This is a genomic window from Ruminococcus sp. 5_1_39BFAA, assembly GCF_964240875.1.
In the GTDB taxonomy this organism is placed as follows: Bacteria; Bacillota; Clostridia; order Lachnospirales; family Lachnospiraceae; genus Blautia_A.
In genome coordinates, this window is the sequence record NZ_CAXSVO010000002.1 from 1 (window position 1) to 115,343 (window position 115,343).

At 43.5% G+C, this 115,343-nt stretch carries 97 protein-coding genes and 1 pseudogene (1 of these 98 running past the window's edge); 82 read left to right on the top strand and 16 right to left on the bottom strand.

Features of this window, described 5'->3' with window-relative positions:
• From ACESZH_RS02625 to ACESZH_RS02670, 10 genes are all read left to right on the top strand, one after another.
• On the top strand, window positions 1-1,279 hold a 1,279-nt coding region (locus tag ACESZH_RS02625; protein ID WP_373212787.1), incomplete at its 5' end, for an ATP-binding protein.
• A 43-nt stretch (window positions 1,280-1,322) separates the two neighbouring features.
• Window positions 1,323-2,663, top strand: coding sequence for an HNH endonuclease (locus ACESZH_RS02630; protein WP_373212785.1), 1,341 nt, complete (start codon window positions 1,323-1,325; stop codon window positions 2,661-2,663).
• 35 nt (window positions 2,664-2,698) lie between these two features.
• The gene (locus tag ACESZH_RS02635; RefSeq protein WP_373212783.1) at window positions 2,699-3,913 is read left to right on the top strand and encodes a hypothetical protein; all 1,215 of its coding nucleotides are present in this window, start codon (window positions 2,699-2,701) and stop codon (window positions 3,911-3,913) included.
• Between the two features lie 69 nt (window positions 3,914-3,982).
• Entirely contained in the window at window positions 3,983-4,795 is an 813-nt protein-coding gene (locus ACESZH_RS02640) for a hypothetical protein (protein WP_373212780.1), read from the top strand.
• A 39-nt stretch (window positions 4,796-4,834) separates the two neighbouring features.
• On the top strand, window positions 4,835-5,959 hold the full coding sequence (locus tag ACESZH_RS02645; protein ID WP_373212777.1) for a YARHG domain-containing protein: 1,125 nt from the start codon (window positions 4,835-4,837) through the stop codon (window positions 5,957-5,959).
• Between the two features lie 111 nt (window positions 5,960-6,070).
• A complete protein-coding gene (locus ACESZH_RS02650) occupies window positions 6,071-6,784 on the top strand; it encodes a LytR/AlgR family response regulator transcription factor (RefSeq protein ID WP_373212775.1) in 714 nt (237 codons plus the stop codon).
• 15 nt (window positions 6,785-6,799) lie between these two features.
• Complete coding sequence (locus ACESZH_RS02655; RefSeq protein ID WP_373212772.1) at window positions 6,800-7,702, top strand: hypothetical protein; 903 nt, start codon at window positions 6,800-6,802, stop codon at window positions 7,700-7,702.
• On the top strand, window positions 7,692-8,561 hold the full coding sequence (locus ACESZH_RS02660) for a sensor histidine kinase (RefSeq protein ID WP_373212769.1): 870 nt from the start codon (window positions 7,692-7,694) through the stop codon (window positions 8,559-8,561). The genes ACESZH_RS02655 and ACESZH_RS02660 overlap by 11 nt, the downstream gene beginning before the upstream one ends.
• 144 nt (window positions 8,562-8,705) lie before the next feature.
• A complete protein-coding gene (locus ACESZH_RS02665; protein ID WP_373219847.1) occupies window positions 8,706-9,458 on the top strand; it encodes a hypothetical protein in 753 nt (250 codons plus the stop codon).
• Complete coding sequence (locus ACESZH_RS02670; RefSeq protein ID WP_373212764.1) at window positions 9,448-10,311, top strand: ATP-binding protein; 864 nt, start codon at window positions 9,448-9,450, stop codon at window positions 10,309-10,311. The genes ACESZH_RS02665 and ACESZH_RS02670 overlap by 11 nt, the downstream gene beginning before the upstream one ends.
• Before the next feature lie 64 nt (window positions 10,312-10,375).
• Here the strand turns inward: ACESZH_RS02670 and ACESZH_RS02675 are convergent, their stop codons facing one another.
• The gene (locus tag ACESZH_RS02675) at window positions 10,376-11,374 is read right to left on the bottom strand and encodes a helix-turn-helix domain-containing protein (RefSeq protein WP_373212762.1); all 999 of its coding nucleotides are present in this window, start codon (window positions 11,372-11,374) and stop codon (window positions 10,376-10,378) included.
• A 164-nt stretch (window positions 11,375-11,538) separates the two neighbouring features.
• On the opposite strand from ACESZH_RS02675, the gene ACESZH_RS02680 reads away from it, so the two are divergent.
• The 18 genes from ACESZH_RS02680 (at window position 11,539) to ACESZH_RS02765 (ending at window position 36,616) form a co-directional block, all read left to right on the top strand.
• Entirely contained in the window at window positions 11,539-14,730 is a 3,192-nt protein-coding gene (locus ACESZH_RS02680) for a glycosyl hydrolase (protein ID WP_373212759.1), read from the top strand.
• 142 nt (window positions 14,731-14,872) lie between these two features.
• Entirely contained in the window at window positions 14,873-16,204 is a 1,332-nt protein-coding gene (locus ACESZH_RS02685; protein WP_373212757.1) for an esterase-like activity of phytase family protein, read from the top strand.
• 312 nt (window positions 16,205-16,516) lie between these two features.
• A complete protein-coding gene (locus tag ACESZH_RS02690) occupies window positions 16,517-17,917 on the top strand; it encodes a DUF3696 domain-containing protein (RefSeq protein ID WP_373212754.1) in 1,401 nt (466 codons plus the stop codon).
• Complete coding sequence (locus ACESZH_RS02695; RefSeq protein ID WP_373212751.1) at window positions 17,910-18,440, top strand: hypothetical protein; 531 nt, start codon at window positions 17,910-17,912, stop codon at window positions 18,438-18,440. Before ACESZH_RS02690 ends, ACESZH_RS02695 begins: the two co-directional genes overlap by 8 nt.
• Before the next feature lie 513 nt (window positions 18,441-18,953).
• Window positions 18,954-19,979, top strand: coding sequence for a LacI family DNA-binding transcriptional regulator (locus ACESZH_RS02700; RefSeq protein ID WP_373212748.1), 1,026 nt, complete (start codon window positions 18,954-18,956; stop codon window positions 19,977-19,979).
• The gene (locus tag ACESZH_RS02705; protein ID WP_373212745.1) at window positions 19,976-21,769 is read left to right on the top strand and encodes an alpha amylase N-terminal ig-like domain-containing protein; all 1,794 of its coding nucleotides are present in this window, start codon (window positions 19,976-19,978) and stop codon (window positions 21,767-21,769) included. Before ACESZH_RS02700 ends, ACESZH_RS02705 begins: the two co-directional genes overlap by 4 nt.
• The gene (locus tag ACESZH_RS02710; RefSeq protein ID WP_373219849.1) at window positions 21,766-23,082 is read left to right on the top strand and encodes an extracellular solute-binding protein; all 1,317 of its coding nucleotides are present in this window, start codon (window positions 21,766-21,768) and stop codon (window positions 23,080-23,082) included. The genes ACESZH_RS02705 and ACESZH_RS02710 overlap by 4 nt, the downstream gene beginning before the upstream one ends.
• Window positions 23,083-23,203: 121 nt before the next feature.
• The gene (locus ACESZH_RS02715) at window positions 23,204-24,091 is read left to right on the top strand and encodes a carbohydrate ABC transporter permease (RefSeq protein ID WP_373212740.1); all 888 of its coding nucleotides are present in this window, start codon (window positions 23,204-23,206) and stop codon (window positions 24,089-24,091) included.
• Window positions 24,088-24,933, top strand: coding sequence for a carbohydrate ABC transporter permease (locus tag ACESZH_RS02720; protein ID WP_373212737.1), 846 nt, complete (start codon window positions 24,088-24,090; stop codon window positions 24,931-24,933). Before ACESZH_RS02715 ends, ACESZH_RS02720 begins: the two co-directional genes overlap by 4 nt.
• 268 nt (window positions 24,934-25,201) lie before the next feature.
• Window positions 25,202-25,861 (top strand): SGNH/GDSL hydrolase family protein, encoded by a 660-nt coding sequence (locus tag ACESZH_RS02725; RefSeq protein WP_373212735.1) that lies wholly within the window; start codon window positions 25,202-25,204, stop codon window positions 25,859-25,861.
• 56 nt (window positions 25,862-25,917) lie between these two features.
• Window positions 25,918-27,075, top strand: a complete 1,158-nt coding sequence (locus tag ACESZH_RS02730) for a MalY/PatB family protein (protein ID WP_373212734.1) — start codon at window positions 25,918-25,920, stop codon at window positions 27,073-27,075.
• A gap of 55 nt (window positions 27,076-27,130) precedes the next feature.
• Window positions 27,131-28,018 carry an AraC family transcriptional regulator gene (locus tag ACESZH_RS02735; RefSeq protein ID WP_373212732.1) on the top strand — a complete coding sequence of 296 codons (888 nt, stop codon included), beginning with the start codon at window positions 27,131-27,133 and terminating at the stop codon, window positions 28,016-28,018.
• Between the two features lie 212 nt (window positions 28,019-28,230).
• Window positions 28,231-29,469 carry an ABC transporter substrate-binding protein gene (locus ACESZH_RS02740; RefSeq protein ID WP_373212729.1) on the top strand — a complete coding sequence of 413 codons (1,239 nt, stop codon included), beginning with the start codon at window positions 28,231-28,233 and terminating at the stop codon, window positions 29,467-29,469.
• Between the two features lie 78 nt (window positions 29,470-29,547).
• Window positions 29,548-30,447, top strand: a complete 900-nt coding sequence (locus ACESZH_RS02745) for a carbohydrate ABC transporter permease (RefSeq protein ID WP_373212726.1) — start codon at window positions 29,548-29,550, stop codon at window positions 30,445-30,447.
• Between the two features lie 11 nt (window positions 30,448-30,458).
• On the top strand, window positions 30,459-31,295 hold the full coding sequence (locus ACESZH_RS02750) for a carbohydrate ABC transporter permease (protein ID WP_373212724.1): 837 nt from the start codon (window positions 30,459-30,461) through the stop codon (window positions 31,293-31,295).
• A gap of 28 nt (window positions 31,296-31,323) precedes the next feature.
• Window positions 31,324-32,337, top strand: coding sequence for a uroporphyrinogen decarboxylase family protein (locus tag ACESZH_RS02755; RefSeq protein ID WP_373212721.1), 1,014 nt, complete (start codon window positions 31,324-31,326; stop codon window positions 32,335-32,337).
• Window positions 32,338-32,348: 11 nt separating this feature from the next.
• Entirely contained in the window at window positions 32,349-33,479 is a 1,131-nt protein-coding gene (locus ACESZH_RS02760) for a uroporphyrinogen decarboxylase family protein (protein WP_373212719.1), read from the top strand.
• 20 nt (window positions 33,480-33,499) lie between these two features.
• A complete protein-coding gene (locus tag ACESZH_RS02765) occupies window positions 33,500-36,616 on the top strand; it encodes an alpha-mannosidase (protein WP_373212717.1) in 3,117 nt (1,038 codons plus the stop codon).
• A gap of 74 nt (window positions 36,617-36,690) precedes the next feature.
• On the opposite strand, the gene ACESZH_RS02770 is transcribed toward ACESZH_RS02765, so the two are convergent.
• Window positions 36,691-37,770 carry a PD-(D/E)XK nuclease family transposase gene (locus ACESZH_RS02770; RefSeq protein ID WP_373212714.1) on the bottom strand — a complete coding sequence of 360 codons (1,080 nt, stop codon included), beginning with the start codon at window positions 37,768-37,770 and terminating at the stop codon, window positions 36,691-36,693.
• 285 nt (window positions 37,771-38,055) lie between these two features.
• Here ACESZH_RS02770 and ACESZH_RS02775 point away from each other — a divergent pair, with 285 nt between their 5' ends.
• Window positions 38,056-38,424 (top strand): VOC family protein, encoded by a 369-nt coding sequence (locus tag ACESZH_RS02775; protein WP_373212712.1) that lies wholly within the window; start codon window positions 38,056-38,058, stop codon window positions 38,422-38,424.
• A 75-nt stretch (window positions 38,425-38,499) separates the two neighbouring features.
• Here the strand turns inward: ACESZH_RS02775 and tig are convergent, their stop codons facing one another.
• Window positions 38,500-39,705, bottom strand: a complete 1,206-nt coding sequence (tig, locus tag ACESZH_RS02780; protein WP_373212710.1) for a trigger factor — start codon at window positions 39,703-39,705, stop codon at window positions 38,500-38,502.
• Window positions 39,706-39,837: 132 nt separating this feature from the next.
• On the opposite strand from tig, the gene ACESZH_RS02785 reads away from it, so the two are divergent.
• A complete protein-coding gene (locus tag ACESZH_RS02785) occupies window positions 39,838-40,557 on the top strand; it encodes an Ig domain-containing protein (protein WP_373212707.1) in 720 nt (239 codons plus the stop codon).
• Between the two features lie 69 nt (window positions 40,558-40,626).
• Here ACESZH_RS02785 and ACESZH_RS02790 read toward each other — a convergent pair whose 3' ends face one another.
• Complete coding sequence (locus ACESZH_RS02790) at window positions 40,627-43,668, bottom strand: glycosyl hydrolase (RefSeq protein ID WP_373212705.1); 3,042 nt, start codon at window positions 43,666-43,668, stop codon at window positions 40,627-40,629.
• 178 nt (window positions 43,669-43,846) lie between these two features.
• On the opposite strand from ACESZH_RS02790, the gene ACESZH_RS02795 reads away from it, so the two are divergent.
• Both ACESZH_RS02795 and ACESZH_RS02800 read left to right on the top strand, forming a co-directional pair.
• Entirely contained in the window at window positions 43,847-45,358 is a 1,512-nt protein-coding gene (locus tag ACESZH_RS02795) for a response regulator (protein WP_373212704.1), read from the top strand.
• A 17-nt stretch (window positions 45,359-45,375) separates the two neighbouring features.
• Complete coding sequence (locus ACESZH_RS02800) at window positions 45,376-47,109, top strand: sensor histidine kinase (protein ID WP_373212702.1); 1,734 nt, start codon at window positions 45,376-45,378, stop codon at window positions 47,107-47,109.
• Here ACESZH_RS02800 and ACESZH_RS02805 read toward each other — a convergent pair.
• A complete protein-coding gene (locus ACESZH_RS02805; protein WP_373212699.1) occupies window positions 47,061-48,230 on the bottom strand; it encodes a sugar ABC transporter substrate-binding protein in 1,170 nt (389 codons plus the stop codon). The genes ACESZH_RS02800 and ACESZH_RS02805 overlap by 49 nt on opposite strands.
• Before the next feature lie 216 nt (window positions 48,231-48,446).
• Here ACESZH_RS02805 and ACESZH_RS02810 point away from each other — a divergent pair, with 216 nt between their 5' ends.
• The 4 genes from ACESZH_RS02810 (at window position 48,447) to ACESZH_RS02825 (ending at window position 51,770) form a co-directional block, all read left to right on the top strand.
• On the top strand, window positions 48,447-49,151 hold the full coding sequence (locus tag ACESZH_RS02810) for an acyl-[acyl-carrier-protein] thioesterase (RefSeq protein WP_373212697.1): 705 nt from the start codon (window positions 48,447-48,449) through the stop codon (window positions 49,149-49,151).
• Between the two features lie 76 nt (window positions 49,152-49,227).
• Window positions 49,228-50,196 carry a Gfo/Idh/MocA family protein gene (locus ACESZH_RS02815; protein ID WP_373212694.1) on the top strand — a complete coding sequence of 323 codons (969 nt, stop codon included), beginning with the start codon at window positions 49,228-49,230 and terminating at the stop codon, window positions 50,194-50,196.
• 41 nt (window positions 50,197-50,237) lie between these two features.
• Window positions 50,238-50,936 (top strand): L-ribulose-5-phosphate 4-epimerase, encoded by a 699-nt coding sequence (araD, locus tag ACESZH_RS02820; protein WP_373212693.1) that lies wholly within the window; start codon window positions 50,238-50,240, stop codon window positions 50,934-50,936.
• A gap of 15 nt (window positions 50,937-50,951) precedes the next feature.
• Window positions 50,952-51,770 carry an alpha/beta hydrolase gene (locus tag ACESZH_RS02825; RefSeq protein ID WP_373212690.1) on the top strand — a complete coding sequence of 273 codons (819 nt, stop codon included), beginning with the start codon at window positions 50,952-50,954 and terminating at the stop codon, window positions 51,768-51,770.
• A 105-nt stretch (window positions 51,771-51,875) separates the two neighbouring features.
• On the opposite strand, the gene ACESZH_RS02830 is transcribed toward ACESZH_RS02825, so the two are convergent.
• Both ACESZH_RS02830 and ACESZH_RS02835 read right to left on the bottom strand, forming a co-directional pair.
• A complete protein-coding gene (locus ACESZH_RS02830) occupies window positions 51,876-52,079 on the bottom strand; it encodes a PTS ascorbate transporter subunit IIC (RefSeq protein ID WP_373212686.1) in 204 nt (67 codons plus the stop codon).
• A gap of 2 nt (window positions 52,080-52,081) precedes the next feature.
• Window positions 52,082-53,095, bottom strand: coding sequence for an SPFH domain-containing protein (locus tag ACESZH_RS02835; protein WP_373212683.1), 1,014 nt, complete (start codon window positions 53,093-53,095; stop codon window positions 52,082-52,084).
• Between the two features lie 639 nt (window positions 53,096-53,734).
• On the opposite strand from ACESZH_RS02835, the gene ACESZH_RS02840 reads away from it, so the two are divergent.
• From ACESZH_RS02840 to ACESZH_RS02930, 19 genes are all read left to right on the top strand, one after another.
• The gene (locus ACESZH_RS02840) at window positions 53,735-54,592 is read left to right on the top strand and encodes a transporter substrate-binding domain-containing protein (protein WP_373212680.1); all 858 of its coding nucleotides are present in this window, start codon (window positions 53,735-53,737) and stop codon (window positions 54,590-54,592) included.
• 14 nt (window positions 54,593-54,606) lie between these two features.
• Entirely contained in the window at window positions 54,607-55,395 is a 789-nt protein-coding gene (locus ACESZH_RS02845) for an amino acid ABC transporter permease (RefSeq protein WP_373212678.1), read from the top strand.
• 2 nt (window positions 55,396-55,397) lie between these two features.
• Window positions 55,398-56,138, top strand: a complete 741-nt coding sequence (locus tag ACESZH_RS02850; protein ID WP_373212677.1) for an amino acid ABC transporter ATP-binding protein — start codon at window positions 55,398-55,400, stop codon at window positions 56,136-56,138.
• Window positions 56,139-56,257: 119 nt separating this feature from the next.
• Complete coding sequence (locus ACESZH_RS02855; protein WP_373212674.1) at window positions 56,258-56,980, top strand: hypothetical protein; 723 nt, start codon at window positions 56,258-56,260, stop codon at window positions 56,978-56,980.
• A 164-nt stretch (window positions 56,981-57,144) separates the two neighbouring features.
• A complete protein-coding gene (locus ACESZH_RS02860) occupies window positions 57,145-58,257 on the top strand; it encodes a D-alanyl-D-alanine carboxypeptidase (RefSeq protein ID WP_373212671.1) in 1,113 nt (370 codons plus the stop codon).
• A gap of 140 nt (window positions 58,258-58,397) precedes the next feature.
• Window positions 58,398-59,237, top strand: coding sequence for a S1 RNA-binding domain-containing protein (locus ACESZH_RS02865; RefSeq protein ID WP_373212669.1), 840 nt, complete (start codon window positions 58,398-58,400; stop codon window positions 59,235-59,237).
• A gap of 39 nt (window positions 59,238-59,276) precedes the next feature.
• On the top strand, window positions 59,277-62,744 hold the full coding sequence (locus ACESZH_RS02870; protein WP_373212666.1) for a DNA polymerase III subunit alpha: 3,468 nt from the start codon (window positions 59,277-59,279) through the stop codon (window positions 62,742-62,744).
• A gap of 105 nt (window positions 62,745-62,849) precedes the next feature.
• Window positions 62,850-63,839 (top strand): 6-phosphofructokinase, encoded by a 990-nt coding sequence (gene pfkA, locus ACESZH_RS02875; RefSeq protein WP_373212663.1) that lies wholly within the window; start codon window positions 62,850-62,852, stop codon window positions 63,837-63,839.
• On the top strand, window positions 63,840-65,228 hold the full coding sequence (locus ACESZH_RS02880) for a TrkH family potassium uptake protein (protein ID WP_373212662.1): 1,389 nt from the start codon (window positions 63,840-63,842) through the stop codon (window positions 65,226-65,228).
• 22 nt (window positions 65,229-65,250) lie between these two features.
• A complete protein-coding gene (locus tag ACESZH_RS02885; protein WP_373212659.1) occupies window positions 65,251-65,895 on the top strand; it encodes a TrkA family potassium uptake protein in 645 nt (214 codons plus the stop codon).
• Window positions 65,892-66,668 carry a TrmH family RNA methyltransferase gene (locus ACESZH_RS02890; RefSeq protein WP_373212657.1) on the top strand — a complete coding sequence of 259 codons (777 nt, stop codon included), beginning with the start codon at window positions 65,892-65,894 and terminating at the stop codon, window positions 66,666-66,668. Before ACESZH_RS02885 ends, ACESZH_RS02890 begins: the two co-directional genes overlap by 4 nt.
• Before the next feature lie 28 nt (window positions 66,669-66,696).
• The gene (locus tag ACESZH_RS02895) at window positions 66,697-67,134 is read left to right on the top strand and encodes an NfeD family protein (RefSeq protein ID WP_373212655.1); all 438 of its coding nucleotides are present in this window, start codon (window positions 66,697-66,699) and stop codon (window positions 67,132-67,134) included.
• A gap of 3 nt (window positions 67,135-67,137) precedes the next feature.
• The gene (locus tag ACESZH_RS02900) at window positions 67,138-68,076 is read left to right on the top strand and encodes an SPFH domain-containing protein (protein WP_373212652.1); all 939 of its coding nucleotides are present in this window, start codon (window positions 67,138-67,140) and stop codon (window positions 68,074-68,076) included.
• Window positions 68,077-68,165: 89 nt separating this feature from the next.
• Complete coding sequence (gene argF / locus ACESZH_RS02905; protein WP_373212649.1) at window positions 68,166-69,167, top strand: ornithine carbamoyltransferase; 1,002 nt, start codon at window positions 68,166-68,168, stop codon at window positions 69,165-69,167.
• Window positions 69,164-69,967, top strand: a complete 804-nt coding sequence (locus tag ACESZH_RS02910) for a biotin--[acetyl-CoA-carboxylase] ligase (RefSeq protein ID WP_373212646.1) — start codon at window positions 69,164-69,166, stop codon at window positions 69,965-69,967. The genes argF and ACESZH_RS02910 overlap by 4 nt, the downstream gene beginning before the upstream one ends.
• 101 nt (window positions 69,968-70,068) lie before the next feature.
• Window positions 70,069-70,425, top strand: coding sequence for a DUF6145 family protein (locus tag ACESZH_RS02915; protein ID WP_373212643.1), 357 nt, complete (start codon window positions 70,069-70,071; stop codon window positions 70,423-70,425).
• 5 nt (window positions 70,426-70,430) lie between these two features.
• Entirely contained in the window at window positions 70,431-71,396 is a 966-nt protein-coding gene (gene dusB, locus ACESZH_RS02920) for a tRNA dihydrouridine synthase DusB (protein WP_373212641.1), read from the top strand.
• A 28-nt stretch (window positions 71,397-71,424) separates the two neighbouring features.
• On the top strand, window positions 71,425-72,627 hold the full coding sequence (locus ACESZH_RS02925; RefSeq protein ID WP_373212638.1) for a M20/M25/M40 family metallo-hydrolase: 1,203 nt from the start codon (window positions 71,425-71,427) through the stop codon (window positions 72,625-72,627).
• 99 nt (window positions 72,628-72,726) lie between these two features.
• Entirely contained in the window at window positions 72,727-76,779 is a 4,053-nt protein-coding gene (locus tag ACESZH_RS02930) for an Ig-like domain-containing protein (RefSeq protein WP_373212636.1), read from the top strand.
• Window positions 76,780-76,908: 129 nt separating this feature from the next.
• On the opposite strand, the gene ACESZH_RS02935 is transcribed toward ACESZH_RS02930, so the two are convergent.
• From ACESZH_RS02935 to ACESZH_RS02950, 4 genes are all read right to left on the bottom strand, one after another.
• Complete coding sequence (locus ACESZH_RS02935; protein ID WP_373212634.1) at window positions 76,909-78,171, bottom strand: lipopolysaccharide biosynthesis protein; 1,263 nt, start codon at window positions 78,169-78,171, stop codon at window positions 76,909-76,911.
• 92 nt (window positions 78,172-78,263) lie between these two features.
• Window positions 78,264-79,487 carry a Coenzyme F420 hydrogenase/dehydrogenase, beta subunit C-terminal domain gene (locus ACESZH_RS02940; RefSeq protein ID WP_373212631.1) on the bottom strand — a complete coding sequence of 408 codons (1,224 nt, stop codon included), beginning with the start codon at window positions 79,485-79,487 and terminating at the stop codon, window positions 78,264-78,266.
• 1 nt (window position 79,488) lies between these two features.
• Window positions 79,489-80,571, bottom strand: a complete 1,083-nt coding sequence (locus ACESZH_RS02945) for a polysaccharide pyruvyl transferase family protein (RefSeq protein WP_373212629.1) — start codon at window positions 80,569-80,571, stop codon at window positions 79,489-79,491.
• Between the two features lie 5 nt (window positions 80,572-80,576).
• Complete coding sequence (locus tag ACESZH_RS02950) at window positions 80,577-82,487, bottom strand: DUF6020 family protein (RefSeq protein WP_373212626.1); 1,911 nt, start codon at window positions 82,485-82,487, stop codon at window positions 80,577-80,579.
• Window positions 82,488-82,755: 268 nt separating this feature from the next.
• On the opposite strand from ACESZH_RS02950, the gene ACESZH_RS02955 reads away from it, so the two are divergent.
• The 10 genes from ACESZH_RS02955 to ACESZH_RS03000 all read left to right on the top strand — a co-directional run bounded on the left by ACESZH_RS02955 (window position 82,756) and on the right by ACESZH_RS03000 (window position 91,138).
• Entirely contained in the window at window positions 82,756-83,724 is a 969-nt protein-coding gene (locus tag ACESZH_RS02955; RefSeq protein WP_373212623.1) for a glycosyltransferase, read from the top strand.
• A gap of 32 nt (window positions 83,725-83,756) precedes the next feature.
• A complete protein-coding gene (locus ACESZH_RS02960) occupies window positions 83,757-84,626 on the top strand; it encodes a DMT family transporter (RefSeq protein WP_373219852.1) in 870 nt (289 codons plus the stop codon).
• Window positions 84,627-84,859: 233 nt separating this feature from the next.
• Window positions 84,860-85,342, top strand: a complete 483-nt coding sequence (gene greA / locus ACESZH_RS02965) for a transcription elongation factor GreA (RefSeq protein ID WP_373212616.1) — start codon at window positions 84,860-84,862, stop codon at window positions 85,340-85,342.
• Window positions 85,343-85,375: 33 nt separating this feature from the next.
• Window positions 85,376-87,322 (top strand): lysine--tRNA ligase, encoded by a 1,947-nt coding sequence (lysS, locus tag ACESZH_RS02970; RefSeq protein ID WP_373212613.1) that lies wholly within the window; start codon window positions 85,376-85,378, stop codon window positions 87,320-87,322.
• A 239-nt stretch (window positions 87,323-87,561) separates the two neighbouring features.
• The gene (locus ACESZH_RS02975) at window positions 87,562-87,798 is read left to right on the top strand and encodes a DUF6462 family protein (RefSeq protein WP_008976884.1); all 237 of its coding nucleotides are present in this window, start codon (window positions 87,562-87,564) and stop codon (window positions 87,796-87,798) included.
• A 33-nt stretch (window positions 87,799-87,831) separates the two neighbouring features.
• On the top strand, window positions 87,832-88,089 hold the full coding sequence (locus ACESZH_RS02980; RefSeq protein WP_118700171.1) for an excisionase: 258 nt from the start codon (window positions 87,832-87,834) through the stop codon (window positions 88,087-88,089).
• A complete protein-coding gene (locus ACESZH_RS02985; protein WP_117825258.1) occupies window positions 88,068-88,853 on the top strand; it encodes a ParA family protein in 786 nt (261 codons plus the stop codon). The genes ACESZH_RS02980 and ACESZH_RS02985 overlap by 22 nt, the downstream gene beginning before the upstream one ends.
• Window positions 88,843-89,742 carry a ParB/RepB/Spo0J family partition protein gene (locus ACESZH_RS02990; RefSeq protein ID WP_373212610.1) on the top strand — a complete coding sequence of 300 codons (900 nt, stop codon included), beginning with the start codon at window positions 88,843-88,845 and terminating at the stop codon, window positions 89,740-89,742. Before ACESZH_RS02985 ends, ACESZH_RS02990 begins: the two co-directional genes overlap by 11 nt.
• Before the next feature lie 90 nt (window positions 89,743-89,832).
• Window positions 89,833-90,831: a DUF6017 domain-containing protein gene (locus tag ACESZH_RS02995; protein WP_373212608.1), complete on the top strand. Its 999-nt coding sequence runs from the start codon at window positions 89,833-89,835 to the stop codon at window positions 90,829-90,831.
• Window positions 90,832-90,841: 10 nt separating this feature from the next.
• Complete coding sequence (locus ACESZH_RS03000) at window positions 90,842-91,138, top strand: hypothetical protein (RefSeq protein ID WP_009461895.1); 297 nt, start codon at window positions 90,842-90,844, stop codon at window positions 91,136-91,138.
• A gap of 100 nt (window positions 91,139-91,238) precedes the next feature.
• Here ACESZH_RS03000 and ACESZH_RS03005 read toward each other — a convergent pair whose 3' ends face one another.
• The 3 genes from ACESZH_RS03005 to ACESZH_RS03015 are packed head-to-tail and all read right to left on the bottom strand — an operon-like array spanning window position 91,239 to window position 92,461.
• Window positions 91,239-91,469, bottom strand: a complete 231-nt coding sequence (locus ACESZH_RS03005) for a hypothetical protein (RefSeq protein WP_064786545.1) — start codon at window positions 91,467-91,469, stop codon at window positions 91,239-91,241.
• A gap of 55 nt (window positions 91,470-91,524) precedes the next feature.
• The gene (locus ACESZH_RS03010) at window positions 91,525-91,698 is read right to left on the bottom strand and encodes a hypothetical protein (protein ID WP_373212605.1); all 174 of its coding nucleotides are present in this window, start codon (window positions 91,696-91,698) and stop codon (window positions 91,525-91,527) included.
• A 52-nt stretch (window positions 91,699-91,750) separates the two neighbouring features.
• The gene (locus ACESZH_RS03015; protein ID WP_373212604.1) at window positions 91,751-92,461 is read right to left on the bottom strand and encodes a hypothetical protein; all 711 of its coding nucleotides are present in this window, start codon (window positions 92,459-92,461) and stop codon (window positions 91,751-91,753) included.
• Between the two features lie 132 nt (window positions 92,462-92,593).
• Between ACESZH_RS03015 and ACESZH_RS03020 the strand changes: the two genes are divergently transcribed.
• The gene (locus ACESZH_RS03020) at window positions 92,594-92,755 is read left to right on the top strand and encodes an Arc family DNA-binding protein (protein WP_373212601.1); all 162 of its coding nucleotides are present in this window, start codon (window positions 92,594-92,596) and stop codon (window positions 92,753-92,755) included.
• Window positions 92,756-92,814: 59 nt separating this feature from the next.
• Here ACESZH_RS03020 and ACESZH_RS03025 read toward each other — a convergent pair whose 3' ends face one another.
• Both ACESZH_RS03025 and ACESZH_RS03030 read right to left on the bottom strand, forming a co-directional pair.
• Complete coding sequence (locus ACESZH_RS03025; RefSeq protein WP_373212598.1) at window positions 92,815-93,339, bottom strand: ImmA/IrrE family metallo-endopeptidase; 525 nt, start codon at window positions 93,337-93,339, stop codon at window positions 92,815-92,817.
• An 84-nt stretch (window positions 93,340-93,423) separates the two neighbouring features.
• A complete protein-coding gene (locus ACESZH_RS03030; RefSeq protein WP_009263234.1) occupies window positions 93,424-93,834 on the bottom strand; it encodes a helix-turn-helix domain-containing protein in 411 nt (136 codons plus the stop codon).
• 296 nt (window positions 93,835-94,130) lie between these two features.
• Here ACESZH_RS03030 and ACESZH_RS03035 point away from each other — a divergent pair, with 296 nt between their 5' ends.
• From ACESZH_RS03035 to ACESZH_RS03110, 16 genes and pseudogenes are all read left to right on the top strand, one after another.
• Window positions 94,131-95,411, top strand: coding sequence for a DNA repair protein (locus tag ACESZH_RS03035; RefSeq protein WP_373219857.1), 1,281 nt, complete (start codon window positions 94,131-94,133; stop codon window positions 95,409-95,411).
• Between the two features lie 11 nt (window positions 95,412-95,422).
• Window positions 95,423-95,839, top strand: coding sequence for a hypothetical protein (locus ACESZH_RS03040; protein WP_373212592.1), 417 nt, complete (start codon window positions 95,423-95,425; stop codon window positions 95,837-95,839).
• Window positions 95,840-96,068: 229 nt separating this feature from the next.
• Entirely contained in the window at window positions 96,069-96,305 is a 237-nt protein-coding gene (locus tag ACESZH_RS03045; RefSeq protein ID WP_373212591.1) for a hypothetical protein, read from the top strand.
• Between the two features lie 445 nt (window positions 96,306-96,750).
• Window positions 96,751-97,371 carry a sigma-70 family RNA polymerase sigma factor gene (locus ACESZH_RS03050; protein ID WP_373212589.1) on the top strand — a complete coding sequence of 207 codons (621 nt, stop codon included), beginning with the start codon at window positions 96,751-96,753 and terminating at the stop codon, window positions 97,369-97,371.
• 470 nt (window positions 97,372-97,841) lie between these two features.
• The gene (locus ACESZH_RS03055; protein WP_373212587.1) at window positions 97,842-103,070 is read left to right on the top strand and encodes a SpaA isopeptide-forming pilin-related protein; all 5,229 of its coding nucleotides are present in this window, start codon (window positions 97,842-97,844) and stop codon (window positions 103,068-103,070) included.
• A 69-nt stretch (window positions 103,071-103,139) separates the two neighbouring features.
• Window positions 103,140-103,331 (top strand): hypothetical protein, encoded by a 192-nt coding sequence (locus tag ACESZH_RS03060; protein ID WP_373212586.1) that lies wholly within the window; start codon window positions 103,140-103,142, stop codon window positions 103,329-103,331.
• Window positions 103,332-103,895 (top strand): PcfB family protein, encoded by a 564-nt coding sequence (locus ACESZH_RS03065; protein WP_373212584.1) that lies wholly within the window; start codon window positions 103,332-103,334, stop codon window positions 103,893-103,895. It begins immediately after the preceding gene.
• A gap of 155 nt (window positions 103,896-104,050) precedes the next feature.
• Window positions 104,051-105,709: pseudogene (locus ACESZH_RS03070) on the top strand (VirD4-like conjugal transfer protein, CD1115 family); the annotation flags it as partial.
• Window positions 105,710-105,953: 244 nt separating this feature from the next.
• Window positions 105,954-106,169, top strand: a complete 216-nt coding sequence (locus tag ACESZH_RS03075; protein WP_009268903.1) for a Maff2 family mobile element protein — start codon at window positions 105,954-105,956, stop codon at window positions 106,167-106,169.
• 19 nt (window positions 106,170-106,188) lie between these two features.
• Window positions 106,189-107,061, top strand: a complete 873-nt coding sequence (locus tag ACESZH_RS03080; protein ID WP_173758731.1) for a VirB6/TrbL-like conjugal transfer protein, CD1112 family — start codon at window positions 106,189-106,191, stop codon at window positions 107,059-107,061.
• Between the two features lie 19 nt (window positions 107,062-107,080).
• Window positions 107,081-107,485 (top strand): PrgI family protein, encoded by a 405-nt coding sequence (locus ACESZH_RS03085; protein ID WP_173758732.1) that lies wholly within the window; start codon window positions 107,081-107,083, stop codon window positions 107,483-107,485.
• A complete protein-coding gene (locus ACESZH_RS03090) occupies window positions 107,454-109,871 on the top strand; it encodes a VirB4-like conjugal transfer ATPase, CD1110 family (protein ID WP_373212581.1) in 2,418 nt (805 codons plus the stop codon). Before ACESZH_RS03085 ends, ACESZH_RS03090 begins: the two co-directional genes overlap by 32 nt.
• Window positions 109,828-112,140, top strand: coding sequence for a CD1108 family mobile element protein (locus ACESZH_RS03095; RefSeq protein WP_373212579.1), 2,313 nt, complete (start codon window positions 109,828-109,830; stop codon window positions 112,138-112,140). Before ACESZH_RS03090 ends, ACESZH_RS03095 begins: the two co-directional genes overlap by 44 nt.
• Before the next feature lie 10 nt (window positions 112,141-112,150).
• Complete coding sequence (locus ACESZH_RS03100; protein ID WP_226844436.1) at window positions 112,151-112,468, top strand: DUF4315 family protein; 318 nt, start codon at window positions 112,151-112,153, stop codon at window positions 112,466-112,468.
• A complete protein-coding gene (locus ACESZH_RS03105; protein ID WP_173758735.1) occupies window positions 112,443-113,162 on the top strand; it encodes a DUF4366 domain-containing protein in 720 nt (239 codons plus the stop codon). Before ACESZH_RS03100 ends, ACESZH_RS03105 begins: the two co-directional genes overlap by 26 nt.
• 75 nt (window positions 113,163-113,237) lie before the next feature.
• Window positions 113,238-115,343: the 5' portion of a DNA topoisomerase 3 gene (locus ACESZH_RS03110; RefSeq protein ID WP_373212576.1), read on the top strand. The gene runs 6 nt beyond the window's last position; the window shows 2,106 of its 2,112 coding nt (coding positions 1-2,106); it begins with the start codon at window positions 113,238-113,240; its stop codon lies off the right edge, out of view.

Below are 115,343 nucleotides of genomic sequence, written 5' to 3' on the forward strand. Positions count from 1 at the left end.
TCTTTTAATTATTCCATATATTAGAAATATTTTCCATAGAAATATTACTCAAAAATTAATGCAATTTTGTACTAGTTTGGCAAGCGCATTTAAGGCTACATTTTCAATGCCTTCTCCTTTAGACAGTATTTTTCAGGAGGCTATACAAGAAACATATGTAAAATACGGATGGAAAGATTATAGTACAGCCGAAGACGTTGACGTTACATTATTTGGTCTCCATGAGTTTATTTTGGTTTTTAAAAAATTGGTTGAGAGAGAAAAATATAGTGCAGATGTTAAAGGCAATTTGCGTAGCGGTGGTATTGTCCGATTAAGAAATTTAATCGAACAAAACCCCAATATATATGACACAATACAAACTGTTCCATTAGAAGATATGCTTTCAAAACCCACAGTGTTGGAACTAAATGCAATAGATGATGAAGAGCAAAAGTCAGTACTGATGGCGCTTCTTTTGATTAACATTTGTGTATATACAAAACACAATAATGCGGGAGATGGAGTATTGAAAAATCTAATACTAATTGATGAAGCACATGTTTTGTTTAATGCACAGATTGACGAAAACGGAAATCATGGTGGGAGGAGTACGGTGAGATCACTGGAAAATATGCTGGCAGAAATTCGTTCTTATGGAACCGGCATAGTTATAGCAGATCAATCTCCTGCAGCAGTCGGAAATGAAGTGGTAAAAAATACGGATGTAAAGATAGCGTTTCGCCTCGTAGATATTAACGATAGGAAGGCAATTTCATCAACGACAAGTATGGAAAGGGTGATGGAGAGTCAAATCCCTAAGTTGGATGTGGGACAGGCATTTGTAAGCTATGCATTGTTAAAAGAACCAGTTTTGGTACAGACACCTGATATTAGAGGAAAAGAGAATATTAGACTCAGTGTCTCAAATAATGAAATCCATTCGAGAATGACTTATTGGGACACACACAGTCAGTTTTTAATTCCTTTTAGAGAATGTGAATATTCAGCTTCGTGTACCAAGTGTTCAATGCGATTAAGATCAGATGCAGCATTTTATGCCACACGTTTTATGCAGGATTTTGGAGATAAAATTGCAGATACTAATTCGTTATGTTCGTATATAAAAGCTGTAGATTCATGGCTTGATAAAAAGGGAGTTTATAATGATAACAGAATAACAATAAGTAATTGTATCAAAATAAGGGTAATAAGAAAAGTAATGCAGCAAACAGATATTTCTTTTACAGAAGCCGGATATATAAAGTTGTTAAAATCTTTTTTAAATACGGAAGCATAATGGTGTAAAACGGATGTATAAAGGTTTATAGGAGGAGTATATTGTGGGCTATAATAATTTAGATAGTAACGATTTAGAGATAAACGCTATTAGTCCAACAGACATCGAATGCAGTGATATTAATGATGAGGATATGAGCGATTTTGAGTGTGAAGATGTAGGAATCGAGGACTTAGATAATTTAGAAGTGGCGGAGAACGAAATAGTAGATATTGATTTGGATAAATCGGAGAGTGTAAATGATATCAATCTAACAGATATCGAATGCGGTGATATTAATAATGAGGACATGAGTGATTTTGAATGCGAAGATGTAGAAATTGAGGATGTAGATAATTTAAACGCGCCAGAAAACGAAATAATAGATATTGATTTTGATGAAGCGGAAAGTTTGGATGAACCAGGCATAGAGGTGCGGGAGTTGCTAAATGAGTCAGAATTGGACACGTCGGATAATATGGAAATTGGAGATATGGAATATTCCGAACTTGAGGATGAAATAAAGCATTCTGTTAGTGAAGATGAGGGAGGATTTTTAGCGGAGGAGTTGAATGAATATGAGGATTATGGTGAAAATAAGGAGATTGAACTAGCAGATAATCTCGAATCATTAGATGCGGATGGAATTGTGGAAAATGAAATACCATGGGAACAAGATGCTACAGACGCTTTTGATGAAGAGATGAAATCCTTTGATTTATATGAAGACTTGGAAAAAACAGACTTGACAGATGAAGAAAAGACACAAGTCATTCGAGATTTTGTTGAGCAAAATGTTTCTCCGTCAGTATTACCTAAAACCGGCGGACATTGGAAAGATCCAGATGCAGTTGGTGATTCCCAGTGGGTGCTCCACGACGATACAGAGATTACATGGAATAAAGCAGGAGAAAAACATACTATGACGGGTCTTGAATTGAAAGAAAAGTATGGAATCAATGGCGTTGATTACAGGGGAAATGAACCCAATTTTGAAGATTTTGAGGATGAGTGGATTGGTCATGTTGAGATTGACGATTTTTCAGACAGAAGAACGGGAGAAAATGGAACGTATGATGTAGCTACGCGCACTGCAGCACAAACATTAGGATGTGAATCAAAAGAAATTGAGAAATATATGAGAGAAAACGGATTAACATGGCATGAATGTGGAGATCGAAGAACGATTCGTGCAATTCCAACTGAAATTAATGCGATATTCAAGCATACCGGTGGTATTGGCATTGAAAAATCAGTAGATGCGGTGGGTAAAACCCTATATAGTAAATATGGAGATTTTAATGTTGATCGGGATGGCTTAAAAGGAACATTTTCATTGGCAGAAATGGAAAAAGCTGTCGGAAATATAAGACAGGAATTCAAGGAAACTAAGAAAAGCAAATAATTTCATGATATTGTGCAGAAGGCAAAGGTATCGATATGAAAAGAAAAATGTTTTTAATAATTGGAATATTAACTGTTTTAGGAGTCAGCTCTTTTACTGTAAAGGCTGCAGATTGGCAGCCACGAGAGAATTTCATTAATAATGACAGCGTATTGGAAGGCATAGATTTCGATAATGTGTATGAAGGTAGTGGTTATCTTGTTTTGGAAAAACAAATTTCCGGATTCGATATCAATGAGATTCAATATGCTATTTATAATATGGAAAGTCAATCCATATCAATGGATTTTATTTCTTTGCCAGGTGGACTGACGGAGAGTCCTAATTTTTCATCTCCGAATAAGGTTGACTACAATTTGATAGACTTAACATATAATGGAGATGGCATATTTTCCTATTCCTTTTATAATGACATGTCTTATTCAAACGCTACAAATACAATTTTTTTGTCTGCCGATATAGGAACATACTTTGAATTAGACACTCAAATATCACCGAATAAAATATATTTTCATAATAAAAAAGCATTGATTCTGTTGGATGATTACAAGGAAGGATATGTTGACGGTTGTATTCCTCCAGATAATAAACTGTGTTGGGTTACAACAACAGGAGAAATATCAGATTATATTGTTCCGGGTTACGATAATCAATCAGTAGAAGGATTTGTTTACTTTGATGAAATTAATACATATCACGAAGAAAAGTGTGAAGCATATCCCTTTTACGATATTCAGAAAAATAAGTACCTAATCGTACATTGTTATAAGGATGATGAATGTTTCATTATTGGTGAACAGGCCATTACTACCAGAATGGACTATGACAGCCACTTCGATATTGTGGGATCAGACGGTTTAGAAACATATATTGTAATTGCTGGCATAGTAGGAGATGACGGAAATAGATATTTTTCTATCTTTGACGAAGATGGAAATACAGTTATTGCACCAATGCAGCTACCAGATGATAGGGGATGGAAATTCTATCCGAATACAGATTATACTTGTGAACTAAATGGTACCTGGATGTGTAATGATGATCTAGAAACAGGAAGCGTAGTATTTGGAGACGATGGTTCTTGTATTGTAGACACAGATATCGAGGCTTTTCAAACTACATATGTAATTGATAAAGAAAATCATATGATATGTATTAACGGAATAGAAGATAGCATAGTCTGTGCATATGCCGTTTGGGGTAATTATGCTTATTTATCAGATGGACTTTTTTTAACAAGAATGAGCTAATATATCATTTGCGTAAAGCGATACAAAATATTCCGATAAGTAGTAGGGAAGGGTAAAGGCGAAGAAAAAATGTGGAAAAATCAATTTGCTTCAAGAAAAAAGAAGTTATTAATATCTCTTGCCGCATGTTCGTTTATTGTGTTCATGTCAATTATTGGTATGATTTTATTTCTATGTAATAAGCCTACATCGGAAATAATTGCTGAGGACAAAATCAATGAAAACAATTTAGTAGCAGCGGAAAGGGTTTCGGAGAACTCAATTGTTGGAACGTGGAAAAAAGAATCAACATATTTTGAGACAGGATATATAGAGAGATTATTAACAAATACTTTTGACACGGTTATATTTTATGAAGATGGAACTTTCCGTATAGATGATAATGTTGATGGAACATATAGTATTATTCATGATGGGACAACACTATTTCTCGAAACTAAATTTAGGAGTGGATATTACGATTTTGAACTTCATGATAAGAAATTATATATATATGATGATAGTAAGAAGTTGTTAACTTTGAATCGAGAAATTCAAAAAAAGCCAATTGAAATAACTGCAGATAACGCAATTCTTGGTGAATGGGAATATGAATTTGCGTCAGAGCACGGAGCTATAATAATGAGATTTAGTAAAGATGGTTCGTTTATAATGGAAGTGAGGTATCCCTCGGAAGAGGATAGTAGCGTATTTAATACGGAAACACTTAATGTGAGATACGAATTAATGGACGATGGAGAGACTATAGTAATCTATAATGAAGATGAGAGCAGTGAAGGAACATATTTTGTAGACGGTGATACATTGACAATATGTGTGGAAGGCATTCGCATCTATGATGGAGCTTCATCCTTTGATGTCGTAAAGCTTTACAGAAAGTAGTAATTAAAGAAAATTCCGTGATTTATAGGAGCAGATGCGATGAAGAAGATAAGAACAATATTGATTATGTGGCTGATAGCCTTATGCTGCATTACGAGAGTAAAAGAAAACGTACTGGCAGCAAATATCAATAAGATTGGGAGGACTGCGGATTTTATTATACAGGACAGCAGCGTGATAAGCTATACATCCGATGATATTTCAGAGATGACAGCACAGCAATTATGCTATGCGCGGAACGAAATTTATGCAAGATACGGAAGGGCATTTGTTTCGCCTGAGCTACAGGATTATTTTCATACGAAAAGCTGGTATAACGAGCGGTATTCACCTGAAGAGTTCCAGGAAGAGTGGCTTAATGAGACAGAAAAAAGTAATATAAAGCTTCTGCTTGCAAGAGAATATGAAATCTGTCCGGGAGGATACGTTCTGGATCAGGAAGGATACCGTGAGACTTGGGGGAATATGGCAGGAATTTACAAATTAGCGGATATGGGTACAGATTTGAAGATTGATTTGGATGGGAATGGTGTGACGGAGGAAATTTCTGTACATCCAGTGGATAGCCGTGCCTACAATCCGTATGATGAATATCGTCTATGTATCGACGGAGCCTGGATCGTAGGCAGTGGCGAATATGTAGATGAGAGAATCTACGGAGTATCACTGGATGGTGTCCACACGCTGCTTGTTATTTTTGAGTATGGGCCAAGCGATGATCCGGTATGTACATTTTATGGTTACGATCAGGGTGTGATAAGAATGCTCGGAACGATTCCGGATAATGTAGACCGGATTGCTGTCAACGAAGATGGATCTATGGATGGGTGTATGAGATGCGATTTGATCCAGACAGATAGTATCTATGCAAGTTGGAGAATCGGGGCGGGGAATATGATTGAGCGCATACCGCAGGAGTATTATGAATTTGCGTTCTGCAGAGATTATCCTATAACATTATCACAGCCGATTACAGTGTATAGCAATATGGACTTTTCAGCGGAAAGTTATATCCTGCAGCCTCAGACAGTTACTATTCCTTACACAGATACCGTAAATTGGGTATATGTACAGGGAGAAACCGGAGGCGGCTGGTTTTGCTGCGGGAATATGTCATGGGATGAGAAGAGACAATTGTTTCAGGGAGGTTTTGAGGCGGATTAAAAATCAGATAAAATTATACTGAATTATGTAAATAATAGTAGAACAATATGTACATTTCGTGTATACTAGCAGTTGTATAAAAATACAATTATTCACGGAAAGGAACATATTATGTTAAAAATTGCAGTGTGTGAGGACAATCCTGTGCATGCACAGATTATAGATACAGCAGTAAATAATATATTGGATATTCCTTTTGAAATTACAAATTATTCTACTGCGGGAGATTTTATGAATGTTTTGGAGGAGCAGGGATGTTGTTATGATATGGTTCTGATGGATATCGAGTTGGGGTCTGAATCGGCTTCGGGTATCTCGGCGGCGCAGAAGATTGCACCGCTTAATCTGCGGACTCAGCTTATATATATCAGTCAGTATCTGCAATATGCGCCGGATGTATATGAAACAAAGCATATATATTTTGTTAGTAAAGACCGTTTGGAGGAAGGTCTGGAAAAGGCGTTAAGAACAGCATTGAAAAATCTTTCATGTGAGGAAGGCCGATACCTGTATTTTAAGAAAAACCAGATTCAGATCAGGCTGCCGCAGAACGATATCCTGTATATGGAACGAATCATGCGGGAGACGAAGATATATACAAGCACAGAGGTGTATTCCACCAGTGAAAAATTGACTGCGCTGCTGGAACAGCTTCCGCCGTCATTTGTGTTATGCCACAGAAGTTTTGCCGTAAATCTTGAAATGGTCAGTACGCTTGGACGAACAGGTATTACTTTTGCTGACGGAAAGTGTATACCAATTGGGCGTACCTATTATGAGGCTGTGAAAAGAGCTTTTGCACAAATGATTTTGGAAAAAGTTTAAAGGAGAAGTAGGGTTATGGCTGAAGATGTATTGTCTTATGTACCAATGCTTATCTATATGGCATGGGCGGTATCGTACTATTTTTCTTATTTATTGAAGCCTAAAAGATTCGTTAAGAGTCCAAGGCGAGATTGCTTTTTGGTTATCCTTCCCTTGTTATTATTAAGTATGTATTTGCGGAAATGGGACTTCAATGTGGGAACTGCGCTTGTGCAAATGAGTATTTTATTGGTGGCATTGGTTATGTTTCGGGACAGGCTGCGATTGCGGCTTGTCTCGTATGTTGTTTTTATGGTGGTGTTGATATCCGTCGAAGTTTATGCTACGACGCTGTTCCTGGTGATCAAGCAGCTAACGGTGCGCAGCGGACAGGCTGCAACAGCGCTTAGTGAAGTGAGAAGCATTTATGATCTCATATTACTTACGTGCCTTGATATTGGAATAGGGAGCTTTTTATATTATAAAGCGACACCGTTGTTAGCGCATTTGCTGCTTTCTGTGAAATCATGGACTATTTTTCAGCTTGTTTTGCCATTGTATATGCCTTTTATCATGCAGTTTTTTATTTATCAGAGAGCACGCTGGGGGCTGGGAGGAGTTGTGTATTTTTCTGCATTCCTGATATGTTACCCTGCGTTTCTGAGAGGCATCAAAAGCGTTAAAAATCAGGAAAGGGAGCGGGTTTTAAAAGAAAAAAGTATACAGCTTGCCAAGACTCAGCTTGAAGCCTCCATGAAAATGGAGACGGAATACCGAAAGCTGCGGAAATGGAATCATGATATTGAGAATCATTTGCTCGCTCTTTCTTATTTGATGGATATGAAAAAATATGAAGAGGCAGCAGATTATTATACAGATTTCGCAGCCGTTTCAGACGCGCAGCGTTTTTGCGGACAAGGAGATTCATATGAAGAATAAGCATAATATTCGTGTGTTTTTTATATGTGTTTTTCTGGTACAGCTATGTGATTTTTTAGATTCGATTCCTATTGAAAAATTTCCAAACAGAGAGACCTACCTTATAGTGCTTTTGACGCTGTGTCTTGCTTTGGCATGTGCAAGTATAAAGCTTTACCAGATTGCATGGCAGGCGCTCCGTGATGCAAAAATGGACGCGGAGCTTTCAGCATTGAAGGAGCAAAATCATTTGCAGCAGGAACAAGCGGCTTCTATCGCTGACCGCCAGAGGGAAACTCTTTTTTTGCAGAGAGCGCTGGATGAAGATTTGCAGCATTTTCGGCAGCTACTTGAAGAAAAAGAATACGAAAAGGCCAGTGAATATCTGAACGAAATAACAAACACTTTTCAGAAGAAACGGTTTCGCTCCATCTGCCAGAACAGCCTTATCAGTGCGATTTTGGAAAGCAAGCGGGAGCTTGCTGTCAGAAACGGAATAAAAATGGAATATGAAATTCTTCTGCCGGAAAGTTTGAGTATCGGTCCGGCAGATTTAAGCAGCCTGTTTTTTAACCTTTTGGACAATGGCATTGAAAGCTGTCTTCGCTCCGGCAGGGCGGAAGCTTTTGTACATTTTTCGGTCAGCTTTGCGGCGGATTTTCTTACGGTTCGCATGGTCAACAGTAAAAACCAGGATGAGAAGTTCGACCACCATACAGTAAAGAAAGATGACCAGGAGCATGGATTAGGGCTGTATATTATTGAAGATATTTGTAAAAAGAATGACGGACTTTATGAATGGAAAGATAAAGGGGACGCCTTTGAGTCTGTGGTATTGCTGCGCTGTGCGGCTGCAGCGAGAGCTGATTGGAGGGGATAGGCTATGGATACAAATATTCTTTTTCTTATACCAACACTTTTGTATACTGCGTGGGCAATTTCGTATTTTTTCAGTAATATACTGGAAATGCGGGGTTTTATGAAGGATTCCCGCATATGCTGCTATTTTGTTTCACTGGGTATTTTGGCGATTGGAACGGTTATTAAATTTTATCGCATTGACATAGGTACTACAGCGATTCAAGTGGGTATGCTTTTAATAGCAGTGCTCTTATTTCAGGGCAGTCTTCGGATTCGGATTACCTGTTATGCTGTTTTTATGCTGACTTTGGCAGTCATAGAAATCAATAGTTCAAACATTTTTTTGTTTATAAAGCAGCTAATTTCTCATAAGCCTCATATAGATACGGCAATCAATACCGTAAATAGTGTTTCGGATGCTTTTTTGGTAACTGTTTTGAACATTTTCACAGGATTTATATTTTACTACAAGGCAACCCCTCTGCTGAAACATTTTTTTCTGTCCATTAAAACCAGTACGTTTATACAGCTTATTCTTCCATTGTATTTACCGTTTGTGATTCAGATCATATTTTATCAAAGGCACTTTGGCGTTTGGATAAATGCCCTGATATATTTTCTTCCTCTTCTTGCGAGCTGTATTCTTTTCAACAAGGGAATTCAAAAGGTTAGATTTGAGGAAGAGCAAAGGGCTATAAAAGAGCACAGGATCCAGCTCGTTAAAGAGCAACTGGATTTTTCCATGAAAATGGAAAAGGAATATCAAAGAATCCGAAAATGGAATCATGACATTGAAAATCATCTGACCGCTCTTTGCTATCTTATGGATATGAAAAAGTCTGAAGAAGCAGCAGTCTATAGTAAAAAGCTGTTGTCAAAAATTGAGGATGATAGCGGAGGTACGTATGAAACATAAACATAATATTCCCGGATTTTTCATATGTGTTTTTGGGGTGCAGGCGGGGGCTTTTCTGACATCATTTCCGGTAGAAACATTTCCGAATAAAGCAGTATACCTGCTTTGCCTTTTTATTCTCGGATTTTCTATGATCGGGACTTGCGTAACGCTTTATCATATTGCATGGCAGACGCTTCATGATGCAAAAATGGATGCGGAACTTTCGGGTCTGAAACAGCAGCAGCATTTACAGGAGGAACAGTCCCTGGCGCTTAACACGCGCCGGAAACAAACCTTGGTTTTGCAGCAAAACATGAACCATAACCTTCTGAATTTTCTGAACCTTCTTGAAAATGAAAATGTGGAGGAAGCTGACGCCTATCTTCATGAGTTTACAAGCGCCTTTCGGCAGGAACGGTTCCGTCCTATCTGTCAGAATAATCTTATTAATGCGATCCTGGAAAGTAAACAGAGAACTGCTGAAAAGCATCACATAAAAACCAGTTATGAAATTCTGCTTCCTGAAGATTTGAATATTGATACGACAGATTTAAGCAGTGTGTTTTTTAACCTTTTGGATAATGGTATTGAAAGCTGTATCCGGTCCGGATGTTCAGAGCCTTTCCTGCGGCTCTCTGTAAACGCTTCGGCTGGCTTTCTGACGATCCATATGTACAATAGTAAAAATCCGCAGGAGAAATTTAGACATACCACCTCCAAAGCGGATGTTTACGATCATGGATTTGGATTATCGATTATTGAAGATGTGTGCAAAAAAAATGACGGTACGTATGAATGGAAGGATGAAGGGGAGATCTTTCATTCGGTTATACTTTTGCGCTGCGGAGACGAGCCAAATACGGAAAAATGATAAGTGAAAACTCACAAAAGAGTCCTGCCAAGGCACACTTGCGGTGTCCGGGCAGGATTCTGTGTTAGATATGAGTATTCTTTTTTCTGTATTGTCCGGGGGCAATATTGTTTTCATTTTTAAATGCTCTGAAAAAGCAGGACTCACTGGCATAACCAATTTTCTCCGCAATCTCTCCAATGCTCAGATCGGTTGTACGGAGAAGGCGTTCCGCATGATAGATGCGCAGCTTATTCAGATAATCCTTTGGAGACATGGACATATATTTTTTAAATTCCCTTGAAAGATGCTCGCGGCTTACAAAAAGAGTTTCGCTGAGGGCCTGCATCTTTATATCCTCCGCATAATGCTCAGACAGATAAGTCAGAACCTTCTTTACCAGGATTGAAGTTTGGGCTTCCATCATTTTATCTTTCTCATCCGCAGCGGTAAGCAGATCCGTAAGAAGAGAGGTGAGCATAGCAGAAACCCGGTATTCCCTGTAAGATGTAATAGAAGTGTCGATTTTTAAAATTTGATACTGTTTTTGTTCAAAGTCCTTTACAGTGTGTTCCGTAAATATGACGTTTCCCCGTTTGAGAAACAGGGGATACATATTTCGGATAAAAGGCCCGTCAATGTGCATGACTGTGCTTTTCCAGTACGTCCCTTCTGTTCTGTAATAATGAGGCTTCCGGTTATCGATCAGATATCCCATTCCGGGAGTCAGGATATATTCTTTCCCGTCATAAGATAGAAAACCCTTTCCTTCCAATGTATATCGAAGCTCAAAAAGCTCCAGATTTTGTCTTCTGGTATAATAATTCTCATCCATTTCCAGAAGAAAAAAATTCATAATGTAAACAAGATTCTGTTTGGTAGCGGAACTGATAGGACGATAGGGTGCTGCAGCCAGCCTTCCGCTGAAACATACGTCTGTATCCATATAATAAGAGGTCAGCGTCAAATAGCGGTCTGATTTCTGATCGGGAATCACATTTTGCAGATCATTCCGTAATTGACAGACGTTTCTTGGTTTTGCATATATTTCTTCCACTGACAGCTCAATATCATGATACAGCATAATTTCTCCTTTTTCTTTCAGTATACACTTCCTGATTATCCTGTTTTTATAAAAATTATATCACATTTTAGAAGAAACCGGTCAAAAATCACGGTGATATTTTGAACGGCGTTTTTGTATCATGTAAACATCACCAAATAAGGTTGCAGTAGAAAGGAGAAAACATGAAAAACAACAAGTTAAAAAGGATAATAGGGATTTCTGCCGCCCTGAGTCTGACTCTCTGTTTGACGGGAGAAAGTGTGGTGTATGCCCAGGCAGAAAACGATGATTTTGCCGCGGCCCTTGCAGAAGCTATGGAAGAACCGGAAATGCAGTATCGTCCATACGCCAGATGGTGGTTGGCGGAGGGATCTCATACGGATGAAACGCTTATTGAATCTATTCATGAATTGTATGATGCCGGATACGGCGGCATTGAATTCGTAACATTGGATGAATCCGCTTATCTGGACGATGCTACATATGGCTGGGGATCTCCGGAGTGGATCCACGACAGTCAGTTGATCATCTCTGAATGTGCTTCTCTGGGTATGAGCGTTTCCATGACCAGCGGTACCCATTGGTCAACTGCCAACCTGACAGTAATTACTCCTGATGATCAGGAAGCGTCCCAGGAGCTTGGTTATACGGTGACAGATGCTTTTACAGGCTCTTATGAAGGAGAGCTGGCACTTTGCGTTCTGCCGGCAGAAACCAGCAAACAAACATTAATATGCGTTGTAGCAGCAAAGGTTACGGAAACGGAAGAAGAACTGGTTCTTCTGGACAAGGATTCTCTTACGGTGCTGGACGATGAAGTCACGGCTGTTACCGATGAAGATGGATTTATTGAATCTGTAAACGTATCCTATACCGCTCCGGATGAAGGCGATTATCTTCTTTTTGCTTTTTACCAGTATGGGACAGGAGAATATTACACTCCCGCATCTACTGGAAAATCATATACAATTAATTACCTTTCCGATGCGGGTTCACAGGCTCTGATCGATTACTGGAATGAAAACGTGCTTACCGATGAGATGCAGGAAATTATTGATCAGATCGATGAGTGTGATATGTATATGGACTCCCTGGAATTAAATGCACGCGGTGAAGAGACCACCGGACAGCTCTGGAGCAAAGAGATGCTGCAGGAGTTCCAGGATAGAATGGGCTATGACATTGCGCCGTACCTGCCGCTTCTGATCAAGACATTTGCAAACGGCGGATGCCTTGGGGTGGAGTTGGATTACCGCTACGATCTGGCGGATGATGAGGAAGCGCGTTTTGACGAGTACCTTCGGAATGACTTCTACCAGGTGACGACAGAGCTTTACACTGAAAAATGTCTTCAGCCGCTTGCCGACTGGCTCCACAGCAAAAACATGTATCTCAGAGCCGAGAATTCTTACGGCAAGACATTTGAGATTTCTGAGCCTATTAAGGCATTGGATTATGTAGAGACAGAGGCATTTGAATTTGGCAATGAGATTGAATCCTATCGTGCAATGTCCGGTGCTGCGCATTTGTTTAATAAACGCTACTCCTCCGAAACCGGTGCGGAGTTCTTTTCCAACTACCTGTATAATAACGGATATTACCGCCAGATGTTCTATATGCAGTACGCGTCCGGCATTCAGAAGACCATAACCCACGGTTACTCCTCCGAATATGGTCCCGAGGGACGTGTGTGCTGGCCTGGTTATGAGGGTATGATGGATATGTTCTCCGAACGTTTCAACAAACGTCAGCCAGGTTCTATTGACTATACCCAGCTCAATGAGCATCTCTCCCGGATCCAGAAGATCCTGGAGCAGGGCGTGCCGCAGATGGATCTTGCAATCCTCCGTACAGATTATTCTCTTAACAATTGGTCCTATGGCTTTATGGGCGGAGGAAGCGATCTTTATACAAATATGGTCCACAACAATAAAGGCTTCTATTGGCAGGATATGACTCTCCAGAATGCGGGATACACCTACGATTATTTTTCTCCGTACCTTCTGACAGATGAGGATGTATCCTCGTCAAACGCTCAGATCAATGCTGACGGTGTTGCTTACCAGGCTGTGATCGTTATGGAAGACGAGCTTCCTTATGACTCCGCAGTGCGCCTTCTGGAATGGGCTGAAAACGGGCTTCCTGTTGTGTTTGTAAACAATACGGACGAAATCATTGACAACAACGATAATCATAAGGTCAATCTGGCAGCAGGCAGCCGTACCGGAAGAAACGACGGTAAGGATGAAGAGCTTCTCCAGGTTGTTGAGCAGATTAAAGCGTTGGATAATGTATGCACCGTAGAATCCGAAGCAGAAACCTATGACGCACTTATGCAGCTTGGCATCCGCCCAAGAGCAGAATATGCGGAATCCAATGCTGAGATCCTTTCAACGCTCAGAAAAGACGGGGATACGGAATATCTCTATGTGTACAATTATATGTACCAGAATGAGGAAAACTACACCGGGCAGATACTGATGGAGGGTGCGTTTAAGCCCTACGTGATCGACACATGGACCGGAGAGGTGAAGGAAGTGGCTTCCTACGATGTTGTGGACGGCCGTACTGTCCTGAATTTAGATATTGCTCCCGGAGAGGTGATGGTATTTGCCCTAGAGAGCAATGGAAATGAAGGAGACACCTATATTACTTCTGCAGATAATGTATACTGTACTTTTAAAGAAGATGATCAACTGATCCTTGCGGTCTCCGAGAGCGGAAGCGTATCAGCCGTATTAAACGACGGAACCGTGACAGACACGGAAGTCACCGCACCGGAGGATATTACACTGGAAAACTGGTCTCTTACCGTAGATTCCTATGAACCAGGCAAAGAGATCACAAGAACTGAGACAAATGATGCTACAGGTGTAACCACCACCGAAGTAACCTATACTACAGATCACAATTTAATTGAAGCAGGTACTCTTGCCGAGCTGGTTCCGTGGAAGGATATAGAAGCGCTTGGTGAATACATTTCCGGTACAGGTACCTACACAACCTCCTTCACGCTTCCTGAAGACTGGAATAGTGAAGAACTTGGAGCTGTATTTGCTGCTGACAGCTTCTCATACGGCACTGCTGCGCTGTGGGTAAACGGTCAGGAGGTTCTGGTGGATATGGACTCTGCCGAGGCAGACATCTCCGACTATGTACAGGGCGGTGAAAACACGATCGAGGTTCGTGTCACAAGCAGTCTGCGCAACGCAATGCGTTCCTACGGTTACATCATGGGTGCCTCCCAGGCAACCGATGAAAATTCCAGTTCCTTCCAGAATTCTGCAGGAGGCTGGCTGGAGCAGCCCGAACCGGATGATTACGGAATGGTTGGGGAAACTTCCATCATTACTTATCAGAAAGTAACGGTGTGATTGAAGTAAAACGTAGAAAAAGCCGTCAGGTCATATTTTACCGTAAGCGGCGAAAAACTTTACAATACCGTGATAGATGAAATACAGCCGACAGAATATAATCACTTTGAAAAAAGAATTAAGCAGAAAGGAAATTTGAGTGATGAAGAAAAAAATTCTGTTGGCTGTTCTGACAGTAGGGATGATGTCCGGTGAAGCGTTTCCGATATGGGCATATACGCCGGTAGCTTATGACGTAGAGGTTCCGCAGGAATTTAAGGTTCCATTTGCAGAAGGAAAAGAAGGATATTTTGAAAATGGTCTGGTAACGGGATTCGGTTCAGCGGTTACATTCAAAGGATACAACGAAAACGGAGAGATGGAGTTTTATGCTGTTACGGACCGTGGACCAAACGCAGATGCGCCTCAGTACAGTGCAGATGGTAATGTTACAGACGCTAAGATTTTTCCGTGTCCGGAATTTACGCCGAGTATTGCAATTCTGACAATAAAAGATGAGGGGGCAGTGGTAACCTCCGTGATTGAATTAAAAGATGAACAGGGCAATAATATCACCGGATTGCCGCTGGAGCCGGGACAGGTAGGTTCTACGAATGAAACGGCGCTTGATATGGAAATGAATAATATTGGTTTTGACAGTAACGGTCTGGATACAGAAGGAATTGCAGTAGACAAGGATGGAAATTTCTGGGTGTGCGACGAATACGGACCGTTTATTGCAAAATTTGATTCAGAAGGAACTCTGTTAGAGAAATATGCGCCTGGAGACGGCCTTCCGGAGATCCTGGAAAACAGGATTCCAAATAGAGGGTTTGAGGGCCTGACGATCACTCCGTCAGGAAAAATCCTGGCTTCTGTTCAAAGTGTTCTGGATGTGAACGGCGAGACATCCAAAACTGCCTGCTTTACGAGAATCGTAGAGCTTGATCCTGAGACAAAAGAGACAAAGATGTATGCTTATCCGGTAGAGATATCAAAATATAAGTCTGCTAAAGACTGTAAAATTGGCGATATCTATTCTATAGACGACAATACTCTTTTGGTAATTGAGCAGGGAACGCTTTCCGACGGCAGCATGAGTAATGTGATCTGCAAAGTGGATCTGACTGATGCCACAGATATCACAGATGTTGCTTATAATGATAAAACACTGGAGTATGTTGAAAGTGCGGAAGAATTGGATATTAATTTTATCAAAGCAGAAAAACTGGTGGATTTGCGGGAACAGGGATGGACTGCTGAAAAAGCAGAAGGCATTTGTATGGCAGGCGATGATATTGTGGTGATCAATGATAATGATTTTGGCATTGTTACCAAGGTAGAGGATGAAGAAAATCCAGATGCGGATATTATGGATTATGTTTATGACAGCGCTTCCGGAAAATATTTTCTGGACGAAAAAGAGGCATCGGTGAAAATATCTCTTGAGGAGAATACAGAGCCGGCGCAGTTGTGGATATTGAAAGAGAAATGATCAGAGAGGGCGTTTTCCCGGAGCGGGGGAGCGCCCTTTCTCATAGTTGCCAAGCATCCAAAGGAACTGCCGCTGTCAGTTGATATTTTCGAAAGGTGGTTGCATAAATAGTATTCCATAGATTATAATATGTAAGTAAATATGTATATATTTATGATCACTGACAGACAGAAATATGTACGTAACTTTGAAAAGGAGTTGTCCAGCTAAGTGATTAGTGATCAACTCCTTTACTGTTTAATGAATTGCAGGCGGCGTTGAGATAGGCGTATAATAAAAAGTTATCAATGAGAATGGACATGAGGTGAAATTATGTTAAGTCATTTATCCATCAAAAATTTTAAAGGTTGGAAAGATACTGGGGATATCGAATTGGCACCAATAACAGTTCTTTTTGGCAGCAATAGTTCAGGAAAATCTAGTATTGGTCAATTTTTGGTAATGCTTAAGCAGACAGTTCAACAATCCGATAGAAAAACAGTGCTAATGTTATCCGGAGATAAAGCATCTGTTAATTTGGGAACGCCATCTGATATTTTCCATAACCATGATATGCAAGAAAAGATAAAGTTTGAGTATGATTGGTCGCTAGATAAAAAGTCAGATTTTGGTATAGGAAAAAATAGACGGCGTTATAACAGAGTTAAATTTAAAGCTGATATTCAAGTTAATGATCCGGAGATCCAATACTTAGAAGTAGGGCGGTTTGCATATGAACTATTTGAAGATACTAGACAACGTCTTGCTGTAGGCATGAAAAAATTAGATGAAGGATTAGGTAGCCGTAATTATGAACTGTTTAGTGAAATAGAGGAATTGAAACGGACGAAAGGAAGGGCTTGGAAACTGACAGAACCCATGAAATACTATGGATTTCCAGATGCGGCACTTGCTTATTATCAGGATTCTGATTTTTTACAGGATTTGAATCTTCATCAAGAAAATTTATTTTCCAAGTTTTATTATTTAGGACCTCTTAGAAGTAAATCCAGTCGAATATATAGCTGGGCAGGAACAAATCCGGATAGTGTTGGAGATGATGGTATATATACAATTCAAGCAATTCTTTCTGCAAAACATGAGGGGCGTAAACTTAGATTTCCGCATACCAATTATATACCTTTTGAAGCGGTAATCGGAAATGCCTTACAAAAGATGGAGTTGATTGAAAATTATAAAATCAACCGTATAGAAAATCGACAGGATTATGAAGTCAAAGTGAAGATAAAGGGAACTTCCGAATATGTTAGTCTTCCAGATGTAGGGTTTGGGGTCTCACAAGTACTTCCGGTTATTGTACAGTTATTTTATGCTCCAAGTGGTTCTATTATTTTTATTGAGCAACCAGAAATTCATTTGCATCCTAAAGCTCAGACACTTTTGGCAGATGTGCTTATTGATGCTATAAATATGAGAGAAAATTCGAAAGATCGGAAGATACAGGTTATTATTGAAACACATTCAGAATATTTGCTTAGAAGGCTTCAAATGCGTATTTCCGATAAAACTATAAAAACGGAAGAAATGAAAGCATATTTTGCAAATAACTGTGCAAATAGGTCCAAATTGGAAGAATTGCAAGTGGATACTTATGGGAATATCCTAAATTGGCCCGAGGGCTTTTTCGGAGATATGGAAAAAGACATGTATACGCAGGCAATGAACGCAATGGACCGTAGGATTAAAGAAAGGGATATGCAACATAATGAATAGAATTATTCTGGATACAAATGTACCTGCTAAAGCTTCTGTTGCACCTGATTCTTGTCCAAACGAAGAATTGAAAATGCAAAGAGCTTGTATGGAATATGTAGGTAAATTAACGATGGGGCAAGAAAAAAAATTGGTTTTGGATTTAGGTCATGAAATATGGAAAGAGTACCACAATAATGTCTGTAAAGACAGTAATATGGGAAAACTGTTTTTTAGATGGTTATACAATTACTATGCTGCTATTTTGCCGCAGGATCATATTAAGTTGGATAAAGATGAAAATGGACAATATGTTGACTACCCATATGATAGCGAAACTAAAGAATTTGACGAAAGCGATAAGAAGTTTGTTGCACTTGCTAATGCACATGCTGAGAAACCGCCGATTATAGAAGCCGCAGATGGAAAGTGGCTTGGGTATGAAGAGGCTTTTGCTAAGTATGGAATACATATCGAATTTCTTGATAGGGAATATGCTCAAAAAATGTATGAACAGAAAATTTTAAATAGAGGGTCTGAGTAAATGTTCTATAAGTTTCACTCAACACCGTATATTCTTTTGGGTGATACAAGACAAAAAAGAATTATTTAACAGATTTAGAAGTAGAGGATTTTTTAGCCAATAAAATTGCGATTGAAGAAAAAATAGACGGCGCAACTTTGAGCCTGGTACCAAATTTAGGATATGGCAAATATTCAAGAGGATTTAAATGATTTTTTTCATGTCTAAGGTTGGAACTTGTAATAGTGAAGGAATATATTTGAGGCTTGATAATAATAATTGGCTGCTAAAGAGAGCAAAATGGTTTGTCCGGAGTTTAGACAGCAGATTGAAGTACATTGGAGCAGAAAAACTTTAGAAAGAAATGGTTTATTTATAGATCGTGTCTAGTGGAAAAAAAGCACAAAAAATATAAAAATCTCAAAAATATATTGACAAATTAACTAAAAAACAGTATGATTAATTCGTGCAAACGTTTGCACGAATTTTTTTATCGGTTAATGCAACCGTTTGCATAAACAGGAGGTACCGAAAATGGGAGCTACAATAAAAGATATCGCTAAAATGGTCGGCGTTTCAGCATCCACGGTTTCACGGGTGATAAACGGCAATGCCGCAATCTCTGAGGAAACCAGGACACGAATACAGGAGGCCATGAAAGAATTAAATTATCACCCTAACAGCCGGGCGCGGAATTTTGCAAACGGGATCACCAATACGATTGCCCTGGTCATTGATGCGGAGGATGAGAATACATTTGCCAATACATTTTTTAACCGAAGCGTTTATGCCATTGAGAGGGTAGCGCAAAAAAATGGATACAATTTGCTGATTACCAACGATATGGACGAAAAAGGTTCATCTATCACCTCCCTGGTATATGAGAAAAAGGTGGACGGTCTGATCCTTCCGTCTTCCAGTATCCGGAAAAAGCTGACAGATCTGCTGGAAAAAGAGCAGTTCCCCTTTGTGGTCCTGGGAGAGCCGGAGGTCTTTTCGGACAAGCTGGACTGGGTTGACATCAATAACTATGAGGGCGGAAAAAAGGCAGTCTGCCATTTGCTGGAACAGGGATTTAAAAGGGCAGCATTCGTTTCAGAAGAAGACCAGACGGTTTTTGCAAAGCGAAGGATTGCGGGATTTCTGGATGGGCTTCGGGAAAAAAACATAGATCTGGAAGACGTGGAGGTATTGATCTGCGGACAGGATTACCAAGGGCTGATAAACGATGTAAAAAGAGCAGTGGAGGAGAAGAGGATAGACTCTGTGCTCTGCTCCAATAACATCATTTCCTACCATATCCTGAAAGGTATGCGCGATGCCAGGATCCCGGTTCCGGAAAAGCTTGGCATGGTCACCTTTGACAACTATCCTCTGGCGGAATATATGGAACCGCCGCTTACTGCTGTTGATGTAGATACATACCGGCTTGGTGAAATAACAGCCAATGCGCTGATACAAAAAATGAATAACAGGGAGGTGGAGCAAAGAAACGTTTTGATTGATACAGAGTTGATCAAGCGAGCATCATCCGAAGGAAGGGAGGAGCAGATTGGATGAACAAGGAGGCAATCAGACATACAGGAACATATCCTGACATTTATCTGAAAGACCGCCAAACCTTAATTTTACGCCTGCGAACTGCAAAAAAAGATATGATGCAATGCAAGGTGATTTATTTTGCCCGCACAAGTCCCGGCGAAAAAAAGTCTGTAGCGATGGAATGTGTCCTGCGGGACGAGCTGTTTGACTATTACCGGGCAGAATTGAAATTCCGCCATCCGGCAAGATACCGGAAATATTACTTTGAACTGGGAGGGAAAACCGAAGCTCTTTATTTGTCAGCCTGGGGGCTGGGCAGGGAAGCGCCGGAGGACGGGCTGTTTGAGTTCCTGTACGCAAATCAGACAGAGGTGATCCATACTCCTGAGTGGAGCAGAGGACAGATTTTTTACCAGATATTTCCCGAAAGGTTCGATAACGGAAATCCGGACCTGTCGCCGCCGGATTGCCGGGAATGGGGAACAGCGCCTACACGGGAAAATTACATGGGCGGGGACCTGCAGGGGATTATCGATCATCTGGATCACCTGGAAGAGCTGGGCGTCCAATGCCTGTACCTGAATCCCATTTTTTCCGCGGATTTTAACCACAAATATGCCGTCACAGATTACTATTATGTGGATAACCTCTTTGGCGGCAATGAAAAATTCCGGGAGCTTGTGGAAAAGGTTCATGAAAAGGGAATGAAGATCATACTGGACGGAGTTTTCAATCACACGGGGATCCATTTCCGGCAGTTTGCAGACATTTTGGAAAACCAGGAGGATTCCGGATATAAAGACTGGTATCATATCACAAAATTTCCAGTGACGGTTTCCAATGCGTGCTACGAATGCGTGGGCGCTTACCCATACATGCCGAAGCTGAATACGGGAAATCCCCAGGTCCGTGAGATGATCCTGGAAATTATGGAATACTGGATCTCAGAGTATGGGATTGACGGATGGCGGCTGGATGTGGCAGATGAGGTGGACGAGAGCGTATGGGTTGAGGCGAGAATTCGTTTGAAAGAGAAATTCCCAGGAATTCTTCTTCTGGGAGAGACATGGGGACCCGGACTGCGGCTTATGGATGGTTCGAAAATGGATTCCATCATGAATTATACATTTCGCGACAGTGTGAGAGATTTTCTTGCATATGAAAAAATTGATGCGGAGCAGTTTGACAACCGGATTCAGAACATGCTTGCAAAATACCCGGAGGAGATGAACCAGTCCATGTTTTTGCCCCTTGACAGTCATGATACGGAACGCTTCCTGTATTTCTGCCAGGGCAAAAAGGAAAAGCTGAAGCTGGGAGCGGCATTCCAGATGACCTTTGTAGGCGCCCCGTCCATATATTATGGAGACGAGGTGGGAATGACCGGGGCGAACGATCCGGACTGCAGGCGGTGTATGATCTGGGATGAGGAGAAACAGGACCGGGAGCTGCTGGAATATTATCAGTGGTTGACTGGCGTGCGGAAAAGGGAGGCGTGTATAAGAACAGGCAGATATGCTGTAAATTTATGTGAAGGGAGGATGTATGGATTTATCCGCTATGATCAGGAGGAAGAGATATATGTTCTGATCAATGGAGAAAAGGAAGAAAAAACAGTAAATTTGCCGGTATTTTATAAAAAAAGATATTTTGATATGGAAACAGGAAAGGAATACGGGCTTTTGCCTGTTGGAAAAAGGGAGTTTAGAAATTCTGACATGTACAGCTATGGAGGAATGCTAACCGTTCCAATGGAGCCGCTCAGTGTAAAAATCTTGAAAGCAGATAAGGGAGGAAAAGTCTTATGAAGAAATCTAAATTATTACCGATGCTTGCAGCAATCACAGCAATGAGTTTGGGAACCATGACCGTTTATGCGCAAACATCGGCAGATTCTGAAGCCAGTTCTCAGGAAAGCCTGGACAGCAATGATGAGAACAGCGGTTCAGCAGAAGAGGTAACGCTTAATTTCTGGCACCACTACAGTGCGCAGTCGCCGGAAAATGAAACGCTGATGAATGTATTGATTCCGAAGTTTGAAGAAGAAAACCCCGGGATTACCGTAAATGCAGTATCCCACGAATGGGCGGACCTGCATGATAAGATCCTGATCAATGCAAAAGCAGATACCTTACCGGATGTGGCACGTCTGGACAGTGCCTGGATCCCGGAATTTGCAACAGCGGGAATCCTGATGCCGCTGAAGGAAGAGATTGCCGATTTTCAGGAAACCGCGGATGGGCTTCTGGACAGCGCCATGAGCACGGCACAGATTGACGGTCATTCCTACGGGCTTGCACTGAATACCAACACGAAAATCCTGTTCTACAATAAAACCGCATTGGAGGATGCTGGCTTGGAAGCTCCGGCAACCATGGACGAATTTGTGGAGACAGCAAAAGCTCTTTCCGGTAATAATGAAAACGGACAGCAGGTATGGGGCTATGATGAGCCTGCGCTTTCCGGATGGAATCTCTGCCCGTTTATCTGGAGCTACGGCGGTGATATCTTAGATCCGGACCAGACCACAGCGGAAGGCTACCTGAATAGTGAGAAAACAGTTGCAGCCATCCAAATGCTTGCGGACCTTTACGCAGAAGGTGCCATGACTGGCTTTAACAGCGGCGATATTCCTATGACAGACGGCTTCGGAACAGGACGTTATATGATGCTGCTGGAAGGTCCATGGAAGATCAGCGAGATGGCAGGCGCATATCCGGATTTCGCATATGAAACAGCAGCAATGCCGGAAGGAGAAGGCGGTTCTGTCTCCGTTCTGGGCGGCGAGGACATCTCCATGTTTACATCCGCCAATAAGGAAGCTGCATGGAAATTCATGCAGTTCATGACCAGTGAGTTTGCACAGGTGGAAATGTCCAAATGCGGACAGATCCCGGTAAATGAAGCTGCACTGGAAAACGAAACCGTAAAGGAAGCAGATTTCGCACCATTCCTGGAAGCCATCAAAACTGCAAAGAGCAGACCGACTGTATCCTGCTGGTCCGAGATCGACAGTGAACTGGCAACTGCAGTTACGGCTGTCATGAACGGTGAAAAAGCAGCACAGGATGCAATGGATGAGCTGGCAGAAAAAGTAGATGCTCTGCTTGCCGGGGAATAACGTTTGTTATCGTCTGCACACAAGAAATGCGGGCGGTCCCAACGCTATCATTATATAGCAGAGGAATCCGTTTCGTCAATGTAAAGTGAGTGAGCAGCGGCGAAAAGAGGAGGTGTGTGGTGTGAAGATAAGGCGCAAGAGCGGAATGCAGATTGCATTGCTTTTACTTCCGGGGATTTTGATATTCGGCGTTTTTACCCTCTATCCTATTGCAAAGCTTTTTGTCATGAGTTTCTTTAAATGGGACTTTGGCTCCATTCTGGAGCAGGAATTTATTGGGTTGGAAAACTATAAGGACGTGTTTCAGGATCCATATTTCCATACGGTTTTTATGAATTCGATCGTTTATACGCTGATCACCGTACCGGCTCAGATGGTGTTGGGACTTCTGGTGGCGCTGTTTATTCATTCGGTGAGCCATTGCCGGATCTTCTTCCGGGTCAGCTATTATCTGCCTGTGATCACAAGCTGGGTCATCGCCTCGCTGGTATTCAAATATGTTTTTAACACAGAAGGTATGCTGAACTATTTTCTGGTAAATGTTTTGGGTATCGTAAAACAGAATATCCGGTGGCTGGATACAAGATGGGGCGGGATGACCATTGCCATGCTGCTGGGAATCTGGAAAGGGATCGGATGGAATATGGTGGTCTTTCTGGCTGCACTGCAGACGGTTCCACAGGAGCTGTATGAATCGGCAGCTCTGGACGGCGCGGGGAGTATCCGAAAGTTTTTTTCCGTGACCCTTCCCTGTATCAGAGGAACCGTGCTGTTTGCGCTGGTTATGCTGACGATCGGAGGCTTTAATGTATTTACATCCATCAAAATGATCACGGACGGCGCGCCGGGACATCAGACAGATTCCATACTTACCTGGATGTATTACAAGGCATTCAGCACTGGCAAGTTCGGTTATTCGGCAGCACTTTCCTTTATTACGGCATTGGTGCTTGCATTGCTTGCGGTCGTGCAGTTCCGCCTCATGGAAAATAAGGAGGGAGGACAGTGAGATTAAAGAAAAGAAATATGACGCAGCTTTTGCTATATGTATTGCTGGTCAGCGGATTGGTTATCGTTGTTCTTCCCATGATCTATATGGTCAGCACTTCGCTGAAGCCAAACGGGGCATTGTATGAGTTTCCGCCCAGATTTTTTCCGGCGTTGGAAGAGCTTACTCTGGAAAATTACGTGTACGTGCTGAATCAGGGAAAGTTTTACATTAATTTCCTCAACAGTGTGATCGTTTCTGTGATAACCGTTGCCATAGCAGCGGCAGTGGCATCAGCGCTTGGATTTTGTATTGCGCGGTTCCGGTTTCCGGGAAGGAATTTTATCTTTGTATTTATCATGCTGACTATGATCATTCCGGGAACCACGCTGATCGTACCGCAGTATGAGCTGGCTGTGAAGCTGAAGCTGATCAATAATTTATGGGGGCTTATCCCGTTTTATGTGGCGTGGGTCATTCCATATTCTACCTTTATGATCAAAGGCTTTGTGGAAAACATACCAAGAGAGCTGGACGAGGCGATCTACATGGATGGGGGAAGCGTGTTTACCGTATACTGCCATGTGGCGCTTCCGCTTTCAAAATCCGGGATCGCGTCCGTGTCCATATTTAATTTTTTGACAGCCTGGGAGGAGTTTCCGTGGGCAAATACAGTGATCAATGACAACTTAAAAAGAACATTGCCAATTGCTATTTCCGGTTTTTTCGGACAGCATCAGTTCACACAGTGGGGCTATGTATTTGCATTGTCGGTATTGAGCCTGATACCCGTATTGCTGGTGTTTATTTTCTGCCAGAAGTTCTTCGTGGCGGGCTTGACAACAGGAAGTGTGAAGGGGTGAGATTGGCTTTGCCGTTTTCTTAAAATGAAACAGGTATCTTCGCAGAGAGGGTGCCTGTTTTTTATATGCTTTGTATTTCCGTATGCCGCTTATCTTTTAAATCTGTAGCCATCCGTTATCTTCCTGAAATTCCTGGCAAGTGTTGATTATATGGCGGAAGATGATTGAAAATCTTATTGCAAATGTCAAAAGACTTTATTAATATGAGATCAGGTACTTTTATCCACTTTAACAATGCGATTTTCCAGTTCAGGGAAGGAGAGTTTGTATGAACACTATTTTTAAGAATCATAGTAAAGTACTTTTTCAGGGGGATTCCATTACTGATTGGGGGCGGATCGGCGGGCTGCTGACCGACATGATCCCAAACGGAGGTGAACTGGGGCAGGGTTATGTTTCGCGTGCAGTTCAGGTATACAGGCTTCTTTTTCCGCAAAATGAAGTTACTTTTATAAATCGAGGAATATCAGGAAACCGCGTTATAGATCTGTTGAGTCGATATGAAGAGGATTTTGAGCAGATTGAGCCGGATTACCTGTCTGTTATGATTGGCATCAACGATACCTGGAGACGTTATGATTCCGGAGATCCGACTTCGGCAGAAGAGTTCGAAACCAATTACCGCCTTTTGTTGGAACGGTTCAAAAGCTCATGTCCGCAGGCAAAGATTATGCTTATCGAGCCGTTTTTATTGTCTACAGATCCGGAAAAGGAGAGTTTCTGGGAGGATTTAAATCCAAAGATCCGGATTACCAGGAAGCTTGCGGAAGAATATGCCGATGTGTATCTGCCTATGAATGGGATTTTTTCTAATTATCTGATTCAAGGTATGAAACCTGCGGAAATCAGCGAAGATGGCGTACATCTGACAGACATCGGAAATGCCATTTTAGCCAAAGAATATCTGGCTGCCTGGGCGAAAATTTAAATGTTCCCTAAAAGATTTTCAGAAATTAACATAAAATGCAATACAGGAGAGAAGTCATGAGTAAGTTTGATTTTGAGAGAATTCCTGATCGAAGAAATACGGATTCTGTTAAGTGGAATATGATACCGGAGGATGTGATCCCCATGTGGGTGGCTGATATGGATATTTGTGCTGCTCCGGTCATTGCAGAGGCGGTGGCAGACAGGGCCGCCCATTTATACTTCGGATATCCGAATACAGAAGAGAATCTGAAAGAGCTGATCGCGGCGCATTATAGGAAGGTGTATCAGGTGGATGTGCCTACAGAGTGGATCGTGCTTGTTCCATCGGTAATTCCTGGACTTGTGAATGCCCTGCAGATGATGGGTGGGGCTTTTATGTATTTTTGTCCCATGTATGATCATATCCGTAATCTTTATAAAGAAGCAAAGCTTCCGGTTATTGAAGTTCCGTTAAGGCAGGATGAAAATTTCCGTTTCTCTATGGATATCGCCGGCATGGAAGCAGCGCTGACACCGGAAGTGACCTGTGTCGTTCTCTGTAATCCTCATAATCCGGTAGGACGAGTTTATGATCTGGAAGAATTGGAGGCTCTTCAGGAGTTTTGTGAAAAAAATCATTTACTTTTGATCAGTGATGAGATTCATTGCGAGCTGGCTTTGGATAAAGGACATATACCATATTTTTCTGTAAACGAAAAAGCGGCGGATTATAGTGTGACATTATCCAGCGCAGGAAAAATATGTAACATTCCAGGGCTTCCATTGGAATTTGCGATCATACCAAATAAAGAGCTTCGCGGCAGATTTGCTGTCCGGCTGGATGGATTGCTTCCATGCGGCAATGTTTTGACGCTGGCAGCCTATGAGAAGGCTTATGATGGGAGCTGCGATGAATGGAAAAATGCTCTTCGTGAGCATCTGAGGGCAAACAGAGATTATACGGAGGAAAGGATAGCAAAAATTCCAGAGCTTCGTATGACGCATAATGAAGGAACCTACCTTTCCTGGATCGATTGTTCTGCGCTGCGACTTCCAAATCCGGCTGAATATTTTCTGAAAGAAGCAAAGGTAAAGGTTTCTGATGGAACGATTTATGGGAATACCCAGTGTGTACGTTTGAATTTTGGCTGTCCAAAAGCGCAATTGGAAGAGGCATTGGACAGACTGGAATCGTCTATTAGAAAACTTTATGCTCAAACTCTTAGAGAATGAAATCAGTTTTGTCATTCTGCATACGTTGAAGAGGGTGAAATTCGGGAGGTGATGTATGCTTCATTTAACAGACGATGTGCCTATATGGTCGGATTCCTATAAAGTAATTACGAGAGAACAGCTTAATATTCCGGGGCTTCACATGATGGGGTATGCTAATTTTCAGTCTGCAAGCGAGATATTAGACACCCATTTCCATACAAATCTGGAATTTGTAATAATCATAAATGGAAAGCAGAAATATGTTGTGGGCGGAAAGCGCTATGAATTATATGGAAATGAGATTTTTGCCACATATCCATATGAACAGCATGGAAACGGAGAAGTATCTCAGGATATCTGTGAGTTTATATGGTTTCAGATCGATTTGTCTTCGTCCCAGAATTTTCTTGGCTTGACGCCACCGCGCAGCGAATATTTATTTCGGCAGATGCTGAACTATGACCAGCGGACAAAAAAAGCAAATATGAAGGATATCCCATTGCTGCAGAAGGCATTTTATTTGCTGAGCTCTCAGGAGCTTTCCAGGCAGACGTTGGGTTATAGTCATTTCCTGGAATTTATTGTGAAAGACATTTGTACACCGGATATTGAACTGAAAAGAGACATATACAGTGAGGATATACAAAATGCGATTACTTATATTCATGAAAATCTGCTGAATAATCTGAATATCGATATGATCGCAGGACAATGCGGACTTTCCACATCAAGGTTTAAGGCAAAATTTAAAGAGCAGTTGGGTATTACGCCTCACGCATATATAAATTGGCTAAAGATTGATTCCGCAAAGATATATCTGAAAGACATGAACAGGTCTGTCACAGAGATTGCCTATCTGCTGAATTTTTCTTCCAGCAACCATTTTGCATCGGTGTTTAAAAAATACACCGGATATACACCCTCCGACTTCCGTCATAAAAGGTTTGCCAGCATTTACTGAAAATAGCTGATGGATAAAAATGTCAAATGTACAAAAAAGTACTGAGGATTATTGTGCATGAATCGTACTTTTCTGTATTGTATAATTTGGTTATAAAGAAAAGGGACAGGAAAAGTATTCGCCACTATTTACGTAAATAATGAAAAAAGAAAAAATGTGCCTTTAATATGCAGAAAAATACTAAATTATATCAGGATAGGAGGAAAATACACATGAAAAAGTTTGCGGTATTATTATTCATGGCAACGATGATCTGTGGACATACTGTATATGCAGGTGAAGGAGAGGCAGTTAATATTCGTATCCTCACCTACGAGACAAGCCGTGAGGCGGTAGAGGAAGCTGTGGAAGCATTTATGGAGCAAAATGAAGGGATTCAGGTGGAGGTTGTAGCAGCGACGGATTTCACCGCAATGAACCAGAATGCAATTGCGGCCCATCAGGCGAACGATGATTATGATGTTTTGTTCGTAAATCATGTTGATACCCTTGCCTATGTGAAAGGCGGAGTTATTGGCTCGCTTCAGGAGTATATTGACAGAGATGGTATTGATTACAGCGAAATCCTCTTTGAATCATTGCTTGAGCAGGGGATATCTGATGGAGAGACATATGCACTGCCGGCAAATACAGGCACCAGGGTAATGGCTGTAAATAAAGATCTTTTTGATAAATATGGGGTGGATATTCCGGAGACTCAGGAAGAAATGCTGGAAGCAGCGAAGGCTTTAACGGTAGACGGCAATTATGGATATGTGAGTCCATTGTGCGAAAATTGTTATTCACCTACTTATGAGCAAGGTATGTATCTGACTAGCAACGGCGGCAGACTATATACAATTGAAGATGGAAAAGCAGTTGCTCAGATTGATACACAGGAAATGAGAGATTTTCTGAACTTTATTGTAGAACTGCAGCCCTACATGCCGAAATCCAGTTTAACGATGACAGGGGATGATGCGAGAAAAGCATTTGCTTCCGGAAATATTGCAATGTATAAATATGGTAACTGGGAATTAGAGCAGATGCCGGAAACAGACTTTGAAATGGAATTGACGCTGGTTCCTGCCGGAACAGAAGGTAGAATTTCAACGGGTGGCGGATTCCAGCTTGGTATGGGCGGCGGAACAGAGCATCCGGATGAAGCCTGGGAATTGATCAAATATCTCACAACCACAGAAGAAGCTATGGCAAAAATGGCGGGTGCTGATTTACCAGTAATGGAGGCATGTTTTGAAACAGAGCCATATAATGATCCCAAATATGATATTTTCAGGGAACAGTTGAAGAATGCTTATCTGACAGGAATTCCTGTACCAAATATGAATAAAGTCAGCGAAGAATTCTTTAAATACTGGAATGACCTGCTTTATGGAAAAATCACAGTTGATGAAATGTGCGAAGAAGCTCAGGTTAGCGTACAGAAGCTTTTGGATGAAAATTATGAGTAAATGGAAGTATTTTTTGGAGCCGCCCGCCTTTCGGCGGCTCCATTTGTATCTTCAGATCTAAATGCGGAGGAATGGATATTGAATGGGTTTCGGAAAAGAAGAGAAAAGTTTGCATTGGCATTGGTTTTGCCGGGAATGATACTACTGTTGATCGTGGTATTTTTGCCGTTTTTGCAAAATATTTATTATAGTTTTACGGATTACTCCCTTATAAACGTAGAAGAAAAGATTGTTGGTCTGAAAAATTATATTGATATATTAAATGGCGATGAATTTACAGGCGCACTGGTAAAGAGTTTGATATATGTGACACTTGTGATCAGCCTGATTGCCATTATCGGAATAGGTGCCGCTTTTATACAGAATTCAAAAAGCATCAAAGGGGTTACGTTTCTGCAGATATTCCTGCTGCTGCCCTGGGTCATGCCGGAGGTTATTACCGGATATACGTGGAAGCTTCTGCTAAACTATGAGACTGGCCCGTATTATAAATTGCTGGAGGCATTGCACGTAATAGAAAAAGGAGACGATATCTTTGCAGACCCGGCAATGGCTTTGCTTGCAGTGGTTATGGCGAATGTTTGGAGAGGCTTTCCGGTGGTAGCCATTACGGTTTATGCAAAGCTGCAGTCACTGCAGAAAGAGCAGATCGAAGCGGCTGTTATTGATGGGGCAAATAGGTTTCAGGTATTTCAATCAATTGAAATGCCGCATATAGCGAATTCTGTAATATCTGTGCTGACACTTTGTTTTATCTGGACCTTCAATTCATTTGGTCTGGTAAACGTCATGACCGGAGGCGGACCTGCCGGAGCTACGGAAACATTACCTGTATTCCTGCAGAGAAAAGCGTTTAAATTCTTTGACTTTGCCAATGCGTCAGCCTTTGCTGTACTGATGATATTGGTATTGGCGGCTGTCATTGTTTTGCTGCAGGGAATACCGGCATTATCAAAAAAGCTGAAAAATAAACAATAGGAGGAAAAAATATGTACAGGCGCTATGAAAAAAAGAGTTATACAATTTTTAAATATGTACTGTATATCGGACTGCTGGCGTTTTTGATTTTCCCTCTCTATTGGATTGTGACGACAGCATTCAGAACAGATCAAGAAATTGTTAAAAGTACAATGTCAATAATCCCTAAGACTTTTACGTTAGAGCATTTCAGGGATGCTATCGAAGACGTGGATATTCTTAAGTGTCTGAAAAACAGCCTGGTGATTACCTTTATCACTGAGCTGATCAGTCTCAGTACAGGATTCCTGATGGCATATGCTTTTTCCAGAATCCGATTTAGGGGAAAGAAGCTTTTAAATACCATGATTCTGTTTACACAGTTTATTCCTACTGTGGCATATATTATTCCGCTTTATCTGATCATGAGCAAAATGCGGCTTTTAAATACGTATCCCTCTTTGTGGATCACGTATCTTGGGGGAGCATTTCCTGTGGCTATGGTATTGCTGAGAAATTATGTGTCGGATGTCCCGGAGTCGCTTGAGGATGCAGCACGTATAGACGGATGTTCTCAGTTAAAGGTAATGACCTATATTACGATTCCTTTGACAATACCGGGAATAGTTTCAACAGCAATATATGTATTTATTTCCATATGGCAAGAATATCTGATAGCCGTATCCTTTATTTCTAATGCAAAAATGTATACGGTATCCATGGCATTGACCAGATTCCAGGGACCTTATGGAACAGATTGGGGCGGCATTATGGCAGGCGCGATTATTATTTCCGTTCCAGCCATTGCGCTGTTTCTGAGCTGCAGGAAGATGTTTACCAACAACTTGGTGGGCGGAGTAAAGGGTTAAGAAAATGTAAAAAGAGGAGAAAAACATAATGACATCCAGAAAATTAGTGTACAAAACATTAGAATTTGAGAATAAAGACGGACGGGTACCAAGGCAAATGTGGCTGCTTCCATGGGCAGAAACGAATCATGGTTCTATGGTGGAGAAAATTCGCAGAGAATTCGCAGCGGATATTGTTTCCGCGCCCAACATTCTTCGTAAGGAGACGATCGCAAAGGGGAATCAGTACGGCATTGGTGAATATATTGACGAATGGGGATGCAAATTTGACAATATTCATGAGGGTATTATCGGAGAGGTAAAAGAACCATTGGTAAAGGATGAAGAATGGACGGACATGGATCATGTACATATTCCCGTAGAATGGCTGGATTTTGATGTGGATGCAGTAAACAGATATTGCCGCAGTACAGATAAGTTTGTTGTATCAGGATGCTGTCCGCGTCCTTTTGAGCAGATGCAGTTTATCCGCACCACAGAAGAGTTATATGTGGATTTGTTTGAGCCGCCTGCAAATATGATAAAATTTATGAATAAAATGCACACGTTTTACTGTGATCTGCTGGAAAAATGGGCAAAAACAGATGTGGATGCACTGACTTTTATGGATGACTGGGGCAGCCAAAAAAGCCTTTTGATCAGTCCGCTGAAATGGGATGAGTATTTCAGACCAATGTATAAGGACTATATCTCCATTGCAAAAAAATACGGCAAAAAAACAATTATGCACTCGGATGGAAATACCCTTGATATTTATCCAAGAATGATCGAGCTTGGACTGGATGCTTTTAATACACAGATTTTCTGCATTGGATTGGAAAATCTGGAACCGTTTAAAGGTCAGATTACATTTTGGGGAGAGATAGACCGTCAGCATCTTTTGCCGGAAGGGAGCCCCCAGGACATAAAGGCAGCTGTAAAAGAGGTGTATCAGAAGCTGTGGTTCGATGGAGGATGTATTGCGCAGTGTGAATTCGGTCCGGGAGCAAAGCCGGAGAACGTTTATGCGGTATTTGAAGCGTGGGATTCCGTGATAGAATAGGGAGACTGGAAATGGAGCATAGTACAGACCATAAAAATATAGATTTATATGATTTTCAGCTTGATGTGATCAATAAAAGGGCGCAGGGAAGAATTCTCTGGCAGCCAAGGATTGGGTGCTGGTTTGAGGACAAAGAGTTTGCGAAGGAAGAACTGCCCGGTGTTTTTAAAGGTATGAGTCTGGTGGAAGTATATAAAGAACTGGGCTGCTCAAACCGTATTTATGAGTATAACGATTGCTTTCAGGCAGTTGATGACAGCAGTATTGTGCGGAAAGAGATAAAGCACTCAGAATTAGAAACGGAATATATCATAGAAACACCTGTAGGAGCTATCAATTGTATTATAATGGGAAATACGTCTAATTCCGGCACTTTTCCCAAAAAATGGTGGGTGGAAGATGAGGACGATCTATCCGTTATGTCTTATGTTCTTGCCCATCAAACCTGGGTATGGAGAGAAGATATTTATCAGAAGATATATGAAAAATGGGGGCGGATCGGAGCGCCTGCGATCTTCATGCCGAGGGTAAATATCCAATACCTGTATCTTGACATTATGGGAGTTGAAAATGCGGTATATATGCTGTCGGATTATCAGGAAGAGGTTGAGGCATTTTTTGAAGTGCTGGAAAAGAACCAGGAGCAGATGATTGAAGTCATTAATCAGTCTCCAATCCAAATGATTGATTTTGGAGATAATCTTCATTGCGGAATGCTTCCTCCATGTTACGTTGAGGAATATATTATACCTGCGTATCAGAGAAGATGCGATCTTCTGCACAAGGCTGGAAAGTTTGTTTATTCCCACTGGGACGGAAATACTAAAACGATCCTTAAATATGCGAGACAGACCGGACTGGATGGGATTGAAGCGATTACTCCCAAACCACAGGGAGATGTTACATTGAAAGAAGTAAAAGAAGCGCTGGGTGATATGTGGCTGATTGACGGAATAGCTGCAATTTTATTTGATGAGCGTTATACGGTTGAAGAATTAAAGGAACAGGTAAAAGAATGTATTGAATTATTTGCGCCAAATCTGATACTTGGAATTTCCGATGAACTTTCTTCCACAGGAGATATCGAGCGTGTTAGAATGGTAGGAGAAATGGTTGATGAGTACAACAGAAATATAATTTAGTATACAGGGAGGAACGGATCGTGTTTTTTACGCTTGATAAATTTCAGAGACGTGTAGAGGAATTGAAAGAACGCAGATATGTGGAACGGCGCTGCATAGCTCCATTTGTTTCTATGGAAGGGACTTTGGACAAGAACGAGAGCTATCATGAGCTTCCTGAAAAAATCGAAGGCGGAACCTTTGATATCCATGATTTTTTTGTGGGCAGGGACAGATATCTGTGGCTGGAAAAAGAAGTTCGGCTGCCGGAGGCAAAGGAAGGCTGTGATGTAGTCGGCCTGTTTGATTTTGGGGAAACGGGCGGAGGTAATAACAGAGGGTTTGAGTCTCTGCTTTATGTGGACGGGCATCCTTTTCAGGGAGTTGATACGAACCATCAGGAAGTGATTTTTTCCGGGCAGGAAGGAAAACAGGCAAAGCTGACCTTCCTTTTATGGACCGGACTGGAAGGAGGCGGAAAGCACCGTACCTTTTATCATCAATGCAAAAAGGCAGAGGTAGCATATCTTCATAAAAAGACGGATGAATTATACTATTTTTCAAAGGCGATCACAGAAACGCTGATGCTTCTTCCAAAAGAGGAGCCACATTATGAAGATCTGAAAGCGGCATTAGACCGGGCATTAAACTGTATTAACTGGGATGAAGAATATTTCCTGGAAAGTGCGGAGAGAGCACACGGTGTCCTGATGACAGAGCTGGAAGGTCTGGAGAAAAATACGGAAGTAACAGTAAATATGGTTGGACATACGCACATCGACGTGGCATGGCTGTGGAGACTGAAGCACACCAGAGAAAAGGCGCAGAGGTCATTCTCCACAGTGCTGCGCCTGATGGAACGGTACGATGAGTACATTTTCCTGCAAACACAGCCGCAGCTATATAAATATATAAAAGAAGACTGCCCGGAGCTTTATGAGAAAATCCGTCAGAAAGTGGCAGATGGCAAGTGGGAAGCTGACGGCGGTATGTGGGTAGAGGCAGACTGCAATCTGGTTTCCGGGGAATCCCTGGTGCGCCAGTTCCTTTACGGTACGGGGTTCATGAAAAAAGAGTTTGGAAAGAAATGCGAATATCTGTGGCTGCCGGATGTGTTCGGGTATAGCTGGGCTCTGCCCCAGATTTTAAAACAGTGCGAGATCGATACTTTTATGACAACAAAGATCAGTTGGAACCAGTATAATTCCATTCCGGATGATCTGTTCAAGTGGAGAGGGATTGATGGGACTGAGATTTTGACCTATTTTGTTGACACTCCGGACGCAGACCATGATCTGGATGTACGTTTTTCTACTTATAATGGTGTGGCGGCGCCGCATGCTGTACTTGGAAGCTGGAAAAAGTTCAAGAATAAGGAGCTGAGCAAGGATACTCTGATTTCTTACGGTTATGGAGATGGCGGCGGTGGGGTCAACAGAGATATGCTTGAGATGCGCCGCGCTATGGATGCAATACCCGGACTGCCTCATGTAAAAACATCCACAGCAGGGGAGTTTTTCCGGAAAATCCACAAGCAGGTGGAGAATACGGACCGTTATGTACATACCTGGGATGGGGAATTGTATCTGGAATATCACAGGGGAACCTACACAACCCAGGGATATAACAAGAAAACAAACCGTTATCTGGAAAATGCACTGGCACAGGTGGAATGGCTGTCTTCGATTAATTATATATTGGGAAATGATTATGCGTGGAAAGAGCTTCATGATAGCTGGGAATGTGTTTTGCTCCATCAGTTCCATGATATTATCCCTGGTTCCTCCATACGTGAGGTATATGAGGATTCCCATGTAAATTATGGGGCGGCAGAAACGCGGATGCTGGGAGTAAAGGAACGGGTTTTGGCAGAAATGACAGAGCTTTTGGAGCATCGCTACAGCGTGTATTCCACAAACAGCTTTGGAGGAAAAGAGCTGGTGTGGATAACGGAAAAAGAGCAGGGCATTTTTGTGGACAGTGACGGAAATTCATTGGAAAGTCAGAGATACGAAAATGGATATGAGGTGCTTGTTGAAGTAAAACCTTTTGGGATCCAGGAGATTGTCTTTCTGCCAGGCGGACATGATGAGGAAGGGGACACTTTTATCTGCGGAGAATGCAGCGTAGAATCGCCATATTATATCATAGAATGGAACCAGCAGGGGCAGCTTGTACAGTTATATGATAAAAAAGCAAAACGCCAGGTCCTAAAAGAAGGACAGGCAGGAAATGTTCTGGAGATTTATGAGGACAAGCCAGTCAATTATGATGCCTGGGATATAGATATTTTTTACACGCAGAAAAAAGAAGTAATCTGTGCAAGTGAAAAGCCGGAAATCACTGTATGCGGCGGACTGAAGGCCGTGGTACAATTCAAATATCAGTACCATAAATCCAGTATCGTTCAAGATATGGTGTTATACAGGGATTCCAGAAGAATTGATTTTGAGACAAAAGTAGACTGGCAGGAGTCATACCGTTTGTTAAAGACAGCATTTTACACAGATATCCGTTCCACAAAAGCTGCGTATGACATACAGTTTGGACATGTGGAGCGGCCTACACACTGGAATAATAGCTGGGATTGGGCGCGGTTTGAGGTGTGCGGACATAAATGGGCGGATCTGTCTGAGACAGGGTACGGCGTCAGTCTGTTAAATGACTGCAAATATGGGTACAGCATCAAAGATCATGCAATGAAGCTGAGTTTATTGAAAAGCCCGAAGGCACCGGATACGGATGCAGATATGGGACTTCATGAATTTGTATATGCCCTTTACCCACATGAGGGAAGTCTGATTGAGGGAGGAACCCTGCGGGCTGCAAGCCAATTGAATCTGCGTGCGCAGGCAGTGCCGGGAATATTCGAAGATAAACGAAGGGTTGCGGTGATCGACGGCGATGGGGTTCAATTGGATCTCGTGAAAAAGGCGGAAGAAGAAAACTGCCTTATTGTGAGGTTACATGAGTGTTTCGGCGGAAGGCATACGATTACGATGCGGTCAGAGTTTCCGGTGAAACGGATTGTTCCCTGCAATTTATTGGAGCACAACTGCGGGAATCCGGCTGAGGGCGCTGAGATAGAATTTGCCATAAAGCCATTTGAGATTAAGACGTTCAAGCTATATATGGAAGACGGCAGATTTCCGCAATAAATTTGAGAGATGATCCAAAGACCTGGGGGCAGCCTCAGGTCTTTTTGGAAGTTCTTACAATTCAGGTTGCTTTGCTACAAAGTTTTTAATTTTTGCTGTAAGTCATGGATTAATTTATCCTTATCATCAAGGGCCTTTTTCTGAGCATCAATGGTGTCTTTCTGAGCGTCAATGGTGTCTTTCTGAACGTCGATGGTGCCCTTCTGAGCGTCAATGGTGTCTTTCTGAGCATCGATGGTGCCCTTTTGAGCATCAATGGTATCCTGCATCTCATCGATCATAAGCTGAACCGTATTTTTGTCTAATTCCTGCAATTCCTTTGAAAACATATCCATCACCCTTTCAATATTCTGGCATATATCATACAGGTGCCTGTACATGGCTTTAAAATCCGGGTGGTAATGGATCAACTCCAAAATTGTTTCCGGGTCGTCCATACTCAGGAATGCAAGCCATGCGTCCAAATCGTTTGTGATATGTTTATTGTGCAGATTCTTGCGGAAAATGTCAAGGGGAATAAAGACGAAGTTCTGAAGTAGTTCAAGTTTTAGGCCAGTATCGGTTCTTTGACTGGAATTGTGCAGGTATATATTGGGGAAAGCGCGAAATTCCTTCGGACTTTTTTCGAAAAAAACAATTGTGTAGACAGGTTTTACATCCTTGTAAGAAAAGCGCTTCTGGTTTTCTTTCTTTTTCTGACGTGCGGCTTTGTATTGACGCAGCAGCAGATCGGCAGAATAGCAGGCGCTGCGCTGGCCAGGGAAAAGGTAGCCGATTTTTTGTACCTCTACATTGACGATGCTGCCGTCCTCCAGTTTCACCACAATATCCATGATGACCAGGGATGCCTCATCTCCCAGCCGGGTATTGTCAACGGGGAGGACCTGTAGTATTTTCACATCCTTTTTCAGAATTAAGGAAAGCAGCCTGTTCATCCGCTCCGGTACTGTTTCCGGGTTCATGATTTCTTTGAAAAAGGAATCATAGAGCAGCTTCACGCCGCTGGCACCCGTGACGAAATTCAGAAAATATTCCTGTTGTTGGTTCGACCACTCTTTAAAAGTTTTCATTAAATTTGGATCATTCCGGATTTCCTCCATCACTTCCTGACGGTTTTTTATCATTGGAAATACCTGTTGTAGTTTGTTCTGCATACGAATCCTCCTGACTTAAATGTTTTGCATGGATATTTGCTCCGAATCGGAGCGGGAAATGAGATGCTTAAAGATAAAGAGAGAAGCGAATCCTTCTCTTGTAGATTTTTGGTAAATCTATGGTAACACAGCACAAAGAAAAGGTAAAGAAAAATCATTCGACAAATTTCTACATATGTCCCGGAAATAGCGATATGGCCATATTGAAAAGTCGGAAATATTAAAGTACAATATCTGGTGAATGAAGCTTATTATATTATGCCGGAGTGAAAAGGAGATGGGATAATGAAATTTAAAATGATTCATGAAAACTATAACGTACTTGACCTGCAGCGTTCGCTGGAGTTTTATGAAAAGGCGCTGGGATTAAAGGAACTGCGGAGAAAAGAGGCTGGAGACGGTTCCTTCATTATTGTATATGTGGGAAATGATACAACGGATTTTGAGTTGGAACTTACCTGGCTGAAGGATCGTACGGAAGCCTATAATCTGGGAGACGAGGAATTTCATCTTGCTTTTGAGGCGGAGGATTTCGATGCGGCATATCGTCTTCACAAAGAGATGGATTGCATTTGCTTTGAAAATAAGGAGATGGGAATCTATTTTATTCAGGATCCGGATGGCTACTGGCTGGAAATCGTGCCAGCAAAATAGGCAGGGATTGCACTGCAGCGGAAAGGCTGCCGCACCAATGCTTGAATGCTCAAGCTTAGTGCGGCAGCCTCTGCTTTACTCAGACAGCTCCTCATCCTCTTCAACAGTTATTTCCGCATCATCGATATCCTCATCCAGCGTAATCTCATCCTCCGGGATCATGTCCTCGTCAGAATCCTCCTCGGAGATGTCGATTTCATCCATATCCTCGTCTACAACCATTTCATCGTCTATATCAGAATAATACTCATCGTAATATTCATCCTCGGAGACCTCGGTAATCTTGGCATTATCAAGGAGGAACTGCAGAACCTTGGATGTGAGAAGGTCTTCCTCTATGGTTTCCCTTGGATAATCGGTCTCAAAATCCTCCGGTGAATCGTAACCGTATTCATCAACCAGGCTGGCAAGATATTCGTCATATTCGTCGTCAGTAACTTCCAGCTTTTCCTGCTCGGCAATGGCGGTAATTACCATTTTTTCGTAGACCATTTCTTCAACAGTTGCTTTTGTTTCCTCTTCGCTTGACTCAAAATCTGAAACATCCATACCGAACATTTCCGCATACATGGCATTCATTTCATCATAGGATGCCTTGCATTCATCATAAAGCTCATCGGGATATCCGCTGAAATCCGTATCTGCTACAACCTGGGCAAGCGCGTCGGCAGCAGCGGTTTCCAGATTGGAGTTTTCTGTCTCTTCCAGCAGCGTATTTCTAAGGTCTTCCTCATATTCTTCTACAGTAGAAAAATCAGAGATCGTTGCTACAAATTCATCATTGTATTCCGGAAGAATATCTTCATAAATAGAATTCAGGGTGACGGAGAATACGGCTTCTTTGCCGCCAAGCTCCTCGTCATAATCTTCGGGAAAGGTAATGGGAATGTCTTTTTGTTCGCCGGTTTCCATGCCAACAATTGCATTTTCCAGGTCTTCAAGGAAATATCCATCCCCAAGGTAGATATCATAGTCCTCTCCTGAACCGCCCTCAAACTCTTCACCGTCAATAGTTCCGGTAAAATCGATATTTACCATGTCGCCGTTTTCGCAGGCTCTGTCGGTGATTTCATTCTGCTCAGAATTCTCATCCAGTGCGGCGTCAACCTGGTCCTGGACATCCTCATCGGTAATCTCTGTTTTGATCTTTGTGATCTCCACACCCTTATAATCGCCCAGCTTCATGTACTTGTCATATGTGCCGGAGGAAGAATCTCCGCAGGCGGACAGGATGCCGGCTGTTAATATGGTAATGGTTATGATTGCTGATTTTCTTTTCATAAAGTAATCCTTTCTTAATTCCCAATTAAACAGATAAGGGAATTTTACTACAAAAATGTGAAGGGGATGTGAAAATCAGGGTAGATTTTTTTCACCCTTTTCTGTATCATAAGAATAAAAGGAGGAGATGTCATGAAGAAAAAGAAAAGCTTATTTGCATTACTCGTGGCTCTTTGTATGGTTCTGGGCATGACGGTACCGGCATTTGCAGCAACAAAAGCATCCGTGAAGCTGAGCAAGTCCAAAGTGTCCATCACAGTGGGAAATTCTACAACCCTTACAGCGAAGGTAACAGGAAAAAACAAGAAGGTAACCTGGAAGAGCAGTAAGCCCTCGGTTGCTTCCGTCAGCAGCAAGGGAAAGGTTACCGGGAAAAAAGCCGGTACGGCAGTCATCACAGCGAAGGCCAATGGCAAAACAGCCAAATGTACTGTAACGGTTAAAAAGAAAACCATCAGCTATGTAAAGCAAGGGGAATATTCCAAGATCAATGCAGCGCCCAGACCGGGAAGTATAGGCGCAGGGGATTTTGTGACAGTTCAAAAGCTTTCCGGAGGAAAGATCAAATTTGTGGCAGAGCACTATGGCGTAAATGGTTCGCCTATCTATCAGACAAATGTGATCACAGCAAAGCTTAGCGGCAATAAGGTTTCAAAATTTTCCTGGAAGGATACCTGGGGAAATTCCGGTACAGGTTCCCTGGTTTTTGGAAAAAATAAGGTTACATTAAAAATGAAGACAACTGTTCTTTCAAAGTGGAACCGTTGGGGATGGCAGAAGTCCCTGACACTGCCCTTTGAAAAGAGCATGACAACTGCAGTTGTAAGCAGCTATCTGAAAAAGATCGGATAATGGGAACAGCCGTCTCTGTGAAGGTTCACAGAGGCGGCTGGACTTGTTATATAATTGGTTTTGGGTAATTTATTTCATGGTTGTCAGAGTAACCGCGGTTTTTCCTGTCATACCGTAAGCTGCAGGCTCCGTTTCCTCTGTAATCCAGAAGACTGGCTCAAAGCCTCTTACTACGTTGCAAAGGCTGCTGGTGACGCGGACAGAAATCGTATTTTCACCGGGAACTACCGCATCGGAAAGATCAGCCTCAGCAGTATCCATGTCAACAGAAACCTTCTGGTCATTTACAGTGATCATGGCTGTTCCGTAGTTAAAGCTGTCTGCCTTAAACATTACCTTACCGGTTTCCGTGTCAAAGTCATCCGGAAGAGTAAAGGTAGTGGTATATGTACCTACACCGGATACGCTGTCGCCGACAGCTTCCAGATCTTTCCATGGAACAAGCTCTGTCAGTTCGCCTGCATCGATCTCTTCGTGGTTGGTTTCATAGGTTACCTCTGTGGTGGAAACGTCGGTCTCCTCGTTGTCCTCAGTACGTTCTACTTTGTCTCCAGGTGTATAGGAATCTACCGTCAGATTCCAGCCTGTGAGCTCGATCTCACTGCTTTCAGAAGCAATCTCTTCTGAAACTGCCTCCTCTGCGGGACTCAGAATATACATTGCCACTTCACCAGGTTCCAGAGTAACGTTCAGGACTGTTTTTTCGCCTTCACAGGAAGCATCAGTAACTTTTGTAACTTCTCCGGACCATGTATCCAGAATGTACGGCTGATAGGTTCCCTCTACCGCAATCTGTCCGGAATATGCTTCCTCATCCTCATACATATAGTGATATACATAAAGGTAGGTGGCATCATCTGCTTTTCTCATAGTAGTCAGGAGCTTATGATTGGACTCAACATTTTCGGCTCTCGGTGTAACGCCAAGTTCTGCAAGGGCATTTAATGCTTCCTCACAGGAATCCACAGTTTTCACATTGTCAAGGGCTTTAATCTCTTCTACGACCGCTGCAAGCTCCTCGTCAAGTCCATCGTTGCATCCTGTGGTGGAAGCTGCGATGGTATTTACCTTATCTACGCCGGAATTGTTGGGGTGCTCTACCACGTTGTTTACAAACAGAACAGGAAGACCGTTTTCTGCCGCTTCTTTCAGCTTGTTTGCCGCCTCCAGAGGAAGCTCGTCCTCCATAACGACTACAGCTTTATAGGCAACGCCATCGGAATTGATCATGCCGTCTGCTGCATTGACTTCATCATCCATAAAGGTATAGGAGGAGAAGTAATCGTAGGTATAGCCCTTATCCTGCAGGCCCAGATCTGTCCAGTAATAAGCTCTGTCATTGTGAAGCGCATTGTTGTAAACGCCTGAACTGGAAACACTTGTGAGAAGATTATTCAGGTAATAATCGGTACGGATCATCGCGATATCGACCTGCGGAACACCTTCCTCCAGAGCCTTCTGGATACGGCTTAAATGTGTATTTACATCCGGATAATCGATGGATGCCGGCTGGCGTTTGTTAAAACGTTCTGCAATCAGGTTGGTCATACCTTCATAGCCGGGCCATGAAACAGACTCTTCCGGACCATAAGGGGAGGAATAACCGTGCGTTACGGTTTTCTGGATCCCCGCTGCATACTGTGTATAGAAGATCTGACGGTAATATCCGTTGTTCCACAGATAGTTTGTCATAATGGAAGCTCCGGATTCAGAGGAAAGCCGCTTGTCGTAAACATGGGCAGCACCTGTGAAATTACGGTAAGCATCTACGTCTGCCGCAAATTCAAAGGATTCTGTCTCCAGATAATCGACAGAGGAGACTGTCTGAGAAACCTCAAAGGTTTTGCCGTAGGAATTCTCTGCGCGAAGCTTCATTCCCTTTTCATTCAGCCAGTTATGGAGAACATCCAGGCAGTTTTCCTGATACAGCTCGGTTTCTGTCTGGAAGAAGTCATTTCTCAGATAATTCATATTGATCTCTTCGGTATCTGTGAAATCATAAACATAGGTCAGATACTGTCCCATTCCCTTTAAAGTATCCGGTGTTTCGCGGATCAGAAGGGGGAGATATTTTTCCAGCTCATAGCCTCTGCGGTTTTTAAACTGATCCAGCATGTCGGTACACCAGAGCTGTTTGGTAGAGTTTTCACCCTCTGTCATCAATTCCAGGGAGTCCATATACAGATCCGCCTCATCGATCTCGCTGATCAGCTCCATAACATCATCGGTCAGAACGTTTTCATCCCAATATGCCATCAGAGCATTTGCGCCTGCCGGGTCGAAATAGTTGATGGTATATCCGTAACCGGTATTCGCTGCGGCATAGCATTCGCTGGTTCCATACTGATAGAAGGCGAATAGGGTGTAGTCGCTGTCATCCTCCGCAGTAAATTCAATGCTGTAGCTGCCGTCATCATTCTGGGCTGCCAGATCCGTGATCACTTTCATGGAATCGGTATTGATCACAGTCTTTACGCCGGGATCGGTGACTTCGCCGCTTTCTTCGTCAACTGTTGCGGGAATCCCCCAGTCCTCAACTTTGGCTGCAACCACAGCGACCAGGCTCTGCTGTGTAGCGGTTCCGGGAAGCACACACTGGGGAAGCTCTCCGCTGTAGGAGGTATTTTCTCCTTCCTTCTTCTCCAGATTTACGGTGGTGTAGCCAAGCTCCTGGGAGGCCTCCTGCTGGTCCGGAGTAATGGTAGGCAGGTTTGCGGTTGCCCAGTAGGTTCCGCCGGTCATGCTCACGCTCATTCCATATTTCCGGCATTCCTCGATAATGACCTTTGTATCATGGATCCATTCCGGAGAACCCCAGCCATAGGTTGCATCATCCAGAATCTCAGCCTCACTGGTGAGAGTTACGAATTCTACACCGCCAAAGCCTGCATCGTAAAGCTCTTTTACGGATTCTTTCAGCGTTTCGTCTGTGTGGGAGCCCTCTGCCAGCCACCATCTTGCGTAAGGGCGATTGGCCATTTCCGGCTCTGCAAATTTTGTTTCCATGGAAGCTGCAAAGTCATCTCCGGCAGCCCATGTGCTTACAGGTGCGGCTGCTGTGATTCCGAGAACCGCGGTAAGCATAAGAGCAAGAAACTGTTTCCTTTTCATTGGTATAATCCTCCTTTTGGTTTAGTTATCATGTAGTTATATTTTATAAAAGCGTTTTTGGGAAAAAAATAAGAGAAATCTTTTATTTTGTACGATTTTCTTTTATTGAGTTGCACGGCGGCAGATTTCTGGTGTATAGTGATCATATGGAAATGCAGAGAAAGTCGGGGAGAAATGAATGAAAAAGATCAAAACCCTGTTGGTGGATGATGACTATCTGGTGCTGCAGGATCTGAAAAAAATCGTGGACTGGAATGCAATGGGGTTTCAGCTTACAGATACTGCGGCCAATGGAAAGAGCGCGCTGGAAATTGCAGAAAAGGAAATGCCGGATCTGATCGTATCGGATATCTCCATGCCTGTGATGGATGGTTTTGATTTTATAGAAGCATTAAAAAAAGTAAATCCCCGGATTTATATTATTTTTATTTCCTCATATGCAAGCTTTGAGTATGCCAGACGTGCCCTTCAGAATCATATACACAGCTATATCCTGAAAAATGAAATGACGGCGGGATCGCTTACAAAGGAGCTGATCCAGGCAAAAAATCACATTCTCCGGAATGAAGTTCTCCAGAAGGAACAATTGGAGACAGAGCTGAAAACATTCTTTGAACCAGAGAATGGAAAGACAGACCTGGCTGGGGAGATTTTCCGCCGGAAATTTGTTTTCTTTTTTATGGCGCCGCATGTGCCTTTGGAAAAGCTGAAGCCGCATTTTCAGTACATCTCAGATGCGGGAAAGCTTTTATATAAAAAGATTGGGACAAAGATACGTGAAATTTATCCGGATGCATACTTGTTTTATCAGGAGGAGTTTGTGATCGCCGCCATACCCTGGGAATGTTTTGGAAAACCATTTTCCCGTACTGGTATTTCAAAAGCATACAGGGGGCTGCAGAAAAAAATCGGGAGATTTCAGGAGGAAAATATACAGATTTATACAATTTCTGCAAAAATGACAGCAGCGGATGGCAGAAATGCGTTTTATCATTTATTGCCTTACTTCCATTTTTTTAATTCCTTTCCGGCATATTCGCAGTGGGATATGTCTCCGTTTATGGAGAGATCCTTTGCAGGGATCGGACAGGGATTCCATTATGAATGTCTGAAGAAGTCCATTGACCATCCGGAGGTTTTTTCCGGGGAATTGAAGGAGTATACGGATCTGCTTTTTGGAGCAATGGATGGAGATGGAGTGTTCATGCTCTATCATAATCTGATCCTTCAACTGGAGGAGTTGTCCGGGCATATGGTTCCTATAACTGAAAAAAATCTGTTTTCGGATCAGGCGGAGCTGATTGCTTTCTTTGAAAATGTTTACAGCGAAATCCGGCAGTATCTGAGCAGAAAAGGAAATGCGGGATATGCGCCGTGGCTTGCAGGAGCCATAGACTATATGAAAAATAACTATGCGGACAGCAGCCTGACAGTTGAACAGATCGCAGAAACTGCAGGGCTTAGCGTAAGCCGTTTCAGCGTGCTGTTTCGCCAGGAGACCGGTCAGACGGTGAATGACTATCTGACGGAGATTCGGATTTCCCAGGCGGTTTTTCTTCTGGAAAACAGCAATTGCAAAATATATGAGATTGCGGAAAAGGTAGGTTATAAATCTTCGCAGTATTTCAGTCAGATATTCAGTCAGAAGACAGGCTATAAGCCGCTGCATTTCAGGAAGAAAAGGCCATAAAATCATTGGGAGGCGGTATGTTTCAAGCACATTCAAAATTGAGCCGGAAAATTTTAAAAAGATTTCTATTTACCTATACCGTGATCTTCTGCGTCTTGTCCATATTGATCCTCGCAGGGGCGGGACTGTTCTTTTTATATAACACGGGAAAATCCATTTCGGCGAAAATATCTCTGATCACGGATATATGGGATGAATACGAGACCACCAGGCAGGAACAGATATATGCGCTTCTGTCCTCCAATGAACTGACCAGCCGCCTGCGGGCGTATTATTTTGCTCCTTCTGCGAAAACCAGAGAGCAGGTGAACCTTTATCTGGCCAATTTTCAGACATCTGATGCGGGAATACAGTATTTGCTTATGGAAGATGAGGAAGGAAATATTTTCCATTCCTTAAATTCATCCACATCAGAAATTCAGGAGCTTTTAAGAAGCAGCTACGGATATGAAAAAACAAAGGAAACGGGCGGAGCTTATATTTCACCACTCCAGGAGGGAACGATAGAAAAAATCCCGTCTGTATATTCCTGCTATACGGACAGTCAGATCATATATGGACATATGTTTATGGTCTGTTCGTGCTGTGATGCGCGGGGATTGTCAAGAAATATAAAAAATGCAGGAATGGGACTGGACTTCATACAGATATATAACACATATGGCGATGAGCTTTACAGGAATTCCCAATCGGAAAATAATGCTTTTTCCGCTGTTGAGGAGAATGAAAATGGGATATTGGGCTGCATTTTTACGAAAAACGGGATCGCCGGGATAAACGGAAGCTACAATACGCTTAGTTATACCATCGGAATGATCACTTATGCCAGCCTGTTAAAAGAATTTTCCCTGCTTTTTATCTGTCTGTTGGGAATTTATTTTGTCCCTATTATACTTGCGCTTTTATATATCATTCCTTCCAATGATAAAATGTTGGCGCCGATCGGAAAACTCAGTACGCGGGTTCAGTCATTTTCTCTGGGGATGCAGCCGGAGCCGGTCTATGATTCTGATGACGAGATCGGGGAACTGAGCCGTTCTTTTTATGAAATGGCAGTAAACATTAACCGGCAGTCAGATGAGCTTTCGGAGAAAGAGCGGGAAAAGGCGATAACTTATTATAAGCTGCTGACAACGCAGACGGATCCACATTTTATTTACAATACGATGAACATTATAAACATCCTGGCAAGGCAGGGGGCATATGAGGATATTATAAAGGTGAATACAGCTTTGACAAAGGTTTTGAGGGAGCGGTTAAATACGCAGAATACAACCTTTGAGGAAGTGGGACGGGAAATAGAAGCTCTAAAGCAATATCAGCTGATCATGGATTACCGCTATCATAATCAGGTTACGGTTGAATATGATATTGACGAAGCGGTTCTGCAAAAGAAAATACCCAAAAATATTCTTCAGCCGCTGGTGGAGAACGCCTATTATCATGGACTGTCCACAGATACAGGCGAGATTCAGGGGAATATTGTTATTTTGATCTATGCCCTGGAAGAGGAGCTTGTACTGGAAGTCAGCGACAGTGGAAGAGGATTTTCAGCAGAAAAGCTGAAAGAAATACGGGATAATCTTGTTTACGGGACCTTTCATAAGGAGAAAGAGGCACATATCGGCCTGGAAAATATCTATCGCCGTATTTCTTATCTTTATGGTGAGCACTTTTCAATGGATATTCAGAGCGAGGAGGGTCATGGTGCCACGATTGTACTGACGTTTCCGCTGGATTCAGACAGTTGAAGCATACGGTTATCATTGATGATCTGCTGAAAGGCTTCCTCATCCAGAGAAGGATTATTCCATTTAAAAAGGGTGTTTTCCACAAAATCATCAGAAAAGAATAAAAGGGAGCGGTCCTCAATGACAGGGGAAAGCTCCCTTGCTTGTTCTTCGGAAGTGATCAGGACGCCTTCTATATAGTGGCTCGTGCTTCTTTCTTCCAGGGGAAAGCCTTTCAGGGTATTGATCATTTTTATTGCAAGATAATAGGGGTCCATAGAAAGCTGCATCGTCCCATAGGCACTTTTCAAAATACCAGTCTGAAAATCCTCTGTAAGATGACCGGAAAAATCGAAAGCAATCAGGCTGATGCGGCTGGTGCTCCGTACTGCCTGGATCGTTTTCAGGAGATATTCGGAACCGCCTACTGTCTTCGTACCCACAAGAAAAATACAGTCCAGATCAGGATAAGCCTGTATAATGCTTTGGGTATTTTCTTCTATGTCGGAAAAGGAACGCATATTTCTGGCTTCCGCAACGATTTCTGCATCAGGATATTCCATGAGGGCTTTTTGAAAGCCTTCTTCCCGCTGGCGGCAGGTATTATCTGATCTGGACTCAGAGAGAAGGGCGAATTTGCGGTAGCCCTTTTCAAGGACGGATTTAGCCAGCTCATATGCACCCTGTTCCTCATTTTCGTAGGTGTTTCCAATATAGTAGGGGGAGGCTTTGCAGAAAGCTTCAATGTCTTTATCCAGAATGCTTCGCATGTAAATTCCCCAGTAAATCTTCTCTTCTTCACACATGCGGCAGATCGCTGGCAGCAGCCGGTCTGTAGTAGGGGCAAATAAAATGCCGTCTACATTTTTCTCAATAAGATTTTCTACATTGTAAATGGACTGTTCATTGGAGGTTCCGGAATTTGCTCCGTCCGTTCTTACAATTTCAATATTAGCCAGCGTTTCCAGATGCTTAAGGTTTTCATTTAATATATGAAAGGAAGTATTGTAGTCCGATTCGCCCAATTCCAGACCGATGCGAAGCGGGGCGTCTGTTTTGGAAGAGGCAAAGCTGTTTGTGGGGGGAAAGCAGACACCTGTTATCAATAAAATGATCCATGTAAATAAAATGCTTTTTTTCATGTTTTCCGTATCCTTGCACTTTTGGTTTTTCTATATTATAGCTTAGTTTTGGACAAGTGACAATTCTAAACTAATGCCGGACATGGTGCTTTGTGCAGGCGTTACGGTTCGTTCTGTTCGCAGCAACACAGCCGTGGATTTTTCTTGACGCAGCATAAAAAATGGATGATAATAAAATCAATTTTTAATTGAGAGAGTATAAAAGAGGTGTGAAAAATGAGTTACAGCTTTGAAGGACGGATTCGCTACAGTGAAACAGGAGAGAACGGGTGTCTGACCCTTCCGGGGATTCTGGATTATTTCCAGGACTGCTGTACCTTTCATTCGGAATCCATAGGACAGGGAATGGAGGCGGTGAAAAAAAGGGGGCTTGCGTGGGTGCTGTCCTCCTGGCAGGTGGTTGTGGACCGGTACCCGCGGCTGGGAGAGACAGTGAAGACCACAACTGCACCATATGATTTCCGGGGCTTTCTGGGAATGCGTAATTTTACCATGGACACGCAGGACGGGGAACGCCTGGCATATGCAAATACGATCTGGTCAAACATTAACATTGAGACAGGAAGGCCGGAAAAGCTGAAGGATGAAGATATAGCGGGATATGAACTGAGCGAAAAGCTGGTTATGGAATATGCGCCGCGGAAGATTGCCCTGCCGAAGGATCTGGAGGCTGGGGAAGCGTTTGCCGTGCAGAAGCATCACCTTGATACCAATCATCATGTAAATAATTGCCAGTATGTGCGTATGGCAGCGGACTATCTGCCGGAGGGATTTTCCATTCATCAGATGCGGGCGGAATATAAAAAGCAGGCAGTGCTGAACGATGTTTTTTATCCGCAGGTGGGGCGCGAGGATGGAAAAGTGACCGTGGTTCTGGGAAATGAGCAGGGCGAGGCATATGCAGTTGTAGAATTTCGATAAAGTATCTTGTGGGCTGGGGGAAAAGCCTTTATAATGGCTTTAGGTAGAAAATATCAAAGAGAAAGAAGGTATTTGAATGAAATTTGCGGTTCTGGGAGCAGGAAGCATTGCGATACAGATGGCAAAAACAATAGCCGGTATGGAAAATGTGGAAGCTTATGCTGTTGCAGCCAGGGATTTAGGGCGGGCACAGGCTTTTGCAAAAGAACATGGCTTCACCAGGGCGTACGGCTCTTATGAGGAGATGCTTTCTGACGAGGCGGTGGATCTGGTTTATGTCGCAACACCTCATTCACATCATTTCAAGCATGCCAAAATGTGTCTGGAAGCAGGAAAAAATGTGCTGTGTGAGAAATCCTTTACCGTGACAGCAGATCAGGCGAGAGAATTATTTGCCCTGGCAAAGGAGAAAAAACTGCTGATTACAGAGGCAATCTGGACCAGATATATGCCATCCAGAAAAATGATCGATGACATCATTGCAAGCGGAGAGATCGGAGAAGTTACCTCCCTGACTGCGAATCTGAGTTATTCTCTTTCAGGAATCAAAAGAATCTGGGATCCGAAGTTGGCAGGTGGCGCGCTGCTTGATGTGGGCGTATATCCCATTAACTTTGCGCGTATGATCTTCGGAGATACTCTAAAAGAAGTGACAGCAACAGTGATTTTCCGTGATGGTGTGGATATGACAGACAGCATTGTGATGAACTTTGAGGGAGATAAAGTGGCTACCCTCCAAAGCAGTGTGTGCGCTGTGTCAGACCGGCTGGGAGGGATTTTTGGCACAAAAGGATACATAGAGGTGCAGAACATCAATAATCCGGAAAAAATCACAGTGTATGATGCGGATCACAAGGAAAAAGCTGTTTATCTGCCGCCTGAACAGATCACAGGCTATGAATATGAGGTAGAGGCATGTGCGCGGGCAATCGCAAGTGGCGACCTGGAGTGTCCGGAGATGCCGCACGAGGAAACTGTTAAGGTACTGGAGATTATGGACGAGATCAGAAAGTCCTGGGGCTATGAGATTCCATTGGATGTTTGATGGCTGAACATTCGAAATAACAATAAAGGAGGAAGAAGATTATGTTAGAGAAATTAAAGGAAGAGGTTTACAAAGCAAATATGGATCTGCCCAGATACGGTCTGGTTACTTTTACATGGGGAAATGTAAGCGGTATTGACAGGGAAAAAGGGTTGTTTGTGATTAAACCAAGCGGTGTGGAATACGATAAGCTGACCCCTGAGGATATGGTAGTCGTAGACCTGGAGGGAAACAAGGTAGAAGGAAAATATAATCCGTCATCTGACACGCCTACTCATGTGGTATTGTATAATTCATTTCCAAATGTTGGCGGTATCGTACATACCCATTCGTCCTGGGCAACAAGCTGGGCACAGGCAGGCCGTTCCATTCCGTGCTATGGTACAACTCATGCAGACTACATTTACGGTGAGGTTCCCTGCGTGCGCAATCTGAGCAGGGAAGAGATTGAGGAGGCCTATGAACGGAATACAGGCATTCTGATCGCGGACTATTTTAAGAAAAGGGATTATGAAGCAGTTCCGGCAGTTCTGTGCAAGAATCATGGACCTTTCACATGGGGAAAGGATGCACATGAAGCAGTGCACAATGCGGTTGTATTGGAAGAAGTTGCAAAAATGGCTACCCGCTGCGAACAGATCAATCCGAATGTGACTCCTGCGCCACAGGTTTTGCAGGATAAGCATTATTATAGAAAGCATGGTGCAAACGCATATTACGGACAGGGAAATATTGAATAGAGGAGGAACGGGACGATGATACACAAAAAAATACAGGTCGAGGCGCCCGGTTCCGGAAACCAGGCGGAGCTGTATACGTATTTTCTCGACAATTCCGTGGAGATAGACCTGAACAGGAAGCGTCCCGTGGTGCTGATCTGTCCGGGAGGCGGATACGCTATGACATCGGACCGGGAGGCGGAGGGAATTGCGATCCGTTTTCTGGCAATGGGATATCATGCGGCAGTTCTGCGTTACAGCGTTGCACCGGCGCGTTTCCCGGATGCGCTTACCCAGCTTGCAAAGGCGGTATGCCTGCTGCGCGAAAACGCAGAGGAGTGGAACATCGATAAGGATAAAATCGTGGTACAGGGATCCTCTGCCGGGGGTCACCTGGCTGCCAGCCTTGGCGTTTTCTGGAATAAACCGTTTTTGTCCCGAATATTGGGTGTGCCGTCCGAAAATTTCCGTCCAAACGGTCTGATACTCAGTTATCCGGTTATCTCGTCAGGAGACAAAGGGCATCAGGAATCCTTCCAGAATCTTCTTGGGGAGGATTACGAGGACGAAGAAAAGCGCAGAGGCATGTCTCTGGAAAACTGTGTTACAAAGGATACGCCCAGGACGTTCCTTTGGCATACTGCAACAGATGATACAGTTCCCGTGGAGAATTCTATTATGTTTTTCCAGGCACTTCATGCGCTGGATATATCCGCAGAGCTTCATATCTATCCTGTAGGTGTACACGGACTGGGGCTTGCAGACTCCGAAACCGTAAACTGCATGGGCATCGGAATCCAGGAGGAATGTCAGTCCTGGGTTGACCTGGCTGGTGAGTGGATGAAGCATTTGTGATAAGCTGTGCATCAGCCTTTAAAGATAGAGAACCACCCCTTGGCTTAATAAAAAGCTCTGGAGTGGTTCTTTGTTGATAGAATTTTTTTGCTGCTTTTGGCCGGATTAATGAATATCCAGTTCCGGTGGTTCGTCCAGGGTTTCAGAAACGTATTTTCCGTTTTTCTTACGCTGCCGGACACATTCGGAAAGAAGATATTCAATCTGTCCGTTGACGGAGCGGAAATCGTCCTCCGCCCAGGCTGCTATCTGGTCATAAAGCTTTGCGGAGAGCCTGAGGGGAACCTGTTTTTTCGGTTTATCTGCCATGGCTAGTAGAGGCTGCCGGAATTTACGATGGGCTGTGCGTCGTGATTGCCGCAGAGCACTACAAGCAGATTGGATACCATGGCAGCCTTCCGCTCCTCGTCAAGCTCTACCACGTTATTCTCATTCAGGCGTTCCAGTGCCATTTCTACCATACCGACTGCACCGTCTACGATCATCTTACGGGCATCGATAATGGCGGATGCCTGCTGTCTCTGCAGCATGACGGCTGCAATCTCCGGTGCATAGGCAAGATAGGTGATGCGGGCCTCGATGATCTCCAGACCTGCGGAAGCGACCTTTTGCTGGATCTCATCCCGGATACGGTTTGCAACGATCTCGCTGGAGCCGCGAAGACTTCCCTCGTCAGCGACGCCGTCTCCGGTGGTGTCTACGTTAGGAGCTACATCATAAGGATAAATGCGGACAATGTTTCGGAGAGCGCTGTCACACTGCAGGGAAAGATATTCCTTGTAGTTGTCAACGGTGAAGACCGCTTTGGCGGTATCGACCACACGCCACATAACCGCGATTCCGATTTCCACGGGATTTCCCAGACAATCATTAATCTTCTGGCGGTTGTTGTTCAGAGTCATGATCTTCAGGGAGATTTTTTTACTTGAAGCATCGCCGCCCACGGAAACCTGTGCGCTGCCGGAGGTAAAGAAGATTGGCTTTGCGCTGCCGCCGTCTACATCACCGCTTTGGTTCAGCTTTGTTTTAGCTGCCGGATTTACGCCGGTGCAAAAGGGGTTTACCCAGTAAAAACCGTCGTCCTTAAGAGTTCCTACATATTTACCGAACAAAGTGAGTACCAGGGCTTCCTGGGGCTTCAAAACCTTGAGGCCCAAAAAAGGAATCCATCCCAGGGAAAGCCAGATGATGCCGATGACCATTACCGGGATGGTCATCGTATTGCCGCCGTAAACCACTGCTAAAATAGCCGCAATATAAAGCACAAGGAAAAGCAGCATCATGACCATTCCATTTTTCTTGTTGTCTAATACTTTTTCTTTCATATTTTTTCCCTCCATGATTGGAACTACTGGTTGATATTCTGATAATATCATTTTGATATCAAAATGTCAATGGGTTTGAGACGCTTTTTGGATATCGAAGTCTTTATATGCAATAGAACAAAAGGTACTTGAATATAGGAACAGAACGTGTTATATTTAAAGCGTAAGAAAAACAACCGCCCACAAGGGGTTGACCTTATAAACATGAATGGCAAATCATAGAATCTCCACCCTCGTTGCCGGTCAAAGTTTAGAGGGTGGTTTTCTATGCTTTAAAGCATTATCTGCAAATCAAAACTATGAAAGTCAGTAATGCCAAAATGAACGTCCCAAAGGCCATCAGGTCCTTGAAGTCAAATAATTTCTTATTTTTCCTGCTCATCAGCACCACCTCCGATCCTATGTAAGAATAGAGGTCAGCCACCCTGCAACACGGTTGTTTGTAACAGTATATCATAGAACAAAACGTACTTCAATGGCAAACACAATATATACAAACAACAATCTTTTTCTTGACTTTACACAGGTTTTGATTTATGATGAAACATATCGCAATGGCGCGTTACCAGATTAACGTGGTCATTGCGATTTTTTGTTTGTTAAAAAAATATTTATCTATACAATGAGGAGGAAACGAAGATGAAAAAGGGTTATTTATGGAGAAAAATGACAAGTGGAATTATGGCTGCCGCCGTAGCGGTTTCAGCAGTGCCGGGAGCAGGACTTACCATGGTTCAGGCAGAGGAGAAAAAGACCTTAAAGGTTGCAATGGAGTGCGGATATGCACCATATAACTGGACGCAGCCGGATGATTCCAACGGCGCAGTGCCAATCTCAGGGAGCTCCGATTATGCTTACGGCTATGATGTTATGATGGCAAAGCACATTTGCGACGAGCTGGGCTATGACCTGGAAATTGTAAAGCTTGACTGGGATTCCCTGGTACCGGCTGTACAGTCCGGCAAGGTTGACTGTGTTATCGCAGGACAGTCTATTACCTCCGAGCGTCAGCAGATGGTTGATTTTACAGAACCTTATTACTACGCATCTATCATCACTCTGGTAAAGGCTGACGGCGAATATGCGGATGCTGCAAGTGTGGAGGATTTAAGCGGCGTTACCTGTACTTCACAGCAGAATACGATCTGGTATGATTCCTGCCTGCCGCAGATCCCGGATGCAAATATCCTTCCTGCACAGGAAAGCGCACCTGCTATGCTGGTAGCTCTGGAGGCCGGAAAATGCGACGCAGTCGTAACTGACATGCCAACCGGTATGGCTGCTTGTATAGCTTATCCGGATTTCAAACTGCTGGATTTCTCCGGTACAGAGGGAGAGTTTGAAGTTTCCGAGGAAGATATCAACATCGGCGTTTCTTTGCAGAAAGGAAACACAGAGCTTCTGGATGCAATCAACAGTGTTCTCAGCGAAATGACGGAGGATGATTTTACAGAGATGATGGACGAGGCTATTTCCGTGCAGCCGCTGTCTGAGTAAAAAGGAGGACAAATATGCTTCCTGAAAGCTTTTGGGGACGTATCATATATATTCTTCAGCAGTATGGTCCCTCTTTTTTGAAGGGTGCGGGAAATACTATGATCATAGCTATCGTCGGCACCTTTCTGGGATGCGTGATCGGATTTGCTGTGGGTATTATACAGACTATCCCTGTTGAAAAAAAGGACTCAGCGGTAAAAGGGATAGTTGTTGGAATCCTGAAATTTATCATGGCGTGCTACGTGGAGGTTTTCCGCGGCACGCCCATGATGGCGCAGGCAATGTTTATTTATTTTGGAAGCTCCTATTTGTTTAATATAAACATGTCCATGTGGTTTGCGGCGTTTTTTATTGTTTCCATTAATACAGGTGCGTATATGGCGGAGACGGTCCGAGGCGGGATTCTTTCCATAGATGAAGGTCAGACCGAAGCGGCAAAAGCTATTGGTATGACCCATGTTCAGACTATGATTAATGTTATTTTGCCCCAGGCGCTGCGCAACATTATGCCGCAGATAGGAAACAACCTGATCATCAATATTAAGGATACATGTGTGCTTTCCATCATCGGAATCGTAGAGCTGTTCTATACTACGAAGGGTGTGGCAGGCGCATATTATACATATTTTGAGTCGTTTACCATTGCCATGGTGATGTACTTCATTCTTACTTTTGTGTGCTCCAGGCTGCTTCGCCTGCTGGAGAACAAGATGGATGGGCCGGACAATTATGACCTGGCCACTACGGATACCTTGACGCATACGAGCGGATTGTATTCTTATAAAAAGAAGGGGGAGGATTGACCATGAGCGAAAAGATCCTGGAAGTAAAACATCTGGGAAAAGCATTCGGAAAAAATCAGGTTCTCAGAGACATTGATTTTTCCGTAAGCCCGGGAGATGTGACCTGTATCATCGGACCTTCTGGTTCCGGAAAATCTACTCTTCTCAGATGTCTGAATATGCTGGAAACTCCTTCTTCGGGAGAGATTAATTATCACGGAACCGATATTACGGACAGAAGGGTGAATGTGCCGGAGTATCGTTCCAAAGTGGGAATGGTATTTCAGAACTTTAACCTTTTCAGCAATATGACGGCACTGAAAAACTGCACGGTAGGGCAGGAGAAGGTGCTGAAAATGGGCAAAAAAGAAGCGGAAGACCGCGCCATGTTTTATCTGGAAAAGGTGGGAATGGCGCCTTACATTAATGCAAAACCAAAGCAGTTGTCAGGCGGACAGAAGCAGAGAGTGGCGATCGCCAGAGCTCTTGCCATGGAGCCGGAGATCCTTCTGTTTGACGAACCCACATCAGCGCTGGATCCGCAGATGGTAGGCGAGGTGCTGGAGGTTATGAGAAAGCTGGCGGAGGATGGTCTGACCATGATCATTGTGACCCATGAAATGGCATTTGCCAGGGATGTTTCCAAGCATGTGATTTTTATGGCAAACGGTGTCATTGTGGAGGAAGGCGAACCGAAATCCCTTTTCGGAAATCCAAAGGATGAGCTGACCAGGGAATTCCTCAGAAGATTCAGAAATTCATAAAAATGGCGGGGTGGTATCCTGCCAGCCGGAAGCGATTATTGCATATATGAGATTTACAGTTTAAAACCTGAGATGAGGAAATAGCCTTGTTTCAGGTTTTTTGATATAATAGTGAAAATATGCTGGTATATATGTCTATGCACAACGATGTATCCTTTATCATTGACCTGCGTCTGAACCTGTATGAGCACCAGTCTACCTATAACCCAAATCTTCCGCTGCGCTTTTTCATGTATGCGGCAGATATTTATTCAGACCTTACAAAAGATGAAAATTTATATGGAACAAAAGCCATTCAAATTTCGCCGCCGAAGTTCGTAATCTTTTACAATGGAGAGGCTGAGCAGCCTGACAGAAAGATATTGCGTCTGTCCGATCTGTATACAGTACCGGATACCTGTCCGTCTCTGGAGTTGACAGCATTGATGCTGAATATCAACAAAGGAAGAAATGAGGCAATCATGGAAGCCTGTAAAACGCTGAAGGACTATGCCGAGTACACATTCAGAGTGCGTACCTATGCAAAAGAACTGCCTATAGAAAGTGCGGTAGAGCGGGCTATTACAGAATGTATCCGGGAAGGAATTCTGAGTGACTTTTTGAGCAGAAACAGAGCGGAGGCGAAAAAAGTGAGTATATATGAATATGATGAAGAAAAACACATGAGGCAGACCCGTGAGGAGGGAAAAGAGGAAGGAATACAGGAAGGCAGACAGCAGACGAAACTAGAGGCTATAAAAAAAATGATGAAAGCCCTGAACATCACAGCCGAGCATGCGATGGAGATACTGGAAATACCGGAGAACGAGCAGGAAGAGTATCTTTCTAAACTGCCGAAATAGCATGTTGTAAAGGATTTACAGTTTAAAAATCTGGGATGGAGATATATTCCTTCATCTCAGATTTTTGTTTTCGTGGAACGTATCCGGCAATTGGAGTTTACCTTTTGGAAAGGATTGGATATAATGATGCTATGGCAATCTGATCTGAAAGGAAATCTGGAAGGATGAAAAGAAAATACAGAATCATCAGCCTGTTGGTATTGTTTCTGGTCCTTTGCCTTGGAACTCCGGCTGTGACAGCGCAGGCAAAGGTAAAATCAGGCACCCAGGTAACAGCAGCACGGGCAGGGAAATTTGTAAAAAGCAAAAATAAGTGGCGTTACCTATACAAAGACGGAACCTATGCAAAGGACTGCCTTTTGAGGATCAAAGGCAAAATCTACTACTTTAGCCCCCAGGGTTACAGAATGTACGGCTGGCAGAAGATCGGAAAATTCATGTACTATTTCGGGAAAAATTCCCAGGGCTATATGTATCAGAACAGATGGGTTTCACAGAATGGGAAAAAGACCTGCTATCTGAAAAAGAACGGACATCTGTCAATGCCGCTTTCCGCAGACTGCGCCATTTTAGTGGATGCAGCCACAGGAGAAGTGATCTATTCCAAAAACCCGGACATGCGTCATGGAAACGGAAGCACCACTAAGATCATGACCTGCATTTTGGCGCTGGAAAACAGCAAAATGTCGGAAAAAGTCACAGCTTCCGCCAATGCGGCAGCCCAGGAGCCTACCAAGCTTAACCTGCACGCCGGGGAAACCTTCCGCATGAAGGACATGCTCTATTCTCTGATGGTGCCGTCCCACAATGATACGGCAGTAGCCATTGCAGAGCATATCAGCGGTTCGGAAAAAGCTTTTGTAAAAAAGATGAATAAAAAAGCAGCAAAACTCGGATGTACAAATACACATTTTGCCACTGCAAGCGGTCTGGACGCAGGGATGAACCATTATACAACAGCCAGAGATCTGGCGAAAATAGCTGCATATGCGTGGAAAAGCAATACCTTCCGCAAGATTGTAGGAACATCAGCCTATTCCATGAAAAGCACCCAGGGAAACCGATATCGTTTTGAAACCTCCAATGAGCTCTTAAACGTATTGCCAGGAGTAAAAGGAATGAAAACCGGGTATACCAGAAAAGCAGGAAACTGCTTTGTGGGCGTGGTGCAGGCCAAAAGCGGAAGGACTTATATATCCGTAGTGCTGGGCTCTCCCACAGAGGATTCCCGCTGGGATGATTCCAGGGCATTGCTGACGTTTGCTTATAATCTGTAAGGAAAAACACAAAACAAATAATACCAATTCTGATTCCCGTATGCTATACTTGTATCACCTAACCGGAAAAATATTTTTGACGGACGCAGGTGCATGATATATGGAACATTATTGAGCAATTATATAATGAAGGAGAATACATGATCGAATTAGGAAAAAAACAGACCCTTACGGTTGTAAAAGCTGTAGAATTCGGGGTATACCTGGCGGAGGATGAAGGCGCAGAGGCAAAGGACCGGGTGCTTTTGCCGGGAAAACAGGTCCCGGAGGGAACAAAAACAGGGGACAGGCTGGAAGTGTTTATTTATAAGGATTCCAAAGACCGCCTCATTTCCACAACAAATGAGCCCAAACTGCAGGTAGGCGGAATCGCTGTCCTGGAGGTGAAGCAGGTGACAAAAATCGGCGCTTTTCTGGACTGGGGTCTGGAAAAGGACCTGCTTTTGCCCTATCATGAGCAGACAACAAGGGTCTGTGAGGGACAGGAATGCCTGGTGGCGTTATATGTGGACAAAAGCAGCAGGCTTTGTGCAACCATGAAGGTGTATCATTATCTTTCCACCAGGACACCATATGGACCAGGCGACCAGGTAAAGGGCAGGGTATATGAAATAAGCGGAAACTTCGGCATTTTCGTGGCAGTGGATGACAAATATTCCGCGCTGATACCAGCCCGGGAAGCTGCAGGAAAATACCGTCCCGGCGAGATCCTGGACCTGCGGGTCACAGAGGTAAAAGAGGACGGCAAAATGAACGTCACAGACCGCCAGAAGGCATACATCCAGATAGGCGAGGATGCGGAGATGGTCATGGGCGTGATCGATGAATTTGCAGGGGTGCTTCCCTTTGACGACAAAGCCTCCCCGGAGGTCATCAAGCGTGAGTTCGGTTTGAGCAAAAACGCATTCAAGCGTGCAGTGGGCCATCTTCTGAAAGAAGGCAGGATCGAGATTAAGGAGCGCCGCATTTATAAAAAATAGCAGTTCGAATACTACATTCATAAAACAGGAGGCAGAACATTGGCCTTTACACATCTACATGTCCATACAGAATACAGTCTGCTGGACGGTTCAAACAAGATAAAAGAATACGTGGCACAGGTGAAAAAGCTGGGAATGGACAGCGCCGCCATTACAGATCACGGAGTAATGTACGGTGTCATTGATTTTTACCGGGCGGCAAAAGCGGAAGGCATCAATCCCGTTCTGGGCTGCGAGGTATATGTGGCGCCAGGATCCCGTTTTGACCGGGAGATCGGCAGCGGCGATGACCGCTATTACCATTTGGTACTCCTTGCAGAAAACAACCAGGGTTACCAGAACCTGATGAAGATCGTATCAAAAGGCTTTGTGGAAGGCTTTTATTACAAGCCGCGAGTGGATCTGGAGCTTCTCAGGGAATACCATGAGGGCATTATCGCTTTAAGCGCCTGCCTTGCCGGAGAAGTGGCGCGGTATCTCAGTAGGGGAATGTACGGCGATGCAAAGGAAGCAGCCCTGCGCTATCAGGAAATTTTCGGAAAAGGTAATTTTTTCCTGGAGATGCAGGATCACGGCATTCCGGAGCAGCAGAATGTAAATCAGCAGCTTCTCCGTATGCACCAGGAAACTGGCATTGACCTGGTTGCCACAAACGACGTTCACTATACCTATGCACAGGATGCGGAGCCTCACGATGTTCTTCTCTGCCTGCAGACAGGCAAAAAGCTCAGCGACACGGACCGTATGCGTTATGAGGGCGGTCAGTATTATGTAAAATCCGAACAGGAGATGCGGGCGCTGTTTCCCTATGCCGAGGAAGCTCTGGAAAACACCCAAAAAATCGCGGAGCGCTGTCATGTGGAGATTGAGTTCGGTAACACAAAACTCCCCAGATTTGAGGTGCCCGAGGGCTATACTTCCTGGGAGTATTTAAATAAGCTCTGTTATGACGGACTGGAGAAAAGGTATCAGCCTGTTACGGACGAATTGAAAAAAAGACTGGAATATGAGCTTACCACAATAAAAAATATGGGTTACGTGGATTACTTCCTTATTGTATGGGATTTTATCCGGTATGCCCGCGAGAATGATATTATAGTCGGACCGGGCCGAGGCTCCGCTGCAGGAAGCATCGTTGCCTACACACTGGGGATCACCCAGCTTGACCCCATCCGTTATGACCTTCTCTTTGAGCGGTTCCTGAATCCGGAGCGAGTATCTATGCCGGATATTGACGTGGATTTTTGCTTTGAACGCCGCCAGGAGGTTATTGATTATGTGGTGGAGAAATACGGCAAGGACTGCGTGGCGCAGATCGTTACTTTCGGTACGCTGGCAGCCCGGGGTGTGATCCGGGATGTGGGACGCGTTCTGGATATGCCCTATGCCCAGGTGGATACCATAGCGAAGATGATCCCTCAGGAGCTGAATATTACCATTAACAAAGCGCTGGACATGAATCCGGAGCTGAAAAAGGTGTATGAGGAGCAGCCGGAGATCACACGCCTGATCGACATGGCAAAACGTCTGGAAGGACTTCCGCGTCATACCTCCATGCACGCGGCGGGCGTGGTCATCAGCCAGAAAGAGGTAGATGAGTATGTGCCTCTTTCCCGTGCCCAGGACGGTACCATTGTAACACAGTTTACTATGACCACCCTGGAGGAGCTTGGACTTCTGAAAATGGATTTCCTGGGCTTAAGAACCCTGACTGTTATTCAGAGCGCACAGCGCATGATAGAAAAAAATTCAGGCGTTCATCTTGATATGGATAAGATCGACTATAACGACAAAAAGGTTTTAGATTCATTAGGCACAGGCAAAACGGACGGTGTGTTCCAGCTTGAAAGTGCCGGAATGAAGAACTTCATGAAAGAGCTGAAACCGCAGAGCCTTGAGGATATAATCGCAGGTATTTCCCTGTACCGTCCGGGCCCCATGGATTTTATCCCGCAGTATATCCGGGGAAAGAACAGACCGGATACCATCCGTTATGACTGTCCTCAGCTTGAACCCATCCTGAAGCCAACCTACGGCTGTATCGTATATCAGGAACAGGTTATGCAGATCGTGCAGAATCTGGCAGGGTATACCCTTGGACGAAGCGACCTTGTGCGCCGTGCCATGTCAAAGAAAAAAGCATCCGTCATGGAAAAGGAACGTCAGAATTTTGTTTACGGAAACGAAGCGGAGGGTGTGCCGGGCTGTATTGCCAATGGAATCCCGGAAAAAACAGCCAATAAGATTTACGATGAAATGATCGATTTTGCCAAATATGCGTTTAACAAATCCCATGCGGCAGCCTATGCGCTTGTGGCATATCAGACAGCCTTCCTGAAATATTATTATCCTGTGGAGTTTATGGCAGCTCTGATGACGTCCGTGATTGAAATGCCTTCCAAGGTGGCAGAATATATACTGACCTGCCGCCAGATGAATATTAAGATCCTGCCGCCGGATATCAACTGCGGAGAGTACGGCTTTTCTGTGGATAACGGTGCCATCCGCTATGGACTTTCGGCAATTAAAAGCGTGGGCCGCCCTGTTATCGAGGCAATCGTGGCAGAGCGCCGGGAACGCGGCAAATACCGTTCTCTGAAGGACTTTATAGAGAGAAACAGCGGTCAGCTCAACAAGCGAGCCGTGGAAAACTTCATCAAGGCGGGAGCGCTGGATTGTCTGGAGGGAAACCGCAGACAGAAGGTGATGATCTACCCTCAGATCATGGACAGCATCAACCAGGAGAAAAAGCATTCCATGGCAGGACAGCTCAGCCTGTTTGACATTGTCAGCGAGGAGGACAAACGGGAGTTTGAGATCCGTATGCCCGATCTGGAGGAGTTTGACAAGGATACGATCCTGAATTTCGAAAAAGAAGTCCTTGGAATTTATCTGAGCGGTCATCCGCTGGAGCGGTTCCGAAGTGCGATGGAAAAGATCATCTCAGTGAAAACAACGGATTTCCAGCCGGATGAGGAAACAGGATACCCGAAGGTCACGGATAACCAAAAAGTGATCGCAGGCGGCATGATCACGGATAAAACCATAAAATATACAAAAACTAATAAAGTAATGGCTTTCTTTACACTGGAAGACCTTGTGGGAACCGTGGAAGTGGTGGTATTTCCAAAAGACTATGAAAAGTGGCAGCATATGCTGCAGGAGGAGGCCAAGGTTTTTGTGCAGGGACGTGTTTCCGCAGAGGACGATAAAGCCAGCAAGCTGATCATGGAAAAAGTCCGTTCCTTTGATGATATTCCAAGGGAGCTGTGGTTCCAGTTTGAAAGCCGTGAGGATTATGCGGCAAAGGAGCGGCAGCTTTTATCCGACCTGACAGAATCCCCGGGAGAGTCTGCTGTAGTGGTGTATTTAAAAGATGTAAAGGCCATGAAAAAGCTTCCTATTGGTTATCATGTACAAATTCAGGACGCCTGGCTTTCCCGTATGTGCGAAAAATATGGGAATTCCAATGTTAAAGTTGTGGAAAGAGTATTGAAAAACTTATAGAAATGCTATAAACTAAGGCTGAATATGTGTAGATATAAGGGTGGCTGACCGGGTATTTGACGGCTGACCTGCCCACGATAGATTCAGAAGATGGAGGAGATTATTATGGCAGAAAAACAGATTAAAACCATCGGTGTTCTGACCAGCGGCGGTGATGCGCCGGGAATGAATGCTGCGACCCGTGCAGTTGTGAGACGGGGCTTAAGCAGCGGACTGAAGGTAAAAGGTATTCTGAAAGGGTATAATGGACTCTTAAACGAAGAAATCATCGACATGACAGCAAAGGATGTGTCTGACACCATTGAACGCGGAGGTACGATACTGTATACGGCACGCTGTGCGGAGTTCCGTACACCGGAGGGACAGCAGCGCGGCGCAGAGGTTTGCAGGAAGCATGGTATTGACGGTCTGGTTGTTATCGGAGGCGACGGTTCTTTTGCAGGTGCGCAGAAGCTTGCAGAGCTGGGAATCAATACCATCGGCGTACCGGGAACCATTGATCTGGATATCGCGTGTACAGAGTATACTATAGGCTTTGACACAGCCGTAAATACGGCGATGGAAGCAATCGACAAGGTTCGTGATACCTCCACTTCACATGAGAGATGCAGTATCATTGAGGTTATGGGACGCGGCGCAGGTTATCTGGCACTGTGGTGCGGTATTGCAAACGGTGCGGAGGATGTGCTGATTCCGGAAAAATATAACTACGATGAGCAGAAGCTGATCAACAATATTATTGAGAGCCGAAAAGCAGGAAAGAAACATCATATCATTATTAATGCAGAAGGAATCGGTCATTCCGAGGCCATGGCAAAACGTATTGAGGCTGCTACCGGTATTGAGACACGTGCAACCATCCTTGGCCATATGCAGCGTGGCGGAAACCCCACATGCAAAGACCGTGTATATGCATCTATGATGGGCGCAATGGCAGTAGATCTTCTTGTGGCAGGAAAGAGCTGCCGTGTAGTAGGATACCGCCATGGCGATTTTGTGGACTTTGATATCAACGAAGCACTGGCAATGCAGAAAAATGTTTCTTCTTATATGTGGGAGGTTTGCCAGTCTCTTTCACATAATTATAAAAAATAAATGATAGAAAATTTAAAAAAATATCAACATAAACTAAACACAGCACAGATAATTACCCTCAGCTTTGCGGGGGTAATTTTTATAGGAGGATTAATTTTATGGCTGCCCCTTTGTACCGTGCCAGGGCTGCATACCTCCTTTACAGACGCTATGTTTACGGCAACGACCTGCGTATGTGTTACCGGGCTTGTGACTGTGACTACGGCGGCTCACTGGACCATTTTGGGAAAGGCCGTCATCCTGCTCCTGATACAGATCGGTGGTATCGGTCTGATCGCCCTTGGCAGCATTATTTTTATCAGCCTGCACAGAAAGATATCCATGAGAAACCGCCGGATGATTCAGGAATCCTATAATCTGGACCAGATGTCCGGTTTGGTAAGGGTGGTAAAAAAAGTTATGCAGTGCGTTTTTGCAGCAGAGGGAATCGGTGCTGTCTGCTATGCCTTTTGTTTTATCCCGGAGTTCGGATGGAAAATGGGACTGGTGCAGTCTGTCTTCACATCCGTATCCGCGTTCTGTAATGCGGGAATCGACATTCTGGGAGAAAACAGCCTGGCGCCTTATGTGGCCGATCCGCTGGTCAATATTACGACCATGGGGCTGATCATTGCATCCGGTCTTGGCTTTACGGTGTGGTGGGATCTGGGAAGCAAGGTGAAGAAAATCTGGAAAAGGGAAATGCCGTTCCACAGAATGTACAAAACACTCCGGTTTCATAGCAAGATAGTAATCACCACCACCATCATTCTGGTAGCAGGAGGCACGCTGCTGATTTTTTTGTTTGAATATGGAAATCCGGCGACTATGAAACATATGTCTGTGGGAGAGAAGCTGTTGGCATCTGCGTTTCAGTCTGTAACTACCAGAACAGCAGGATTCCTTACCATTGATCAGAAAGCGCTTTCCCACGCAAGTGTAATGGTGTGCCTGTTTCTTATGCTGGTGGGCGGGTCACCGATGGGAACTGCCGGAGGTATCAAGACTACGACTCTGGCAGTGCTGGTTTTGAGCGTTGCTGCAAATCTGCGCGGAAAGCAGGACGTGGAAGCATGTAACCGGAAAATCCGTACCAGCTATATTCGTTCTGCAGTGGTGGTAGCGGGCATGGCGGTCAGCGTGCTTTTCGTATCGATCCTGCTGTTGTCCGCAGCAATGCCGGGAGAGGACTTTACGGACATTGTATATGAGCTGACCTCTGCGATAGGAACCGTAGGGTTATCCAGAGGGCTGACACCGAATCTGAATCTTCCGGGAAAATGGATCGTACTTTTTACCATGTACCTGGGAAGAATCGGTCCATTGACACTGGGAACCGCGGTCGTGGCACGGGCGCACCGACGTCCGGAAAAAGTAAGTCTGGCGGAAGAAGACATTATGATAGGATAGAAATGAGATAATTGGAGAATATATGAAAGATAAATCTTTTGCAGTGATTGGCCTGGGTCAGTTTGGTATTACATTGGCGGAAACGCTGGCAGAATCCAATTGTGATGTGCTGGCAATTGATGATAACGGGGAAAAGATCCAGGAAGTGGCAGATAAAGTGACTTATGCGGTAAAGGCAGATGTACGGGAACCTGGAGTTCTGGAATCCCTGGGAGTGAGAAATGTAGATGTGGCTGTGATCGCAGTAGCAGAAAACCTGGAAGCCAGCATTACCGCCACCATGCAGGCAAAGGAACTGGGAGTTCCATTCGTACTGGCAAAGGCTATGAATTCCCTGCACGGAAGAATTCTGGAAAAAATCGGGGCGGATGAAGTGATCTATCCGGAGAAATCCATGGGGCTTCGCGTGGCAAGGAACCTTTTATCCAGCGGATTTGTGGATATTTTTGAATTGTCGCCGGACTTTAGTATGGCAGAATTTGCAATTCCTGAGGACTGGGTGGGCAAATGTCTGGCAGAGCTGGGAATCCGTGAAAAATACCATGTCAATATTATTGCTGTCAAAAAGGGAGACAGTGTAAATGTAAATATGAAACCGGATGTACCGTTCGAAAAAGACTGCTTACTGATTGCAATCGGAAAGAACGAGGATTTGAACCGTTTATGATCACAAGCGTAAGTAACGGGCAGGTAAAAAACATTATACAACTGAATCAGAAGGCGAAGGCACGGAGGGAACAGGGGCTTTTTGTGGCAGAAGGAAGAAAAATGTTCGGAGAGGCTCCAAGAGATTGGATATCCGGAGTTTTCATAACAGAATCCCTGTCTCATGAAACGGAACTGATGGCACAGGTGGCGGGACTTCCGTATGAGATCGTGGCGGATAACGTTTTCCGGCAGATGAGCGATACCCAGACACCGCAGGGAATCCTGACTGTGCTGAGAAAACCCTCCTATACAATAGAAGACATTTTACATGGGGAAAATCCGCTGGTGATGGTTCTGGAGGATCTGCAGGATCCCGGTAACGCGGGAACCATATTCCGTACCGGGGAGGGTGCAGGCGTATCGGGAGTATTCCTTACCAGAACCTGTGTGGACATCACAAATCCCAAGGTCATCCGTTCTACCATGGGTTCTGTGTACAGAATGCCTTTCCTATATGTAGAAGATGTGGTATCATTAAAGAGCGAACTGACAGAGAGAAACATCCGCATCTTCGCTGCGCATCTGCAGGGAAAAAATTTTTACGACAAAGAGGTATATACGGGAGGAACGGCTTTCCTCATCGGCAATGAGGGAAAGGGACTGACACAGGAGGCGGCAGAAACAGCGGATACGCTGATCCGTATTCCTATGTGCGGGCAGGTAGAATCCCTGAATGCAGCTATGGCGGCAGGAATTTTAATGTACGAGGCTGCACGGCAGCGGAGAGGATGAACAATCTTCAAAAGGAAGGGGGACTTCTATGGAACCTATTATCTGGCTTGGGGTAGTAGCAGTGCTTCTTGTCATTGAGGCAATCACCACCGGTCTTACTACAATCTGGTTTGCCGGAGGAGCTTTGGTGGCAGGGATTGCGGCTTATGCCGGTGCCGGGCTCGCTTTGCAGCTTATCCTGTTTTTATGTGTTTCCCTGGTGCTCTTGTTTTTTACAAGACCGCTGGCTGTGAAATATATGAATAAGGGGCTGGAAAAGACAAATGTCAACAGCCTGCTGGGAAAAACAGCAGTTGTCATTCAGGAAATTGACAATCTGGCCCAGACAGGGCAGGTGCGTATCGGAGATGTGGAGTGGATGGCGCGTACTGATTCAGACGTCCAGAAGATTCCGGTAAATGCAGTTGTGATCATTAAGAAGATCAGCGGAGTGAAGCTGATCGTGGAAGAAAAAAAGGAGGGCTGATTTATGGGTGGTATTGTTTTTGGCATTATTTTGATTGTATTGGTACTGTGGGTGCTGGCATCCTGTATCCGTATCGTACCGCAGGCATATGCCATTGTGCTGGAGCGTCTGGGGGCTTACCGGGCAACCTGGGGAACCGGAGTCCATTTCAAGGTTCCGTTTATCGAGAGAGTTGCCAGAAAAGTAAATTTAAAGGAACAGGTGGTAGACTTCCCGCCGCAGCCTGTTATCACAAAAGATAACGTAACCATGCAGATTGATACGGTAGTATTTTTCCAGATCACAGATCCGAAGCTTTACGCATACGGCGTAGAAAATCCGATCATGGCAATTGAAAATCTTTCCGCTACCACGCTGCGTAATATTATCGGGGATATGGAACTGGACGAAACCCTTACCTCCCGTGAGGTTATCAACACCAAGATGCGCGCATCTCTGGATGTGGCAACAGACCCATGGGGAATCAAGGTAAACCGGGTAGAACTGAAAAATATCATCCCTCCGGCTGCTATCCAGGAAGCTATGGAGAAACAGATGAAGGCAGAGCGTGAGAGACGTGAAGCAATCCTTAAGGCAGAGGGTGAAAAGAAATCCACGATCCTTGTGGCAGAGGGAAAAAAGGAATCTGCGATCCTTGATGCGGAGGCTGAAAAGCAGGCTGCTATTCTGAAAGCAGAGGCGCAGAAGGAGCGTATGATCAAGGAAGCGGAAGGCCAGGCAGAAGCTGTTCTGAAGGTGCAGAAAGCAAACGCAGAAGGACTTCGGATGATCAAAGAGGCTGGGGCAGATAATGCAGTTCTTACCTTAAAGAGCCTGGAAGCTCTGGCAAAGGTAGCAGACGGAAAATCCACCAAGATCATCATTCCGTCTGAGATTCAGAGCCTTGCAGGGCTTGCAGCTTCTCTGAAGGAAATCGTTGTGGATGAAAATACGGCAGAGTGATCATAGAAATCCATAAAAGCAGAGAAGGAACCAGCTGCCGTGTGGGTTGCGGCGGCTGGTTTCAAATACATAGCTGAGGAGAGATTATTATGAATTTAAAGGGTAGAAATTTTCTGACACTGAAGGACTATACGCCTGAGGAGATCCTGTATCTTCTGGATCTGTCCGCAGAGCTGAAGGAAAAGAAAAAAGCAGGCGAGCTTCATGAGTATTACAGGGGCAAGAACATTGCACTGATTTTTGAAAAAACAAGTACCAGGACACGCTGCTCCTTCGAGGTGGCTGCACACGATCTGGGCATGGGAAGCACCTATCTGGATCCAACCGGTTCCCAGATCGGAAAGAAAGAAAGCATTGCAGATACCGCCAGAGTTTTGGGAAGAATGTATGATGGTATCGAGTACAGAGGCTTCGGCCAGGATATTGTGGAAGAACTGGCAAAATATGCCGGAGTTCCCGTATGGAACGGTTTGACAAACGAATACCATCCTACACAGATGCTGGCAGATATGCTGACGATCCGTGAACATTTCGGAGGGTTAAAGGGCATTAAGCTGGTATACATGGGCGATGCGCGGTACAACATGGGCAATTCCCTCATGGTAGCGTGCTCCAAGCTGGGTATGAACTTTGTAGCCTGCACAAACAAAAAATATTTCCCAAATGACGAGCTGGTAGCCCAGTGCTGGGAATACGCAAAGGAATCGGGGGCAGCCATCACGCTGACTGAGAATGTGGAAGAGGGCACCAGGGGAGCAGATGTGATCTATACAGACGTGTGGGTATCCATGGGTGAGCCGGACGAAGTGTGGGAGGAGAGAATCCGCGACCTGACACCATACAAGGTGACAAAGCAGGTTATGAGAAATGCCGGGGAAAAGGCAATTTTCCTTCACTGCCTGCCTGCATTCCATGACTTAAAGACAAAGATCGGCAAGGAGATGGGTGAGCGTTTCAATCTGACCGATATGGAGGTCACGGATGAGGTATTTGAGTCTGCCCAGTCAAAGGTATTTGATGAGGCGGAAAACCGTATGCACACCATCAAAGCTGTTATGGTGGCTACTTTGGGAGAGCCGGAAGAGAAATGATGGATAACTTTAATAAAGAGACAATTTTAAAAGGAATACATACAAAATGGGCGGGTAAAACCGTCCATTTTGCAGAAAAAACAGATTCTACGAATTTGTGGATCAAGAGACTGGCAGAAGAGGGGGCACCTCACGGAACGCTGGCACTGGCAGAGTTTCAGTCTGCCGGGCGTGGGCGGCTGGGACGATCCTGGCAGGCTCCGGAGAGAACCTCTGTGATGATGAGCCTTTTGCTGAGACCGGAATTTGAGCCGCAGTATGCCTCCATGCTGACCCTGGTCATGGGGCTTGCGGTAGCTCAGGCGGTGGAGAAGCTGGGCTTTGCTCCTTCAATCAAATGGCCAAACGACGTGGTGCTTTCCCGAAAGAAAATCTGTGGAATACTCACAGAGATGAATGTAAACGAGGGGAAGATCGGCCATGTGGTCATTGGCGTGGGAATTAATGTGAATATCAAGATGTTTCCGGAAGAAATGGCGGACAAGGCCACTTCACTTTGTCTGGAGGCAGGACATGATTTTGAAAGAAGTATTGTGCCGGGGCTTGTGATGGAAGCCTTTGAGCGCAATTATGATAAATTTGTACAGACCTACAATCTGGAACTCCTTATAGAGGATTACGAAAGGATTCTGGCAAACAGGAACCAGCCGGTGCGGGTACTGCATCCGGTTACACCTTACGAGGGAATTGCAAGAGGAATTACGGAAACAGGAGAGCTTCTGGTAGAGCGCGGTGACGGGACGATTTCCCGGGTAAGCGCGGGGGAAGTGTCGGTACGGGGCTTGTACAGCTATGTATAACGCGGTCCGGTGGGAAAGGAATCTATATAACGGTCGGAAAGTGGTTACGGCGAATGATATGGAAAAATGAGTGGATAACAACAGCTTAACAGGAGGTACTCATGTATCAGGAAAATATCGTACTCTGCGGGGCAAGCGCCTATGAGCAGAAATATTACTTTAATAAGGACTTTGATTCCCTGCCGGAGCATGTGAAGCAGGAGCTGCAGATCATGTGCGTTCTTTTTACAGAGGAGATCGGCGGGGTTCTTACTGTGGAATATGATGAGAAAGGAAACCTGCAGTTCCGCACAGAGGCGCTGGAGGCGGATGCGCGGTATGATGACATTGGCGGAGCGCTGAAGATCAAGCAGCTCCGGCGGGAGAAACAGGAGCTTCTGGAATCCCTGGAAATGTATTACCGTGTCTTTTTCCTGGGGGAAACGCCAGAGGAAACTGACATGGAGGACAAAGAGTAGAAGCTATGCAGATGGGATGGAAAATCGGAAATGTGGAGATAGCGAATCCCTTTGTGCTGGCGCCCATGGCGGGAGTGACAGATCTGCCGTTTCGCAGGCTCTGTAAGGAGCAGGGAGCGGGACTTATCTGTATGGAAATGGTAAGCGCAAAGGCTATTTCCTACCGCAATAAAAATACGGAAGCCCTGATGGAGATCGATGCCGGAGAGCATCCGGTATCCCTGCAGCTTTTCGGCAGCGAGCCGGAGTTGATGGCGGAGGTGGCAAAAAGTATAGAGGAGCGTCCCTTTGACATTCTGGACATCAATATGGGATGCCCTGTGCCAAAGGTGGTGAACAACGGGGAAGGCTCCGCGCTTTTGAAAAACCCGGAGCTGATCGCGCAGATCGTAAAAAGCGTTTCTTCGGCTATCAAAAAGCCCCTTACCGTGAAGGTTCGTATTGGGTTTGAAAACGCTCCGGTGGATATTGTGGACATTGCAAGAAGAGTGGAGGATGCAGGCGCGGCAGCCATTGCGGTCCACGGGCGTACCAGACAGCAGTATTATTCCGGAAAGGCGGACTGGGAAACCATTCGCAGAGTGAAGGAGGCCGTGACGATTCCGGTTATCGGAAACGGCGATGTGGATTCGCCGAAAAAGGCGGAAGAAATGATGCGCAGGACCGGCTGCGACGCTGTGATGGTGGGACGTGCCGTACAGGGAAATCCCTGGATTTTTCGGGAACTGAACCATTATTTTGCCACAGGGGAGGAACTGCCGAGACCAACTGCATCAGAAATCCGGGAGATGATATTGAGACACGCCCGGGCGCAGATCGACTTAAAGGGAGAGTTCACCGGAATCCGGGAAATGCGTAAGCATGTTGCCTGGTATACTGCCGGAATGCGCCACAGTGCCGGGCTGCGCCGGGAGTCTAATACCATTGCCAGCTATGAGGACCTGGAGAGATTGTTGGAAAAGCTTGGATAAATGTTGTGAACACGGGAGGATATGGGATATGGAAAGCCTAAAAAACATGGAGGTCATACAAAAAGCCCTGAAATATCTGGAAGAGGATGACGAACGTACTTTGAAGGAGCTGCTGGAAATGTGCCAGATTCCGGCGCCTTCCCATATGGAGAAGGAAAAAGCAGAATATGTGATGAACAAGATGAATGAAATCGGGCTGGATGATGTGCATATGGATGCAGTGGGAAATGTTTTCGGTACGATCAAGGGCAATGGGGACGGTCCCAGGCTGATGCTGGCGGCTCATACAGATACGGTTTTTCCTTTGGACACGGATTTGACTGTGAAAAAAGAGGGGAACCGTTATTTTTGTCCGGGAATTAATGACGACACAAGGGCGATCGCAGAGATCTTAAGTATAGCCAGAGCGATGAAGGCTCTGGACATTCACGGAAACGGCGATATTGTTTTTTGCGCAAATGTATGTGAGGAAGGTCTGGGAGATTTAAAGGGTGTAAAATATATCTTTGAGAATCCTAACGACTATGACGGATTTATCTCCATTGACAATGTGGCTCCGGGCGGAATTGTGTACCGTGCTACGGGAAGCAATCGTTACCTGGTGACCTTTCAGGGGCTTGGCGGACATAGCTTTGGAGATTTCGGAATCCCCAATCCTATTCATGCCATGGGACGGGCAATCAGTATTATCGCAGATTTCCAGGTGAAAAAGCAGCCGAAAACAACCTTTAACGTAGGCGTGATCAATGGAGGAACCTCAGTGAACAGCATTTCGGGAGAATGCTCCATGCTGGTGGATCTGCGCTCCGACAGTCCGGAGGAGTTAGAAAGACTGACGCAGGAGCTGTTCCGTGCTGTGGAGACAGCAGTCTGCCAGGAAAATGCCCGCTGGGAGCGGTCGGAAAAGGTCACAGCGACTTTTACGGAAAAGGGCAGACGTCCCGGAGGGGAACAGCCCAAGGATTGTCTCATTGTACGTGCGGCGTGGGATGCGGCTCTGGCAGTGGGATTGACCCCGGAATACCGTCCGGAGTCCAGCACGGATGCAAACATCCCCATCAGCCTTGGGATTCCGGCTATATCCGTAGGACGGGGCGGCGACGGCGGCGGCACGCACACGCTGCATGAGTGGTTTGAACCCAATGAGGCATATAAGGCGCCTCAGAAAACCCTTCTTCTGATTTTGGCGTTATCCGGTTATGGAGAATTCCGGAAATACCGCCTTCCGTGACAGGAAATATTTTGTGAAAAATATGTGAAATGTTGAGCGAAAAAATGTGGACACGAAAAGTTCCTTCCGATATAATGAAAAGAAAAGGGAGGTTTCCAGATGAAAAGAAGGAAAGTAACAGCGTTGGTACTGGCCGCGTCCATGATCGTAAGCGGATTGGGACAGACGGCTGCGGTATTCGGTTCGGAATTTACGGCTGAATCCGTCTATGAAGAAACCCCGGAAATTGTGGTGGACGATTCTGTAGCTGAGATTACAGATACCTCTGGTGCAGAAGAGGTAGGAGATGCCGCAGACTTTGGAAACGAAGAGGCATGGACATCGGACAGTGGGGCACAGCCTGAGGAATTTGTAAGCGATGAAGCGGAAGCCGCCCTCGCATTTACAGATGGAGAAGGTGAAAATCCGGATGAAGGCGCACCGGGGGAGGATGATGGTAATCCGTACAGATCTGTGGTGATTCAGGGAGAGCTGCGGGATGGAGAAGGCGACACCACCATTTTCACAAACGAGACATTAAGCTATACGGTAGACACAACTGTTCTGGAAGGAAAGGACTACGAAATCAAGTGGCAGGCCGGGGACTATGAATTCAATGGGGTAAATTATGATTTTGTGGAATACACGGATATACCCCTTGCGGTTTCTGAGGACGGCCGGGAAGCAATACTTGACGGAACGAAGCTGAGCGCGGGCAAGGATTTTGATTTGCGTGCGGGAATCATCGTAGATGGAGAAGAAGTACACGCTGCGGATATCTGGGTTTGTGTGAGAACGCCAGAGTATTATTATGGTGAACTGCAGTTCTTTAATGAAAGAAGCATCGACCAGCTTCCGAGATGGTGGATAGGAATTGATAAATATTTTAACTGCTATGTAAAGGACGGGAAACATTATAACAACGGATGGGGAGAGCAGATTCCGCTTGAAGTTCTCTCTGTAACAGCAGAAAATGCCCCTGATGATGAAGGAAAGGGCGATGCTGTATCCGTAAATCCATATGAGGAAGGCGAGGGCTGGGGCATAGACATGAACCGCATGGGACATGCCATTGTGACCGTGAACTACCAGACATATGATGGAGGAGAGGATTCCTATACCATTGATGTTTATATCGATGCCGGAGTTTACAGCGTGGGAATGGAGAGCGACACCGGAACAGAGAATATTCTGCCAGGTAAGAGCCTGACATTGAATGCTCAGGCACGTCTGGAATGTTATGATCCGAAAGACGATATGCATGTAGACGGAGATACCAGCAATGTACAGATCAGATGGGAATATGAAAAAAATCTGAGCAATTTCATATTTACTGAAAATGGGGATGGAACACTGACAGTCGGAGCTGTAGAAGAGGTTGATGAAAAAGAAGCGGAAACCGAGACTTTTGTCACCGCTGCAGCATACATTCCGGGAGAGGAAGGCGAAGAGGATATAAGGGTAGCCGAGTGCGGTATGTGGATATACATACGGAATGGCTATCATACCCTCACGGTTGACCGAACCGATGCTATTTGGGAGTACGGTGAGACAAGGACGCTGACCCCGGAACTGAGATGGTTTAGTGAAGAAAATGATGCCGGTGCAGTAGTAGCGAATGAGGAAGTCCGCTATCGCGTGGAAGGCGACTGGAACTGGCTTACCGTGACAGATGCTACTGGTAAGGAATTAAGCCAGGAAGATGACTGGGGAACCGCACCGTTTACCGTAACCAGAAAGGGTGAGTGGGGAACCGATATCCGTCTGATTGCTTATCTTTATAATGAGGAGAGCGATGCAGAGAACGAAGAAGACCGTTATGACGAAGCGGCACAGAACGAGTTTTGGGTAGACGGACTTGATTATCATATCTGGTTCGAAGGTCAGGGAATGCGTGAAGACGGATACACCTGGGTATACAATGATGAGGATCTGTTTATTCCTTTAAATACGGAAAATCTGATAAGTCATGATCCGGAGCAGGTAAAACTGGAATGGACAGTGGGCATATGGAATGACGAGACGGAATCCGTTGAGGGGGCACTTCCAAAAGAAGTTTATACGGTAGACGGGAAAGGAATCACCCTTCATGGTGCAGAACTGTATAAGATCAGAGAACAGCTCCGCGATGAGTGCGGATTTGATGTGCAGGCACGCGTAGTGGTAAATGGCGATGAGCTTGACGTTGCCGGCTTCGGCGCGGATGTGAGAGAGCCATATGAAGAGTGGGGCGACTATGATGAGGAGGTGCTTCCTGGCTGGGATTATGCCTATAAGGATAACGTGATCCGGTACTACGTTGAAAATAAGGATTATCCTCACGGCGTAGAAGAAATGGCGATCATCACAAATATTGAAGTGGAGGACCTTCGGGAAAATCCTGATGAGGAAAATCCGGTATTAATAGCAAAGATAAACGATAATAATGAATGGGAAGTGCAGCCGAGAAGCTATGGTGAGGCAAAGCTTACTTATAGTATAACCAGTGAGAGATTCGGTGAAAAGACCCTCTCTGTAGTAAAATATGTAACAGATAATTTTTATGTGCTGGGTATGGGTGTAGAACCATATTCCACTATGCTTCCGGGAGCCGAAGTTACGCTGATGCCTGTGGTATGGCATTACATTGAGGGTAAAGATGAGCCGGTGAGAGTGGACGAAAGCAGCTTTACCGTTGAGTACAGAATTGATGAGAACCTGTTTACTTTCACACAGGACGGTGTGAATGCAAAATTAAAAGCAGCTTTATCTGAAAATCCGGAAAGCACCTATGTGGAGGCAAAGGTGACGATTCCGCAGGGAGAAGGAGAAGAACCGATCGAGCTGTACAGAGGCAGAGAGCTTTATATCGAGCCGGCATACGAGAGACTGGTATTTGACGGACCATATATCGCAGAGCCGGGCAAAACGGTGACCTTATCCGACTTGAATGCATCCCTCAGGTATTTTGACCGGGAAAATCCGGATGGAAAGGTAATAGAAGATGCTATTATCTCCCTTGAAAAATTTGAAGGTGAGAAGTGGAACGAACTGATTGAGATAAATGAAGCGGGAGACGGATTTACTGTAAATGCCTCTGAACTGACTACAGAGGATGATCCGGTGTCAGTGGCGCTGCATATGGTGGGTACAGTTAAGCTGCGGGAAGATGAAAGTGAGAATGAGCCTCCTGTATGGGATGATGCAATTGAGATCATAGTCTGCAATCATCAGACAGTAACGGCTGAAGAACAGCCTACCTGTACAGAAGAAGGAACGAAAGTAGTTACCTGTGAAAAATGCGGAAAGGTAGTGGAATATGTCGTATATCCTGCTACAGAACATAACTACCAGGAGTCCATTACGAAAGCAGCTACCTGCACGGAAGAGGGCGTAAAGACCTATACCTGCAAGAATTGCGGCGACAGCTATACAGCAGCCATTCCGAAGATTGCACATAATATTGTAACCGTAACCGACAGCCAGCCAACCTGCGGAACACCAGGCAAGCAGCACAGCGAGTGCTCCGTATGCCACGGAGAGAGAAAAGAGTTGGCAGATATTCCGGCAACAGGAAACCATACCTTTGGTGAATATGTGGTAACAAAAGAAGCGACTGCTCTGGAAGAGGGCGTTGAGACACGTACCTGCTCCGTGTGCCAGGCAACTGAGAGCAGAAGCATCGCGACGTTGAAGGCAACCATAAAGGTTCCGGCTACAAGCATTCCGCTGAAGCTGAAACAGGTATTTTCCTTTAAGGTAACAGGTTTGGCTAAGGGAGATTATATAAAATCCGCTACATCCAATAAAACCAAGTTTGTAAAAGTAAAATATAATAAAAACGGAACCATTAAGCTGACGGCACAGAAGAAGACCGGTACAGCAAAGGTTACTGTAGTAACGGCAGGCGGAGCTAAGAAGGTTATTACTGTAAAGGTTCAGAAGGCAACCGTAGCTACAAAGAAGATTACGGGACTTACCAAGAAGCTGACGATCAAGAAAGGCAAAACTTCAACACTGAAACCAGTATTAAGCCCGATTTCCAGCAAACAGAAGATAACATACACCTCCTCCAATAAGAAGGTGGCAACAGTTACTTCCAAGGGCAAGATCAAGGCAGTGAAAAAAGGAAAAGCTGTGATCACAGTGAAGTCAGGAAAGGCTTCCTTTAAGTGCACGGTGACCGTAAAATAAAGAGTAGCTGAGATATACAGCTAAGATTCTTATAAAGTAAAAACATCAGCCCCGGGTTTCAGGTGACCCGGGGCTGACTGCGTATAACAAGATATTCCGAACATATATGTACGGGAGGAAGCCTACAGCTTATTGCGGGGTGCTCTTTACCGCTGTATTTTTCCTTCTGATAATTACAAACACAAGAATAGACGTAAACAGTACAAATAAAATGGAGCAGGACAGCAGGTAATTCAGCGCTGCACCCATAATGCCCCAGGCTTTTACCATCTGCCTTGCAGCAAGAATGGTGAGAACTGCGGTAATGCTGTAAACCGGAAGGAGACAGTTGCCCTTGCGGATCGCGATAAGGATATTGTACAGCATATACACCTCTGCGCTGATACCTCCGCCTATTAGAAGCACGATAAAGTGAAGCTTGTAGGGAGACAGGTCCACGCCATAGATCAGCTCCAGGAGTGTCCGTCCCAGGAGATGCCCGGCAACCACGATACCGGAACAGCACACCAGGATAATACCTACGATGCGCAGGACATACAGCACAAATTTCTTGATATTATTTTCCCACCAAAGCTCTGCGATGGTGGTGATCAGCGGCTTAAATACAAACTCACACATCAGCGTGATGACAAAGGATGGCATAAACAGAATACTGTAATAAGTCTGGTACTCATCGCTCATGACGCTTGCCATAGCGTATTTCGGCACGTTATACAAAAGTAGGGACAGGAAGGTGCCCACAAACAAAGGCGTGCAGATTTTAAGAAGCTCCCACACATGCCCCATCTGAAAATCCGCCGTGCTGTTTTCCAGGCCAGCCACGCTTTTTCTGGAAAAACAGGAATTCATCACCAGACAAAGGGTCAGGGAAGTGATTGCAGTGGAGGCGCAGGTAAAATACAGGCTCTTTGTGATCACCAGGGAGAGGGTGAAAAATACGGCGGAATATACATTGCGGGCAGCCAGCATTTTTCCCATCAGCTCTACATGGTATTTTTGCTGGAAATTACCGTGATATACATCTTCCACAGCATCGATCATTTTCATAAGGATGATAAAGCAGCTGATAATGATATAATCTCCGGTAAAGCTGAAAGAGCTGTAAATAATACCGAAAAGCATCATCAGTGCGCAGGTAATGATCCTGGAAACCTTATATTCTTTGAAAAGAAATTTCTGTCTTAAATCCGTCGCCTGATAGGTACGGACTCCGTAGCGTGCCACCTGCAGAAGAAGCTGTGCCGTGGCATAGCTTAGGGAATAAAACCCCGCCAGCTTTGTGCCGCACACTCTTGTTACCACCATCAGATAGAGGAAGGAGGAACCGGAATAGCAGGCGCTGCCGATCATGTTCCATAAAAAAGCTTTTTTTACATTCTTTTCCTTATTCATATAAATTGTTTTTCGTCACTTACCTTTCTCAGGATTTCGATCCCCGCGAGCAATGAGCCGGTCACGGGTGTTTGCACACGCATTTGGCAATGCTACGGGGTATTGGACTTTTTTACAAGAAGAACCTTGTACATTTTTCCCGCCATGCTGTAAAGTCCGGTCTTCTGGAGGATAGGGGATGCCTTGCGGATAACCTTTGTCATAAAAGTGCCCTCCAGATATCTGCGCAGCAGGGCTTCTTTATCCGGTGAGGAATTGTATTCCTCCCAGAACTGGGCCTGATTCTTCGGGGCTTTTGCTGCATACTCCAAATGGGGCTGCCATGCTGCCTTTTTGGAAACAGGCTGGCAGTTTGCCTGGTCTTTGATAAGCTGGAAAAGCTTCCGGCCTTTTTCCGTGTTTACAAGAACCTCACTGACACCATTTGAGACATCAAAGGTGATGCCAGCACTTTTTTCGTTCCAGAAATCTCCAAGAGTGAAATCAGAGGGCCGCTTATGGCTGGTATATTTACAGTTAAAGCAGGATGGCCTGTTGGCGTAGAGACTGGAAAAAATCTTGTTAAAGGAGAAATCCTTTGTGACCTCATCCAGATCGCCGTTTTTCAGGCGAACCTCCATCGCGCGCTCTTTCCATCCGGATTTTTTGCTGCGCATATTGATATAAGTAATGGAATCATTGGAGTCCATGTATTTATCCTGCAGGATAGTGAGATAATCCGTCCAAATCTTCCGGCTGGGAACACCATGGCAAATATTATCGCAGGTGTACAGGTTGGTGCAGTCAGCACGTTTTTGCAGAAGGAATTTCTGCACCGCGGAAATCTGGCAGGGAGTTCCTGTGAGAAGGACTGTAAGACCTGCTTTTAAATCTTCCAGGATGTGTGCGTACACTTCCGTTAAATCGCTTTCCACATATTTGGAAGAGCGGAACCGGGCGGCATCCTCCATGGAATCCGCCCTCATGTGGCGGACAGAGAAGGATTCATCAAATGCCACACCATAGATGACACCGCCCTGGCCGATGACCCACCGGGCAAGAATGGAAAACATTCCGCCGGAGGAGCTTTCTGTCAGAGTTTCCCGATTTTTATTACAAAGGGCGTAAATATCAGGGACTGCATCCTGACCCACATAATTCTCTTCCATAGGACAGACCTTATGGCACAAGCCGCAGTCTATGCATTTGTTTTTGTCAACAGAAGGATAAGCAAAGCCCTGGTCATCCTGTTCCATAGTGATGGCGGATTTTGGGCAGATTTGGCTGCAGGCCATACAGCCGCAGCACTGGTTTTTATTTTGATTTTCCGTAAGCATACTACTCCTCTACTAATCGTTTTAAATGTTCCAGGGAGCTCTGGCGGAATTTCGCCAACTGCTCGTTTGCATAGGTGAAATCAATGTCCTCCGTAAGACCTTCATAAGACACATCATCAATGGTTCGGTCAGACAGATTGACAAGCTTCAAAAGCTGCTCCACACGGCGGTTCATGTGATGACCGTTTACCATGGCAAAGAATTTTCTGTTGAAAAGCAGAGAATACACAACGCCATGGAAGGAATCGGAAACTACATATTCCGCGTTTTTAAACAATCCCATCCATTCCGCTGGTCCTATGGCAATTTTACACGAGCACTTCAAAAGTCCCACGAGAGGGAAGGGGATATATACAATGCGGTACCCTGTCTTTTCATGAAGGCGGCGGGTAAAGTCCACCAGTTCTTTGTTGATCCCAAGTTGGTAAACCAGAATATATTTTTCCTTTATTTTCGGTTCAACCAGAAGCTTGTCCCATTCCTCCGCAGTCAGAAGAAGTGTGGGATCGCAGACGACCTCAGGCCGTTTTCCTGTAAGCTCCTCCACAATGTCAGCGCCGTAATCCTCACGCACCAGGATTTCGTCAAAATCCTTCAAAAGAGCTTCATATTCCCCACGATAGCTTTCCGGTGGGATATGTTCTCCGATGCTGGCTGCATAACTGCATTTTTTCTTACCTTTTTTTACAAAGTCCAGGAAATAGGTTTTGTCAAAATTAGTCAGCTTATAGTCCCATACCTGGTCGCTGCCGGAAATATAAATATCATATTTTCCTGCAACAGCCTGCATTTTTCCGGCAGTCACAGGCTGGCTGTAGCGCATATGCTTGCGGAAGCGGTTGCATTTTCTGCGTCTGGGAATGTAGCAGATGTGACCGATCGCGCCGTAAATGTAGTTAAACGGACCCTTCTTTTTCAGGTTGATCAGACGAAAGGGGTTACTGATATAGTCACAGCGGTAATCCATGATTTCCGGGTATGTTCCCAGCTCCCGCAGCTTTTTCTGAAGGGCATAGCTCTGAAGTATGGCTCCGTAATTGTCATAGTTATGGAAGGTGATCACACCGACTCTTTTCTTGTTCATAGTTTTTACCTCTTATCTGTTTTGGAAGCCGCTTTACCCAGCCCGGTGAGAAAAAGACCGAACAGCAGCGGCATGGAGTAAAGAACCGGGAATAAATATCTGGGGTGTCCGTAAGCCGCCGGTCCTACAAAGGTTACAGCTAATGTGAGAAGCAGCGGAAGAGCCAGAAGCAAAAGCTTCGGATTCCGGTCGAACAGGGCATACAGGCAGATTCCCAGAAGCAGCAGCGTCATGACACCCTGATTCACATATAAGCCAATAAGCGGAATTCTTGGGAAGCTGTAGTAGTAATCTGTAAGCTTTTGATTTATGTCCGCTGTTTTTTCCTGAAGTTCATAGACAGCGGTAAAGTCCATGCTTTCTATTTTATTCAGACCTTTCCGGACCTGACCGTAGTATTTTGTATTGTCCTTAAGAGGGCTGAACAGGCAGTAATTCTGGTTTAGCGTTGCATTGATATAAGTTTCCGGGTGTTTGAAAAAAAGCTTGAACCAGGTTTTCAGGAAGCCTGTGAGATCATCACTGGTTGCGTCAAAATTAAAACCGCGCTTAATGCCGTCAAAGTTGTAGGGATTATATTTTTCCGCATATTCAGACACATCCCAGGTGAGAATCTTCTGGATGGCTGCAATATCATCCGCATCCATTTCTGCTCCGTAGCTTACCACATAACGGGAAATCTGCTGGATAGGCAGTGCCAGCATTGCTCTGGCAGAAACAGGGGTGGCATTGTACTTGCTGTGAAGGAGGGAGGTATTTACCTTTCCGATACACAGAGGAACGATCAGGAATGCCAGAATAGTAAGGGTATAGCGGAGTGTCTGTTCTTTTCTCCGGATCCGGCATAATTCCCAGATAGCCACAAATAGCAGCACAACTGCGATAACATAAAATCCGTTCTGGCGGAAAAATGCACATAATACGGACACCGCGGTGAGGCACAGGTGCTTCCAGGATTTTTTGTACCGGTCAGGCTGGAAAAGGTACCAGGCCAGTTCGTTCATTAGCAGAAGAATGGCTGCACAGTAAAATACGTCAATGATCAGGATTGCGGCGTAGCCCGGAAAAACGGGTACCACGGAAAAAATGATCAAAGCTGCAAAGGAGCACCATCGGGGTACGCCAAGGCGGTCCATAGTTTGAATTGTATAAGCCAGCGCCAGAAGAAGGGCAGCCGTCTGGAGAAGAACCAGCAGGAAAAGCCCGAATCCGGCATCCAGGATGCGTGCGCCGAAATCGCAGAAGCGTCCCAGAAGCTGGGTATAAATAATGGGATGCTGGGTGGTATACGCTCTGACTCCGTAATACTGAAGCAGACTGTTTATGCCGTCTGTGGGCATAGCGCCGGGATAGCGGATGATCAAATGGGGCAGCCAGCAGAGTGCCATCACGCACAGTGTTTTCAGAAAGCTTCTTTTCCCGAAGAGAAAATCTTCTGCCTTACGCAGAGCGTATGCTGCGCCGGAAGATACGATACCCCGAGACGGACTCAGGGATTTCCTGTAGCCAAGTCTTTCCCTTGCCGCACCAATGGCACCGATGGCAAGATAAAATAATACAAAGCCTCCTGCAAAGACGAGAAGGAAGCGAATAGCACTGCCCGCTTTGCCTGTAAGGAGATCCGTGATGCTGATGGACAGATCCGCGGAAAAGAACACGCCCATAACAGAAGCAAAGGAAAAAAATGCGCTGAGAATGGCCGCCAGGGTGTGAAACCCTTTTTTGTATTCTTTGGGATACCATGCGGTCAGCCTTTTATATAGAAGAAACAGAAAAACCACAATACAGGCAGCAGCAATGGAAGAATCCGGTTTGGGTAGAAGAATGATAGAATCATTGCTGATTTCAAAACTCAGGAAGAAAAATGATAAAAGAGCATATATAAATACGGCAATATTACTTTTTAATATTTTCAAAAGAACAATTTCCTTTCTACTAAATGTTTATTCCCGCGAGCAATGAGCCAAGCGCGGGTGCTTGCACACGCATTTGGCGAATGCCGCCAGGGTCAAATATCCCGCAGTCGGGGTATTTGACTAAAATAGGTACTTATAATAATAACATATGGCGAAAAAAAGTAAATAACAATTCTTGGAGGGGATAAAAATTCTTTGCTAATGTGGGGGAGTATGGTATAATGTGAACACCTATATCGACACTTTTTAATACACGGAGGATTTCGGGATGGCAGATAAAATTGCAGTATTGATTCCCTGCTACAATGAAAGCAAGTCAATTGCCAAGGTAGTTCGCGATATGAAAGAGGTATTACCGGAGGCGGTTATTTATGTATATGACAACAATTCTACAGACGGCACGGATGAAATTGCACGCCAGGCGGGAGCGGTAGTGCGCTATGAGTACCAGCAGGGCAAAGGAAATGTGATCCGCAGCATGTTCCGTGACATTGACGCGCAGTGCTACCTGATGGTGGACGGCGATGACACGTATCCGGCAGAATATGCCCGTGAGATGTGCGATAAGGTTTTAAACGACCGGACGGACATGGTAGTGGGAGACAGGCTTTCCTCCACTTATTTTACGGAAAACAAGCGTCCCTTCCACAATTTCGGCAACAGCCTTGTGAGGGGAAGCATTAATTATCTTTTCCACAGTGACATCAAGGATATTATGACAGGATACCGTGCCATGAGTTATCAGTTTGTAAAAACATATCCTGTACTTTCTAAGAACTTTGAGATTGAGACAGAGATGACCATCCATGCCATTGACAAAAACATGCAGGTTGACAATGTGATCGTAGATTACCGTGACAGACAGGAAGGCAGCGAATCAAAGCTGAACACTTATACCGATGGTTTTAAGGTCATCAGGACGATCCTGCGGATGTTCAAGGATTATCGTCCGCTGAAGTTCTTTGCCAGCATTGCAGCGGTGCTGTTTGTGTTAGGTGTGATATTCTTTATTCCTATCCTGACAAAATATATCCGCATGGGCATTGTGACAAAGATTCCAAGCCTGATCGTGATAGGCTTTGTTGTTTTGACGGCGATTATTTGCCTGTTTTCCGGAATCATCCTTACCACATTGGTGCAGCAGCATAAGCAGATTTTCGAGTTCCAGCTTCAGCAGGTATCTAATGAATACAAGCGGCTTTTCCCGGAAGAGAATGCAGAGAAAGAGGATGCCTGAACACCGAAAGAAAGGTTTGTGGTGAAATCATAATGCAAAAAGAAAATTATGGAAAGGGAATGCTGATGATCATATTGTCAGCATTTTGCTTTGCCTGCATGAATGTGTGCGTGCGGCTGGCGGGAGATGTTCCGTCTGTGCAGAAAAGCTTTTTCCGGAATCTGGTTGCGGCAATTTTTGCAGGGATAATCTTATATAAAAATCATTTACAGCCAAAGGTAAAAAAAGAATATTGGGGTACACTGATCTTGCGGTGCGTTTTCGGAACCCTGGGAATCCTCTGTAACTTTTATGCGGTGGATCATCTTTTGGTAGCAGACGCCTCAATTCTGAATAAGCTGTCTCCGTTTTTTGCCATTGTCTTTTCGTTTCTGCTTTTAAAGGAAAAGATAAAGCCGGTTCAGGCATTTTGCGTGATGATGGCGTTTGTGGGATGCCTGTTTATCGTGAAGCCGGGATTTCAGAATGCGTCACTGGTGCCTGCGCTGATCGGCGTCTGCGGAGGGATGGGTGCAGGAATCGCCTATACTATGGTGCGGGTGCTTGGGACTCACGGGGTAAAAGGACCGATCATTGTGTTTTATTTTTCTTCCTTTTCCTGTGTGGCGGTGCTGCCGTGGATCGTTATGAATTTTGCGCCAATGACGATGGGACAGGTCGGGACCTTGCTGCTTGCAGGGCTTTTTGCGGCAGGCGGGCAGTTTTCCATTACAGCGGCATATACGTATGCGCCGGCGAGAAAGATTTCTATCTTTGACTACAGCCAGATTATTTTTGCTACGGTTCTGGGCTTTGCGCTCTTTGGGGAAATACCGGATGCCTACAGCTTTGTGGGCTATGGGCTGATCATTCTGGCATCTCTGTGTATGTTTTTGTACAACCGCAGGGAGGCGGCAGCTTAGCAGCGTCAGTAGCCAAAGGGCTGGTAAACAGGTGATTTTGCACTGAAAAGAGGGCGCAACAGCTTGACATTGCGCAGGGTTTTAGGTATAATGGTGAAATTGTGAATACCCTGGAGTTTTTCTACCCTTTTTTAAATGAAGGGAGGAAAAAGAGCCGGGAAGGTGCATCAAATGTAATATCCGGAAGCCGGAGAAAACCCTCTGGAATCCGGTGGTGAAAGGGAGTAAGGTAAATGGAAGAAAAGAAGAACTTACTAACCTATGCAGGACTTAAAAAACTGGAAGAAGAGCTGCATGATTTAAAGGTAGTAAAAAGAAAAGAAGTAGCAGGAAAAATCAAAGAAGCCAGAGAACAGGGCGATTTATCCGAGAATGCTGAGTACGATGCAGCTAAAGATGAGCAGAGAGATATTGAAGCACGTATCGAAGAAATCGAGAAAATTCTGAAGAACGCTGAGGTTGTGGTTGAGGATGAGGTTGACCTTGACAAGATCAGTGTTGGATGTAAAGTTAAAGTACACGATTTTGAATTCGAAGAGGACATCGAGCTGAAAATCGTAGGTTCCACGGAGGCAAACAGCCTTCAGGGCAAGATTTCCAATGAGTCTCCGGTAGGCAGAGCGTTGATCGGCGCACACACTGGTGACATCGTGGAGGTTGAAATGCCGGCCGGCATTATGAAGTATAAAGTTCTGGAGATCCAGAGAAACATATAACAGGCAAATCAGTAGATTAAGGGAGGCACGAAAGTGGCAGAGCAGAAGAAGCAGGAACAGGATTTAAACCAGTTGCTTAAAGTCCGCCGCGAGAAGCTGGCAGAGTTACAGGCAAATGGAAAGGATCCTTTTAAAATTGTAAAATATGATGTGACTCATCACAGCCAGGAAGTGAAAGATAAATTTGAGGAGCTGGAAGGCCAGTCTGTAACCATCGCAGGACGTATGATGTCCAAGCGTGTTATGGGAAAAGCTTCTTTTTGTCATGTACAGGACCTGCAGGGTACGATTCAGTCCTATGTGGCAAGAGACAGTATTGGTGAAGAATCTTATAAAGACTTCAAAAAACTGGATGTAGGCGATGTGATCGGAATCAAAGGTGAGGTATTCAAAACCAAGACCGGAGAGATTTCCATCCATGCCGCAGAAGTGACTCTGTTATCCAAGAGCCTTCAGGTGCTTCCGGAGAAATTCCACGGCCTGACAAACACGGATACCCGTTACCGTCAGAGATATGTGGATCTGATCATGAATCCTGAGGTTAAAGATACATTTGTAAAGCGTTCCAAAATCTTAAGCGCTATCCGCAGATATCTGGACGGTCAGGGATTTATGGAGGTAGAAACTCCTATGCTGGTTGCCAATGCAGGCGGCGCTGCAGCAAGACCTTTTGAGACACACTTCAATGCTCTTGATGAGGACTTTAAGCTGCGTATCTCTTTGGAACTGTATCTGAAGAGACTGATCGTAGGCGGTTTGGAGAGAGTTTATGAGATTGGGCGTGTATTCCGTAACGAGGGGCTTGATACCCGTCACAATCCGGAGTTCACGCTGATGGAGCTTTATCAGGCATATACCGACTATCACGGTATGATGGATCTGACCGAGAATCTGTATCGTTTTGTAGCGCAGGAGGTTCTGGGAACCACCACCATTACCTACAATGGTGTAGAGATGGATCTCGGAAAGCCGTTTGAGAGAATTACTATGCTTGATGCAGTTAAGAAATATTCCGGTGTTGACTTTAACGAGATCCACACCTTGGAGGAAGCAAGAGCTGCGGCAAAAGAACACCACATTGAATACGAGGAGCGCCACAAGAAGGGCGATATCCTGAACCTGTTCTTTGAGGAGTATGTAGAGGAGCACCTGGTTCAGCCTACCTTTGTGATGGATCATCCGATTGAGATTTCTCCTCTTACGAAGAAGAAACCGGAGAATCCGGAATATGTGGAGCGTTTCGAGTTCTTCATGAACGGCTGGGAGATGGCAAACGCCTATTCCGAGCTGAACGATCCAATCGACCAGCGCGAGCGTTTCGCTGCCCAGGAGGAGGCCTTCGCCCAGGGCGACGAGGAAGCAAACCATACGGATGAAGACTTCCTGAACGCACTTGAGGTTGGCATGCCGCCAACAGGCGGAATCGGCTTCGGCATTGACCGTATGTGCATGCTGCTGACGGATTCGGCGGCGATTAGGGATGTGTTGTTGTTCCCGACAATGAAGAGCATGGGGGCTGCAAAGAATGAAGCTAACAATGCTGCACAGTCTGCTCCGGCTGAAAAAACAGTGGAAAAAGCGATTGCTGAAGTGAAAGAAACATACGATTTCTCCAACGTAGAAGTGGAACCATTATTCAAAGACATGGTTGATTTCGAAACATTCAGCAAGTCAGATTTCCGAGCTGTAAAGGTAAAAGAATGTGAAGCAGTTCCAAAATCTAAGAAACTTCTGAAGTTCGTATTAGATGACGGAAGTGGCGTAGATCGTGTGATTTTAAGCGGAATTCACGATTACTATGAGCCAGAATTCTTAGTAGGAAAGACATTACTTGCAATCACAAATCTTCCTCCACGTAAGATGATGGGAATTGATTCTTGCGGTATGATTATCTCCGCTACACACCTTGTAGAAGGAAGAGAAGGACTCAATGTTCTGATTCTGGATGATAAGATTCCGGCAGGAGCGAAGTTGTACTAAGAAAGTAAGAAATCTTCACAATTTGACAACAAAAATTCTTTTTGACAACAATTTGACAACAAATTTGTATTCAAACATGAATCATCATGAAGAATGGTGATTAGTTGTCAGTAATACTACTCCAACAATATGAATTGTTGAGGGCACTTTTTGAAAGAAAAATCTTTCAGAGAGTGTCCTTTTTTTATTCATTAACAATGTTCGTTGTGGTCGAATAAAAGGTGAAAGGGGAAACAGATTTGAAAACAGAAAATATGTATTATAACCAGCAGAAGCGTTCAGAGGTAAAAGAAGAAGCACGCAGACTTAGAAGAAAATTTCTTCGTTATCAACAAGCTGAAATTGTATATAGTTTGTCACATAAAAAATTGATGGAACTAGCAAATGATGCAGGAGCGATTTACAGAATGGATGGAATTGTTTTGATAAACAGAGAAATCTTTGATGAGTATCTTGAGCAATTTCATGAAAAATAAGGGAACGTTAGTTTGAAGAAAAGGGGATTCGAGATGCATGGAAAAGTTTGGATGTTTTCTCATCTTATTGATGATGAAGATATAGAATTTATGCAACATGAATTTATAAGTTATAGACAAGCTATGGATTATTACAATCTTGGATATAAGCCAATCGTAAGATTATCTCATAAGGCAGGAGCAGTTTATAAGATTGGAAAAAAAGTTTTAATTAAACGAAGTACATTTGAAAAATATCTGCGAGAGAATATCAGAAGGGAGAAAGAAGAATGGGAAAAGTTATATCAGTAGCAAACCAGAAAGGCGGAGTCGCAAAAAGTACAACGACTTTAAATCTTGGAGTGGGATTGGCAAGACAGGGAAAGAAAGTATTGTTGATTGATGCGGATCCACAGGGAAGCCTAACTGCAAGTCTTGGATATGTAGAACCGGATGATATTGGAACTACTCTTGCAACTATTATGATGAATATTATCAATGACGAGGAAATTGGAGAAGAAGAAGGAATTTTACATCATAAGGAACAGATCGATCTCCTACCAGCCAATATTGAGTTATCTGCTTTAGAAGTAACCATGAGTAATGTAATGAGCAGAGAGCTGATCATGAAGGAATATATTGATACGATGCGATCACGATACGATTATATTTTAATTGATTGTATGCCGAGTTTAGGCATGATGACCATCAATGCTTTAGTAGCTTCTGATACGGTTCTGATACCTGTACAAGCTGCATATCTGCCGGTTAAAGGACTTCAACAGTTGATCAGGACTATTTCTATGGTAAAGAAGAGATTGAACCGGAAGCTGACGATACAGGGAATTCTTTTGACAATGGTGGATTTTCGTACTAATTACGCCAAAGATATTGCTTCCAGAGTGAGAGAAACTTATGGATCTAAGATTTCTATCTTTGAAAATGTCATTCCACTATCAGTTAAGGTAGCTGAAGCAAGTGCGGAAGGAAAAAGTATTTATTGTCATTGTCCAAATGGAAAAGTATCTATGGCTTATGAAAATCTGACGCAGGAGGTTTTGGAAAATGAAAAGTAGAAGTGGAGAAAAAATCAAATTGACAAGCATTGATGAATTGCTAGGAGTAGTCAATGAAGAGTCTGCAATGGAAATAGAAATCAACAGAATACATGCATTTAAAGATCATCCTTTCAAAGTATTGGATGATGAAAAAATGGCAGATTTAGTAGAGAGTGTAAAGACCTACGGGGTATTGACACCAGTTTTGTTACGGTCCGATGGTGAAAATGGATATGAGATGATCTCAGGTCATCGAAGAATGCACGCGGCTGTTATAGCTGGATTGGCAACAATTCCTGCAATTGTGAGAGAATTATCCGATGATGATGCAGTCATCGCTATGGTAGATGCCAATATCCAACGAGAAGAGTTACTTCCGAGCGAAAAAGCATTTGCTTATAGAATGAAATTGGAGGCAATGAAGAGACAAGGGGTAAGAAACGATTTAACTTTGTGCCAAAATGGCACGAAGTATCGTACTGATGTAGTTATAGCTGAACAGGTAGGAGAGAGTGCTCGTAATGTTCAGCGTTACATTCGCCTTACAGAATTGATTCCAGAATTATTAGATATGGTAGATGTAAAAAAATTGAATTTTACCATTGCCGTTGATATTTCCTACATTGAAAAGGAAATACAGAAATGGATCTACGAGTATATCCGTGATACAGGATTTGTTAAACCAAAGCAGATTACAGCTTTGAGAAAACAGTTGGAAGAAGGACCTGTGAACCAGGGATTTATGATCTCGATTTTCAATAGCTGCATAGCAGTAAAAGCACCGGAACGAAAAGTGGTGTTATCAGGAAAGAAGCTCACAAAATATTTTCCGGAAGATTATTCGGAAACGGATATGGAAAAGGTGATTGAGGCATTGTTGGAACAATGGAAAAGAGAACAGAAATGAGGGTTGTCAAAATAAGATAACCCGAAGAAAGAATAGATGCAGAAGTTTAAAAAAAGGACTTCTATGAGAAAAAGGAAGGGAGGAAGATACATGGACAAAAAAATGAATTTTAAATATTTTTATGGAACAGAAGCAGACCAGTTTAGTTTTTACAGAATACCCAAAGCTCTATTTACCAATGAGTGCTTCAAGGATCTTTCCAGTGATGCGAAGATTTTATACGGTTTGATGCTGGACAGAATGTCTTTATCCATTAAGAATCAGTGGTTTGATGAAGAAAATCGAGCATATATCTATTTTTCCATTGAAGATATCATGGAATTATTGAATTGTGGCAGAAATAAAGCGGTGAAATCTCTTCAGGAGCTGGATGATGAAAAAGGGATCGGTTTGATCGAAAAGCGCAGGCAGGGATTTGGAAAGGTTACGATCATCTATGTAAAATCATTTATTCAGGAGGAATGTGAGGAACAGAAAAAAGAAAAATCAAAGATGGTGAAGTTTACAAATCAAACTTCTGTAGAGGAAGAAGAGACAGAAGAAGTTTACATTTCAAACTTCAAGAAGTCCCAAAAACAAACTTCAAGAAGTCCCGAAAATAAACTTCAAGAAGTTTACATTTCAAACTCTAATAATACTAATATTAACAATACTAATCTTAGTGAGAATAAATCTAATCATATCGTATCTGCAGATGGGATAGGATCCGAAGAGGATGAGATGGAAACGTTACATGCGTATCAATCTCTGATCAAAGATAATCTGGATTATGATTCTTTGTTAGTGAGTCATCCTCATGACAAAAATCAGATTGATGAAATCGTGGATCTGATCGTAGAGACTGTTATGTGTAAGAGTGATAAAGTACTGATTGCAAGCAACTGGTATTCAGGAGCTTTGGTAAGAGGAAAATTCATGAAGCTGGATTATTCCCATGTAGAGTATGTGCTGCATTGTCTGGAAGGAAATACGAGTAAAATCAAGAATATCAAGAAATATTTACTTGCGGCATTGTTCAATGCACCTTCAACAATCAGTGGATATTACCGAGCAGAAGTAAATCATGAAATGCCGTGGCTGGCAAGATAGGAGGACAGATATGGGTATTTTAAAAGTGGCAGGAAAAGTGTTATTGATTCCATTGTGGTTTATCATTTCGATCATAGGTGCCGGAGTGAAGCTATTAGTACATATGGTGGCAGTCGCAAAAAAAATATTGGGATTTGGAATTATGGCGTTGTTCATTGGAACAGTAATCTGTTATCAAGACTGGCTACAGGCAGCTTTTCTGGCTTGTATGGGAGGTGTTCTGATCTTTATCTTATTTGCCGGAGAATTTATAGATACTGTAATCGACTTACTTAGAGAAAAAATATGTACATTGATTTTAGGTTAAGAAAAGATGACAGTTAAAGTAGCCTTAGTGATTTCAGATAAGAGAATTATAGAGCCTCTCCTTCAGGGAAAGGCTCTATAAGAAAAGTCCAAACTGAGATTTATTTATCTCTTCTAAAACTCTCCACAAGCATCATAATGATACCAAATGCAATACAAATTACACATAGGATAAGAGGAAACATCATTTTCATTTCAATAACTGTTGACATTAAGCGACCAGTCTCTGTAACCCACTCATTTACAAGACTATTGCTTGCGGAAACAAGTATTGCTAATGCCCATATTGAGCCGACCAATGATAAAAAACCACCTGCTACTATTTTCTTCATTTTATTTACCTCCAATTCAGATTTTTTTACCTCTTTTAATTCGACAAGCTGGGATTTATTTCTTAAGAACTATTTTATAAATACCAGCTCCAAGTGAGAAAATCCCTAATAAGCCAATCACAATTCTCCATGCCAGATCCTGCGTTTCTGCTATTATTGACGGAGAAAATATAGCAAATAAAATAACAATCAATCCTAATATTATCAATGTAATATTACTTTTTTTCATCATCTTCCTCCATAACTTCTGATTTGGCATTTTTTTCAGTATATCATAATTTTTATCTTTCCGGTAGATAAAAGGCTTTTGTTTCTACGGAATTGTCTTCAAAATCTATTTCTACATAATAATCCCGGATGAAAATTGATTGATAATAATCTTGTAAGGAATAGATATCAAGAGTTTTAAAATCGACCAAACAAAGCGGTATTGGTTCTTTTTTTTCATCTTTATATTTCCAATATTTTAAGGAAGCAGCAACTTTATCAAGGCAACTTTGGCAGAGATGATCCGTTAGATTTCTTTTGTTCAATTTATAGTTTTCCGGTAACGTGATATCTATCTCAGCCATTCCGCGGGAAATATCTCCATGAGAGGAATACGTGATTTCGCCTGTGTTTCCGAAAAGGATATTTGAACCGGTTTTATTTGGTATTTCATTTCCGTTTTCATCATATGCTTTTAGTTGGAAATCTAAGACGTACCAGTCATTGAGGGAAATCAGTCCAACCGTATCAAATTTTCGATAATAGTCCATCATACTATAATCAGAACTTCCACATAAATAGCATGTAGAGATATCTTTCAGATTTGATTGCAGATCGTCAAAGGTTATTTCTGTCCGTTCTTTTGGGGCATCTGCTTTCAGGGAATGTGTTAGAAAAATGCGGTGATGTATAGCATAACCGATGAGAAAGGATATAGCTAATAGGATGATGCACCAGAATAAATCTTTCCTGATATGATAATATTTTTTTCTTTTTTCATGCATGATCGAATTCCTCCGTGGAAAAATATAGTGTACTTAAAATAAGTTCATTTAAAACATTCTACCATCATTTGTACTTAAAATGAACTTGAAATATGAACTTAATATGTACTTATAGAGATGGAGAGAATAATCATGGAGAAAGAGAAGCATTTAGGATTACGGATTGATGCTGAAACGCATAAAAAACTGAAAAGCCTGGCAGAATTTGAAGGGCGTTCAATGAATGGAGAAGTGTTATATTTAATACGTCAGGCAATCATAGAATTTGAAAATAAGCATGGAGAACTGAAATAAAAGAATCTTCACATATGGATACAAGAAAAGCCCGTTCGGTTGTATGGAACGGGCAAATTTTATTTGGCCAGGAAGTTGCTCTGTATTTCCAGTGGCATATTGTAGTTCTGACCACGCTTGATCAGACTGTATAACTTGAAGCTCATGAGTTCCGGACTGGAGTTTAAGCAGCTACAGAGCCCGAAATAGTTCAGATCTTCGTTCTTTGACAGGTCTGCGATTTCTTTATCATCCAGGATAAGATCTGCAGCGAAAAGGTTCGCTTCGTATTCCGTATTATCCCTCATGTTATATAAGACATCATCTTTCATCGGCGCCATTTTGAGCTGAGAACGATGCAGAATGATGTGACCGAGTTCGTGGGCGGCAACAATCTTTTTCTCTTCCTCAGAGAGAAAACTGCTTACCATAACATAAATGGTCTGGCAGCTCATGAAACAGTATCCTTTTAATTTTTCGTAGCGGTCTGTTTCTCCAACGATCACATTTATTTCTTCCAGTATTTCAAAAGGATCCCTGGTCTTGAACTTTTTTACAAGTTTTTCTACTTTGTTGTAAATATATGAATTCCCCAAATATATCACCTCGTGTAAGAATTAAACAGAAGCGGGTAATGTTACTTCTGACAATAAAACTATATCCTATAGGCTGTCCAATAATCACCCCATCTATTTGGCATCTAAATATTTCTTTGGTGTAAATTTCTTTGCACGTCTTTTGGAATCCAGATATAGAGACTGGATCTCATCCATAAAGGCCGTTTTATCTTCATCAGAAAGTTCCCCGCCGGCGAACATTGCAGCGGCCTGTTCTAAGATCTGCTGAGCCTGTTTTGCTCCACGGTTTCCAAATTGTTCAGATGCTTCTGTGATAAAAGCCTCTTCTTCTGTCATGAGATAGGAGATATCGCAGCTTAAAATGTCTGCAAGTTTCTGGTAAAGGTCATGTTTCTTTGGATAACGGCCTTCAATTTCCCATCCCCGAACAGTCCGAAGGGAGACACCGACAGCATCGGCTAATTGGGTTTGGTTGAGTCCTTTGTTCTTTCTTAAATTTTTCACTTTTTCACCGAATGTCATAAAAATACCTACTTTCTAATTGGCGTTTCAGGATCTTTATGTATGATGCTGAAACGGGATGGGAAATAAATTTCCCATAATCAACAAGTTGCCTCTTGACAAGAGGCGAATGATTGCCTATAATGTGAATCACAACAGAACGGCAATTACTTGCCTATAATATAAATGATATTTCCTTTCTTGTCAATGCATTTACTGAAAATTGCCTGTTTTGACACGATTTCTATCGTGTGAAAACGAGTTGGAATGAGATCGGATTGCTTATGGGAAAGAGAAAGATAGGCAACTTATGGGAGGTGATTGATTTGAAACAGAAGGAAACATTCCTCTGTATTGATCTGAAATCTTTTTATGCTTCTGTTGAGTGTGTGGAAAGAGGACTGGATCCGTTTACTACCAATCTGGTTGTTGCAGATCCGAACCGATCGGTATCCACTATTTGCCTTGCTATCACGCCGGCTATGAAAAAGCTGGGGATCCGTAACCGTTGCAGGATCCATGAGATACCGGATCATATCGAATATATTGTGGCAAAACCGAGGATGCAGCTCTATATGGAGTATTCGGCAAGAATCTATGGGATTTATTTAAACTATGTGGCAAAAGAAGATATCCATGTTTACAGTGTGGATGAGTGCTTTATGGATGTCACAAGATACCTTTCCCTGTATCACCTTACTGCGAAAGAAATGGCACAAAAACTGATGGATGCGGTCATGGAAGAAACCGGAATTACAGCAACAGCAGGAATTGGAACTAACCTGTATCTTGCAAAGATCGCAATGGATATTGTGGCAAAACATATAGAGGATCATATCGGAATGTTGGATGAGATCTCTTACCGGGAACAGTTATGGGAACATAAACCATTGAGTGATTTCTGGCGCATTGGTTCCAGAACAGAGAGAAAATTAACCGGATATGGAATCCAAACGATGGGAGATATCGCACTTGCCTCTATCCAGTCGGAAGACTGGCTGTATAAAATGTTTGGAATCGATGCAGAACTATTGATCGATCATGCCTGGGGCTGTGAGTCCTGTAAAATGAGTGATATCAAAAATTATCATACAGAAGAGCATAGTCTTTCCAATGGACAGGTATTGATGAGAAATTACACATTTGAAGAAGCTGCTGTTGTTGTAAGAGAAATGACAGATGTACTGGTTTTGGACCTGGTGGAAAAGGGACTGGTAACGAATTCTGTAACCTTGTGGATCGCTTACGATCATCGTTTTGAAAGGGAGCCATCGAAAGGAACCGTAAGGTTTCCGGATCGTACCAATCGTTCCAAGGAAATGATCGATACAGTAGAAGCGCTTTATCGAAAGATCGCAGATCCACATACCGGAATCAGACGGATAGAAATCATTGCAAATAAGATAACACCAGAAGGCTATCAGCAATATACTCTTTTCCAGGATTCCATAAAAGCAGAAAAGGAAAGACATCTGCAGGAAGCAGTATTACAGGTGAAAAAGCGTTATGGAAAGAATGCGATCATGCGGGGATCCAATCTGTTGGAATGTTCTACCTATCGGGAAAGAAATAATCAGGTTGGGGGACATCGTGCGTAGGAGGTGAAAGTATGCTGGCAAAGGATTATCAGAAATATTTATATATTCCGAGACCGGTTTCCAAAAGATATCCTATGGATGTGCAGCACAGAGCGAAGCAATTTGCCCCTTTTGCAGCACTTCGGGGATTTGAAGAGATCATACGGAAACAGGAAATACTTTATGAACAAAGGAAGATGTTATCCGAAGAACAAAAATGTGGATTGGATAGGAAGCTACAGATGGTTTCTGTTGGAATGAAGATACAGGCAACCTATTTTAAAGAAAGCCGGGAAATGAAACCGGCAGGCCAGTATCATACGATTTGCGGAACCGTTGAATTTTTTGATCCATCGATTCATTTACGGATTGATGATACGATCATTTTGATTCCGGATCTTTGTGAGTTATCCGGAGATATATTTGAAGAATTGGAATTACCTTGTTAAATACAATCGGCAGAAATTCTTAGGATCCTGGGTGAGTGGGAATTCGGAGAGAATAAGGATGGATGCGCCAGATCAACAAAGCAGGTCTGGGATTTGATGATCATGCTGTTCGTGCAGCTTTGGCACTTACGGAATGGACAACATGATGCTCATAAGGCGGATTTGATTTCCCTTTGATCCGTTGAGTAATAAAATGGACTTTTTTATTATTGCTTAAAGGAGGAAGCCTATGGGATCAGATGCTATCAGATGGCATGTACATTGCTCTGTATGTGGAGCATTTATTGAGAAAAGCGCACATTGCGATTCAGAAGTAGAATGTAAGAAATGTAGAAGCACTTTGGAGATTTTAGTAAAAGATGATATTGTTTCAGTACGGCCTTTGCACATCAAAGACGAAAAACTGAAAGAAAGAATGCGGGTGTATTCTCAAAAAGTGATGAATTCCCGAAAGGAAATTAAATAAAATGAGCTATTAGGATAAGCGGTGGATTTGGCTGGAACCATCAAGGCTGCACCTGATAGCAAGAGTTTGTCAAGGAGCTGAACCTGACTGGAATCATGAAGAGCCCGGCAAAACATTTGCAGATACAATGCAGGATGATATTTCATTCTGTGTCTGTGGAAGCATTTGTTTTGCCGGCTTTTTTTGTTTTCCTCAAAAATTTAAAAAAAAGTTGAGTTTTTTACCTGTAAAACAGGGCTTTTTCCTTTCTATATATAGAGGGCAAAGTTTCGTGTGCAAAAATCAGAGATCATACGGGATTTTGTATGATATAGCCGAAGGAGGTAATTACATAGGAGCTGCGGGCTCCCGTTCAAAAAAAACGGGTGAGTTCGTGGCTAATTGTGATGAGATTTTTATAGAGTTCATGGATCACCCGTAGCCGTAAGGCAGAAAGGTGGTCCATATGTTGACATTAAAAGAATTAAAGAAAGTAGTAAAAGTGGCAGGTATGACAAAGAGAGTCCCTTCTGAAAAGGCGTTAGAAAAAGAAGAGATTGTAGTAAAGGAAATTCTGAGTGGGGAATGTGATATTACCGTTTACGCAAATGGGTATGTGTTATACAGGGAAAACGGAAAGAAAACCATCTTTCCACTCCATTCCTGTAAAGATTATCAATACATGGATGTGAAGGAAGATCGAAGCATTATGAACGAAGAATTTTTTGACAACGAAAATTGGTATATTCGTTTGTTAATGGAAGCAACGGATCGTATGGAAATAAATCAGACTAAGGTGGCATCAAACCATAGACTCGTTTCGTATAGCGATTATGCGGATGACAGAATCTTACTGCTAGATCCAGCTTCAGATTTTCTCGACCAGTATATTGAAAAAGAGATGGTCCGCGATTTCTTAGGTTGTCTGACTGCCAGACAGAAAGAAATCATCCAGTTATTTTACTTTGAAAAAATGAATCAAGAGAAGATTGCGGACTATCTTGGGATCAGACAGCAGAGTGTTTGTGAAATGATGCAAAGAGCACTTTCTGTCATGAAAAAACATGCAGATGCAGAAGAAAATTAAAAAAAAATCAAAAAAATTTAAAAAGCACCCTGTAAAATAGGCCCTTTTCCTTTCGTTATATGAAGACGTTTGTAAGAAACACTTCATGTACCTTGAAAAGAGAATAGCCTGCCCGGAGTGATACCTGCCTTGAATGTGCATTGTGCGTGTCCTGACAGAGAAAACGTTTTGGAGATATGGACTCTAAAACAGGAACGGATCCGGGGAAGAGAACAGGAAAACGCTTAAATCTTAAATAAAAAATAATTGTCTGAATCAAAATGAGGATGACAGTAGAAATCATATGGCGGTGTTTGTTTGAAAAGGCAGATACCGCCATATATTTGTGCTGTTATCTCAGCAAAGTGCTGACTGTCCCAAATAGCACAAAACCAGGAAAGGAGGGGATTATTTTCAGGAAAGAATGATGGAAAACGATGAACAAGTATAACGGATAAATAAGATTCAGAAGAAAGGAAGGATTTAAGAACATGAAAGTGAAACAAAAAGCAAAGCGGGTTGTATCCGGATTGCTGACAGCGGTCACTCTTTTATCTACGGTGTTATCACCAATCAGCAGTTATGCTGCGGAGCTTCCGAAAGAAAGAAAACTACCTCTTTTGGAAGAGGTGCAAAGCCAGCTAGATGAAGATGAAATTGTTCTGGCAAAGGATCATCAGGTGGAAGTGGGAACAAGTTTTGATGTAAAAACGGATTTTACAGGGTTAGAGATCAAGGATGCGGCAAAGGTAAAGATTACTTTTGAGGAAGCAAAGAATGAGCAGGGAGAGGATTTTACAACATCCCACGCAGATACCTATAAAACTGTTTATCAGGTAGAAACGGTCAATCAGGAACATCCGAATTATCAGATCAGCAGAAATGTGGTCGTAAAGGAAATAGAAAAAGAGAGTGAAAGTCCTTCAGCAGATGCAGAGCAATCCGAAACAAAAGAGACGGAAGAAGATGAGGAGGATTCAGAGAAGCCGTCAGAAATCCCAACAGAGACACCGGATGTATCAGAAGGAAATGCTGCTTTTGATGCTTTGGTAGAACAGATGACAGAGCAGGATACCTTTGATGAAGGATCGGGATTAGCATTACATGATGTAATGGAACAGGCTGCAAATCAGGGAGTTGATTTTGAGTCTATGGAAACCGGAGAAGTTGCGACTTTTTCAGCAATAGCAGCCAGAGATGCAAGTGTAGGATCTCAGCAGGTAACTATTGAAAAAGGTCCAATATATCGATATGCAGACTATGGGCTTGGAACATATCTTACAGAGCCGTATTATATTTCTTATGGAAGTGTAAGAGCAACGGCTTATTGTATCCAGCCGGCAAAGCCAGGTCCGGGTTCTGGTACCTATACCATTACAAAGCTGGCTGATAATCAGGATCTTGCAAAGGTATGTTATTACGGTACCGATGCGGCAGGTGCAGAAAGTTATTTTGCGAACAAGCACAGTGATTTTTCAGCAGGAAAGAGATTTATCCTTGTCCATATGGCGGCTGCTTATGCTTATGGCAGTAGTGATGCGTTCTATGGAACTAATGCAACAGGACAGGAACTAGCAATGGATATTTACAATTATTGTGTAAAGAAGCCTGAGATACCGGATGTGTCCATGTCATTTTCCGATGCCAATGTAAAGGCTTATGTAGAAGGAAATACACAGCGTACAAAGGAAATCACATTCCATGCGGCAGGACAGCAGAGTGTGACGATCAGCCTTCCTTCCGGAGTGCGTTTTCACAACGTGAGTACAGGAAGTACAAGTACACCGGGAGCAAAGGTAACGGTCAAGGGAGGCACAAAGTTTTATCTTTCTGCGCCTCTGACACAGGCAGAAGATACCGCAGAAGTATTTGCTACAACGATGGCAGGTGGATTGAAGAAAGATTATTCTGCATATAAGCTGACAACGAATTCCAGTACTCAAGATCTTGCCTTTATTTTTGGAGAAGGTGTGGAAACAACAAATAAAGTAAGCCTGAATGTTACATGGACAAAGCAGGCGGAGGTTTCCATTGTAAAGAATGATAAAGACACCGGAAACCATCTGGCAGGAGCAATCTATGGTGTTTACCGTGATAAGGAATGCTCAGATTTAATCACACAGATGCCAGCAACAGACAGCAAAGGTGCTTCTAAAGTAACAGTCGAAAAAACACAGGATGTTGTGTATGTAAAAGAGATCCAGCCACCGGCAAATTATCAGGCAGATCCAACTGTTTATCCGGTAGATATCAATATCGGTAAAACAAGTACAAAGAATGTTTTGGATGAACGTACTTATGCAAAAATCCATCTGATCAAAGAAGACGCAGAAACAGGGGCAAATCCACAAGGAGATGCGACTTTAGAAGGTGCGGTGTATGGCCTCTATGCGAGAGAAAACATTGTACATCCAGATGGAACAACAGGAATTGTCCATAAAGCCGGAGATCTTGTATCTACCTTAAAAGTAGATCGGAAGGGAGATGCTGTGGTAAAAGACCTGTATCTTGGAAAATATTTTGTAAAAGAGATCCAGGCGCCGGAAGGATATCTGTTAGACGAGACAGAGCATGATGTGGAATGTTCTTATGAAGGGGGCACAGTTCCAACGATAGAACGTACTGTGAAATCAGCAGAACTTGTTATGAAACAGCCGTTCCAGATCATAAAAGCTGCGAACAATGGAGAAACGGATGCAGATCTGTTAAAAGGGGCAGGTTTCAGCGCTTACTTAAAGAGCAGCCTGGAGAAAAAAGAGGATGGAAGTTATGATTTTTCCCATGCAGAGCCAGTCATCCTTACAGCAGATGGTAAAACGGAAATGTTCACAGATGAGAAAGGGTATGCGTGCAGTATTCCGCTTCCATATGGAACGTATATTGTACGAGAAACAACCACACCTCATAATTATAAACCGGTAGAGGATTTTGAGATTACCATCCGTGAAAACAATCCGGATAAACCGCAGGTTTGGAAGGTACTGTTGGATAAAGAATTTTCCGCAAAGTTAAAGATCATCAAAAAAGATGATGAAACAAAGAAACCGGTGTTAGTAGCCGGCACAGAATTTAAAATTTATGATCTGGATCATAAGAAATATGTGGAACAGGTAACAACCTATCCTACGGTCACAGTCCATAAATCTTTCTTTACGGACAGCCAGGGATACCTGATCTTACCGAAAAACTTAGAGATCGGGCACTATCGTATTGAAGAAGTGACAGCACCGGATGGATATGTTGTGAACAAAAACTATGTAGAGATTACCGTGGATTCGGATACTGCCTATGAAGTAGATGGAGTAAGTGGAGATGTGATCATTGAAGTTTCCTATGAAGATCAGCCGGTAAAGGGAAATCTTATTGTGTATAAGAAAGGTGAGATGCTTTCCGGTTTTGAGAACGACTTTATCTATAAAGAACAGTACCTTTCCGGGGCGGAATTTGAAGTACGTGCGGCAGAGGATATCTGCACTCCGGATCATCAGAAAGATGCAGATGGAAACCGTATCGTACTTTATGCAAAGGATACGCTTGTGACAACGATCACAACGGGAGAGAGTGGAAAAGCTGTAGCAAAGGATCTGCCACTTGGAAGATACTATGTAGTGGAAACAAAGGCGCCGGAAGGATTTGTATTAAATCCGGAGCCGGTAAAGGTTGCATTAACTTATCAGGATCAGGATACACCGATCGTGGAAGCAGAAGCAATCGTAGGAAATGACAGACAGAAAGTCGCTATTTCCGTAGAAAAGCAGGATGCAGAAAATGGACAGGTATTATCCGGGGCTGTATTTGGCATCTATAACAAGAAAGATATCCAGGCAAATGGAAAAGTTCTTGTGAAAGCAGATACCTTATTACAGGAAATGACATCCGATGAGAACGGTATGGCAACATGCACCCTGGATCTTCCATTTGGAGAATACTATGTAAAAGAATTAAAAGCGCCGGAAGGTTTTGTTTCTTCGGATGAGGTTCTGGAATTTGTTGCAGAGTATCAGGGACAGGAGACAAAGATTGTTTCCTTACAGGCCGTAAAGAAGAATGAACCGACTACAGCAGAGTTCACAAAGTCTGATCTGACCACAGGCGTAGAGCTGGAGGGTGCAAGCCTGAAAGTGATTGATAAAGATGGAACAGTAATTGATGAATGGACTTCCGTAAAAGGGAAGCCACATGTGATCAAACGTCTTGCAGTAGGGGAAACTTATATTCTTCATGAAGAATTTGCTCCATACGGTTATCTGAAAGCAACGGATGTGACATTTACGGTCAAAGATACTGCCGAAGTACAGAAAGTGGAAATGAAGGATGAGGTTCCAAAAGGGCTTCTGATCATCAACAAAAAGGGAGAATTTTTAGAGAAGATCACTCTTCTGGATAATGTGAAAGGAACGGTAGAACATTTCTTTGAATATATCACAGGAAACTTAAGTGAAGTCACCTTTGAAGTCTATGCTGCAGAAGATATCAAGGCTGCGGATGGCGTAAGTGCAGATTATTATAAGAAAGATGAGCTGGTAGGCACGATCACAACCGACGAGAAGGGGATCGCAAAAATGGAAGACCTTCCGGTAGGAAAATATTATGTGAAGGAAGTGAAAACGGCACATGGTTTTGTACTGGATGGAGAGCCTAGATTTGTGGACCTGACCTATCGCGATCAGGATACACCGGTGGTTACTTTTGATGAAGAATGGCAGAACAACCGTCAGAAGATAAAAGTAACGGTCCTTAAAAAAGAAAAGGAAACAGAACGTATGCTGGAAGGTGCGATCTTCGGCTTATTTACAAAAGAAGATATCAAAGGCAGAGATGGAAAAGTCCTGATGGAAGCCGGAACGTTGATCGAGCAGAAAACAACGGATGAAAATGGACAGATCCTTTTCAAAGCAGATCTTCCAGTGGATGGGACCTATATCGTAAAAGAAATCTATGCGCCGGATGGTTTTGTGACATCGAATGAAGAAAAGGAATTCACTTTTGAGTATGGAAAACCAGAAGAAGCTGAGGTTTCCTATGAGTTTGTTTTTGAAAATGAGCCGACAACGGTAGAACTTACGAAAACAGACCTTACGACAGGAAAAGAACTTCCGGGGGCTCATCTGAAGGTGACAGATGAAGACGGAAATGTAATCGATGAGTGGGTATCTACAAAGAAAGCCCATGTGATCAAGGAGCTGACCGTTGGAAAATCCTATACGATGACAGAAACAAAGCCGGCAGATGGATATGTAACTGCTGAGAGCATTACCTTTACAGTAGAAAATACTGCAGAAATCCAGAAACAGGAGATGAAAGATGATGTGACAAAGGTGTTGATCTCGAAACAGGATATCGCAGGAAAAGAACTTCCAGGTGCAAAACTTACGATCTTAGATGCAGATGGAAAAATGGTAGAAAGCTGGACATCTACAGAAGAGGCACATTATATAGAGATGCTTCCGATCGGAAAGTACACGCTCAGGGAAGAAACAGCACCGGAAGGTTATCTGGTTGCAAAGGATGTGGAATTTGAAGTAAAAGATACTGCCGAAGTGCAGAAGGTTGTTATGGTTGATGAGGAAAAACCAAAAGAAAGCACTCCGGAAGGTGGAAAACCTTCTAAAGATGCACCGAAGACTGGGGATAACACCAACTTGCTGTTATGGCTGATCGTGCTTGGAATGAGCTTAAGTGGAATGGTAGTCCTTGGAAGAAAAATAAAGAAGAAATAATGTAAGAGAAAGCGTTCATGGAAACCGGAGGGAATCTGTGAACGCTTTATTGTTAGGAGGAACATGAGGATGGACAGGACAAGAGATAAGAACCTGATCGTGGAACCAAATGCAGCAATGCCGGGGAGAAAATACAGTGAAGAAAAGCCCTGGTCCTGTAAATATTGCTACTGGTGGGGAGGGAGAAAAAAAGGCTGCATTGAGAGGCAGTGTTATTATTTGCTTCCCCCAAAAGATCAAGGGAAGAAAGGGAGTGGTTAATTGCAGGATGAAGTGAATGAAAAAATCATAGCTCTTTGTGTTCAGACAACCCGGATGAGTACCGGCGTGCTAAAGGCATCTATGAGAAAATTTCTGGATGGAATGAGCAGACAGAAACAGAAGCGGGTACAGGTGAAACAGGCTGTCAAAACGGGAAAAGCACAGGAAAAGGGCAGAGAAAAAGAAAGAAAACGACAGGAGATGAAAAAGCCTCATGGAAAGCAGACGATAAAACAACTGATCGCACAGGGAGCACAGCTTACCAATATTCAGATCACGGATCAAAATATCAAGTCTTTTGACCGGGTAGCCCGGAAATACGGGATTGATTATAGTCTGAAAAAGGATTCCCATGTGGAACCGCCATTGTATCTGGTATTTTTTAAATCGAAAGATGTGGACGTGATGACGGCTGCTTTTAAAGAATATGCAGGAGCAGAGCTGGATCAGTCTAAAAAGAAAAAGCCTTCTGTCCGAAAGAAGTTGCAGAAGACACAGGAGAGGAAAGCAAAACATCGTCAGAGAGTCAAGACGAAGCAGAAAGTCAGAGGGCAGGAACGATGATCCGGGAAAAGATGCAGAATATCCCGATGAAGAGAGTGGTGATATTAAGTATTCCGTATCTGATCATCTTCTATCTTGCGGATAAATGCTTTTGGCTATACCGCCATTGCATTGGTGACAGTATGATTGAAAAAATCGGTGTGATGCTGATGAATTTCCAACTGGCATTTACGAACTGGCTCCCAAGTTTCCATATGCAGGATTTGTTAGGAGGATTGGTGACCGCGTTTATCTTTCGGTTGATCTTGTATTATAAAGCGAAGAATGCGAAGAAGTTCCGGCATGGAGAAGAGTATGGATCGGCCAGATGGGGAAACCGGAAGGATATCGAGCCATTTGAAGATCCGGTGTTTGAAAATAACATCATTCTGACTGAAACAGAACGTCTTACGCTGAATAGCAGACCAAAACAGCCGAAGTATGCCAGGAATAAAAACGTGATCGTGATCGGAAGTTCAGGTTCTGGAAAAACAAGGTTCTATTTGAAACCTCAGCTTATGCAGATGACTCCAAATGTCAGTTATGTCTGTACTGATCCAAAGGGAACCATCATTGTGGAATGTGGAAAGATGCTGGTAAATGGCGGCTATCGGATCAAGGTGCTGAATACGATCAATTTTAAAAAGTCCATGCATTATAATCCATTCCATTACATCCGCAGTGAAAAAGATATCTTAAAACTGGTGAATACCATCATAGCAAATACGAAGGGGGAAGGAGAAAAATCTACAGAGGATTTTTGGATCAAAGCGGAACGTCTTCTGTACTCCGCTTTGATCGGTTATATCTGGTATGAAGCGCCGGAAGAAGAACAGAACTTTTCTACCCTGTTGGAATTTATCAATGCCAGTGAAACGCGAGAAGATGATGAAGAATTTAAGAATGCGGTAGATGAACTGTTTGAAGAATTGGAGGCAGAGAATCCGGAACACTTTGCAGTCAGACAATATCGAAAATATAAGCTGGCTGCCGGAAAAACAGCGAAGTCGATCCTTATTTCCTGCGGCGCCAGACTTGCACCATTTGATATCCAAGAGCTTCGGGAGATCATGTCCTATGATGAGATGGAGTTGGATATGATTGGAGATCAGAAGACAGCAATGTTTGTCATTATCAGTGATACCGATGATACATTCAATTTTGTGGTGGCGATCATGTACACACAGCTTTTTAATCTGCTCTGTGATAAAGCAGATGATGAGCATGGTGGAAGACTTCCGTACCATGTACGATTACTGCTGGATGAGTTCAGTAATATCGGTCAGATTCCCAAATTTGATAAACTGATCGCAACGATCCGAAGTCGTGAGATCTCCGCCTCTATTATTTTACAGTCGCAAAGCCAGTTAAAAACCATTTATAAGGATGCTGCTGAAACCATCACGGGGAATTGCGATACCGTATTATTTCTTGGAGGAAAAGAAAGTTCCACGTTAAAGGAAATCTCGGAAACGCTGGGAAAAGAGACTATCGATCTTTACAATACCTCTGATACCAGAGGGACAAGCCAGTCCTATGGTTTGAATTATCAGAAGACAGGGAAAGAATTGATGAGCCGGGATGAATTGGCTGTAATGGATGGAAATAAATGTATCTTGCAGCTTCGAGGCGTGCGGCCATTTCTCAGTAATAAATATGATATCACAAAACATAAGAGATATAAGGAATTGGCGGATGCGGATAAAAGGAATGCGTTTGATGTGGAAAAATACCTGGAGCATAAGCTGGCCTTTTCTCAGGATACAGAATTTGAAGTGTATGAAGTAAATGTAACAGAAGAGGATGTGAAAGAAGCAGAACAGAATATATCATAGAAAAGCACGAAGAAGATACGAAAATAGAATAAAAGGCGTTAGCGCATGTAGATATCCATCTATGTGCTCTTTTTTTGCGTTTTTTTAAGAAAAGTTCGGATGATCAGGCAGAAAGGAGAAGGAAGTGAAGATAAAAATAAGATCACCTTGCAAATAAGACAGGGAAAAAAGAGGTCTGAATAATAGGGAAAGGAGAGAGGAAACGCTGACAGACCATAGAAACAGCGTTTATTCAGAAAAGAATATGGGATTTTTCGGAAGTGCAATTACAATCTTACAGACATTAGTCGTAGCGATTGGTGCAGGTCTTGGTGTCTGGGGAGTCATCAACCTGATGGAAGGTTACGGAAATGATAATCCTGGTGCTAAATCACAGGGAATTAAGCAGCTTATGAGTGGCGGTGGTGTGATCCTGATCGGTACACAGTTGATTCCGCTTTTGAGTGGATTATTTGGTTAAAGGAAAGGAGTAGAGATCCATGTTCAATCAAATTTTTGATGCGATTGAGGAATGGATGAGGGAACTTCTAACAGGTATGATCAGTTCTAACCTGGACCGTATGTTTACGGATGTCAATCAGAAGACAAGTGAGATTGCGGGCCAGGTTGGACAGACGCCACAAGGATGGAATGGCAGTATCTTTAGTATGATTGAAGGACTGTCAAATTCAGTCATCATGCCGATTGCAGGTATCATCATAACATTTGTACTGTGTTATGAACTGATCTCCATGCTGACAGAGCGAAATAATATGCATGATATAGATACATGGATGTTCTTTAAGTATTTTGTAAAAATGTGGATCGCCGTTTATCTGGTAAGCAATACGTTTACCATTACGATGGCGGTCTTTGATGTAGGACAAAACGTCGTAAACTCGGCGGCAGGGCTGGTTTCCGGAGATACATCCATTGATATCAGCTCTGCGATCACAGATTTATCTACTATATTAGAAAGCATGGAGATCGGAGAACTTGTGATATTGGCATTGGAAACTTTGATCGTAAGTTTCTGTATGAAGATCATGTCTGTACTCATTACGGTTATCTTGTATGTCCGTATGATAGAAATTTACCTTTATACCTCAGTTGCACCGATCCCATTCGCAACGATGAGCAACAGAGAGTGGGGACAGATCGGAACGAATTATTTCAGAGGACTCTTTGCCCTGGCATTCCAGGCATTTCTGATGATGGTATGTGTTGCTATTTATGCAGTATTAGTGGCAGGCATCCAGTTTTCAGATAATCTGAGTTCCTCATTATTTGGTGTAATGGCATATACAGTGATCTTATGTTTCAGTCTGTTCAAGACAGGATCACTCAGTAAGTCAATCTTTAATGCACATTAAAAAGAAAGGAGTGAAACACATGGCGTATGTGAGTGTGCCGAAAGATTTAACGAAAGTAAAGAATAAAGTGGCATTTAATCTTACGAAAAGGCAATTGATCTGTATTGGCATTGGAGCAGCTATGGGAATTCCCTGTTATTTTCTCTTTAGAAATGCTATTGGAATCAATAATGCTGCAGTCCTTATGGTCCTTATGATGCTGCCGGCCTTTTTGTTTGCCATGTATGAGAAAGATGGAATGCATCTGGAAGACGTATTGATGCATGTGATCCGGGTGAAATTTATCCGGCCATCTGTCAGAAAATATGAAACTGAAAACTATTATGAATCGGATCCAGATGGAGAAGATCAGAAAACGATGAGAAAGGAAGAAAGGAAAGGGGGAAAAAGCGGTGGTAAGAAAAAGAAAAAAGGCCGCAAATAAAAAGACGAATGGAAAGAAGGATGTAAAGAAACTTACCGTTCAACAGACCATTGCCTATAAAGAAATGGGAAGGGATGGTATTTGCCGGGTGCAGGGAAATGTCTATTCCAAATGTATCCGGTTTTACGATATCAACTATCAGTTAGCGCAGAATGAAGATAAGAATGCGATCTTTGAAAACTGGTGTGATTTCCTGAATTATTTTGACAGCAGCATCCATTTTCAGCTCAGTTTTATCAATCATAAGAGCAGCATGAAGGAGTTTGAGCAGGTGATCAAGATCAGTCCACAGGGAGATGCTTATGATGATATCCGTATGGAATATGCCAACATGCTGAAAAAACAGCTTGCAAGAGGAAACAATGGTTTGGTGAAAACGAAATACATCACCTTTTCCATTGAAGCGGAAAATATCCGGGAAGCAAAACCGAAGCTGGAGCGTATCGAATCCGATATCCTGAATAACTTTAAGATCCTTGGTGTGATGGCGTATCCTCTGAATGGGGAAGAACGATTACGGATCCTGTATGAAACCTTTAATCCGGATTCCACAGTAGATTTCCAGTTTGATTATGGCTCTATGATCAAAACCGGTTTAAACACAAAAGATTATGTAGCGCCTACCAGTTTTGTCTTTAAGGATGGGAAGACCTTCCAGATGGGAAATACGATGGGGGCGGTTTCTTATTTACAGATCCTTGCTCCGGAGCTGACAGACAAGATGCTGGCAGAGTTTTTGGATATTGATAAGGACTTGATCGTAAATCTGCATATTCAGTCTGTGGATCAGATGAAAGCGATCAAGCTGGTAAAAAGCAAAGTAACGGATATCAACAGAATGAAAATTGAAGAGCAGAAAAAAGCAGTAAGAGCAGGGTACGATATGGATATCATTCCGTCGGATCTGAATACCTATGGAGGGGAAGCAAAACGGCTTTTGGAAGATCTGCAGTCACGAAATGAGCGTATGTTCCTTGTAACAGCGCTTTTTTTAAATACAGCAAAAAGTAAGCAGGAATTGGAAAATGCAATCTTTCAGACAGCCGGTATCGCACAGAAATATAATTGTATGTTAAAGCGTCTGGACTATCAGCAGGAAGAAGGCTTGATGAGCAGCCTTCCCCTTGGAGTCAGCCATATTCCGATAAAAAGAGCGCTGACAACGACCAGCACAGCGATTTTTGTACCATTTACCACGCAGGAATTATTTATGGGCGGCGATTCTTTGTATTATGGACTGAACGCTACCAGTAATAACCTGATTATGGTAGATAGAAAGAAGTCGAAAAACCCTAATGGTCTGATCCTCGGTACGCCCGGATCAGGAAAATCCTTTGCAGCAAAAAGGGAAATGACAAATGTATTTTTTACGACCAATGATGACATTATCATTGGAGATCCGGAAGGTGAGTATTATCCATTGGTTCATGCTTTGGGAGGACAGGTCATCCATATTTCTCCAAACAGTAAGGATTACATCAATCCGATGGATATCAACATGAATTATTCTGAGGATGATAATCCGCTGGGAGTAAAATCTGACTTTATTTTATCCCTTTGTGAATTGATCATGGGAAGCCGGGATGGAATTGAAGCGGAAGAAAAGTCTGTCATTGACCGATGCCTTCCGCTTGTATATCAGAACTATTTTTCTGATCCGAAACCGGAAAATATGCCAATCCTTGGAGATCTGTATGATTGTCTCCGCAAACAGAAAGAACCTCAGGCACAGAGGATTGCCACAGCTCTGGAAATCTATGTCAACGGCTCTTTGAAGGTGTTCAATCACCAGACCAACGTAGAACTGAATAACAGGATTGTCTGTTTTGATATCAAGGAGCTTGGAAAGCAGTTGAAAAAGCTTGGAATGCTCATCATACAGGATCAGGTGTGGAACAGGGTGACGGTTAACCGTGGCGTAAAATCTACCTGGTACTATATCGATGAATTCCATCTTCTTCTGAAAGAAGAGCAGACCGCATCTTATTCGGTGGAGATCTTCAAGAGATTTCGGAAGTGGCAAGGCATCCCGACAGGAATCACGCAGAATATAAAGGACCTCCTTGCCAGCCGTGAGATTGAAAATATTTTGGATAATAGTGATTTTATTCTGATGTTAAATCAGGCTGCAGGTGACCGGCAGATCCTGGCAAAACAATTAAATATCTCACCGTATCAGTTGTCTTATGTTACGAATTCCGGGGAAGGAGAAGGACTTCTCTTCTATGGGACAACAATCATTCCGTTTAAGGATAAATTTGATAAGTCGCTGAAGTTATATTCGCTCATGACAACAAAGCCGGAAGAAGTGGAACAAAGAGAAAAGGAAGGAGGCGGAAGTCTTGGCAGGGAAAGAACTGAAAGGAAGAGAGAAAGTTGTCAGTAAAATGACAAGAGACGGTCTGACGGAAGAAAATCTGGCAGATGGTTCTGTAAAAGATATCAGCCATAAAAGCCGAGGCAGACCGCTGGAAATGAAACAGGACTTTGTTTTTGACCGGGAAAAGAAGAAAGACAAGCTGTCAGATGGACAAAGCGAGGAACGGAATCTGCAAAAAAAGCAGATCCGAAACTCCTCTTTGCGAAAAGAAGCAATATCTGAGGAACCTATTTTAGAAGAATCTGTGTTAGACGGAGAGGGAGCTGGGGAGAAAAACGTATCTGAAAAATCTCCCCAATACAAGAAAAAGTTTCGGGAACATGCGCAGATACCGGAAGATGACTCCTTGACCGGACAGAAGAAAAAGATCCGGAAAAAGCAGATCCAGAAACAGATGAGAAAAGAGCAGGCAAAATCCGGAAGGTTATCCTTTGATGATGAGGAAAATCAGATGGTAAAAGGACCGGGGATGAAACCGGGCAGAACCATTGGAAGGTATGCGGTAAGGGATGCAATTTCAAAAGGGGTATCGGATCCAGAAGAAGAGGAACAGGATGTTGCAACGGAAACGGTTCAGTTTGCAGAAAGAGGAACCGAAACAGCAATAAGAGGTCTGCGCTATGCACAGCTTCGGAGCCAGCGTGCAGATGTAAAGGCAAACCGGAGAGGATATCATCTGGATGAAACCGGAGAAAAGTTAAAATTTGGTATGAGTGACAGCATGGGGAAAGCAGGGGCGGAGGAAATGGCCAAAAAGTCGGAAGAGAAGAAAAGGGTTCTGAACCGCTTTTTCCAGAGAAAACGATATAAGGATGCCTATCGGGCTGCCAGAACAGGAAAAACTGCAGGCAGTGCAGGCGGGGCGGCAACTGTTGCCGGCGTTGAGAATATAACCGTGAAAGCGAAGATCGCATTAAAAGAGATTGTGAAGCGGAATCGGGCTGTATTTTTCGGCGCCGGTATTTTTGTGCTCTTATTTCTGATCGTGGCAGTATCTTTGGGAAGCTGCAGCGCTTCCATACAAGGGGGTGGCTCTGTGATCGAGATCACCACATATCCGGGAACGGATGAAGATATCTATGCGGCTGAGAACTACTATGTTTCTTTGGAAACGGCTTTGAACCAGCAGATCAATGAGATGGAAGCCACTCATCCGGACTATGATGAATACCAGTACAACGTAGGCGAGATCGCTCATAATCCGTATCATCTGATCTCCTATCTGACAGCAAAATATGGGGATTGGAAATTTGAAGATATCAAGGATGAATTACAGGCTTTATTTGAAGCACAGTACAGCTTGGATACAGAAAGCAAAACAGAAACCGTGACAGAAACGAAGACAGTACGGGTAGGGGAATCCTTAGGGAACGTAGTTACCAGCGGTTACTGTAATTGTTCGATCTGTTGCGGACAATGGTCAGGCGGTCCTACAGCGAGTGGCGTTTATCCAACCGCAAACCATACGATCGCGGTAGATGCTTCTGATCCATTTGTTCCGATGGGAACAAAGATTGTGATGAATGGCGTGGAATATACCGTAGAGGATACGGGAGCCTTTGCAAGATATGGGGTGCAGTTCGATGTTTACTATGATAATCATAGCGCAGCATCCGCACATGGTCATAAGACCTGGGAAGCGTTTATTGCGGATAGTAACGGAAGCAATGAAGTGACGGTAACGAATACAACAACGAAAAAGATCTTGTATGTAACCTTAGGGAATACAGGATTTGATGCAGTCGCAAGAGCCAATCTGAATGAGGAACAGATGATCCTATACAATGCTTTGAATACCACCTATGGAAACAGAAATTACTTGTGGGATATAGGAAATATCTCTACAGGCTCCGGTTCAGACGGAATGAGTTATGAGATACCGCCGGAAGCATTACAGGATGAAGAATTTGCCCGGATGATCCGGGAAGCTGAGAAATATCTGGGAGTCCCGTATGTATGGGGAGGATATTCCCCTTCTGGATTTGACTGTTCCGGATTTGTATCCTATGTGATCAATCATTGTGGAAACGGATGGAATCTGGGAAGACAGACCGCAGAGGGATTGCGAAACAGTTGTACGTTTGTTTCTCCGGGAGATGCAAAGCCAGGGGATCTGATCTTTTTCCAGGGAACGTACAGTACGCCAGGAGCAAGTCACGTGGGTATCTATGTGGGAAATAACATGATGATCCATTGTGGGGATCCGATCCATTATTCCAATATCGGTACAGCATACTGGCAGCAACATTTTATGTGTTTTGGCAGATTGCCATAAGAAAAGGAGAGTGAAAGATTTGAATAAAAAAATCAAGAAATATATGGAGGAGATCCATAAGACAGAACAGAAGATTGCTGATCTTCAGCAGTATCTCAAAGGACTTCATGCTGCTTTAAAACAGGAAGAAGATAATGAGATGATCAAAAGCATCCGTGGAATGAAATTAGATAGTCATGCCCTGCATGATCTTCTGAATGGAATCCAGGAAGGAACCGTAAAATTTCAGGTCAGCCAGGAGTCTGAGGAAGAAGGAACAGGCTCCTTTGTATTTACAGAAAAGGAAGAGGAGGGACATCCGTATGGTGAAATGGAAAAAACTGAATAAGAAAGTGGCAGGAGTATTGTTAGGCGTTATGGTGCTTTTTTCCGCATCCACAACAGCCTTTGCATATGTGGATCCGTCGGCAGAGACGGCAAATACAGAAGCGGCACAGACGGAGACGGTACAGAATGAAGAAACAGAAAAGCCGGCAGATAAGGGGATTCTGCCGGAAAATAATACAACAGAAAAGAAAGAAGATGCTTTTACAGAGCCGGGAAATGGGGAAGTCCAGGATGATATCCAGAATGGATCCAGTAAAGAATTCCTTACGATCACAACAAAGAATAACAATACCTTTTATCTTGTGATTGACCGCAGTTCTACCTCCCGGAATGTATATCTGTTATCCCAGGTAGATGAAAATGATCTGAAGGAATTTGTGGATCAGGAGAAAGAGCCGGCAACTGTCGCACCCACTCCGCAGGTAGTCATCGATGAAAATAAAACCGAAGAAACCGATAAAAAAGAAGAGATAGCAAAGCCAGAAAAAGAGAAGATGCCACAAGCTAATATGGGAGCAATGGCAGCGATCCTTATTCTTGCGTTAGGTGGAGTTGCAGCTTATTACTACTTCAAGATTTATAAGCCAAAGAAAGAGGAAGAAGAGGATTTTGAAGAGGAAGGACTGGAAACAAGTGACGGATTGGAAATCATCAATGAGGATGAATTTGAAGACCGGGAAGAAGAAAATGAATAAAAAATAAAAAAAATGAGTGGAACGCCCTGTATTTTTGGGGCGTTTCCTTTCGTTATATGAAGGAGGTAATAAGTTATGTATTTAGTAATTGCAGAAAAACCAAGCGTGTCCAAAGCGATTGCGGAAGTGATCGGGGCATCAAAAAAAGAAGAAGGGTATCTGGAAGGAAAGGGATGCATTGTCAGTTGGTGTTTTGGCCATCTTGCAGAATATATTCCACCGGATTCTTATGATGAAAGGTTTACCAGATGGCTGTATGAGGATCTTCCGATCATCCCAGAGGAATGGAAACTGGCAGTATCCAAAGATAAGAAAGAACAGTTCTATATTTTGAAAAAGTTGCTGAACCGCCCGGATATCGAGTTTGTGGTAAATGCCTGTGACGCCGGACGGGAAGGAGAACTTATCTTTAAGCATGTATATGATCTGTCCGGAAGTAAAAAGCCGGTCAAGAGATTATGGATCAGTTCGCTGGAAAGTTCTTCGATCTTAGAAGGGATGGAACATCTGAAAGCTGGAGAAACCTATCATAATCTGGCAGAAGCGGCGGTTTGCCGGGCACAGGCAGACTGGCTTGTCGGTATGAATGCGACAAGAGCTTACACAACAAAATATTTTAAAAAGCTGACAGTAGGACGCGTGCAGACGCCGACACTTTCCATGCTTGTCGAAAGACAGAAGCAGATTTCAGGTTTCAAAAAAGAAAAATATTTTAATGTGGTTTTGGATTGTGATGGACTGATCGTAGAGAAGAAGAAAATCTTCGATGTGGAAGAAGCAGAAAGAGTGTGGAAAACCTGTCAGGGCAGTGATGCGATTGTGGAAAAAGTGGAGTCAAAGGAAAAGACGGTAAAACCGCCGAAACTGTATGACCTGACAACCCTGCAGAGAGAGGCGAACCGTATCTATGGAATGACTGCTCAGCAGACATTAAATGCGGCACAGAGCCTGTATGAGCAGAAGCTGATCACTTATCCGCGTACAGACAGCCAGTATTTGACAAGTGATATGGAAGAAACAGCGAAACAAGTGATCCGTAAGATCCATGAGAAATACCAATTGATGGGACCGTTTGACCAGCCCAAAACACCGGAGGTAAAGAAGGTGCTGAATAACAAGAAAGTATCGGATCATCATGCAATCATTCCTACGGTAGAACTTGCAGAATTTGACTTCACTAAGCTAAGAGAATGGGAACAAAAGATTTTATTTCTGATCGCAGTACATACCGTAGAAGCAATGGAAGAAGATCATGTATTCATGGAAACAGAGGTGGAAGTACGATGTCAGGATGAAATATTTAAAGCAAAAGGAAAAGTGATCAAACAGATCGGTTGGAAACTGTATGAGGAATGCTTTAAGAATGATGATGGACTTGCCATAGAAAACCCGGCGGATGCAGGGAAGGATCGCATTCCCAAAGTAGAAGCAGATCATAAGTTTTACAACGTATCCGCAGCGAAGACGGAACATTTTACAGCACCACCGAAACCGTATAGTGAGGATACCTTGCTTGCAGCTATGGAGACCGCTGGAAATAAAGAATTTGAGGAAGATACCGAGAAGAAAGGGCTGGGCACTCCGGCAACAAGAGCAGGGATCATAGAAAAACTGATCGCTTCCCAGTATGCGGTACGAAAAGGCAAACAGATCCTTCCAACAGAGGACGGAAAAGTATTGATCGATATCTTACCGGATTTCTTGAAGTCTGCCACCATGACTGCAGAATGGGAAAATCAACTGTTAGAGATGGAGCAGGGAAAGATGGCTCCGGGGCAGTTTATGACAGGTATCGAAAAGCTGCTTTCCATGATGCTAAATCATTGTGACTCCATTCCGGAAGAAGAGACACGAAGGTTCCAGAAAAAAGAGAGCGTGGGAACCTGTCCGGTCTGTGGCGGCCTGGTCTATGAAGGAAAGAAAAATTTCTATTGCGGTAACCGTGCATGTGATTTTTGTCTCTGGAAAGAAAACAAGTATTTACAGAGTATGGAAAAGGATATGGATGCCAGGATGGCTGCTGAGCTTTTGAAGAATGGAAGTGTTCATGTGAAGGATCTGTATTCCAGAAAAAAAGATCTGTATTTTGAAGCAGATCTGCATATGGAAGCCGATGAAAACGGGAGAGTGACATTTTCATTATCTTTCCCGAAAAAGAAAACAACGAAGAAAAATAAGAGA

Excerpts from the sequence above, each read along its gene's own strand:
- ACESZH_RS02635 (WP_373212783.1), top strand. The coding sequence starts at position 2,699 with ATGAAAAGAAAAATGTTTTTAATAATTGGAATATTAACTGTTTTAGGA.
- ACESZH_RS02655 (WP_373212772.1), top strand. The coding sequence starts at position 6,800 with ATGGCTGAAGATGTATTGTCTTATGTACCAATGCTTATCTATATGGCA.
- ACESZH_RS02980 (WP_118700171.1), top strand. The coding sequence starts at position 87,832 with ATGCATGGAAAAGTTTGGATGTTTTCTCATCTTATTGATGATGAAGAT.
- ACESZH_RS03000 (WP_009461895.1), top strand. The coding sequence starts at position 90,842 with ATGGGTATTTTAAAAGTGGCAGGAAAAGTGTTATTGATTCCATTGTGG.
- ACESZH_RS02880 (WP_373212662.1), top strand. The coding sequence starts at position 63,840 with ATGATAGAAAATTTAAAAAAATATCAACATAAACTAAACACAGCACAG.
- ACESZH_RS02890 (WP_373212657.1), top strand. The coding sequence starts at position 65,892 with ATGATCACAAGCGTAAGTAACGGGCAGGTAAAAAACATTATACAACTG.
- ACESZH_RS02750 (WP_373212724.1), top strand. The coding sequence starts at position 30,459 with ATGTACAGGCGCTATGAAAAAAAGAGTTATACAATTTTTAAATATGTA.
- ACESZH_RS02895 (WP_373212655.1), top strand. The coding sequence starts at position 66,697 with ATGGAACCTATTATCTGGCTTGGGGTAGTAGCAGTGCTTCTTGTCATT.
- ACESZH_RS02960 (WP_373219852.1), top strand. The coding sequence starts at position 83,757 with ATGCAAAAAGAAAATTATGGAAAGGGAATGCTGATGATCATATTGTCA.
- ACESZH_RS02805 (WP_373212699.1), bottom strand. The coding sequence starts at position 48,230 with ATGAAAAAAAGCATTTTATTTACATGGATCATTTTATTGATAACAGGT.
- ACESZH_RS02670 (WP_373212764.1), top strand. The coding sequence starts at position 9,448 with ATGAAACATAAACATAATATTCCCGGATTTTTCATATGTGTTTTTGGG.
- ACESZH_RS02775 (WP_373212712.1), top strand. The coding sequence starts at position 38,056 with ATGAAATTTAAAATGATTCATGAAAACTATAACGTACTTGACCTGCAG.
- ACESZH_RS02650 (WP_373212775.1), top strand. The coding sequence starts at position 6,071 with ATGTTAAAAATTGCAGTGTGTGAGGACAATCCTGTGCATGCACAGATT.
- ACESZH_RS03005 (WP_064786545.1), bottom strand. The coding sequence starts at position 91,469 with ATGAAGAAAATAGTAGCAGGTGGTTTTTTATCATTGGTCGGCTCAATA.
- ACESZH_RS02800 (WP_373212702.1), top strand. The coding sequence starts at position 45,376 with ATGTTTCAAGCACATTCAAAATTGAGCCGGAAAATTTTAAAAAGATTT.
- ACESZH_RS02755 (WP_373212721.1), top strand. The coding sequence starts at position 31,324 with ATGACATCCAGAAAATTAGTGTACAAAACATTAGAATTTGAGAATAAA.
- ACESZH_RS03045 (WP_373212591.1), top strand. The coding sequence starts at position 96,069 with ATGGGATCAGATGCTATCAGATGGCATGTACATTGCTCTGTATGTGGA.
- ACESZH_RS02845 (WP_373212678.1), top strand. The coding sequence starts at position 54,607 with ATGCTTCCTGAAAGCTTTTGGGGACGTATCATATATATTCTTCAGCAG.
- ACESZH_RS02740 (WP_373212729.1), top strand. The coding sequence starts at position 28,231 with ATGAAAAAGTTTGCGGTATTATTATTCATGGCAACGATGATCTGTGGA.
- pfkA (WP_373212663.1), top strand. The coding sequence starts at position 62,850 with ATGGCAGAAAAACAGATTAAAACCATCGGTGTTCTGACCAGCGGCGGT.
- ACESZH_RS02705 (WP_373212745.1), top strand. The coding sequence starts at position 19,976 with ATGAACAAGGAGGCAATCAGACATACAGGAACATATCCTGACATTTAT.
- ACESZH_RS03055 (WP_373212587.1), top strand. The coding sequence starts at position 97,842 with ATGAAAGTGAAACAAAAAGCAAAGCGGGTTGTATCCGGATTGCTGACA.
- ACESZH_RS02995 (WP_373212608.1), top strand. The coding sequence starts at position 89,833 with ATGGACAAAAAAATGAATTTTAAATATTTTTATGGAACAGAAGCAGAC.
- ACESZH_RS02860 (WP_373212671.1), top strand. The coding sequence starts at position 57,145 with ATGAAAAGAAAATACAGAATCATCAGCCTGTTGGTATTGTTTCTGGTC.
- ACESZH_RS02690 (WP_373212754.1), top strand. The coding sequence starts at position 16,517 with ATGTTAAGTCATTTATCCATCAAAAATTTTAAAGGTTGGAAAGATACT.
- argF (WP_373212649.1), top strand. The coding sequence starts at position 68,166 with ATGAATTTAAAGGGTAGAAATTTTCTGACACTGAAGGACTATACGCCT.
- ACESZH_RS02710 (WP_373219849.1), top strand. The coding sequence starts at position 21,766 with ATGAAGAAATCTAAATTATTACCGATGCTTGCAGCAATCACAGCAATG.
- ACESZH_RS02795 (WP_373212704.1), top strand. The coding sequence starts at position 43,847 with ATGAAAAAGATCAAAACCCTGTTGGTGGATGATGACTATCTGGTGCTG.
- ACESZH_RS02785 (WP_373212707.1), top strand. The coding sequence starts at position 39,838 with ATGAAGAAAAAGAAAAGCTTATTTGCATTACTCGTGGCTCTTTGTATG.
- ACESZH_RS03080 (WP_173758731.1), top strand. The coding sequence starts at position 106,189 with ATGTTCAATCAAATTTTTGATGCGATTGAGGAATGGATGAGGGAACTT.
- dusB (WP_373212641.1), top strand. The coding sequence starts at position 70,431 with ATGCAGATGGGATGGAAAATCGGAAATGTGGAGATAGCGAATCCCTTT.
- tig (WP_373212710.1), bottom strand. The coding sequence starts at position 39,705 with ATGAAAAGAAAATCAGCAATCATAACCATTACCATATTAACAGCCGGC.
- ACESZH_RS03040 (WP_373212592.1), top strand. The coding sequence starts at position 95,423 with ATGCTGGCAAAGGATTATCAGAAATATTTATATATTCCGAGACCGGTT.
- ACESZH_RS02935 (WP_373212634.1), bottom strand. The coding sequence starts at position 78,171 with ATGAATAAGGAAAAGAATGTAAAAAAAGCTTTTTTATGGAACATGATC.
- greA (WP_373212616.1), top strand. The coding sequence starts at position 84,860 with ATGGAAGAAAAGAAGAACTTACTAACCTATGCAGGACTTAAAAAACTG.
- ACESZH_RS02885 (WP_373212659.1), top strand. The coding sequence starts at position 65,251 with ATGAAAGATAAATCTTTTGCAGTGATTGGCCTGGGTCAGTTTGGTATT.
- ACESZH_RS03075 (WP_009268903.1), top strand. The coding sequence starts at position 105,954 with ATGGGATTTTTCGGAAGTGCAATTACAATCTTACAGACATTAGTCGTA.
- ACESZH_RS02985 (WP_117825258.1), top strand. The coding sequence starts at position 88,068 with ATGGGAAAAGTTATATCAGTAGCAAACCAGAAAGGCGGAGTCGCAAAA.
- ACESZH_RS02945 (WP_373212629.1), bottom strand. The coding sequence starts at position 80,571 with ATGAACAAGAAAAGAGTCGGTGTGATCACCTTCCATAACTATGACAAT.
- ACESZH_RS03020 (WP_373212601.1), top strand. The coding sequence starts at position 92,594 with ATGGAGAAAGAGAAGCATTTAGGATTACGGATTGATGCTGAAACGCAT.
- ACESZH_RS02955 (WP_373212623.1), top strand. The coding sequence starts at position 82,756 with ATGGCAGATAAAATTGCAGTATTGATTCCCTGCTACAATGAAAGCAAG.
- ACESZH_RS02760 (WP_373212719.1), top strand. The coding sequence starts at position 32,349 with ATGGAGCATAGTACAGACCATAAAAATATAGATTTATATGATTTTCAG.
- ACESZH_RS02660 (WP_373212769.1), top strand. The coding sequence starts at position 7,692 with ATGAAGAATAAGCATAATATTCGTGTGTTTTTTATATGTGTTTTTCTG.
- ACESZH_RS02640 (WP_373212780.1), top strand. The coding sequence starts at position 3,983 with ATGTGGAAAAATCAATTTGCTTCAAGAAAAAAGAAGTTATTAATATCT.
- ACESZH_RS02730 (WP_373212734.1), top strand. The coding sequence starts at position 25,918 with ATGAGTAAGTTTGATTTTGAGAGAATTCCTGATCGAAGAAATACGGAT.
- ACESZH_RS03105 (WP_173758735.1), top strand. The coding sequence starts at position 112,443 with ATGGTGAAATGGAAAAAACTGAATAAGAAAGTGGCAGGAGTATTGTTA.
- ACESZH_RS02865 (WP_373212669.1), top strand. The coding sequence starts at position 58,398 with ATGATCGAATTAGGAAAAAAACAGACCCTTACGGTTGTAAAAGCTGTA.
- araD (WP_373212693.1), top strand. The coding sequence starts at position 50,238 with ATGTTAGAGAAATTAAAGGAAGAGGTTTACAAAGCAAATATGGATCTG.
- ACESZH_RS03015 (WP_373212604.1), bottom strand. The coding sequence starts at position 92,461 with ATGCATGAAAAAAGAAAAAAATATTATCATATCAGGAAAGATTTATTC.
- ACESZH_RS02700 (WP_373212748.1), top strand. The coding sequence starts at position 18,954 with ATGGGAGCTACAATAAAAGATATCGCTAAAATGGTCGGCGTTTCAGCA.
- ACESZH_RS02830 (WP_373212686.1), bottom strand. The coding sequence starts at position 52,079 with ATGGCAGATAAACCGAAAAAACAGGTTCCCCTCAGGCTCTCCGCAAAG.
- ACESZH_RS03060 (WP_373212586.1), top strand. The coding sequence starts at position 103,140 with ATGGACAGGACAAGAGATAAGAACCTGATCGTGGAACCAAATGCAGCA.
- ACESZH_RS02825 (WP_373212690.1), top strand. The coding sequence starts at position 50,952 with ATGATACACAAAAAAATACAGGTCGAGGCGCCCGGTTCCGGAAACCAG.
- ACESZH_RS02930 (WP_373212636.1), top strand. The coding sequence starts at position 72,727 with ATGAAAAGAAGGAAAGTAACAGCGTTGGTACTGGCCGCGTCCATGATC.
- ACESZH_RS02810 (WP_373212697.1), top strand. The coding sequence starts at position 48,447 with ATGAGTTACAGCTTTGAAGGACGGATTCGCTACAGTGAAACAGGAGAG.
- ACESZH_RS02915 (WP_373212643.1), top strand. The coding sequence starts at position 70,069 with ATGTATCAGGAAAATATCGTACTCTGCGGGGCAAGCGCCTATGAGCAG.
- ACESZH_RS02990 (WP_373212610.1), top strand. The coding sequence starts at position 88,843 with ATGAAAAGTAGAAGTGGAGAAAAAATCAAATTGACAAGCATTGATGAA.
- ACESZH_RS02940 (WP_373212631.1), bottom strand. The coding sequence starts at position 79,487 with ATGCTTACGGAAAATCAAAATAAAAACCAGTGCTGCGGCTGTATGGCC.
- ACESZH_RS02925 (WP_373212638.1), top strand. The coding sequence starts at position 71,425 with ATGGAAAGCCTAAAAAACATGGAGGTCATACAAAAAGCCCTGAAATAT.
- ACESZH_RS02695 (WP_373212751.1), top strand. The coding sequence starts at position 17,910 with ATGAATAGAATTATTCTGGATACAAATGTACCTGCTAAAGCTTCTGTT.
- ACESZH_RS02840 (WP_373212680.1), top strand. The coding sequence starts at position 53,735 with ATGAAAAAGGGTTATTTATGGAGAAAAATGACAAGTGGAATTATGGCT.
- ACESZH_RS03085 (WP_173758732.1), top strand. The coding sequence starts at position 107,081 with ATGGCGTATGTGAGTGTGCCGAAAGATTTAACGAAAGTAAAGAATAAA.
- ACESZH_RS02850 (WP_373212677.1), top strand. The coding sequence starts at position 55,398 with ATGAGCGAAAAGATCCTGGAAGTAAAACATCTGGGAAAAGCATTCGGA.
- ACESZH_RS02680 (WP_373212759.1), top strand. The coding sequence starts at position 11,539 with ATGAAAAACAACAAGTTAAAAAGGATAATAGGGATTTCTGCCGCCCTG.
- ACESZH_RS02815 (WP_373212694.1), top strand. The coding sequence starts at position 49,228 with ATGAAATTTGCGGTTCTGGGAGCAGGAAGCATTGCGATACAGATGGCA.
- ACESZH_RS02835 (WP_373212683.1), bottom strand. The coding sequence starts at position 53,095 with ATGAAAGAAAAAGTATTAGACAACAAGAAAAATGGAATGGTCATGATG.
- ACESZH_RS03030 (WP_009263234.1), bottom strand. The coding sequence starts at position 93,834 with ATGACATTCGGTGAAAAAGTGAAAAATTTAAGAAAGAACAAAGGACTC.
- ACESZH_RS02855 (WP_373212674.1), top strand. The coding sequence starts at position 56,258 with ATGCTGGTATATATGTCTATGCACAACGATGTATCCTTTATCATTGAC.
- ACESZH_RS02645 (WP_373212777.1), top strand. The coding sequence starts at position 4,835 with ATGAAGAAGATAAGAACAATATTGATTATGTGGCTGATAGCCTTATGC.
- ACESZH_RS02735 (WP_373212732.1), top strand. The coding sequence starts at position 27,131 with ATGCTTCATTTAACAGACGATGTGCCTATATGGTCGGATTCCTATAAA.
- ACESZH_RS02900 (WP_373212652.1), top strand. The coding sequence starts at position 67,138 with ATGGGTGGTATTGTTTTTGGCATTATTTTGATTGTATTGGTACTGTGG.
- ACESZH_RS02770 (WP_373212714.1), bottom strand. The coding sequence starts at position 37,770 with ATGCAGAACAAACTACAACAGGTATTTCCAATGATAAAAAACCGTCAG.
- ACESZH_RS02790 (WP_373212705.1), bottom strand. The coding sequence starts at position 43,668 with ATGAAAAGGAAACAGTTTCTTGCTCTTATGCTTACCGCGGTTCTCGGA.
- ACESZH_RS02685 (WP_373212757.1), top strand. The coding sequence starts at position 14,873 with ATGAAGAAAAAAATTCTGTTGGCTGTTCTGACAGTAGGGATGATGTCC.
- ACESZH_RS03050 (WP_373212589.1), top strand. The coding sequence starts at position 96,751 with ATGTTGACATTAAAAGAATTAAAGAAAGTAGTAAAAGTGGCAGGTATG.
- ACESZH_RS02725 (WP_373212735.1), top strand. The coding sequence starts at position 25,202 with ATGAACACTATTTTTAAGAATCATAGTAAAGTACTTTTTCAGGGGGAT.
- ACESZH_RS02675 (WP_373212762.1), bottom strand. The coding sequence starts at position 11,374 with ATGCTGTATCATGATATTGAGCTGTCAGTGGAAGAAATATATGCAAAA.
- ACESZH_RS02910 (WP_373212646.1), top strand. The coding sequence starts at position 69,164 with ATGATGGATAACTTTAATAAAGAGACAATTTTAAAAGGAATACATACA.
- ACESZH_RS03010 (WP_373212605.1), bottom strand. The coding sequence starts at position 91,698 with ATGAAAAAAAGTAATATTACATTGATAATATTAGGATTGATTGTTATT.